The sequence below is a fragment of the Pseudonocardia hierapolitana genome (genome assembly GCF_007994075.1).
In the GTDB taxonomy this organism is placed as follows: Bacteria; Actinomycetota; Actinomycetes; order Mycobacteriales; family Pseudonocardiaceae; genus Pseudonocardia; species Pseudonocardia hierapolitana.
Genome location: NZ_VIWU01000001.1, coordinates 4641000 through 4753366, shown reverse-complemented (window position 1 = coordinate 4753366; position 112367 = coordinate 4641000). Strand labels below are relative to the sequence as shown.

At 73.1% G+C, this 112367-nt stretch carries 120 protein-coding genes and 1 pseudogene (2 of these 121 cut by a window edge); 46 read left to right on the top strand and 75 right to left on the bottom strand.

All coding sequences use genetic code 11. The features are described from left to right. A protein-coding gene (locus FHX44_RS22660; protein WP_147257627.1) for a permease prefix domain 1-containing protein crosses the window boundary here: on the top strand, positions 1-288 show its 3' portion. The gene continues 396 nt to the left of window position 1, outside the view; 288 of the gene's 684 nt are visible here — the last part of the coding sequence; its start codon lies off the left edge, out of view; it ends in the stop codon at positions 286-288. Here FHX44_RS22660 and vapC read toward each other — a convergent pair. Continuing rightward, positions 256-663, bottom strand: a complete 408-nt coding sequence (gene vapC, locus FHX44_RS22655) for a type II toxin-antitoxin system VapC family toxin (RefSeq protein WP_147257626.1) — start codon at positions 661-663, stop codon at positions 256-258. The two genes, FHX44_RS22660 and vapC, sit on opposite strands and share 33 nt — an antisense overlap. Beyond that, the gene (locus FHX44_RS22650; protein ID WP_147257625.1) at positions 654-881 is read right to left on the bottom strand and encodes a type II toxin-antitoxin system VapB family antitoxin; all 228 of its coding nucleotides are present in this window, start codon (positions 879-881) and stop codon (positions 654-656) included. Before FHX44_RS22650 ends, vapC begins: the two co-directional genes overlap by 10 nt. A 64-nt stretch (positions 882-945) precedes the next feature. Here FHX44_RS22650 and FHX44_RS22645 point away from each other — a divergent pair, with 64 nt between their 5' ends. Further along, positions 946-1869, top strand: coding sequence for an SDR family oxidoreductase (locus tag FHX44_RS22645; protein WP_147257624.1), 924 nt, complete (start codon positions 946-948; stop codon positions 1867-1869). 22 nt (positions 1870-1891) lie between these two features. On the opposite strand, the gene FHX44_RS22640 is transcribed toward FHX44_RS22645, so the two are convergent. The 7 genes from FHX44_RS22640 to FHX44_RS22610 all read right to left on the bottom strand — a co-directional run bounded on the left by FHX44_RS22640 (position 1892) and on the right by FHX44_RS22610 (position 9930). After that, on the bottom strand, positions 1892-2821 hold the full coding sequence (locus FHX44_RS22640; RefSeq protein ID WP_147257623.1) for an ABC transporter substrate-binding protein: 930 nt from the start codon (positions 2819-2821) through the stop codon (positions 1892-1894). Continuing rightward, on the bottom strand, positions 2818-3570 hold the full coding sequence (locus FHX44_RS22635) for an ABC transporter permease (RefSeq protein WP_212612605.1): 753 nt from the start codon (positions 3568-3570) through the stop codon (positions 2818-2820). The genes FHX44_RS22640 and FHX44_RS22635 overlap by 4 nt, the downstream gene beginning before the upstream one ends. Further along, positions 3537-4193, bottom strand: a complete 657-nt coding sequence (locus tag FHX44_RS22630) for an ABC transporter permease (RefSeq protein WP_212612604.1) — start codon at positions 4191-4193, stop codon at positions 3537-3539. The genes FHX44_RS22635 and FHX44_RS22630 overlap by 34 nt, the downstream gene beginning before the upstream one ends. Then, on the bottom strand, positions 4190-5287 hold the full coding sequence (locus FHX44_RS22625; protein WP_147257622.1) for an ABC transporter ATP-binding protein: 1098 nt from the start codon (positions 5285-5287) through the stop codon (positions 4190-4192). The genes FHX44_RS22630 and FHX44_RS22625 overlap by 4 nt, the downstream gene beginning before the upstream one ends. A 103-nt stretch (positions 5288-5390) precedes the next feature. Next, on the bottom strand, positions 5391-7952 hold the full coding sequence (locus FHX44_RS22620) for a putative bifunctional diguanylate cyclase/phosphodiesterase (RefSeq protein WP_246170529.1): 2562 nt from the start codon (positions 7950-7952) through the stop codon (positions 5391-5393). Between the two features lie 176 nt (positions 7953-8128). Beyond that, positions 8129-9298, bottom strand: coding sequence for an NAD(P)-dependent malic enzyme (locus FHX44_RS22615; RefSeq protein ID WP_147257621.1), 1170 nt, complete (start codon positions 9296-9298; stop codon positions 8129-8131). Positions 9299-9570: 272 nt separating this feature from the next. Further along, complete coding sequence (locus FHX44_RS22610; protein ID WP_246170528.1) at positions 9571-9930, bottom strand: S26 family signal peptidase; 360 nt, start codon at positions 9928-9930, stop codon at positions 9571-9573. A gap of 30 nt (positions 9931-9960) precedes the next feature. Between FHX44_RS22610 and sodN the strand changes: the two genes are divergently transcribed. From sodN to FHX44_RS22595, 3 genes are all read left to right on the top strand, one after another. Further along, complete coding sequence (sodN, locus tag FHX44_RS22605; protein ID WP_147257620.1) at positions 9961-10377, top strand: superoxide dismutase, Ni; 417 nt, start codon at positions 9961-9963, stop codon at positions 10375-10377. Between the two features lie 277 nt (positions 10378-10654). Beyond that, the gene (locus FHX44_RS22600; RefSeq protein WP_147257619.1) at positions 10655-11245 is read left to right on the top strand and encodes an acid phosphatase; all 591 of its coding nucleotides are present in this window, start codon (positions 10655-10657) and stop codon (positions 11243-11245) included. 7 nt (positions 11246-11252) lie between these two features. After that, on the top strand, positions 11253-11735 hold the full coding sequence (locus tag FHX44_RS22595; protein WP_147257618.1) for a GNAT family N-acetyltransferase: 483 nt from the start codon (positions 11253-11255) through the stop codon (positions 11733-11735). A gap of 22 nt (positions 11736-11757) precedes the next feature. On the opposite strand, the gene FHX44_RS22590 is transcribed toward FHX44_RS22595, so the two are convergent. Continuing rightward, complete coding sequence (locus tag FHX44_RS22590) at positions 11758-12171, bottom strand: hypothetical protein (protein WP_246170527.1); 414 nt, start codon at positions 12169-12171, stop codon at positions 11758-11760. Positions 12172-12715: 544 nt separating this feature from the next. Here FHX44_RS22590 and FHX44_RS22585 point away from each other — a divergent pair. After that, positions 12716-12967 carry a WhiB family transcriptional regulator gene (locus FHX44_RS22585; RefSeq protein ID WP_147257616.1) on the top strand — a complete coding sequence of 84 codons (252 nt, stop codon included), beginning with the start codon at positions 12716-12718 and terminating at the stop codon, positions 12965-12967. A gap of 153 nt (positions 12968-13120) precedes the next feature. Here FHX44_RS22585 and FHX44_RS22580 read toward each other — a convergent pair whose 3' ends face one another. Then, complete coding sequence (locus FHX44_RS22580) at positions 13121-14596, bottom strand: sensor histidine kinase (RefSeq protein WP_147257615.1); 1476 nt, start codon at positions 14594-14596, stop codon at positions 13121-13123. Positions 14597-14678: 82 nt separating this feature from the next. On the opposite strand from FHX44_RS22580, the gene FHX44_RS44265 reads away from it, so the two are divergent. Beyond that, the gene (locus FHX44_RS44265) at positions 14679-14753 is read left to right on the top strand and encodes a 50S ribosomal protein bL37 (RefSeq protein WP_369805044.1); all 75 of its coding nucleotides are present in this window, start codon (positions 14679-14681) and stop codon (positions 14751-14753) included. A gap of 48 nt (positions 14754-14801) precedes the next feature. Here FHX44_RS44265 and rsrA read toward each other — a convergent pair whose 3' ends face one another. Together rsrA and FHX44_RS22570 are read right to left on the bottom strand one after the other, a co-directional pair. After that, positions 14802-15146, bottom strand: coding sequence for a mycothiol system anti-sigma-R factor (gene rsrA, locus FHX44_RS22575; protein WP_147257614.1), 345 nt, complete (start codon positions 15144-15146; stop codon positions 14802-14804). Beyond that, entirely contained in the window at positions 15143-15835 is a 693-nt protein-coding gene (locus FHX44_RS22570; RefSeq protein WP_425469195.1) for a sigma-70 family RNA polymerase sigma factor, read from the bottom strand. Before FHX44_RS22570 ends, rsrA begins: the two co-directional genes overlap by 4 nt. 220 nt (positions 15836-16055) lie before the next feature. Here FHX44_RS22570 and ybaK point away from each other — a divergent pair, with 220 nt between their 5' ends. Beyond that, a complete protein-coding gene (gene ybaK, locus FHX44_RS22565) occupies positions 16056-16529 on the top strand; it encodes a Cys-tRNA(Pro) deacylase (RefSeq protein WP_147257613.1) in 474 nt (157 codons plus the stop codon). A 71-nt stretch (positions 16530-16600) separates the two neighbouring features. Here the strand turns inward: ybaK and FHX44_RS22560 are convergent, their stop codons facing one another. Further along, entirely contained in the window at positions 16601-17206 is a 606-nt protein-coding gene (locus FHX44_RS22560; protein ID WP_147257612.1) for an alpha/beta hydrolase family protein, read from the bottom strand. Next, positions 17203-17997, bottom strand: coding sequence for an SOS response-associated peptidase (locus FHX44_RS22555; protein ID WP_147257611.1), 795 nt, complete (start codon positions 17995-17997; stop codon positions 17203-17205). Before FHX44_RS22555 ends, FHX44_RS22560 begins: the two co-directional genes overlap by 4 nt. 106 nt (positions 17998-18103) lie before the next feature. On the opposite strand from FHX44_RS22555, the gene FHX44_RS22550 reads away from it, so the two are divergent. Continuing rightward, entirely contained in the window at positions 18104-18430 is a 327-nt protein-coding gene (locus FHX44_RS22550; RefSeq protein ID WP_246170525.1) for a hypothetical protein, read from the top strand. 6 nt (positions 18431-18436) lie between these two features. Here the strand turns inward: FHX44_RS22550 and FHX44_RS22545 are convergent, their stop codons facing one another. Continuing rightward, positions 18437-19276, bottom strand: coding sequence for a TIGR03619 family F420-dependent LLM class oxidoreductase (locus tag FHX44_RS22545; protein ID WP_147257610.1), 840 nt, complete (start codon positions 19274-19276; stop codon positions 18437-18439). A 61-nt stretch (positions 19277-19337) separates the two neighbouring features. On the opposite strand from FHX44_RS22545, the gene FHX44_RS22540 reads away from it, so the two are divergent. From FHX44_RS22540 to FHX44_RS22525, 4 genes are read left to right on the top strand one after another with little or no spacing between them, the layout of a single operon-like run. Further along, the gene (locus FHX44_RS22540; RefSeq protein ID WP_147257609.1) at positions 19338-20237 is read left to right on the top strand and encodes a LysR family transcriptional regulator; all 900 of its coding nucleotides are present in this window, start codon (positions 19338-19340) and stop codon (positions 20235-20237) included. Further along, complete coding sequence (gene aroA / locus FHX44_RS22535) at positions 20234-21529, top strand: 3-phosphoshikimate 1-carboxyvinyltransferase (protein WP_147257608.1); 1296 nt, start codon at positions 20234-20236, stop codon at positions 21527-21529. Before FHX44_RS22540 ends, aroA begins: the two co-directional genes overlap by 4 nt. After that, the gene (gene rsgA, locus FHX44_RS22530; protein ID WP_147257607.1) at positions 21526-22524 is read left to right on the top strand and encodes a ribosome small subunit-dependent GTPase A; all 999 of its coding nucleotides are present in this window, start codon (positions 21526-21528) and stop codon (positions 22522-22524) included. Before aroA ends, rsgA begins: the two co-directional genes overlap by 4 nt. 21 nt (positions 22525-22545) lie before the next feature. After that, entirely contained in the window at positions 22546-22923 is a 378-nt protein-coding gene (locus FHX44_RS22525; RefSeq protein ID WP_147257606.1) for a DUF1707 SHOCT-like domain-containing protein, read from the top strand. Positions 22924-23255: 332 nt separating this feature from the next. Here FHX44_RS22525 and FHX44_RS22520 read toward each other — a convergent pair whose 3' ends face one another. Both FHX44_RS22520 and FHX44_RS22515 read right to left on the bottom strand, forming a co-directional pair. Beyond that, positions 23256-23765, bottom strand: coding sequence for a DUF6912 family protein (locus FHX44_RS22520; RefSeq protein WP_147257605.1), 510 nt, complete (start codon positions 23763-23765; stop codon positions 23256-23258). A 2-nt stretch (positions 23766-23767) separates the two neighbouring features. Continuing rightward, positions 23768-25177, bottom strand: coding sequence for a WS/DGAT/MGAT family O-acyltransferase (locus tag FHX44_RS22515; RefSeq protein ID WP_147257604.1), 1410 nt, complete (start codon positions 25175-25177; stop codon positions 23768-23770). Positions 25178-25362: 185 nt separating this feature from the next. Here FHX44_RS22515 and FHX44_RS22510 point away from each other — a divergent pair, with 185 nt between their 5' ends. Beyond that, positions 25363-26130, top strand: coding sequence for a TrmH family RNA methyltransferase (locus FHX44_RS22510; protein ID WP_147257603.1), 768 nt, complete (start codon positions 25363-25365; stop codon positions 26128-26130). Positions 26131-26135: 5 nt separating this feature from the next. Here the strand turns inward: FHX44_RS22510 and FHX44_RS22505 are convergent, their stop codons facing one another. Together FHX44_RS22505 and FHX44_RS22500 are read right to left on the bottom strand one after the other, a co-directional pair. Continuing rightward, on the bottom strand, positions 26136-27134 hold the full coding sequence (locus FHX44_RS22505; RefSeq protein WP_147257602.1) for an NAD(P)-dependent alcohol dehydrogenase: 999 nt from the start codon (positions 27132-27134) through the stop codon (positions 26136-26138). A gap of 87 nt (positions 27135-27221) precedes the next feature. After that, positions 27222-27938, bottom strand: coding sequence for a TetR/AcrR family transcriptional regulator (locus tag FHX44_RS22500; RefSeq protein ID WP_246170524.1), 717 nt, complete (start codon positions 27936-27938; stop codon positions 27222-27224). 77 nt (positions 27939-28015) lie between these two features. Here FHX44_RS22500 and FHX44_RS22495 point away from each other — a divergent pair, with 77 nt between their 5' ends. Genes FHX44_RS22495 through FHX44_RS22485 form a run of 3 tightly spaced genes read left to right on the top strand, consistent with a single transcriptional unit; the run spans position 28016 to position 29750 of the window. Further along, positions 28016-29236: an alpha-hydroxy acid oxidase gene (locus FHX44_RS22495; protein WP_147257601.1), complete on the top strand. Its 1221-nt coding sequence runs from the start codon at positions 28016-28018 to the stop codon at positions 29234-29236. Positions 29237-29277: 41 nt separating this feature from the next. Next, complete coding sequence (locus tag FHX44_RS22490) at positions 29278-29514, top strand: antitoxin (RefSeq protein ID WP_147257600.1); 237 nt, start codon at positions 29278-29280, stop codon at positions 29512-29514. 53 nt (positions 29515-29567) lie between these two features. Further along, the gene (locus tag FHX44_RS22485; RefSeq protein ID WP_147257599.1) at positions 29568-29750 is read left to right on the top strand and encodes a hypothetical protein; all 183 of its coding nucleotides are present in this window, start codon (positions 29568-29570) and stop codon (positions 29748-29750) included. On the opposite strand, the gene FHX44_RS22480 is transcribed toward FHX44_RS22485, so the two are convergent. Next, a complete protein-coding gene (locus tag FHX44_RS22480) occupies positions 29739-30116 on the bottom strand; it encodes an HAD-IA family hydrolase (RefSeq protein WP_147257598.1) in 378 nt (125 codons plus the stop codon). The genes FHX44_RS22485 and FHX44_RS22480 overlap by 12 nt on opposite strands. A gap of 57 nt (positions 30117-30173) precedes the next feature. After that, positions 30174-30620: a MarR family winged helix-turn-helix transcriptional regulator gene (locus FHX44_RS22475; protein WP_170308991.1), complete on the bottom strand. Its 447-nt coding sequence runs from the start codon at positions 30618-30620 to the stop codon at positions 30174-30176. 99 nt (positions 30621-30719) lie between these two features. Here FHX44_RS22475 and FHX44_RS22470 point away from each other — a divergent pair, with 99 nt between their 5' ends. Continuing rightward, positions 30720-31184, top strand: coding sequence for an Rv3235 family protein (locus FHX44_RS22470; RefSeq protein ID WP_147257596.1), 465 nt, complete (start codon positions 30720-30722; stop codon positions 31182-31184). Between the two features lie 9 nt (positions 31185-31193). Here FHX44_RS22470 and secA read toward each other — a convergent pair whose 3' ends face one another. The 8 genes from secA to FHX44_RS22430 form a co-directional block, all read right to left on the bottom strand. Next, positions 31194-34199: a preprotein translocase subunit SecA gene (gene secA, locus FHX44_RS22465; RefSeq protein WP_147257595.1), complete on the bottom strand. Its 3006-nt coding sequence runs from the start codon at positions 34197-34199 to the stop codon at positions 31194-31196. A gap of 176 nt (positions 34200-34375) precedes the next feature. Further along, positions 34376-35029: a ribosome hibernation-promoting factor, HPF/YfiA family gene (hpf, locus tag FHX44_RS22460; RefSeq protein WP_147257594.1), complete on the bottom strand. Its 654-nt coding sequence runs from the start codon at positions 35027-35029 to the stop codon at positions 34376-34378. Between the two features lie 252 nt (positions 35030-35281). Beyond that, a complete protein-coding gene (locus tag FHX44_RS22455) occupies positions 35282-35935 on the bottom strand; it encodes a ComF family protein (RefSeq protein ID WP_246170523.1) in 654 nt (217 codons plus the stop codon). A gap of 290 nt (positions 35936-36225) precedes the next feature. Beyond that, positions 36226-37962, bottom strand: coding sequence for an LpqB family beta-propeller domain-containing protein (locus FHX44_RS22450; RefSeq protein WP_147257593.1), 1737 nt, complete (start codon positions 37960-37962; stop codon positions 36226-36228). Continuing rightward, the gene (gene mtrB / locus FHX44_RS22445; protein ID WP_147257592.1) at positions 37959-39641 is read right to left on the bottom strand and encodes an MtrAB system histidine kinase MtrB; all 1683 of its coding nucleotides are present in this window, start codon (positions 39639-39641) and stop codon (positions 37959-37961) included. Before mtrB ends, FHX44_RS22450 begins: the two co-directional genes overlap by 4 nt. A gap of 143 nt (positions 39642-39784) precedes the next feature. Further along, complete coding sequence (gene mtrA, locus FHX44_RS22440; RefSeq protein ID WP_147257591.1) at positions 39785-40462, bottom strand: MtrAB system response regulator MtrA; 678 nt, start codon at positions 40460-40462, stop codon at positions 39785-39787. A 206-nt stretch (positions 40463-40668) separates the two neighbouring features. Further along, the gene (locus tag FHX44_RS22435; protein WP_147257590.1) at positions 40669-41310 is read right to left on the bottom strand and encodes a dTMP kinase; all 642 of its coding nucleotides are present in this window, start codon (positions 41308-41310) and stop codon (positions 40669-40671) included. Between the two features lie 137 nt (positions 41311-41447). After that, complete coding sequence (locus tag FHX44_RS22430; protein WP_147257589.1) at positions 41448-42791, bottom strand: MFS transporter; 1344 nt, start codon at positions 42789-42791, stop codon at positions 41448-41450. Between the two features lie 65 nt (positions 42792-42856). Here FHX44_RS22430 and FHX44_RS22425 point away from each other — a divergent pair, with 65 nt between their 5' ends. After that, entirely contained in the window at positions 42857-43594 is a 738-nt protein-coding gene (locus FHX44_RS22425) for an ArsR/SmtB family transcription factor (protein ID WP_246170522.1), read from the top strand. Here the strand turns inward: FHX44_RS22425 and FHX44_RS22420 are convergent, their stop codons facing one another. The 5 genes from FHX44_RS22420 to ahcY form a co-directional block, all read right to left on the bottom strand. Continuing rightward, on the bottom strand, positions 43595-45664 hold the full coding sequence (locus tag FHX44_RS22420; protein WP_212612603.1) for an iron ABC transporter permease: 2070 nt from the start codon (positions 45662-45664) through the stop codon (positions 43595-43597). Between the two features lie 2 nt (positions 45665-45666). Beyond that, positions 45667-46656, bottom strand: a complete 990-nt coding sequence (locus FHX44_RS22415) for an ABC transporter substrate-binding protein (protein ID WP_147257587.1) — start codon at positions 46654-46656, stop codon at positions 45667-45669. Next, a complete protein-coding gene (locus tag FHX44_RS22410) occupies positions 46653-47492 on the bottom strand; it encodes an ABC transporter ATP-binding protein (RefSeq protein ID WP_147257586.1) in 840 nt (279 codons plus the stop codon). The genes FHX44_RS22415 and FHX44_RS22410 overlap by 4 nt, the downstream gene beginning before the upstream one ends. Before the next feature lie 978 nt (positions 47493-48470). Beyond that, entirely contained in the window at positions 48471-48926 is a 456-nt protein-coding gene (locus FHX44_RS22400) for an NUDIX hydrolase (protein WP_246170521.1), read from the bottom strand. A 125-nt stretch (positions 48927-49051) separates the two neighbouring features. Continuing rightward, complete coding sequence (gene ahcY, locus FHX44_RS22395) at positions 49052-50551, bottom strand: adenosylhomocysteinase (RefSeq protein ID WP_147257584.1); 1500 nt, start codon at positions 50549-50551, stop codon at positions 49052-49054. Positions 50552-50827: 276 nt separating this feature from the next. On the opposite strand from ahcY, the gene FHX44_RS22390 reads away from it, so the two are divergent. Genes FHX44_RS22390 through FHX44_RS22380 form a run of 3 tightly spaced genes read left to right on the top strand, consistent with a single transcriptional unit; the run spans position 50828 to position 53645 of the window. After that, complete coding sequence (locus tag FHX44_RS22390; RefSeq protein WP_147257583.1) at positions 50828-51556, top strand: (Fe-S)-binding protein; 729 nt, start codon at positions 50828-50830, stop codon at positions 51554-51556. Then, entirely contained in the window at positions 51553-53019 is a 1467-nt protein-coding gene (locus FHX44_RS22385) for a LutB/LldF family L-lactate oxidation iron-sulfur protein (protein WP_147257582.1), read from the top strand. Before FHX44_RS22390 ends, FHX44_RS22385 begins: the two co-directional genes overlap by 4 nt. Further along, positions 53016-53645 (top strand): LutC/YkgG family protein, encoded by a 630-nt coding sequence (locus FHX44_RS22380; protein ID WP_147257581.1) that lies wholly within the window; start codon positions 53016-53018, stop codon positions 53643-53645. Before FHX44_RS22385 ends, FHX44_RS22380 begins: the two co-directional genes overlap by 4 nt. A 190-nt stretch (positions 53646-53835) precedes the next feature. Here FHX44_RS22380 and FHX44_RS22375 read toward each other — a convergent pair whose 3' ends face one another. Then, on the bottom strand, positions 53836-55119 hold the full coding sequence (locus FHX44_RS22375; protein ID WP_147257580.1) for a glutamate mutase L: 1284 nt from the start codon (positions 55117-55119) through the stop codon (positions 53836-53838). Positions 55120-55236: 117 nt separating this feature from the next. Here FHX44_RS22375 and FHX44_RS22370 point away from each other — a divergent pair, with 117 nt between their 5' ends. From FHX44_RS22370 to FHX44_RS22360, 3 genes are all read left to right on the top strand, one after another. Beyond that, entirely contained in the window at positions 55237-56898 is a 1662-nt protein-coding gene (locus FHX44_RS22370) for a long-chain fatty acid--CoA ligase (protein ID WP_147257579.1), read from the top strand. After that, on the top strand, positions 56895-57734 hold the full coding sequence (locus FHX44_RS22365) for a maleylpyruvate isomerase N-terminal domain-containing protein (protein WP_147257578.1): 840 nt from the start codon (positions 56895-56897) through the stop codon (positions 57732-57734). The genes FHX44_RS22370 and FHX44_RS22365 overlap by 4 nt, the downstream gene beginning before the upstream one ends. 98 nt (positions 57735-57832) lie before the next feature. Then, a complete protein-coding gene (locus FHX44_RS22360) occupies positions 57833-58429 on the top strand; it encodes a nucleoside/nucleotide kinase family protein (protein ID WP_212612602.1) in 597 nt (198 codons plus the stop codon). A gap of 102 nt (positions 58430-58531) precedes the next feature. On the opposite strand, the gene FHX44_RS22355 is transcribed toward FHX44_RS22360, so the two are convergent. Genes FHX44_RS22355 through FHX44_RS22335 form a run of 5 tightly spaced genes read right to left on the bottom strand, consistent with a single transcriptional unit; the run spans position 58532 to position 62744 of the window. After that, the gene (locus FHX44_RS22355; RefSeq protein ID WP_147257577.1) at positions 58532-59314 is read right to left on the bottom strand and encodes an SRPBCC family protein; all 783 of its coding nucleotides are present in this window, start codon (positions 59312-59314) and stop codon (positions 58532-58534) included. After that, positions 59311-59619, bottom strand: coding sequence for an ArsR/SmtB family transcription factor (locus FHX44_RS22350; RefSeq protein WP_147257576.1), 309 nt, complete (start codon positions 59617-59619; stop codon positions 59311-59313). The genes FHX44_RS22355 and FHX44_RS22350 overlap by 4 nt, the downstream gene beginning before the upstream one ends. 43 nt (positions 59620-59662) lie before the next feature. Beyond that, positions 59663-61165 (bottom strand): amino acid permease, encoded by a 1503-nt coding sequence (locus FHX44_RS22345; RefSeq protein WP_147257575.1) that lies wholly within the window; start codon positions 61163-61165, stop codon positions 59663-59665. Positions 61166-61216: 51 nt separating this feature from the next. Then, positions 61217-62137 (bottom strand): cation diffusion facilitator family transporter, encoded by a 921-nt coding sequence (locus FHX44_RS22340; protein WP_147257574.1) that lies wholly within the window; start codon positions 62135-62137, stop codon positions 61217-61219. A 10-nt stretch (positions 62138-62147) separates the two neighbouring features. Next, complete coding sequence (locus FHX44_RS22335; RefSeq protein ID WP_212612601.1) at positions 62148-62744, bottom strand: TetR/AcrR family transcriptional regulator; 597 nt, start codon at positions 62742-62744, stop codon at positions 62148-62150. 76 nt (positions 62745-62820) lie between these two features. Here FHX44_RS22335 and FHX44_RS22330 point away from each other — a divergent pair, with 76 nt between their 5' ends. Then, on the top strand, positions 62821-63957 hold the full coding sequence (locus tag FHX44_RS22330; protein WP_212612600.1) for a DUF418 domain-containing protein: 1137 nt from the start codon (positions 62821-62823) through the stop codon (positions 63955-63957). Positions 63958-63970: 13 nt separating this feature from the next. Here FHX44_RS22330 and manA read toward each other — a convergent pair whose 3' ends face one another. The 5 genes from manA to FHX44_RS22305 all read right to left on the bottom strand — a co-directional run bounded on the left by manA (position 63971) and on the right by FHX44_RS22305 (position 68340). After that, on the bottom strand, positions 63971-65185 hold the full coding sequence (manA, locus tag FHX44_RS22325; RefSeq protein ID WP_147257572.1) for a mannose-6-phosphate isomerase, class I: 1215 nt from the start codon (positions 65183-65185) through the stop codon (positions 63971-63973). A 16-nt stretch (positions 65186-65201) separates the two neighbouring features. After that, positions 65202-66296, bottom strand: a complete 1095-nt coding sequence (locus tag FHX44_RS22320) for an SIS domain-containing protein (protein ID WP_147257571.1) — start codon at positions 66294-66296, stop codon at positions 65202-65204. Between the two features lie 2 nt (positions 66297-66298). Further along, complete coding sequence (locus FHX44_RS22315; RefSeq protein ID WP_147257570.1) at positions 66299-66505, bottom strand: Trm112 family protein; 207 nt, start codon at positions 66503-66505, stop codon at positions 66299-66301. A gap of 93 nt (positions 66506-66598) precedes the next feature. Then, the gene (locus FHX44_RS22310) at positions 66599-67954 is read right to left on the bottom strand and encodes a phosphomannomutase/phosphoglucomutase (protein ID WP_147257569.1); all 1356 of its coding nucleotides are present in this window, start codon (positions 67952-67954) and stop codon (positions 66599-66601) included. Positions 67955-67992: 38 nt separating this feature from the next. Then, the gene (locus tag FHX44_RS22305) at positions 67993-68340 is read right to left on the bottom strand and encodes a DUF3499 domain-containing protein (protein WP_147261378.1); all 348 of its coding nucleotides are present in this window, start codon (positions 68338-68340) and stop codon (positions 67993-67995) included. A 228-nt stretch (positions 68341-68568) separates the two neighbouring features. Here FHX44_RS22305 and FHX44_RS22300 point away from each other — a divergent pair, with 228 nt between their 5' ends. Continuing rightward, positions 68569-69048, top strand: a complete 480-nt coding sequence (locus FHX44_RS22300) for a metallopeptidase family protein (protein ID WP_147257568.1) — start codon at positions 68569-68571, stop codon at positions 69046-69048. Between the two features lie 28 nt (positions 69049-69076). Here FHX44_RS22300 and FHX44_RS43385 read toward each other — a convergent pair whose 3' ends face one another. Then, positions 69077-69409, bottom strand: coding sequence for a WhiB family transcriptional regulator (locus tag FHX44_RS43385; RefSeq protein ID WP_246170520.1), 333 nt, complete (start codon positions 69407-69409; stop codon positions 69077-69079). Between the two features lie 243 nt (positions 69410-69652). Here FHX44_RS43385 and FHX44_RS22290 point away from each other — a divergent pair, with 243 nt between their 5' ends. Further along, positions 69653-70348, top strand: coding sequence for a site-2 protease family protein (locus tag FHX44_RS22290; RefSeq protein ID WP_246170519.1), 696 nt, complete (start codon positions 69653-69655; stop codon positions 70346-70348). 179 nt (positions 70349-70527) lie between these two features. Here FHX44_RS22290 and FHX44_RS22285 read toward each other — a convergent pair whose 3' ends face one another. From FHX44_RS22285 to FHX44_RS22265, 5 genes are read right to left on the bottom strand one after another with little or no spacing between them, the layout of a single operon-like run. Next, positions 70528-71070, bottom strand: coding sequence for an NUDIX hydrolase (locus tag FHX44_RS22285; RefSeq protein WP_147257566.1), 543 nt, complete (start codon positions 71068-71070; stop codon positions 70528-70530). Next, positions 71064-72263 (bottom strand): coenzyme F420-0:L-glutamate ligase, encoded by a 1200-nt coding sequence (locus FHX44_RS22280; RefSeq protein ID WP_147257565.1) that lies wholly within the window; start codon positions 72261-72263, stop codon positions 71064-71066. Before FHX44_RS22280 ends, FHX44_RS22285 begins: the two co-directional genes overlap by 7 nt. Next, the gene (cofD, locus tag FHX44_RS22275) at positions 72256-73248 is read right to left on the bottom strand and encodes a 2-phospho-L-lactate transferase (protein WP_147257564.1); all 993 of its coding nucleotides are present in this window, start codon (positions 73246-73248) and stop codon (positions 72256-72258) included. Before cofD ends, FHX44_RS22280 begins: the two co-directional genes overlap by 8 nt. Further along, positions 73245-73799 (bottom strand): methyltransferase family protein, encoded by a 555-nt coding sequence (locus FHX44_RS22270; RefSeq protein ID WP_212612599.1) that lies wholly within the window; start codon positions 73797-73799, stop codon positions 73245-73247. The genes cofD and FHX44_RS22270 overlap by 4 nt, the downstream gene beginning before the upstream one ends. Positions 73800-73832: 33 nt before the next feature. Continuing rightward, entirely contained in the window at positions 73833-74831 is a 999-nt protein-coding gene (locus tag FHX44_RS22265; protein WP_147257562.1) for a LacI family DNA-binding transcriptional regulator, read from the bottom strand. A gap of 140 nt (positions 74832-74971) precedes the next feature. Between FHX44_RS22265 and FHX44_RS22260 the strand changes: the two genes are divergently transcribed. From FHX44_RS22260 to FHX44_RS22245, 4 genes are all read left to right on the top strand, one after another. Further along, positions 74972-76771: a glycoside hydrolase family 127 protein gene (locus FHX44_RS22260; protein ID WP_147257561.1), complete on the top strand. Its 1800-nt coding sequence runs from the start codon at positions 74972-74974 to the stop codon at positions 76769-76771. 24 nt (positions 76772-76795) lie between these two features. Beyond that, positions 76796-78121, top strand: coding sequence for an ABC transporter substrate-binding protein (locus tag FHX44_RS22255; RefSeq protein ID WP_212612598.1), 1326 nt, complete (start codon positions 76796-76798; stop codon positions 78119-78121). Beyond that, positions 78118-79056 carry a carbohydrate ABC transporter permease gene (locus tag FHX44_RS22250; protein WP_147257560.1) on the top strand — a complete coding sequence of 313 codons (939 nt, stop codon included), beginning with the start codon at positions 78118-78120 and terminating at the stop codon, positions 79054-79056. The genes FHX44_RS22255 and FHX44_RS22250 overlap by 4 nt, the downstream gene beginning before the upstream one ends. Positions 79057-79364: 308 nt before the next feature. Continuing rightward, positions 79365-80180 (top strand): carbohydrate ABC transporter permease, encoded by an 816-nt coding sequence (locus FHX44_RS22245; protein ID WP_212612597.1) that lies wholly within the window; start codon positions 79365-79367, stop codon positions 80178-80180. A gap of 39 nt (positions 80181-80219) precedes the next feature. On the opposite strand, the gene FHX44_RS22240 is transcribed toward FHX44_RS22245, so the two are convergent. From FHX44_RS22240 to FHX44_RS22215, 6 genes are read right to left on the bottom strand one after another with little or no spacing between them, the layout of a single operon-like run. Further along, a complete protein-coding gene (locus FHX44_RS22240; RefSeq protein ID WP_147257558.1) occupies positions 80220-81143 on the bottom strand; it encodes a DNA-3-methyladenine glycosylase family protein in 924 nt (307 codons plus the stop codon). 4 nt (positions 81144-81147) lie between these two features. Then, positions 81148-82218 (bottom strand): mannose-1-phosphate guanylyltransferase, encoded by a 1071-nt coding sequence (gene manB, locus FHX44_RS22235; protein ID WP_147261375.1) that lies wholly within the window; start codon positions 82216-82218, stop codon positions 81148-81150. Between the two features lie 14 nt (positions 82219-82232). After that, positions 82233-82985 carry a glycosyltransferase family protein gene (locus FHX44_RS22230; RefSeq protein ID WP_147257557.1) on the bottom strand — a complete coding sequence of 251 codons (753 nt, stop codon included), beginning with the start codon at positions 82983-82985 and terminating at the stop codon, positions 82233-82235. 52 nt (positions 82986-83037) lie between these two features. After that, a complete protein-coding gene (gene mmuM, locus FHX44_RS22225; RefSeq protein ID WP_147257556.1) occupies positions 83038-83931 on the bottom strand; it encodes a homocysteine S-methyltransferase in 894 nt (297 codons plus the stop codon). A 19-nt stretch (positions 83932-83950) separates the two neighbouring features. Continuing rightward, positions 83951-84787, bottom strand: a complete 837-nt coding sequence (locus tag FHX44_RS22220; protein WP_147257555.1) for a tetratricopeptide repeat protein — start codon at positions 84785-84787, stop codon at positions 83951-83953. Between the two features lie 50 nt (positions 84788-84837). Next, positions 84838-85665, bottom strand: a complete 828-nt coding sequence (locus tag FHX44_RS22215; RefSeq protein ID WP_246170518.1) for a glycosyltransferase — start codon at positions 85663-85665, stop codon at positions 84838-84840. 163 nt (positions 85666-85828) lie between these two features. Here FHX44_RS22215 and FHX44_RS22210 point away from each other — a divergent pair, with 163 nt between their 5' ends. From FHX44_RS22210 to FHX44_RS22200, 3 genes are read left to right on the top strand one after another with little or no spacing between them, the layout of a single operon-like run. Further along, complete coding sequence (locus tag FHX44_RS22210; RefSeq protein WP_246170517.1) at positions 85829-87457, top strand: LCP family protein; 1629 nt, start codon at positions 85829-85831, stop codon at positions 87455-87457. Between the two features lie 34 nt (positions 87458-87491). Further along, positions 87492-88214: a TIGR03089 family protein gene (locus tag FHX44_RS22205; RefSeq protein ID WP_147257553.1), complete on the top strand. Its 723-nt coding sequence runs from the start codon at positions 87492-87494 to the stop codon at positions 88212-88214. A gap of 4 nt (positions 88215-88218) precedes the next feature. Continuing rightward, on the top strand, positions 88219-89046 hold the full coding sequence (locus FHX44_RS22200; protein WP_212612596.1) for a ChbG/HpnK family deacetylase: 828 nt from the start codon (positions 88219-88221) through the stop codon (positions 89044-89046). Here FHX44_RS22200 and FHX44_RS22195 read toward each other — a convergent pair. Both FHX44_RS22195 and FHX44_RS22190 read right to left on the bottom strand, forming a co-directional pair. Next, the gene (locus tag FHX44_RS22195; protein ID WP_170308990.1) at positions 89036-90100 is read right to left on the bottom strand and encodes an acyltransferase family protein; all 1065 of its coding nucleotides are present in this window, start codon (positions 90098-90100) and stop codon (positions 89036-89038) included. The genes FHX44_RS22200 and FHX44_RS22195 overlap by 11 nt on opposite strands. A gap of 63 nt (positions 90101-90163) precedes the next feature. Continuing rightward, on the bottom strand, positions 90164-90715 hold the full coding sequence (locus FHX44_RS22190) for a TetR/AcrR family transcriptional regulator (protein ID WP_147257551.1): 552 nt from the start codon (positions 90713-90715) through the stop codon (positions 90164-90166). 74 nt (positions 90716-90789) lie between these two features. On the opposite strand from FHX44_RS22190, the pseudogene FHX44_RS44260 reads away from it, so the two are divergent. Further along, positions 90790-91763 (top strand): annotated as a pseudogene (locus FHX44_RS44260) (alpha/beta hydrolase). A 9-nt stretch (positions 91764-91772) separates the two neighbouring features. On the opposite strand, the gene FHX44_RS22180 reads toward FHX44_RS44260, so the two are convergent. After that, positions 91773-92927 (bottom strand): acyl-CoA dehydrogenase, encoded by a 1155-nt coding sequence (locus FHX44_RS22180; protein WP_147257550.1) that lies wholly within the window; start codon positions 92925-92927, stop codon positions 91773-91775. A gap of 79 nt (positions 92928-93006) precedes the next feature. Between FHX44_RS22180 and FHX44_RS22175 the strand changes: the two genes are divergently transcribed. Continuing rightward, the gene (locus FHX44_RS22175) at positions 93007-93675 is read left to right on the top strand and encodes a TetR family transcriptional regulator (protein ID WP_147257549.1); all 669 of its coding nucleotides are present in this window, start codon (positions 93007-93009) and stop codon (positions 93673-93675) included. 339 nt (positions 93676-94014) lie between these two features. Further along, a complete protein-coding gene (locus FHX44_RS22170) occupies positions 94015-94197 on the top strand; it encodes a DUF7455 domain-containing protein (protein ID WP_147257548.1) in 183 nt (60 codons plus the stop codon). Between the two features lie 316 nt (positions 94198-94513). Here the strand turns inward: FHX44_RS22170 and purE are convergent, their stop codons facing one another. Both purE and FHX44_RS22160 read right to left on the bottom strand, forming a co-directional pair. After that, on the bottom strand, positions 94514-95017 hold the full coding sequence (gene purE / locus FHX44_RS22165; protein ID WP_246170515.1) for a 5-(carboxyamino)imidazole ribonucleotide mutase: 504 nt from the start codon (positions 95015-95017) through the stop codon (positions 94514-94516). Further along, entirely contained in the window at positions 95010-96239 is a 1230-nt protein-coding gene (locus tag FHX44_RS22160; RefSeq protein ID WP_281287903.1) for a 5-(carboxyamino)imidazole ribonucleotide synthase, read from the bottom strand. The genes purE and FHX44_RS22160 overlap by 8 nt, the downstream gene beginning before the upstream one ends. Before the next feature lie 57 nt (positions 96240-96296). On the opposite strand from FHX44_RS22160, the gene FHX44_RS22155 reads away from it, so the two are divergent. Continuing rightward, positions 96297-96806: a GtrA family protein gene (locus FHX44_RS22155; protein ID WP_147257547.1), complete on the top strand. Its 510-nt coding sequence runs from the start codon at positions 96297-96299 to the stop codon at positions 96804-96806. 5 nt (positions 96807-96811) lie between these two features. On the opposite strand, the gene FHX44_RS22150 is transcribed toward FHX44_RS22155, so the two are convergent. The 3 genes from FHX44_RS22150 to FHX44_RS22140 all read right to left on the bottom strand — a co-directional run bounded on the left by FHX44_RS22150 (position 96812) and on the right by FHX44_RS22140 (position 99610). Next, positions 96812-98080 (bottom strand): ATP-binding protein, encoded by a 1269-nt coding sequence (locus FHX44_RS22150; protein ID WP_147257546.1) that lies wholly within the window; start codon positions 98078-98080, stop codon positions 96812-96814. A 179-nt stretch (positions 98081-98259) separates the two neighbouring features. Further along, on the bottom strand, positions 98260-98916 hold the full coding sequence (locus tag FHX44_RS22145) for a response regulator transcription factor (protein WP_147257545.1): 657 nt from the start codon (positions 98914-98916) through the stop codon (positions 98260-98262). Positions 98917-99001: 85 nt separating this feature from the next. Then, positions 99002-99610 (bottom strand): TetR/AcrR family transcriptional regulator, encoded by a 609-nt coding sequence (locus FHX44_RS22140; protein ID WP_147257544.1) that lies wholly within the window; start codon positions 99608-99610, stop codon positions 99002-99004. A gap of 90 nt (positions 99611-99700) precedes the next feature. Between FHX44_RS22140 and FHX44_RS22135 the strand changes: the two genes are divergently transcribed. The 4 genes from FHX44_RS22135 (at position 99701) to FHX44_RS22120 (ending at position 102596) form a co-directional block, all read left to right on the top strand. Then, a complete protein-coding gene (locus FHX44_RS22135) occupies positions 99701-100804 on the top strand; it encodes an alpha/beta hydrolase (RefSeq protein ID WP_147257543.1) in 1104 nt (367 codons plus the stop codon). 93 nt (positions 100805-100897) lie between these two features. After that, complete coding sequence (locus FHX44_RS22130; RefSeq protein WP_147261370.1) at positions 100898-101356, top strand: DinB family protein; 459 nt, start codon at positions 100898-100900, stop codon at positions 101354-101356. A 16-nt stretch (positions 101357-101372) separates the two neighbouring features. Continuing rightward, positions 101373-102146: a histidinol-phosphatase gene (gene hisN, locus FHX44_RS22125; protein WP_147257542.1), complete on the top strand. Its 774-nt coding sequence runs from the start codon at positions 101373-101375 to the stop codon at positions 102144-102146. Between the two features lie 3 nt (positions 102147-102149). Beyond that, positions 102150-102596 (top strand): MaoC family dehydratase, encoded by a 447-nt coding sequence (locus tag FHX44_RS22120; RefSeq protein ID WP_147257541.1) that lies wholly within the window; start codon positions 102150-102152, stop codon positions 102594-102596. Between the two features lie 42 nt (positions 102597-102638). Here FHX44_RS22120 and FHX44_RS22115 read toward each other — a convergent pair whose 3' ends face one another. From FHX44_RS22115 to FHX44_RS22095, 5 genes are all read right to left on the bottom strand, one after another. Then, positions 102639-103808 carry an LLM class flavin-dependent oxidoreductase gene (locus tag FHX44_RS22115; protein ID WP_147257540.1) on the bottom strand — a complete coding sequence of 390 codons (1170 nt, stop codon included), beginning with the start codon at positions 103806-103808 and terminating at the stop codon, positions 102639-102641. Between the two features lie 59 nt (positions 103809-103867). Continuing rightward, complete coding sequence (locus tag FHX44_RS22110) at positions 103868-104446, bottom strand: Uma2 family endonuclease (protein ID WP_147257539.1); 579 nt, start codon at positions 104444-104446, stop codon at positions 103868-103870. A 52-nt stretch (positions 104447-104498) separates the two neighbouring features. Further along, positions 104499-105419 (bottom strand): hydroxymethylglutaryl-CoA lyase, encoded by a 921-nt coding sequence (locus FHX44_RS22105; RefSeq protein ID WP_147261369.1) that lies wholly within the window; start codon positions 105417-105419, stop codon positions 104499-104501. 77 nt (positions 105420-105496) lie between these two features. Continuing rightward, the gene (locus tag FHX44_RS22100) at positions 105497-105976 is read right to left on the bottom strand and encodes a PH domain-containing protein (RefSeq protein WP_147257538.1); all 480 of its coding nucleotides are present in this window, start codon (positions 105974-105976) and stop codon (positions 105497-105499) included. 46 nt (positions 105977-106022) lie between these two features. Further along, a complete protein-coding gene (locus tag FHX44_RS22095) occupies positions 106023-106829 on the bottom strand; it encodes a biotin--[acetyl-CoA-carboxylase] ligase (protein WP_147257537.1) in 807 nt (268 codons plus the stop codon). A 189-nt stretch (positions 106830-107018) separates the two neighbouring features. Between FHX44_RS22095 and FHX44_RS22090 the strand changes: the two genes are divergently transcribed. The 3 genes from FHX44_RS22090 (at position 107019) to FHX44_RS22080 (ending at position 109265) form a co-directional block, all read left to right on the top strand. Beyond that, positions 107019-108650 carry an acyl-CoA carboxylase subunit beta gene (locus FHX44_RS22090; RefSeq protein ID WP_147257536.1) on the top strand — a complete coding sequence of 544 codons (1632 nt, stop codon included), beginning with the start codon at positions 107019-107021 and terminating at the stop codon, positions 108648-108650. Then, positions 108647-108874, top strand: a complete 228-nt coding sequence (locus FHX44_RS22085) for an acyl-CoA carboxylase subunit epsilon (RefSeq protein ID WP_147257535.1) — start codon at positions 108647-108649, stop codon at positions 108872-108874. Before FHX44_RS22090 ends, FHX44_RS22085 begins: the two co-directional genes overlap by 4 nt. Before the next feature lie 136 nt (positions 108875-109010). Continuing rightward, the gene (locus FHX44_RS22080; RefSeq protein ID WP_147257534.1) at positions 109011-109265 is read left to right on the top strand and encodes a hypothetical protein; all 255 of its coding nucleotides are present in this window, start codon (positions 109011-109013) and stop codon (positions 109263-109265) included. A 59-nt stretch (positions 109266-109324) separates the two neighbouring features. On the opposite strand, the gene FHX44_RS22075 is transcribed toward FHX44_RS22080, so the two are convergent. The 4 genes in view from FHX44_RS22075 to FHX44_RS22060 are tightly spaced (at most 2 nt apart) and all read right to left on the bottom strand, a layout consistent with a single transcriptional unit that may run on beyond the window. Then, the gene (locus tag FHX44_RS22075) at positions 109325-109906 is read right to left on the bottom strand and encodes a GTP-binding protein (RefSeq protein ID WP_212612595.1); all 582 of its coding nucleotides are present in this window, start codon (positions 109904-109906) and stop codon (positions 109325-109327) included. Then, positions 109890-110288: a DUF742 domain-containing protein gene (locus tag FHX44_RS22070; RefSeq protein WP_212612594.1), complete on the bottom strand. Its 399-nt coding sequence runs from the start codon at positions 110286-110288 to the stop codon at positions 109890-109892. The genes FHX44_RS22075 and FHX44_RS22070 overlap by 17 nt, the downstream gene beginning before the upstream one ends. 2 nt (positions 110289-110290) lie before the next feature. After that, complete coding sequence (locus FHX44_RS22065) at positions 110291-110692, bottom strand: roadblock/LC7 domain-containing protein (RefSeq protein WP_212612593.1); 402 nt, start codon at positions 110690-110692, stop codon at positions 110291-110293. Then, on the bottom strand, positions 110689-112367 hold the 3' portion of the coding sequence (locus tag FHX44_RS22060) for a sensor histidine kinase (RefSeq protein ID WP_147257533.1). It continues 379 nt past the right edge of the window; 1679 of the gene's 2058 nt are visible here — the last part of the coding sequence; its start codon lies beyond the right edge, outside the window; it ends in the stop codon at positions 110689-110691. The genes FHX44_RS22065 and FHX44_RS22060 overlap by 4 nt, the downstream gene beginning before the upstream one ends.

The window sequence follows — 112367 nt, the reverse complement described above, 5'->3', positions numbered from 1 at the left end:
GCGGCGGCGCTCGCCCTGCTGCTGGCCACGTTCCGGGGCCGCCCGCTGCCCCGGTGGGTCACGGGGCTGACCGGCCTCGTGGCCGCCCTCGGCGTCGCCGGGTGCGGGGGCATGTCCCTCGTGATGAACCTGCTGAACCCCCACCTGGCCGTCGAGCCGGCGACCGTCGTCGTCCTCACCGTCACCGTGGTGATCGCAGGGCTCGTGACCCGGTCCGCCGTCCGGTCGCTGCGGTTCGCGCGCGGGTGCCGGCGGTCAGACGAGGGAACGGACCCGAAGGTCGGGTAGGGCCTCGGCGAGCACGTCGAAGTCACGGTCGCGGTGCACGAGCGTGGCCCCGGTACGCGCCGCGACCACGGCGATGAGGCAGTGGATCGTCTTGCGGACCGTGCGCCCACCCCGTCGGACAGCGCGATAGGCGATTGCGGCGTCGCGGTAGTCGACCGAGGCGTCGACGGACAGGAGTTGAAGCCCGTTCATCATCTTCTCGACTCGCTCGAACAGCCGGTCATCGTTGGCACCGGCAAGCAGTTCCATGATCACCGGTTCGGTGGTGGCGACCGCGCCCGGGTCGTCATGCCACAACCGGTCGACCTCGTTGCAGGCCCGAGAGTCCGTGTCACGGAGATACTCGACCCACGCGGATGTGTCGATCAGCTCCACCCAGGGTCCCCGATCTCCTGCACTCGGGACGCCCGCATCTCCTCGAGATCACCATCCCATCCCGCCCCTCGCATGCTCTCGAAGAACTCCGGAGACAGGCGCGGCCCGACAAGCCTCCGCAAAGCGAGGTCAACGGCTTCCTTCTTGGTCTTGAGGCCATACTTTCGCATCGCCTCGGCAACCAGCTCGTCATCGATGTCGATGTTGGTCCGGGTCATGCACAAACCATACACCTTTGATACACCGACCTTGGCTGTCAGGTTTGAGCTCGAAGATCGCCCCATGACAGGAACGGATCGACCGCTCGCGGGGCGGGTGGCGCTGGTTGCGGGTGCGACGCGAGGAGCGGGCCGGGGCATCGCGGTGGAGCTGGGGGCGACGGGCGCCACGGTGTACGTCACGGGCCGCACCACGCGCGAAAAGCGCAGCGAGTACGACCGGCCGGAGACCATCGAGGACACCGCCGACCTCGTGACGGCCGCGGGCGGCACCGGGATCGCGGTGCCCACCGACCACCTCGACCCGGTGCAGGTCGAGCGGCTGGTGGCCCGCATCGCCGCCGAGCAGGGCCGGCTCGACGTGCTGGTCAACGACATCTGGGGCGGCGAGTACCTCGCGGAGTGGGACAAGCCGGTGTGGGAGCACTCCCTCACCGACGGCCTGCGGATCCTGCGCCTCGCGATCGACACCCACCTCGTGACGGCCCGCTACGCGTTCCCGCTGCTGATCGAGCGGCGAGGCGGGCTCGTCGTGGAGGTCACCGACGGCACCGCCGAGTACAACGCCGACCACTACCGGCTCAACGTCTACTACGACCTCGCCAAGATCGCGCCCATCCGGCTCGCGCGCAGCTGGGCGCACGAGCTGGGCCCGCACGGCGCCACCGCCGTCGCGATCACCCCCGGCTGGCTGCGTTCGGAGATCATGCTGCACGAGTACGGGGTGACCGAGGCGAACTGGCGCGACGCGTGCGTCAAGGAGCCCCACTTCGCGATCTCCGAGACCCCGCGCTTCGTCGGCCGCGCGGTCGCGGCACTCGCCGCCGACGAGCGGCGCGACCGCTGGCAGGGCCGGAGCGTCTCCAGCGGCGGCCTCGCGAAGGAGTACGGCTTCACCGACCTCGACGGCTCCGCACCGGATGCCTGGCGCTACGTGGTGGAGGTGCAGGACGCGGGCAAGCCGGCCGACGCCGCGGGATACCGCTGAGCGGATGGTTCAGGCCACGGGCTCACCCCAGGTTGTTGGCCGTCACCCACTCCTTGGCCACCGATTCGACGGTGTTGGTGGCCGCGTCGGCGACCTTTCGGTTGAGCTCGAGCAGGCCGTCCGTCGTGAGCGCGGCCGAGATCGAGTTCAGCGTCTCGCGCACCTGGTCGTTCGCTTTGGTCTCGTTCACCAGCGGCACGACGTTCTGGGCCGCGAAGTTGTTCTTCGGGTCCTCCAGGACCACCCAGCCGCGGTCGGCGATGGTCGGGTCGGTGGTGAAGAGGTCGGCGGCCTGGATGGTGCCGTCGGTGAGCGCCGCGACGGTGAGGGGGCCTCCGGCGTCGAGCGAGCGGAAGTCGGCGAACGTGCAGCCGTAGAGCCGCTCGATGCCGGGCAGGCCGTAGGGCCGCTCGGCGAACTCGGGCGGGCCGCCGAACACGAGCTCACCGCAGTGCGGGGCGAGGTCGGCGAGCGAACGGGCGTTGTACCGCTGCGCCGTCTCCTGGGTGACGACGACCGCGTCCTTGTCCTCCGCCTTCGACTGATCGAGCACGATCAGCGGGTCGGGCAGCTTCTGGGTGAGCTCCTGGTACACCTGGTCGGACGCGGTGGCCGTGGCCTGCGGATCGATCTCCTGCAGGAGGTTTCCCGTGTACTCGGGGATCAGGTCGATCGAGCCGTCCTGCAGCGCCGGGAAGTAGACCTCCCGGCTCCCGATCCCGAACGAGCGCTCGACCTTGGCGCCCTTGGCCTCCAAGGCCTGCGCGTAGATCTCCGCCAGCAGCCGGCTCTCGGTGAAGTTCGCCGACCCGACCTTGATGACGTCGGCGGCCGCCGGGGGCCCTGCGTCAGGTGAGCCGGACGGGCCACCGGCAAGCGGGTCGCCACCACCTCCACAGGCGGTGAGACCGAGGGCGAGCAGGCCGGTCAGCGCGGCGAGCGTGCGTTTCATGATGCGATTCCTCCGGCGACGACGGGGGCCTGTCGGGGTGCCCTTCTGCGGGTCTGCGCGGTGCGCAGGCCCGGTGAGACGATCAGTCGTTGTAGCGCGCCGAGCAGCCCTTCGACGACCAGTGCGAGCGCGGCCACCAGCACGGCGCCCGCGGCCATTTCGGTGTAGTCGTTGCGGGCGAGCCCGTCGATCAGGAAGCGGCCCAGGCCGCTGAGGCCGATGTAGGCACCGATCGTGGCGGTGGCGATCACCTGCAGGGTGGCGGTGCGCAGGCCGCCGATGATCAGCGGGACCGCGATCGGCAGTTCGACCTTGGTGAGCACCTCGTGCTCGCGCATGCCCATGCCCCGCGCGGCGTCGATCACGGCGGGGTCGGTGTTGCGCACGCCCGCGTACGTGCCGGCGAGCAACGGCGGGACGGCGAGGACCACCAGGGCGATGGTCAACGGCAGCAGGCCGATCCCGACGAGGCCCACCAGCAGCGTGAGCAGGCCGAGTTCCGGGAGCGCGCGCAGCCCGTTGGCCGCACCGACGACGAGGAACCCGCCGCGCCTGGTGTGCCCGATCCAGGCACCCAGCGGGACGGCGATCACGGCGGCGATGAGGAGGGCCTGCACCGTGTACGCGAGGTGGTCGGCCAGCCGGGACGGCACACCGCGCGTGCCCGACCAGTTGCCGGGGTCGAGGAACCACTGCACGACCTGCGCGAAGAGGTTCACCTCGCGCCTCCCGCCCGCTGGCGGTTCCACGGCGTGAGGATCCGGCCGATCACGAGCAGCACGGCATCGCCCGCCAGCGCGAGGAGCACGGTCAGCGCGACGCCGACGATGATCTCCGTGGGGAACTGCAGCTGGAAGCCCTCGGTGAAGAACTCGCCCAGTCCGCCGACCCCGATGAGGGCGCCGACGCTGACCAGGCTGATGCTCGACACCGTGGCGACCCGCAGCCCCGCGATGAGCACCGGGATCGCGAGCGGCAGCTCGACGTCCAGGAACCGGCGGGCCGGCCGGTAGCCCATCGCCGTGGCCGCCGCCACCACGAGACCGGGCACGGCGGCGAGCGCGTCGGCGATGGTGCGCACGAGCAGCGCCACCGTGTAGATGGTGAGCGCGACGATGATGTTGATCTCGGACAGGATCCGGGTGCCGAGGATGCCCGGCAGCACGACGAACAGCGTGAGCGACGGGATGGTGTAGAGCACGCCGGCGGCAGGCACGAGCACGGCGCGGGCGAGCGGGTACCGGTTGGCCAGCCAGCCGAGCGGGACGGACAGCACCAGCCCCACCACCACCGGGATGAGCGCCAGCCTCAGGTGCTCGACCGTGAGCGCCAGGATCCGGTCGGCGTTGCCGGGGATCCAGCTCCAGATCACGCCGCCGCCTCGTGCTCCCGGACCGCGTCGACGACCGCGAGGACGTCACCCGCGGTGACGGAGCCGACCACCGCGCCGTCGCCGTCGACCGCGACCCCGACCCCCGACGGCGAGGACAGCGCGGCGTCCAGCGCGCTGCGCAGCGAGCCGCTGCCGATGTCGTAGAGCGACCCGCCGGGCATCAGGTGATCGGCCTCGACGACGGCGGCCCCGTTGCGCTCGGCGCCGTTGAGCCACCCCTGCGGGTGCTGTTCGGAGTCGACGACCAGCACCCACGCGTCGTCGTCGGGAACCGGGTCGCCCAGCGCGACGGTGGGCAGCTCCCCGATGGGGATGGCGTCGGACGACATGAAACCGAGGCCGCGGTAGCCGCGGTCGCGGCCCACGAAGTTGTCGACGAAGTCGTCGACCGGGCGGGCGAGCAGCTGCCCCGGCTGGTCGTACTGGGCGAGCACGCCGCCGACGCGCAGCACGGCGACCTTGTCGCCCAGCTTGATGGCCTCGTCGATGTCGTGGGTGACGAACACGATGGTCTTGCCCAGCTCCGCCTGCAGCCGCAGGAGCTCGTCCTGCAGGCTCTCGCGCACCACCGGGTCGACGGCGCTGAACGGCTCGTCCATCAGCAGGATCGGCGGGTCGGCGGCCAGTGCCCTGGCCACGCCGACGCGCTGCTGCTGCCCTCCCGAGAGCTGCGCGGGGTAGCGGCCCGCCATCTCACGGGCGAGGCCGACGATCTCCATCAGCTCCGCGGCGCGGGAACGGGCCTTCGCCTTGCTCCAGCCGAGCAACAGCGGGACCGTGGCGATGTTGTCGAGGATGGTGCGGTGCGGGAAGAGCCCCGCCTGCTGGATGACGTAGCCGATGCCGCGGCGCAGGTCGGCGGCGTCGGTGGCGGCGACGTCGCGTCCGTCGACCATGATCGTGCCCTCGGAGGGCTCGATCATGCGGTTGATCATCCGCAGCGAGGTGGTCTTGCCACAGCCGGACGGCCCGACGAAGACCGTGATCCCACCGGCCTCGACGACGAGGTCGAGGTTGTCGACCGCAACGGTGCCGTCGGGGAAGCGCTTGGTCACGCCCCGGAACTCGATCATCCGAGGGACCTCCGTGTTCGCCGACGACCCCTTGCCGGTCGCCGCTCGTCAGCGAGGCTAACCCGAGGGACCGACAATCGCGACCGATGTGATCTGTCCGGGATCAGGCGTGGCTCGCCCGGCCTGCGGCCGCGGGGGTCGCGAGCCGCCCGCGCGCGAGGACGTCCCGCACGACCGCGGACCGCACCGGCCGCGAGAACAGCCATCCCTGGTAGGCGTCCACGCCGATGCCGCGCAGCACGTGGAACTGCTCCGCGGTCTCCACGCCCTCCGCCACCGTGGTGCGGCCCATCGCCCGTGCCATGTCCACGACGGCGCGCGCGACGGCGAAATCGGCCGGGTCGTCGGCGACGCCCGTGACGAAGGCGCGGTCGACCTTGACGGTCTGCGCGGGGAGCTCCTTGAGCCGGGCGAGGGAGGAGTAGCCGGTGCCGAAGTCGTCCACCGCGAACCGGACGCCGCGCTCGGTGAGCTCGGCCATCGCGGCCAGCGCGTGCGGCGGGAGAGCGACGAGGCTGGTCTCGACGAGCTCGAGCACCAGCCGGTCCCACTCGAGCCCGGCGTCGGAGACGGCCTCGCTCACCGCGGCGAGGAACCCCGCGTCGCCGGGCAGGAGCCCGGCCAGGTTCACCGCGACGGCGCAGCGGCGCCCGCGGTGCTCCGGCCATTCCGCGGCCTCCCGGGTGGCGGCCCGCAGCACCCACAGGTCCAGCTCGCGCAGCAGCCCGCTGCGCTGCGCGACCGGCAGGAAGTCCGACGGCGGGATCAGCCCGCGCTCCGGGTGCGGCCAGCGGACGAGCGCCTCGGCCGAGATGACCGTGCCGTCCGGGGCCACCACCGGCTGGTAGTCGAGCACGAGCCCGTCGGCGGCGATCGCCGCGCGCAGCTCCGCCTCCAGCTCCAGCGCCGTGGTCGCCGAGCTGACGACGCCGTCCGTGGCGATGCCGATCCCGCCGCGTGCCTGCCGGCGCTTGGCGTCGTGCATGGCGGCCTCGGCGAACCGCAGCAGGTCGGCGGCCCGCACCTCGCCGGTGGGGACCGGGGTGGCGAGCCCGACCGATGCCGTCATCTGCACCGGCCGGCCGCACACGGTGATCGTGGTGCGCAGCAGGTCGGCGACCGTACGCGCCAGCTGGTCCGGGCCGCCGACCTCGGCGTGGTCGGCGCAGATCACGACGAACTCGTCGGCGCCCAGCCGCGCCGCGGTGCAGCCGAACGGCAGCTCCCGCTGCAGGCGGCCGGCGAGCGACACGAGCAGGTCGTCGCCCGCGTCGTGCCCGAGCGAGGAGTTGACGCGCGCGAAGTCGTCGAGGTCGCCGCACACCACCGCGACGCGGTCCCGGCCGGCGCCGGCCAGCAGCCGGTCCACGAGCTCGAGGCCGGCGGCCCGGTTGGGCAGGCGGGTGAGCTCGTCCACCATCCCGGCGCTGCGCAGCAGCTCGGCGGCCCTGCGGCGGTCGGAGACGTCGGTGCACGCCACCAGCCACAGGAAGCCGCCGTCGTCCGCCACCGTCGCGGAGACGGCCAGCTCGCACCACACCGTGGTGCCGTCCGCGCGGCGCAGCGGGGCGCTGTCCACGCCGTACCCGTGCCGGGTGCCGAGGGCCACCGGGCGCAGCCAGTCGGGGAGCGCGGCCCCGTCGGCCGACGCGTCGTCGGCGGACAGGGCGGTGGCCGGGGTGCCACGCAGTCGTTCGAGCGGGACGTCCAGCAGCGCGCACATGCCCGCGTTGGCGTCCACGACGCGGCCCGCGGGGTCCAGCAGCGCGACCCCGCCGGGCACGAGGGCCATCAGGTCGGCGAAGCGCCGGGCGGTGCGTTCCACCCGGAACCGGCCGATCCGCTCCGCGCTCACGTCGTGCACGACGCCGATCAGCCGCTGCGGCGTGCCGTCCGGGCCGCGCTCCACCTGGGCCCGGCAGCTCAGCATCCCGTCACCGGGCAGCTGCAGCTCGACGTGGTGGTCGGCGTCCGGGTTCCCGGCACGCAGCTCCTCGCACAGCGCGGCCACCTGCTCGCCCTCGACGGGTCGGGAGCCGTCGCCGTCGGGATCGACCCCGACCGCGCTGTACAGCTCGAGGAGCGTGCCGCTGCGCTCCAGCTTCGACGTCGCCAGGTCGAACGACCAGGTCCCGATGCGCGCCAGCCGCTCCAGCTCGACCGCCCAGGCCGGGTCCACCACCGGGGCCTGCTGCGCGGCGTCCCGCTCGAGGATCACGACGGCGGTGAGGTCCACGCCCGGAAGCGGCCAGCGCACCGCGTGGACGGGCACCCTGCTCCCGTCCGCGCGCACCAGCTGGGTGTCCTCCCCCGTGCCGACGAGGAGCCTGCGCATCCGGGCGCCGCCGAGCGCCCTCGGGTCCGCGGCCCCCGCGAGTGCGGCGAGCGCCTCGTTGGCGCGCACGACCCGCCCGTCGGGGTCGTGGACGAGGGCGGGCTCCGCGGGGAGCGGGACGGCCGGGACCCGGTCCAGCTCCGGCGCCTCCGAGACGGCCCGGGCCAGCGTGGAGGCGAACAGCGCCGCCTCCGGGTGCACCTCTGCACCGAGCGCGGCGTACCGCTCCCGGTGCAGATCCGCCCGCAGCACCGCGTCGGACGCACCGTGCGGCTGGGTCGGTGGCTCGACCACCGGGCCGTCGCCGAGGCGGTGTCCGAGCTCTCTCACGTGCGTCTCCCAGCGTCGCGACGTCGATACCCTTCGCTACAACGACGCCGACGGCCACACGATCTGGCCGAGCTGCTCGATCGACCTACACCGCCCCGAGTGAGTGAACGGGCCGACCACCACGCACAGTGACGGTCATGATCACCAATGGAGCAAACGCGCAGGCCGAAGGACGATCAGGGCGTAACGGCCGCGCCGGGCGCCGCCGCGGCGACAGCTGACGAAACGGCTAGGGCGACACGCGGGTCGAACGGGCTGGGCACGATCGCGTCGGCCGAGAGCTCGTCCCTCGCCACCGAGAAGATGGCGTCGGCCGCCGCGAGCTTCATCTCCTCCGTGATGCGCCGCGCCCCCGCGTCGAGGGCACCGCGGAACACGCCGGGGAACGCGAGCACGTTGTTGATCTGGTTCGGGAAGTCGCTCCGCCCGGTGGCGACGATGGCCGCGTGCCGCCGCGCGACGTCCGGGTGGATCTCGGGGTCGGGGTTGGAGAGGGCGAAGACGATCGCGTCGCGTGCCATCCGCGCCAGCAGCTCCTCGGACACCGTCGCGCTCGACAGGCCGACGAACACGTCGGCGCCGTCGAGGGCCTCCGCGACGCCGCCGGTCACCCCGCGCGGGTTGGTGACCGCGGCCAGCGAGGCCTTCTCCCCACCGCGGCCCGCGTCGAGCACACCGCGCGAGTCGAGGACGACGACGTCGCGCACGCCCGCGGCGAGCAGGATCCGGGCACACGCGACGCCCGCGGCCCCCGCACCCGAGATGACGACGCGCAGCCCGTCGAGGTCGCGGCCCTGCACAGCGCAGGCGCCGCGCAGCGCGGCGAGCAGCACGATCGCCGTGCCGTGCTGGTCGTCGTGCATGACGGGGCAGTCGAGCGCCTCGACGAGCCGCCGCTCCAGCTCGAAGCACCGCGGGGCAGAGACGTCCTCGAGGTTCACCGCGCCGAAGCTCGGACGCAGCCGCACCAGCGTCTCGACGATCTCGTCGACGTCGGTGGTGTCGAGCACGAGCGGGATCGAGTCCAGCCCGGCGAACGCCTTGAACAGCGCGGACTTGCCCTCCATCACGGGCAGCGCGGCGCGCGGGCCGATGTCGCCCAGCCCGAGGACGGCCGTGCCGTCGCTCACGACGGCGACGAGTCGGTTGGTCCAGGTGTAGCGGGCGGCGAGGCCCGGGTCGGCGGCGATGGCGCGGCTGACCTCGGCGACGCCGGGCGTGTAGGCCACGGCGAGGTCACGCGCGTCGGCCAGCGGGGCGGTGAGCGCGGTGCCCAGCTTGCCGCCGCCGTGCGCGGCGAAGATCTCCTCGCGGGTGGGGATGGTGCGTTCGGGAACGATCGTCACGGGTCTGCTTCCTCGGGGTGCTCAGGGGGGCGCCGACGGGGCGCGCGCTCGCCGTGCACCGGGGGCCGCGGGTCCGCGACCACTGCCGGACGGCCGAGCGCCGAGCAACCGCAGGATGACGCGGCGAGCCCGGCGAATGGGCGGTCGGGTATCGATCCGATCTTACGGGAGGCGTGCGCCCGCCGAGGCGTCGCATGTCTCACGCCCGTTCCGACGGACGGCGCGTTCGTCGGATAGGTACCGACGAACGCGCCGTTCGTCGGATGAGGGGGTCAGGAGCGGCTCCGGAAACGGCGCGGGCGGGGCCACAGGCGCAGCCGGACCACCGCGAGCACCATCGCCGGGCCGAGCGTGCGGGAGTCGGTCGAGCCGTGGTCGTTGTCGCCGAGCACCCACCAGCCGTCATCGGCAGGCCGCGCCGCCCGCTTGACCGACAGCTGGCCAGGCCGCGCCACCCACCGCACCAGCACGACGTCCCCGGTGCGCACCCGCGCCCCGAACCGCACGAGCACCACGTCCCCGTCCCGAAGCGTCGGCGACATCGACGGCCCCCGCACGGCCACCCTCCGCCAGCGCACGACCACCCCCTCATCACACTGCTGCGTCCCGACGCCGGGAGTAGTGTCGGACATGCCAGAACGATCACCATCCAGGGAGGACCCATGCGGCTTTTCGCCCGCATTCTCCGCCCGCGGCTGGAGGCCACCGCGCACTGCGACCTCCCCTGCGGCGTGTACGACCCGGCGCAGGCCCGGATCGAAGCCGAGTCGGTGAAGGCGATTCAGGAGAAGTACCAGGGCAACGAGGACCCCGAGTTCCGCACCCGCGCGCTCGACATCAAGGAGCAGCGGGCGGACCTGGTGAAGCACCACCTCTGGGTGCTCTGGACCGACTACTTCAAGCCCCCGCACTTCGAGAAGTACCCGGAGCTGCACGAGCTGTTCAACAAGGCCACCAAGAAGGCGGGCGGTGGCCCCGGCGGCGTGAAGGCCTCCACGGATCCCGCCACCGGCCAGGAGCTGCTCGACTACATCGCCCAGATCGACAAGATCTTCTGGGAGACCAAGGCGGCTGCCTGATCCAGGCGCTCGAAGCGGCGCTGACCAGCGGGATCCACATCGCTGGTCAGCGCCGTTCGCTGTTTCCGGTCATCGTCTTCACAGCAACTCGTGCGAGGAGTGGTCACCGAGCGCCGACACGTCGTTGTCGCCCGTGATGCCCACGCTGGAAGACGCTTGGGACACCTCGAGCGGCTGAGCCGCGGGAACGGCGAGCGAGCGACGTGAGCTGCACCGGGAGCGACGCTCGACGGACGGGCGCCGCTCCCCGGTCGGTGCGATCGCTAGGGTCGGGTCCATGACCGGCCGCGTGTTCCTGCTGCGTCACGGCGAAACCGAGTGGTCGCTGTCCGGCCGGCACACCGGTCGCACCGACGTCCCACTCACCGAGCGTGGTCGAGGGCTCGCGGCCGCGGCCGGCCGGCTCGTCGACGGGCTGCGCACCGAGCCACCGGTGCTCGTGCTGACCAGCCCGCGCAGCCGCGCCCGGGACACCGCCCGGCTCGCCGGGTTCCGCGTCGACGAGGTCGACGAGCGGCTCGCCGAGTGGGACTACGGCGAGTACGAGGGGCGCACCACCACGGAGATCCGCGAGACCGTTCCCGGCTGGACGGTCTGGACGCACCCGTGCCCGGGCGGCGAGACCGCCGACGAGGTCGGCAGGCGGGCCGACGGCGTGATCGCACGCAGCGCCGACGCCCTCGCACGGGGGGACGTCGTGCTCGTGGGGCACGGCCACTTCAGCCGCGTCCTCGTGGCGCGCTGGATCGGCCTCCCGGCCACGGAGGGCGTCCGGTTCGCGATGGAGGCGCCGTCATGGGCCGTGCTCGGCCACGAACGCGGTGTCCCGCGCCTCGACCACGTCAACCTCACCCCGAAGGGACGTTAGTGCCCCAATGATCCGGGAAGCACGCGCCGAGGATGTTCCGGCGATCGTCGGCCTCGTCCACGAGCTCGCCGAGTACGAGCGCAGCCCCGAGCTGTGCACGCTCACGGAGGAGCAACTGCACGCCGCGTTGTTCGGCCCGGAGGCCGTGGCCCGCTGCCACGTCGCGGAGGTGGAGGGCGAGGTCGTGGGTTGCGCGATCTGGTTCCTCAACTTCTCGACGTGGCGCGGTGTGCCCGGGATCTACCTCGAGGACCTGTTCGTCCGGCCGTCCCACCGCGGCAGCGGGCTGGGCAGGGCACTGCTGGCCGAGCTCGCCGCCGTCTGCGCCGAGCGGGGCTACGCCCGGCTCGAGTGGCAGGTGCTGGACTGGAACGAGCCGTCGATCGGCTTCTACCGGGCGCTGGGCGCCGTGCCGATGGACGAGTGGACGACCTACCGGCTCGACGGCGACGCCCTCACCGCGTTCGCGAAGAGCGCGGAGGGCTGCTGAGGTCCGGCCGCGACGAGCTGGCCTACCCCTGGCTCGGCGCGTCGTCGAGCCCCATCGACCAGGTCCGCGACGCCTCGCTGATCAGCAGCAGGAACGTGGCGACGACGAACACGCCGGCCACGATGCCGAGCAGCAGCTGGCGGGAGGGCCCGATCAGCGTGTAGACGACGGGGAGCAGCAACAACTGCGTGACGATGGCCGGGGTACGCGCCCAGCGTCGACCGGCCACGAGCCCGAGCCCGACGGCGACGAGGGCGGCCCCGATGAGGACGAAGTAGCCGGCCTCGCCGACGATGTCGCGCACGAGCAGGCCGGTGCCCTCCACGGTGAGCGCGCGCACGACCAGCGCCACCGCGAAGCCCACGCCGAGCAGGCCCTGGATCCCGACGAGCGCGCCTGCCAGCCGGATCTGGCTGGGTACTCGTCCGGCGCTCACAGGTCCGAGGATAGGCCCGGAATGCCCACTGCCACCGCGCGGTTGGACAACGCGGACGCCGCCGATCCGCGACAGCTGGCCGTGTCGGGCGTGCTACGCGTCGTCGTGCGAGGAACGCAACTCGTCGCAACGGAGCGTGCCCGTCACCCGCTCGGGTGACGATCGAGGGCCATTCACCGATGCTCGTGGACCGTCGAGCCAATAAGGGCTCGCACCTGGGGAAACGTTGCCCCATGGTAGTCACGGACAAGCGAGTGATCGCGAGTGGACTTCTCGCATGGTCTGGCCGGGACCCGGGTAACCGGGACCCCGGTGGGCGGTTCAAGGTTGATCGCTGAACGCGGCGACACCGGGCACGCGGTACAGGAGCAGTAACTGTCCGTACCGGCGCTCGTTGCGTTGAGTGGGTGAGAGTGCTCACCTGGGTGGACCTTGACCCTTGAAGATCGAGCGCGCTCGTGAAATCCTTCACAAGCGCGTCCACAAGACCGTGACAGACGATCGGCGCGACCCCGATCGCGCAAGCACAAGGAGCCGAAGACCAATGGATTGGCGTCACCGCGCTATCTGCCGCGACGAGGACCCCGAGCTGTTCTTCCCCGTGGGGACCAGCGGTCCTGCGCTGCTGCAGATCGCCGAGGCCAAGACCGTCTGCCGGCGCTGCCCCGTGGTCACCGAGTGCCTCACCTGGGCCCTCGAGAGCGGCCAGGACGCAGGCGTCTGGGGCGGCATGAGCGAGGACGAGCGACGGGCGCTGAAGCGCCGGAACTCGCGCACACGGGCACGTACTGCCTGACTCCTCCTTCCCCACCGCGGGCCCGAAGCCGGACTGCACCCGGCTCCGGGCCCGCGGTCGTTCCACCGGGCGCACGCGGGGGCTGCTCCGGAGGGGGCCGGCGGTCCGGGCGGCGCGACCACGCCCGCAGGACCAGCGACCTCCTGCAGAAGGCTAGCGTCCCCTCAACGAGAGCTTGATGACGGCCTCCGTTCCGCCTCCCGAGCGGGGTCGCACCTCCAGCGCCGAGCCGAGTTCCGAGTCGACGAGGGTGCGCACGATCTGCAGCCCCAGGCCGGTGGACCGCTCCAGATCCATCCCCTCCGGGAGCCCTCGCCCGTCGTCGCCGACGATGACCTCGAGCTCGCCACCCGAGCGGTTCGCCGACACCACCACCTCGCCCGCACGGCCGGGGTCGAAGGCGTGCGCGAGCGCGTTGTGCACCAGCTCGGTGAGCACCAGCACGAGCGGCGTGGCCAGCGCGGCCGGGAGCGTGCCGAAGTTGCCCTCCCGGCGCACCTTCGCCCGTGACTCCGCTGTGGCGCCGTCACCGATCGCCGGAAGCACCTTGTCGACGAGCTCGTCGAGATCCACCCGCTCGGCGACCGAGACCGACAGCGCCTCGTGCACCAGCGCGATCGAGTTCACCCGCCGCACGCTCTCGGCGAGCGCGATACGAGCCTCCGGGATGGCCGTGCGGCGCGCCTGGAGGCGCAGCAGGGCCGCCACCGTCTGCAGGTTGTTCTTGACCCGGTGGTGGATCTCCCGGATCGTCGCGTCCTTCGACAGCAGAGCCATGTCGCGGCGGCGCAGGTCGGTGACGTCGCGCACGAGCACGAGCGCCCCAGCCGCGTCGCCACGGGGCCGCAGTGGCATCGCGCGCACCAGCATGACCGCGCCGCGCGCGCGGACCTCCATCCGCAACGAGTGCTTGCCGTCGAGCGCACCCTCGATCCGTGCGGCGACCTCGGCCGCGTCGAACGGGTCGTGCACGAGCTCGCGCATGGTGTCCGCGAGCACGACGCCGACGAGGTCGCTCGCGTGGCCCATGCGGTGGTACGCGGAGAGCGCGTTGGGGCTGGCGTAGGCGACGAGGCCGTGCGCGTCCAGCCGGATGAGGCCGTCGCCCGCCCGCGGGCTGCTGACGGCGCCCACGGCTTCCGCGGTGGGCGGGAAGGTGCCGTCGGCCACCATCTGGCAGAGGTCGGACGCGCTGCCGAGGTAGGCGATTTCGAGGGGGCTGGGTACCCGCGGCATCGCGAGGTTGGTGTCGCGGGAGAGCACGGCGATCACCGAGCGGCCGTACCGCACCGGGATCGTCTCACGCCGCACCGGCACCTCGAGGTGCCAGCGCGGGTTCTCCTCACGGCAGATGCGCCCCTCGACGACCGCGCGCCGCAGCTGCGGGCTGTCGGCGGCGGGGACCCGGTCCGCGACGATGTCCTCCGGGTGCGCGGTGGGCGCCGTGGTGGGCCGGGCCTGCGCCACGCAAAGGAACTCGGTGGCGCCGGCGAGGGGGATCCACAGCAGGAAGTCGGCGAACGACATGTCCGCCAGCAGCTGCCACTCCGCGACCACGCGTTGCAGGTGCTCGACCGCGTCGCCGCGCATCTCCGTGTGCTCGGCGAGCAGCTCAGAAAGGGTCGACACCCGACGCCGCCTCCCGGTCCGTACTCGGCTCCATGAAACCACGTGGGAGGATCGGGGCAGCTCCCGCATGGAAGGAGGAGGCATGTCCAAGCGTGCACGCAAGCGCCGCGACCGCAACAAGAAGGGCGCGAACCACGGCAAGAAGCCGAACACCTGAGACCGGGCACTTGGGGGCGGCGCCGCGGCGTCGCCCCCAAGGAGCCGCTCAGCTCGTCTGCTCGATGCGCGTGCTGCGCACCTCGACGGTGGTGGTCCGGGTGCCCTCCGGGCCTTCCTCCACCGTGACCTCGGCCTGCTCCAGCACCGCCACCCGGATCTGCTGGCGCAGCCGGTCCTTCAGCTCCGGCGGGGCGTGCTCACCGCCGCACTTCGCGGCCAGCAGCCGCTTCAGCTTCTCGTCGATCCCGTACTCCGACAGGCACGGCTCGCACTCGTCCAGATGCTGCGAGAGCAACCTGCGCCGCGCGTCGTCGCACTCGTGGTCGAGGAAGAGCCACACCTCAGCGAGGACCTCGGAGCAGTCGGTCTCGTGATGGTTGCCGCAACTCATGAGGAGACCCCCTCCTCCTGCCGTCCCCGCAGGAAGCCGCGGTCACGGGCGGTGCCGGTGAGCAAGTCCCTCAGCTGCCGCCTGCCCCGGTGCAGCCGGGACATCACGGTGCCGATCGGGGTGCCCATGATGTCAGCGATCTCCTTGTAGGCGAAGCCCTCGACGTCGGCGAGGTACACCGCCATCCGGAAGTCGTCGGGAAGCTGCTGCAACGCGGCCTTCACGTCGTCGTCCGGGAGCCGGTCCAGCGCCGCCATCTCGGCCGACGGCAGCCCCTGCGAGGTGTGCTCCCCCGCCTGGGCGATCTGCCAGTCGGTGATCTCGTCGGTGGGCGCCTGCACCGGCTGACGCTGCCGCTTGCGGTAGCCGTTGATGTAGGTGTTCGTCAGGATCCGGTACAGCCAGGCCTTCAGGTTGGTACCGGCCCGGAAGGTGCGGAATGCCGAGTAGGCCTTGAGGTAGGTCTCCTGCACGAGATCCTCGGCGTCGGCCGGGTTGCGCGTCATGCGCAGCGCCGCGCCGTACAGCTGGTCGATCAGCGGCATGGCGTCGCGCTCGAAGCGAGCAGCGCGGTCCTCGGCGGTCTCGTCGGACTCGCCGGCCTGCTGACCACCGTCTGCACTCTCGTCGGCCGTGCTGCCGTCGAGCTGGGCCTCGACGGCGTCAGCCGTTTGCTCGGTGCCGGGCACCGCGCTCCTCTCGCGCCGGGCCGCCCACACGGCGGCCTCGGGAACGGCCACCTCCATGGCGACCGCGTGACGCCCCGAGGGTACGCCGCCCGGCCCAGCGGAGCCCGCCCGGCGCACCCGGACGGTGCGCGGACCCTCCATCACTGCCTGTGTCACGGATGCGACAACACCCCGCGGTGCCAGGTGATTCCCCGTACAAGGACTGTTCTAGGGTCGGCACGTGGCAGGCAAGGGGACCCCGGCGACGGCGATACTGGCGAAGCAGCGGGTCACCCACCAGGTGCACACCTACGACCACGGCGCCGGGCAGGCGTACGGCCCCGAGGCCGCCGAGCGGCTGGGCCTGGACCCGGAGCGGGTGTTCAAGACGCTCGTCGCCGAGGTCGACGGCGCGCTCACCGTCGGCGTCGTGCCGGTGTCCGCCACCCTCGACCTCAAGGCGCTCGCCGCCGCCGCGGGCGGGAAGCGGGCCCGCATGGCCGATGTCACGGCGGCCGAGCGGGCCACCGGCTACGTGGCGGGCGGCATCTCCCCGCTGGGGCAGCGCAAGCGACTCCCCACGGTGATCGACGAGTCGGCGCAGCGGTGGGAAACGGTGTTCTGCAGCGGCGGCCGCCGGGGGCTGGAGATCGAGCTGGCGCCGGCCGACCTGGTCCGCCTCTGCGGAGCGACGGTGGCCCCGATCGCCTCCTGAGGCCGGCAACGCCACCGCACCGCAGTCGCGGCCGGCCGTGTGCGCCGTGGCGCGACGGTGTGCACGGCCACCTAGCTCGGTAGCAGGTCCTCCAGCCAGGACGTGACCGCCGCTCGGAGGCCCGGGGCGTCGGACTTCAGGCTGTGGTCGCCCCTCAGGAGCACGACGTCTCGGCCCGGGGCCGGCTCGGGACGGCCGAAGGGATCGGTCTGCCCCTGCACCACGAGGATCGGCACGGTCGGCTGCGCGAGCTCGGGCAACCGGTCCTTCTCCGGCCTGCCCGGCGGATGCACCGGGAACGCCAGGCACAGCACACCGGCCGCACCCGCAGCGGTGGCCGTGCGGCAGGCCACCCGCGCCCCCGAGCTGCGGCCTCCCACCACCAGCGGGAGGTCGTCGCGGACGTGCTCCACGACCGCGAGCCATGCCGCGTCGAGTTGTGCGGCAGGCGCCGGGGCGCGCCGGCCGGCTACGCGGTAGGGCTGCTCCACGAGCACGACGTGCACACCGAGCGCCAGCGCTGCCCCGGCGGCGACGAGCAGGTCCGGCGCGCTCACCCCGCCGCCGGCACCGTGGCCGAGCAGGAGGAGGCCCCTCGCGGGCCCGTCGGCGTCGCGGCGGGTGATGCGCGCCGGGCCGTGCGGGGTGGGGACCTCGGTGGTCGCACCCTCGTTCACTGCGGGTTCGGGCCCGCCAGCAGGTCCAGCTGGATCGGCTCCCGCACCTCCTCCGGCGGAAGGGCCTCGAGCAACTGCGGGCCGTTGTTGCGAACGCTGTTGACCAGCGGCGACACCGGCCGCAGCTCCAGCCGCTCGACGAGCTCGAGCGGGGGCGGCGCGACCAGCGACGCGACCGCGTCGTCGTCGGCGTGCCGGTCCGGGTCGAGCCAGGCGTCCCAGGCCTCGGCCGGCAGCACGAGCGGCATGCGGTCGTGGATCTGGGCGAGCGGGCCGACGGCGTCCGTGGTGAGCACGGTCGCCGTGACCAGCCCGTCCGGGTACTCGTTGTCCGGGTCGTCCTTGGGCTTCCAGTACTCCCACAGGCCGGCCATCGCGAGCGAGCTGCCGTCCGCGTAGTGGGTGTAGTAGGGCTGCTTGTGCTCGGGGCCCCGCTGCCATTCGAACCATCCGTCGGCCGGGATCAGGCAGCGGCGGGCGTTGAACGCCCGGCGGAACGCCGGCTTCGTGGCCACCGACTCCGAGCGCGCGTTGATCATCCGCGCTCCGCCCTTCGGGTCCTTCGCCCACGACGGCACCAGTCCCCAGCGCACCATCCGCAGCGTGCGCTCGGTGCGGTCCGGGTCGGGCGTGCCCTCGGCGTCACGCGGGTGCCGCTCGACCACCGTGATGATCTGCTTGGTCGGCGCGACGTTGTAGTCCGCCTGCGCCGCGCCGTCCGTGGCGTCGACGGCGCGGAACTCGTCGGCGAGGTCCGCGGGGGCCTTGATCGAGGCATATCGGCCGCACATGCCTCCATCGTGCCCCCATCTCCGCGCCCATGGCCGCTCGGCTCGCCGGCTCCCGCGGTTGTCGCGGAATGGCCCCACGACGACGGCGCCCGACTACGCTCGCCCCATGCCCGAACGGGGGGACGATCTCGCGGCGCGGGTGGCCCGGCTGGAGGGCGAGGTCGCCCGGCTGAAGGACGGCGTGTCCGTATCCCGCGCCGACGCCGCGGCCGCGCGCGTGCTCGCCGGGGGTGCCGACCGCGAGGTCTCCGACGTGCGCACGGAGCTGCGCGCCCACGCCCAGGTGCTGAACGCGCTCCGGGAGACCCAGCTGGAACAGCAGGGCGAGATGCGGCAGCTCCGCTCGGAGATGCAGCAGAGCTTCGGCATGCTCAGCACCGGCATGGCGCAGATCGTCGCCCTGTTGAACGGCCCCCGCGACAAGGACGACTGAGCCCGTTCAGCGCGCCAGCCGCGCGTGCCGTTCCAGGAACCGGGCGATGTCGTCGGGGTCCTCCAGCGGGAGCGGGTAGACCAGCAGCCGGTCCACGCCGAGGTCGGCGAACCGGTCGGCGGTGGCCCGGTCGACGGGCTGCAGCTGCATCGCCGTGATCTCCAGGCGGCCCAGCCGGGCGGGCCGCTCGACGTCGCCGGCCACGCCCTTCATGCGGGCGAGGTTCGCGGCCAGCTCGTCGGGGGTGCCGACCCCGAACCAGCCGTGGGCGCGGGTGAGCGCGCGGCGGAACGCGGCGTCGCTGTGACCGCCCACGACGATCCGCGGACCGCCGTCGCGGACGGGCCGCGGGTGGGCGTCGACATCGGCGAAGCGCACGTACCGGCCGTCCATGCGCGGCCGCTCGGTGGTCCACAGCTGGACCATCGCGTCGATGTACTCGTCGGTGCGCCGGCCGCGCTCCGTGAACGGCACGCCGACCGCCGTCATCTCCGGCTCCAGGTATCCGGCGCCGACGCCGAGGTGCAGCCGTCCCCCGCTCAGCACGTCGAGGCTCGCGGCCTGCTTGGCGAGCACGAGCGGGTTGCGCTGCGGCAGGATCACGATCCCGGTCCCCAGCTCGACGCGGCGGGTCAGCGCGGCGACGTACGTCAGGTGCACGAGCGGGTCGAGGATCGGGTCGCGCGGGTCCATCGGGGTGTCGGGCGTGCGCGGGCTGGGCAGCACGACGTGGTCGCCCGCCCACCACGACGTGTACCCGAGGCCCTCCACGAGCGCGGCGAGCCGCGCGGTCACCGCGGGCGGGAGCCCCGCCTTCGCGCCCAATCCGTTCACACCCAGTTGCATGGCCCCACCCTGCGGCGGCGCAGCGGATCCCGTCCAAGACCGGCTGCCATAACCTGCGGTCATGAACGTGCGCGTGCAGGACGTGCGCTACTTCCTCGCGGTAGCCGAGGAGCTGAGCTTCACCCGGGCAGCGGAGCGGCTGTTCGTGTCCCAGCCGGCGCTGTCCAAGCAGATCCGGCAGCTGGAGGCGCATCTGCGGGCCGAGCTGTTCACCCGCGGGCACCGCACGGTGGGGCTCACCGCGGCCGGCGCGGCGTTCCTGCCCAGGGCACGCGCCGTGGTCGCGGAGTGGGAGGCCGCCACCGAGGACGTCCGGCTGGCCGGTCGCACGCTCACCGTCGGCTTCCACTCGCGCATCGGGCGCGGGCTGGTCCCCGCGATCACGGCGACGATGCAGCAGCGGCTTCCGGGATGGCGGCTGCAGTTCCGCCAGGTGACGTGGGCGGACCCGGGGGTCGGGCTGACCGCGGGCACCGTCGACGTCGCGCTCGCGTGGCTCCCGCTGCCGTCCGGCCTCTCGGCCCGCCGGATCGCCACCGAGGGCCGTGGCGTGGCCCTCCCGGTCGGGCACCGGCTGGCGGAACGATCGAGTGTGGGGTTCGCCGACATCGCCGACGAGCGGTTCGTCGCGCTGCCGGGGTCGGCGGGGCCGATGCGCGACTTCTGGCTCGCGTTGGACCAGCGGACCTCCCCGCCGGCGATCGCCGCGGAGGCCACCACGTCGGACGAGGCGTACGAGATCGTCGCGGCCGGGGAGGGCGTGCTCCTGCAGCCCACCGGCAGCTGCGCGATCCACCAGCGCGAGGACGTCGTGCACCGCCCGGTCGTGGACCTGCCGCCCGCGCAGCTCGCCGTCGTGTCGCGTTCCGGGGACCGCAGGCCCGCGGTGCGGGTCGTCACCGACGCGTGTTTCCACTGCGCGAGCCCGCCGCAGACGGCATGCGGAATCATGGCGGGGTGACCGCACCCTGGCCCGCCCCGCACGCCGCCGCGCCCGTCCGCGGCCGGGTGAGCGTGCCGGGCTCCAAGTCCGTGACGAACCGCGCGCTGCTGCTCGCAGCGCTCTCCGGGGGCCGAGCCGCCGTGTCGGGGGCGCCCGCGTCCCGCGACACCGCACTGATGGTCGGGGCGTTGCGCGCCCTCGGCGTGCCGATCGAGGTGGACGGCGAGCGGGTGGAGTTCGCCGGGCACGAGGGGCTGCGCGGCGGAGGGAGCGTCGACTGCGGGCTCGCGGGCACCGTGATGCGGTTCGTGCCTCCCGCGGCCGCACTCGCCGACGGCCCGGTCACGTTCGACGGCGACCCACGCGCCCGGGAACGCCCGATGGGCACCGTGCTGGACGCGCTGCGTGCACTCGGCGCCCGGATCGAGGGCCCTCCCGGCCCGGCCGGGTCCGTGGTGCAGTCGCTGCCGTTCGTGCTGCACGGCACGGGTGGGCTGTCGGGTGGCGACGTGGTGATCGACGCGTCGGCGTCGTCGCAGTTCGTCTCCGGGCTGCTGCTCTCCGGGGCCCGCTACGACAAGGGCGTCACCGTCCACCACGACGGCAAGCCGGTGCCGTCGCTGCCGCACATCGAGATGACGGTGGCGATGCTGCGGGAGGCCGGGGTCGAGGTCGACGACGCCGAACCGAACACCTGGCGGGTGTCCCCCGGCCCGATCGCGGCCCGTGACTGGACCGTGGAGCCCGACCTGTCCAACGCCGCGGTGTTCCTGGCCGCCGCGGCCGTCACCGGCGGCGAGGTCACGGTGGCCGGCTGGCCCGCCGGCTCCACGCAGCCGGGCACCGAGATCCTCGCCGTGCTGGCCGAGGCGGGCTGCACGGTCACCCCCGGCCCCGACGGGATGACCGTTCGGGGGCCCGCCGAGCTCGCAGGCGTGGACGTCGACCTGCACGACGCCAGCGAGCTCACCCCCACCGTCGCCGCCGTGGCCGCGCTGGCCACCGAGCCGTCGCGGATCCGGGGCGTCGCCCACATCCGGGGCCACGAGACCGACCGGCTCGCCGCCCTCGCCACCGAGCTCACCGCGCTCGGCGGCGACGTCTCCGAGACCCCGGACGGCCTGGAGATCCGGCCCGCCCCGCTCACGGCTCGCCCGGACCGGCCGTGGGGCGCCTACGCCGACCACCGGATGGCGACGGCGGGCGCGCTGATGGGGCTCGTCGTGCCGGGCGTCGCGATCGACGACATCGGCTGCACGGACAAGACGATCCCCGACTTCCCGGCCCGCTGGGCGGCACTGCTGGCGTGAGGTCGCGCGAGTACGACGAGTCCGACGTCCGGGTCCGACCCGGGCGCCGGGGCTCGCGGCCGCGCAGCAAGCGGCGCCCCGAGCACGCCGACGCGGTGGAGGCGATGGTCACCACCGTCGACCGCGGGCGCTGGACCTGCGCGCTCGACGGCGACGCGGCACGGCCGCCCGTCGTCGCGATGCGGGCCCGCGAGCTGGGCCGCACCCCCATCGTCGTCGGCGATCGGGTGGGCCTGGTCGGCGACCTCTCCGGGGCCGTCGACAGGATCGCCCGGATCGTGCGCGTCGAGGAGCGGCGCACGGTGCTGCGGCGCACCGCCGACGACACGGACCCGTACGAGCGGGTGGTCGTGGCCAACGCCGAGCAGCTGGTGATCGTCACGTCGATCACGGACCCGCCCCCGCGCACCGGCTTCGTCGACCGCTGCCTGGTGGCCGCGTACGCCGGCGGGCTCGCCCCGGTGCTGTGCCTGACCAAGGCCGACCTGGCCGATCCCGAGCCGTTCGCCGCCCCCTACCGGGAGCTGGACCTGCCCGTGGTCGTCACCCGGCGCGACCGGGAGCCCACCGCGCTCGCGGACGTGCTCGGTGGCCGGGTGTCCGCACTCGTCGGCCACTCGGGGGTCGGCAAGTCGACGCTGGTCAACGTGCTCGTCCCGGATGCGGCCCGGGCCGTCGGGGTCGTGTCGGCCGTGGGCAAGGGCCGGCACACCACCACGGCGGCGCTCGCGCTCCCCCTGCCCGACGAGCTCGGCGGGGGCTGGGTTGTCGACACGCCGGGCGTGCGTTCCTTCGGGCTCGCCCACGTCACGCCCGACGACGTCCCGGCCGCGTTCGACGACCTCGCGGACGCGATCGAGGACTGCCCGCGCGGCTGCGGGCACCTCGGCCCGCCGGCCGACCCGGAGTGCGCCCTCGACACGCTCGTGGCCGAGGGCAAGCTGCGTCCCGGCCGGCTCGCGGCCCTGCGGCGCGTACTGGTCGCCTTGCGCTGACGCTGGTGGCAGGCTCGTGCCATGGCCGGGGAGGAGAACCCACCGCTGCGGATCGGCCACGCGGAGCGCACGGCGGCGCAGCGGGCGCTGGACGAGCACCTCGCGGCCGGCCGGCTGGGCGTCGAGGAGTACGCCGACCGCTCGGCCGCGGCCGCCGCCGCCGTGGTGGCCGCGGATCTCACCGCGCTGTTCACCGACCTGCCGGAGCCGCACCCGCAGCTGCCGGGCGCGGGGCCACCCGCCACCACGCCGAGCGGTGGCGGGCTCGCCACCGGCTCCATGAGCCTGATCGGGATCGCCGTGATCGTCGCGGTCGGGCTGGCCCTGCTCACCCGGCAGCCCGCGACCTTCCTGCTGATCCCCCTCGCCGCCGCGTTCCTGTGGTTGTCCCGGCGTTGAACGAGCAGTTCCGAACTCGATGCCGCCGGGTCGAGCCGGCTCTGCCTGATCAGGTCGACCCCATACGTGCGGGTGGCGCGAGGCAGACCCATGGCGTCGACGTGCCCATGCACGGAGTCCGCTCCGCGGAACGCCACACCATCCGCGACCGGCTGCCACGTTGCCTGATCGGCGCGATGAGCCTTCAGCGATCAAGGCGAGATGGGCCTAGTTGATCGCCCTTGATCGCCACTGTCGGACCCGGCTATCCGGCCGATCGCGACGACGCCAGCGGCGCCTCCGGCGGGAAGCCCTCCACACACGGCGCAACGATCAACACTGGAGCTCTGCTACTAGTGCTGGCCTTCCACCAGGAACGCCACCTCGGAGGGGTCGTACCAGGCCAGCTCGTGGTCCTCCGCCTCCCCGACGAGGAACTCGGCGTCGAGGTCCCCGAGGTCGGCCGCGTCGACCGCGCCCGCGGCCTCGCGCACCGCGTACGCGGCCTCCTCGGTGTCGATGTGCACCGCCGCGATCGACTCGAACGGCACGGCGCCCGAGATCCGCACGGCGCCGTCGTCGAGGTCGGGGCGCAGCGTGACGTCGTCGAGATCGGCGGAGACCACCACCCGCCGGGCGGGCGTGGCGTCCTCACCGAGCCCGAACTCGACCGACAGCAGCCGCAGCGACGCGCGCGCCGCGTGGCTCATCGCCGCGTACTCGAGCTCCTCGTCGTCGCCGCTGGTGTAGGCCTCGCGCAGCGCGGGTGTGAGGGCGAACGCGGTGCCGCCGATCGGGTCGAGCACCCCCGTCTTGACGAGCGTCCGCAGCATCGGCCACGTGGCCGGGACATATACCCGCATGATCAGGCCACCGTCGTCAGGAGCTCGTCGAGGGACTCGTGCACCAGCCCGGCGAGCACATCGAGGTCGTGCATGGCGTCGCGGTCCCCGTTGAACCCGTAGTAGACCCCGCCGTCGTAGGAGGTGAGGCCGATCGCGAGGGCCTGGCCCTTCGCGAGCGGCACGACGGGGAACATCTCGAGCATGCGGGCGCCAGCGGCGTAGAGCGGGAACTGCGGTCCCGGCACGTTCGTCACCACCAAGTTGAAGATCCGCTTCGAGAACCCGCTTGCGGCACGCGCCCCCAGAGCGTGCAGCGTAGGCGGCGCGAACCCGCCGATCCGGACCAGGGTGTCGGCGCCCACCGACTGGCCGCCCGAGGTGTGCTCGCGCATCGCGTGCGTGACGTGGTGCAACCGCACCACCGGGCTCGGCTCACCGACCGGCAGATCCACCAGGAACGACGAGACCCGGTTGCCCAGTGACCCGGCCGTGGCGGAGCTGGGCACGTCGGCCTCGCCGCGCACCGACAGCGGCACCATCGCCCGCACCGTGGACGAGGGGTTGACCGGCTCGCCGCGGGACAGCAGCCAGTTGCGCAGCGCGCCGGACACGACGCTCAGCACGACGTCGTTCACGGTGCAGCCGTGTGCCGCGCGCACCCGCCGGTAGTCCTCCAGCTCGGCCCGGGCCACCGCGAACCGGCGTTGGGTGGAGATGTCCACGTTGAGCGGGGTACCCGGGGCGGGCCTGCTCGCCGTCCAGGCCATCGAGAACAGCTTGCCGGCCGCCCCCGCGACCTTGCTGACGGTGGCCATCGCGTCGCCGGTGGCCATCCGCACGTTGTCGACGATCTCGCCGGGCCGGGCGACGGCCTCCGCCACCGCGCCGAGCACCAGCTCCGCGCCCGACGGCTCGGGACGGGGCATCCACAGCTCCTCCGGCACCACCCGCGGCTCGGGCGAGACGTCGAGGATCACCTGCCCGATGTCGATCGCGCTGATGCCGTCGACCATCGCCTGGTGGGTCTTGGTGACGACCGCGATCCGGCCCTGCGCCAGCCCTTCGACCAGGTACATCTCCCAGAGCGGGCGCGTGTGGTCCAGGGGGCGCGACATCAGGCGCGCGACGAGCTCGGTGAGCTGTTCCTCAGAGCCCGGTTTCGGGAGCGCGGAACGGCGGACGTGGTAGGCGACGTCGAAGTCGGGGTCGTCGATCCACACGGGGCGCGCGAGGTTGCCCGGCACGTACCGGACCTTCTGCCGGTAACGCGGCACGAGCGCGATCCGCTGCTCGACCAGATCCACGAGCCGGTCGTAGTCGAAGCCCCCGCGGGGCCGCCGGAAGACCGACACCGCCCCGACGTGCATCGGCGTAGTGGGCTGCTCCAGATACAGGAACGAGGCGTCGAGGGCCGAGAGCCGCGGCGGCATGTGCCGATCGTAGGCCGCGCCCTGCGGGCCCCGGTCGATGAGATTCGTGATCCAGCCGGCTCCTGGCAAGGCGGAGGTACGAGCCGTCGTATCCGGATACCCGGTCGTGCCTCCGACGCGGCCAGGGGCCGTCCGGGCGCGGAGATCGCGATCGGGGTCCGCAGGGCGTGGCCTACGCTCGCCGGGTGACTGGCGAGCGGTCCCCGAAGGACACCTTCATCACGGTGTACGGCCGCAAGCCGGTGCTCGAGGCGCTCGGCGACCACACGTTGCGGGTGGACAAGGTGGTGCTCGCCGAGGGCGCGCGCGGCGAGCCCGTCCGGGCCATCCTCGACGCCGCCCGCGGCCGCCGTGTGCCCGTGCAGCGGGCGTCGGCGCACCGGGTGAAGGTGCTGGCCGGCAACGGGCGGCACGACCAGGGCGTGCTCGCCGACGTCGTGGCGCCGCGGATGGCTCCCGTCGCCGAGTTCACCGCCGCGCTGCGCCCCGGTGCGCCCGCCGCCGTGCTGGTGCTCGACCGGCTCACCAACCCCGCCAACGTCGGGATGATCCTGCGCAGCGCCACCGCCGCCGGGGTGGACGGCGTGCTGCTGGCGCGGCGCGGACTGCCCGCCATCGACCCGCTGGTCGTCAAGGCGTCGGCAGGGATCGCGTTCCGGGCGCCGGTCCTGCGCTCCGGCACCGTCGAGGAGGGGTGCGTGGCGCTGGCCGAGGCCGGTTTCGCGCTGTACGGCCTGGACGCCCGCGGCGACTCGCTGCTCGACACCGCCCTGCCCGACCGGGTCGCGCTCGTGCTGGGCAACGAGACCGAGGGCCTGTCGGCGTCGGTCCGTCCGCTGCTCGACGGGATGCTCGCCATCCCCATGCACGGCGGCGTCGAGTCGCTGGGGGTGGCGAGCGCCGGGGCGGTGGCGGCGTTCGAACTGTCCCGCCGCCGTTTCGCGTCTGCCTGACACGATCATCCCGGCACGGTGACCACGACCTTGCCGCGGGCGTGGCCCTGCTCCACGTGGCGCACGCCCTCGGGCGCGTCGGCCAGGGGGTACGTCCGATCGACGACCGGGGTGAGCTCGCCGGCCTCGATCAGTGCGGTGACCCCCATCAGGTCCTCGTGCGTCGGCCCCGCGGGAGCGGCCGGGAGGATCACCCGGAGCTGCTGGCGGACGAACGCGTTGACCACCAGCACCCGCAGCAAGGCGCCCATCGCGCCGAACACCTTGCCGGGCGAGCCGCCGCCGTTGGCCACCAGCGTCCCCGCCGGCGTGAGCATTCGGCGAAGACGCCGGAGCGGCCGGTTGCCCACGTTGTCGAGGACCACGTCGTAGCGCCCGCGCCCGTCGGGGTCGGTGAAGTCCTCCCGCGTGTAGTCGACGACCTGCGCGGCGCCCAGTGATCGCACCAGCTCCACGTTGCGGGTGCTGCACACCCCGGTGACCTCAGCGCCCAGCGCGGCACCGATCTGCACGGCGAACGTGCCGACCCCGCCACCTGCGCCATTGATCAGCACCCGCTGCCCGGCCCGTACCCGCCCGACGGTCCTGATGCCGCGCAGGGCGGTCACAGCAGCCAACGGCACGGCCGCAGCCTGCTCGAAGGTCAGGCCGGTGGGCTTGGGCACCAGCAGGTCCGCGGTGGTGCGCGCGTACTCGGCGCAGGAGCCAGGGCAGAAGCCCAGTACCTCGTCGCCGGGGCGCAGACCACCCACGTCCGCGCCGACGGCCTCGACCACGCCGGCTGCGTCGATCCCGAGCACCGGGGCCTTCGGTCGGGTCAGGCCGACGTCAGGGGTCAGGCGCGCGGCGAGCGGGTCGCCGCGCAGCATGTGCCAGTCGTAGGGGTTCAACGCGGCGGCGTGCACCCGGACCAGGACGTCGCCGGGACCGATCCGGGGCGGGTCGATGTCGGCCAGCCGCAGGATGTCGGGCGGACCGAACCGCTCTTGGACGATCGCCTTCATGAGGTCTCCCCGCGGGCAGGAGGTGTACGGCGTACACCCGTCGAGGAGTACAGTAGGTGTACGCCATACACCAGTCAAGGCGGATCGTCAGGCGGTGCTGTGGAGCCTCTCCAGACCGTCCAAGGTCAGGTCCAGGGCGAACTCGAACTCGAACTGGTCGTCGCAGCCCGAGCCGACGACCGATTCGTCGTCGTGAGCGACCGCCATGGCCAGCTCGGCGATGTACGGGAAGCGCTCCGCGAGCTCATCGGGCGGCGGCATGTCCGGCTCCGGGTCGCGGCCGGAGCCGTCCTCGAACAGCTCCTGGGAGAAACCGAGCAGGCGGCTGCCCATGATGTGCATCGCGTGGTGGGTGAGGTCGATCGAGAACCCGCCTTCCCGGAAGATCCCGATCATCGAGTCCAGGTACTCCATCACCACGAGGGTCGGGTTGGCCCGGGCCTTCATCCGCGACTCGATGACCCCCGGGGCCCACGGATGTCGCAGCAGCATGCGGCGGGCCGACAACACGCGCCTGCGGACGGCGGTCTTCCAGTCGGTCCCGACGGCTGGCGGGTCGATCTGGCCGACGACGACGTCGATCATGCCGTCCAGCAGCTCGTTCTTGTTGGCCACGTGCTTGTACAGCGCCATGGGAACGACGCCGAGCGCCTGCGCGATCTTGCGCATGCTGAGTGCGTCGACGCCGCCCTCGTCGGCCAGTGCGACGGCGGTCTCCAGAACCCGGGCCTTGCTCAAGGGCGTGCGATGCCGCGCGGCGGCGGCCTGTGCGGCTATCTCGACCATCCCCTCTCGCGTGCTCACGACCCCGGGATCCCAGGGTACGAGCGCGGCCCCCGAGACCAGCTCGCCGTCGGCCTGCTCGACATAGGGTGGCGGGCATGGTCCAGCGCCGGTTGCCCCGCCCGTCCGAACTGCGCCCGCTGCTGCGGCCGGCCCCGTTCGTGTGGGACGCCGACGAGCGGCGGTTGCGGCGCGCGGCGAGCATCGCCGACCTGCGGACGATCGCGCGCAGGCGGACCCCGCGAGCGGTGTTCGACTACGTCGACGGCGCCGCCGACGGGGAGCTGTCGCTGCACCGCGCGCGGCGGGCCTACTCCCGGGTCGAGTTCACCCCGACCGTCCTGCGCGACGTGTCCGAGATCGACACCGGACGGGAGATCCTCGGACGCCGCGCGAACCTGCCGTTCGCGATCGCCCCCACCGGCTTCACCCGGATGATGCACCACTCCGGCGAGCCCGCCGTCGCCTCCGTGGCCCAGCAGTTCGACATCCCTTACACGCTCTCCACGATGGGCACCACCACCATCGAGGACGTCGCGGCCGCGGCGCCCCAGGCCCGCAAGTGGTTCCAGCTCTACCTGTGGCGCGACCGGGCGCCCGCGAAGGACCTCGTGCAGCGCGCAGCCGCGGCCGGCTACGACACCCTGATGCTCACGGTCGACACCCCGGTCGGCGGGGCCCGCCTCCGCGACATCCGCAACGGCCTCACGATCCCGCCTGCGCTGTCGCTGCGCACGTTCCTGGACGGTGCCCGCCACCCGCACTGGTGGTTCAACCTGCTCACCACCGAGCCGCTGAACTTCGCCAGCCTCGAGTCGAGCTACGGGTCGGTCGAGGAGATGATCAACCGGGTCTTCGACCCCGCGCTCACCATCGACGACGTCGAGTGGCTGCGCGACACCTGGCCGGGCAAGCTCGTGATCAAGGGGATCCAGAGCGTCGACGACGCCGTGCGCGTGGTGGACGCCGGTGCCGACGGGGTGCTCCTGTCCAACCACGGCGGCCGCCAGCTCGACCGCGCTCCGGTGCCGCTGGAGTTGGTCGAGCCCACCGTGCAGGCGCTCGGCGACCGCGCCGAGGTCCTCATCGACACGGGCATCACGAACGGCGCCGACATCCTCGCGGCCACAGCACTCGGGGCCCGCGCCGCCCTCATCGGGCGTGCGTACCTCTACGGGCTCATGGCGGGCGGCCGGCTCGGCGTCGAGAAGGCCGTCACCATCCTGGCCGCCGAGATCGTGCGCACCCTGCAGCTGATCGGCGTCAACAGCGTCGACGAGCTGCGCCCTTCCCACGTACGGCTACGCCCGATGGAGTGAGTCGTGCTGCACGGGCGCCCTAGCAGGACCATGGTGCAGGCATGGGTTTCATGGACAAGGCCAAGGACCTGGCGAACCAGCACGACGACAAGGTCGACCAGGCCCTGGACCAAGCAGGCGAGAAGGCGAAGGAGCGCTTCGCCGGCCATGACGAGCACATCGACCAGGGGGTCGACCACCTGCAAGGCATGACCGGCGCCGGGGACACCACCGAGGCCCCGCCGGAGGAGGCGGCTGCACCCCCGCCGGAGGAGGAGCCTCCGCCCCCGCCGCAGTGATGCGTCGCTGATCAGGTCGTTTGGGGTCGGGCCGCCCCGGAGACTCCTCCCGTATGGGAGACGAGCGCGAGGAACGGTCCGGCCCCGGACAGGAGGGCTTCCTCGAGAACATCCTGCGCGAGGCCACGACCACCGGCGCCGAGGGCGAGTCGCGCCCGCCGGACGAGCCGCAGGCCGCTGCCGCCATGCCGCGCAGCACCGCCGAGCCCGACGAGGACGAGGAATCAGGCCGGTAGGTCGAACAGCGCCGCCACCTCGGCGATCGTCATCGCATCGTCGTGGTGGTGCACCACCACCGCACCCGCAACGCGGGCGCCCCGCAGGTTGCGCGCGTGGTCGTCGACCACGACGCAGCCGGTGACCGGCACGCCGAGCCGGGCGGCGACCCGCCGGTAGAGCTCCGGATCCGGCTTCCGAACGCCCAGCGCAGCCCCCAGCACCACCAGGTCGAACGCCGCGGCACAGGTGTCGGGCACGGTATTCGCCTCGGTCACGAGCGCCGTCGGCGTTCCCGCCGCTCGCACGCGGCGTACCAGCTCGACCAGCTCCGGCCCTTCGGTGAGCACCCCCGCGTAGTCCATCACCAGCGCCTGCAATGCCACGTGGGCAAAGCTATGACACGGCAGCTGTGTCACGCCGCTGCCGTGTTCCGGCTGCTGTCACGGCACCGCGCGCTCGATCGCATCCAGCAGGCCGACCAGGTGCGCGCGGATCACCGCCGCGTGGTCGGAGGCCGGCTCGGGCAACGCCGCGACGGCGGCCGCGACGCCCGCCGCGGCGGCGGCGTGCCGCTCCCGGCCGTGCGCGGTGATCGACACCCGCACCACCCGGCGATCGGCGGCGTCCCGCACCCGGTTCAGCGCTCCCTCCGCCTCGAGGCCGTCGAGGACGGGGGTGAGGGTGGCCGGGGCGAGCCGCAGGTATCCGGCCAGGTCGCGGTGCGACAGCTCCTCGCGCTCGTCGAGCTCGACGAGCGCGGCCAGCACGTCCAGCGCGGTGGCGCTGAGCCCGTGCGCCGCGGCCGCCTTCCGGGTGACGCGCTGCAGCGCCAGCCCGGTCCGCACGAGCAGCCGGTCGAGCGGCTCCGTGGCGGGTCCGGTGTGCACGGCCAGACGGTACGACCGTGACGGTGCGGACACGTACCGTACGGACCCGAAGCAACTCGTTCGGCCCTGCGATCCCCCGGAGCCGCCGAGGATCGAGCCGTGACGATCACACTGCCGACGATCGGCGCGCCTGCTGCCCCCGAACGACGCCGCGTGCGGCCCGTCCAGTACGAGCCGCTACCGGGCCAGGCCCCCGCACGCACGGCTCCGGCCGAGACATCCCATCCGGAGCGAGCACGCCGCGCCGCACGCGAGTTCGTCGAGGCCCACCACGCCGCCACGCGCATCCTGCGCCTCGCCCTCGAGGTGCTCGACGGCAGGCGCTCACCGCTGCAGCTCGCGCCGCACTTCGCTCCCCGCGCCCTGCGCTACTGGCGGGCGATCACCGGACAGCGCACCGCCCGGGCCCCGGCCCGGCACGGCCGCATCCGGCTCTGCATGCCGTGCCCCGGCGTGGCCGAGATCGCCGTCACGTGCCGCATCGACGGCGCCCACCGCGCCCTCGCCGCGCGTCTCGAGCACGCCGACGACCGGTGGCGCTGCACCGCGGTGCGGATCCTCTGAGGGGCCGTCTCAGGGCCGGGCCGCTGTGGGTGAGCCGTGGCACTGCTTGTACTTGCGACCCGAGCCGCACGGGCAGGGCCGGTTGCGCGACGGCTCGGCGCGGCCGGCCACCGTGGCCTCACCACGGCTGCCGTCCCGCCCACCACCGGCGGAGCGGCTGCGGGTGGTGCCGCCGTCCTCGGTCGGGCCGCTGTAGCGCAGGTCGGTCGGCCGGGAACCGCGGAACGCCGCCGGGAGCACGCTGCCGGTGCCCGTCGGGTCGCCGCCAACGGGGGCCGCGTGCCGGCCGGCCGGGGGCTGCGCGGGCGCCCGCCGTGCGGCGGGCGGTGCCTCCTGCGGCGGAGCCGCGCCCGCGGGCTGCGCGGCCGACGGCTGGGCCGCTGCCCCGCTCGCCGCCGCCGGAGCGGGCTGCGCCGGCTGCGCGGCCTGCACGGTGGCGTTGAACAGGTAGCCGACCGTCTCCTCCTTGATGCCCTCCGACATCGCCTGGAACATGTCGAAGCCCTCGCGCTGGTACTCGATGAGCGGGTCGCGCTGGGCCATGGCCCGCAGGCCGATGCCGTCCTTGAGGTAGTCCATCTCGTACAGGTGCTCGCGCCACTTGCGGTCGATCACCGTGAGCAGGACCTGGCGCTCCAGCTCGCGCATCCCGCCGAGCGGGGCGATGAGCTCGTCGACCTCGGCCTCCCGGCGGGCGTAGGCGTCGCGGGCATCGGCCAGGATCGCCTCGAAGAGGGTCTCCTTGTTGAGGTCGTCGATGATCCCGTCGTCGTCCCCCTCGCCGACGAGGTCCTGCCAGCGGATGCCCACCGGGTAGATGGTGCGCAGGGCGGTCCAGAGCTTCTCGAGGTCCCAGTCCTCGGCGTAGCCCTCGGCGGTGGCACCGTCGACGTACGCCCGGATGACGTCCTCGAGCATGTGCTCGATCTGCGACTCGATGTTCTCGCCGTCGAGGACCCGGCGACGCTCCTCGTAGATGACGGTGCGCTGCTTGTTCAGCACCTCGTCGTACTTGAGCACGTTCTTGCGGATCTCGAAGTTCTGCTGCTCGACCTGCGTCTGCGCGCTGCGGATGGCCTTGGTGACCATGCCCGCCTCGATCGGCACGTCATCGGGCAGGTTGAAGCGGTTCATGATCGACTCGACCAGCTGGCCGTTGAACCGGCGCATCAGCTCGTCGCCGAGCGAGAGGTAGAACCGCGACTCGCCCGGGTCGCCCTGGCGGCCCGACCGGCCGCGCAGCTGGTTGTCGATGCGCCGCGACTCGTGGCGCTCGGTGCCGAGCACGTAGAGCCCGCCGGCCGCCTTGACCTCCTCGGCCTCCTCGGCGACCTGCTCCTGCATCTTCGCGACGGTCTCGTCCCAGGCCGCCTCGTACTCCTCGCGGGTCTCCACCGGGTCGAGCCCGCGGCGGCGCAGCTCCAGGTCGGCGAGGAACTCCGGGTTGCCGCCGAGCATGATGTCGGTGCCGCGACCGGCCATGTTGGTGGCCACCGTGACCGCGCCCGCGTGCCCGGCCTGGGCGACGATCTGCGCTTCCTTCTCGTGGTGCTTGGCGTTCAGCACGTTGTGCGGTACCTGCAGCCGCCGGAGCAGCTGCGACAGGTACTCCGACTTCTCCACGCTCGTGGTGCCGACCAGCACCGGCTGGCCCGCCTGGTACTTGTCGGCGATGTCGGCGGCGACGGCGGCGAACTTCGCCTCCTCCGTCTTGTAGATCAGGTCCGGCTGGTCCTTGCGGATCATCGGCCGGTTGGTCGGGATCGGCACCACGCCCAGCTTGTAGATCTGGTGCAGCTCGGCCGCCTCGGTCTGGGCGGTACCGGTCATCCCGGAGAGCTTCTTGTAGAGCCGGAAGTAGTTCTGCAGCGTGATGGTGGCCAGCGTCTGGTTCTCGTTCTGGACCTGCACCTGCTCCTTGGCCTCGATGGCCTGGTGCATGCCCTCGTTGTAGCGCCTGCCGGCCAGCACGCGGCCCGTGAACTCGTCGACGATGAGGACCTGGCCGTCGCGGACGATGTAGTCCTTGTCCTTCTTGAACAGCTCCTTGGCCTTGAGCGCGTTGTTCAGGTAGCCGACGAGCGGGGTGTTGGCGGCCTCGTAGAGGTTGTCGATCCCGAGCTGGTCCTCGACGTGCTTGACGCCCTTGTCGGTGACCCCGACCGTGCGCTTCTTCAGGTCGTACTCGTAGTCGTACTGCTGGATCTCCGCGCTCCGCCGCGACAGCTCCTGGGGGGAGAGCCCGGTGATGTCGAAGCCGCGCATGGGCACCCGCGCGGTGCCACGGCCGTTCGCCATGTCGGCGAAGGCCTGGTACCAGCGCGAGCTCGCTTCCGCGGGACCGGAGATGATCAGCGGCGTGCGCGCCTCGTCGATCAGGATCGAGTCGGCCTCGTCGACGATGGCGAAGTTGTGCCCGCGCTGCACCATGTCGGCCTTCTTCCAGGCCATGTTGTCGCGCAGGTAGTCGAACCCGAACTCGTTGTTGGTGCCGTAGGTGATGTCGGCCGCGTACTGCTCACGCCGGACGGCGGGCGGCATCTCCGAGAGGATCACCCCGACGGTGAGCCCGAGGAAGCGGTGGATGCGCCCCATCTTCTCGGAGTCGCGCTTGGCCAGGTAGTCGTTGGTGGTGATCACGTGGACGCCGTCGCCGGACAGTGCGTTGAGGTACGAGGGGAACACCGACGTGAGGGTCTTGCCCTCACCGGTCTTCATCTCCGCGATGTTGCCCAGGTGCAGCGCCCCGCCGCCCATGAGCTGGACGGGGAACGCCCGCTGCCCGAGCGTGCGCACGGCCGCCTCGCGGACCACGGCGAACGCTTCGAACATCATGTCGTCGAGCGACTCGCCGTCGCGGTAACGCTCGCGGAACTCGTCGGTCTTCGCCCGCAGCTCGGCGTCGGTGAGCGCCTGCGTCTCCGGCTCGAGCTCGTCGATCACCTGGGCGTACTTGGCGAGCCGCTTCACCAGCTTGGTCTCGCCGGCACGGAGCAGACGGTTCAACAGCGGCACGGATCGACCTCATTCGCCTTCGGACCAGTTCGCGTTTCACGCAGCCCTGCCGGAGCACGCGCTGCCCCGACCAGGGTAGCGAAGCGGCGGGCCGCTCCCCCAACAACGCCGGAGGGGCGGCCCGCGTTCCACCTCGGACGCGAACCGCCCCTTTCGAGCACGGCTGCAGGATCTGGCTACTGCTCCAGGCGGATCATCCCGTAGTCGTAGCCCTTGCGCCGGTAGACCACGCACGGCTGGCCGCTGTCGGCGTCGGAGAACAGGTAGAAGTCGTGCCCGACGAGCTCCATGCGGGACAGCGCGTCGTCGACGCTCATCGGCTCGGCCGGGTGCACCTTGCTCCGGACGATCCGTCCCGGCAGCTCTTCCGGCATGTCCTCGTCGTGAGCACGCGGGACGGGGATGTCGAGGGTGTCGTCGGCGCGCAGGTCGGCCTCGTCGTCGACGCGATCTTCGGCGGTGGCCGCCGGGGCGTCGAGCACGGCGGTGGCCGCGCCCCGGCCCGCCATCACCCTGGTGCGCTTGGGCGTGACGCGGCGACGGTCGTGCGAGCGGCGCAACCGCTCCTCGAGCTTGGCGATGGCGGCGTCCAGTGCCGCGTAGAAATCCTGGGCGGAGGCCGCCGCTCTCGCAACGGGCCCGCACCCCCTGCCGGTGATCTCGACACGCTGGCAGCTCTTGAGCTGGCGGCGGTTGCGCTCGTGGAAGAGCTCGACCTCCATGCCCACGATCTTGTGGTCGTACCGCTCAAGTCGACCGAGCTTGTCGGCCACATGGACCCGAAAATGGTCTGGGACCTCGACGTTCCGGCCGGTGACAACGATCTCCACGCAGACTTCCCTCGCTCTCAGTATCGCTCTGGGCGTCGGGTTGACGTTTGCTGGCTCGCCGGCGAGTGCCCACTGCCGGCGCTCGATCGGTGCTCCTCCTAATGGGTGCCGTTGGTGGGATGCGGAGCACCGTAACGCGCATCACGGTTCGGCAACAGCCCTCCGAACCGACTGGCCCCAGGCCGGGTGGAAGCATCGGCCGAGAGGTTCCCCGGGCTCGGCCGCGCGGGTACGATTACGCGTTCCCCATGATCAACGGGCTGTGGTGGCGTCGCAGAGCACGACCGCCGCCCACACCGCGACACCGGCGGCGGCGAGCGCGTCGTCGCAGGTCCGGAGGGTGGCGCCGGTCGTCACGACGTCGTCCACCAGCAGCACGCTGGCGGTGCCGGGCGCCGGCAGTGCGGCGGGACGCACGCGCACGCGACCCGCCAGGTTGGCGGCGCGCTGCTCGGCGTCGAGCCCCACCGAGTCGCGTGCCCGGCTGGCCAGCCGCAACGGCCGCGCGACCCGCACGCCGGGCCGCCGCGCCGCGACCGCACGGCACAGGCGGGCGACGTGGTCGCCGCCGCGCTCCCGCGCCGCGGCCGCGCGCGACGGGGCGGGCACGAGGCACACCGGTGGCGGCCCGACGGCCTCGTCGAGCGCCGCCGCGAGCATGGCCGCGAGCGGCCCCGCGAGATCCCGCCTGCCGCGCTCCTTGTAGCGCAGCAGCGCGGAGCGCAGCGGGCCGGTGTAGCGCCCGACGGCGAGGACGGGCGGCCCGCCGGGCAGGTACGGTCGGGTGGGCGGCCCGAGGTCCGCCCGGCACCGCGGGCACCACGGGTGCACGGGCGCGCCGCACCCGGCGCAGTCGCCCGGCAGCACGAGGTCGACCAGCGCAGCCCCCAGCCCTCGCACGTCCACGAGACCAGCATCCCGCCCACCCCCGCCAGCCGGTCCCGCCCGAACCCGGGTTGTCCACAATCACGCCGCCCGTGCGCGAACGCGGGCCGAGGCGCCCGACTCGGCGCGCTCGAACGCCCGACTCACCGAACGGGATCGTCGGACTCACCGCGTGCGGATGTCGGACTCACCCCCACAACGCGAGTCCGACATCTCGACACGGCGAGTCCGACATCTCGACAGGCGAGTCCGACATCTCGGCACGGCGAGTCGGGCGTCTCGGCGCGGTGAGTTGCCCGTGCGGGCGCAGGTCAGCCCGGGTAGAGGGGGACGGCGTCAGGGGCGCCTGCGAGCACCTGGCGCCACGCGGCCTGGTCGCCGCCGCCGAAGCTCCAGACGCCGGTCTGGTCGGTGACCCACAGGGGGCGGTTGGCGGCGGCCGCGACCGCGGTCAGCGGGGCGGTGAGGTTGTTGCTCACGATCTGCTGGACGACGAGGCCGTCGACGGTGACCTGCCCGACCAGCATCTCGGGATTGCGGGTGATCGCGACGATCGACTCGGTGGAGCGCCAGTCCGCTGCCACGACCGCGCCGAGGTCGTCCGACCGCAGCCTGCGGACGTTGCGGATCGCGACCTCGCCGTCGATGGTGCGGGCGACGGCACCGGTGTGGAGACCACCGCCGACGACCGCGACGACGCGCATTCCGTCCCGCGACAGCCGGAGGTCCTGGATCGGCCCGAGCGCGGCGAGGTCGTCGGCGTTGACCCGGCCGGTGCGGGGCGGCGCCGTGTTGTCGACGAGCACGCGGGCGACGACCGCGGAGTCCAGGACTGTCCACACCTCGCCGCCGGTGGGCGTCCAGGACGGCCTGGTCATGGTGCCTGCGGTGAGCGGGACCGCCGCGACGCCGCCCGCGGCCCCGTTGCCGACGAGGAGCGTGCGCTGCCCGCCGACCTGGGCCACAGCGGCGAGCCGCTTCCCGTCGACGGTGGACGCCGCGGACTCGACGTCGAAGGTGCCGTCGCCCAGTGCGCCGGGCAGCGGCGCACTGGGTTCCGGACCGCTGAGCTGGCGCACGCGCCCACCCGCCACGACGAGCCCCGGCACGTCGGCGCCCGGCTCGATCTCGGCGGAGAGCCCTGCGACGTCCTCGCGGGTGAGGTCCTGCCGGTCGGGCAGGAGCGGCTCGCCGTCGGCCAGCAGCCGGACGCGCCCGACGTTCACCTCCGACAGCGACAGCACCACCTGGGCGGCGAGCAGCATCCGGGACGACTCGTCGAGGTCGCCGAGGCGGGTGAGGTCGACGATCACCGCCCCGTCGTCGCTCGTCGTCAGGTTCGACCGCAGCTGCGCGCCGGGTGGGAGCAGGGAGACGGCCGCCCCGGTCAGCGCCCCGGACGGCCCGGCGAGCAGCAGCTCCATCACCCGCGCGGACTGGGCCCGCGCCGGGACGCTCGGCACGTGGCGAACGTCGGCGACGACGAGCCTGCGGACCGGGTCGACGAACCAGGTGCGCACCGGCTTGTAGTTGTCGCGGAAGACCGAGAGCGGCACGACGACCCCCGGCGGCAGCTCGGAGATCCGCCACTGGCCGTCGCGGCGGACGACGGTGACGTCCTGCTGGAACAAGGCCTGGACGGGCTCGAACGACCCCGACGAGGTGAGGCGGCCGATCGCCGTGCCGCGGATCCGGATCGTGGTGATGTCGGAGCTCGGGCTGGCCGCGCCCGGGGCCGGGACGGTGTCGAACTGCCCGTCGAGCACGGTGAGGCCTGCGGAGTCGTCCCAGCCCTCCGCGTCGGCGGACAGGAACCGGCGGGCGGCGCCGTGCCGCTCGGTGCTGCTGCCGGAGGCGAACACGAAGTCGCGGACGAGGTCCAGTGGGTTGCTGCCCGCCACCGGGCCGGGCGGGACCAGCGCGTCCTCGCCGCCGCCGACCTGGCGCAGCACCTGGACCGGGGAGCTCTCGGGCACGCTCGCGCAACCGGCGAGCGCGGCGAGCGCGATGAGGAGGGCCGGCACGAGCGAGGCGGGACGGCGGCTCACGACTCCTCCTGCGGGGACGCGTGCACAGTGGTCGTGCGGGGGCGCGGCGGGGTGGGCACCGAGGCAGGCTCGGCGGTCGGGGCCGCCGGTTCCTCGGGTCCGAGCGGCAGCGGGCTCGACTCGACGACGTCGCCCACGGTGCGCGGCAGCGTCAGGCGGAACGCGGCGCCCTTCCCGATCTCGCCCCAGGCCTGCAACCACCCGCCGTGCAGGCGGGCGTCCTCGATGGCGATCGACAGCCCGAGGCCGCTGCCGCCGCTGCGCCGGGCCCGCGACTCCTCCGCACGCCAGAACCGGTTGAACACGAGGCCTGCCTCGCCCGGCCGCAGGCCGACGCCGTGGTCGCGCACCAGCACGGCGACGGACCGCTCGTCGGCCCGCAGCACCACGCGGACGGGCTTGCCCTCGCTGTGGTCGATCGCGTTGGCGACGAGGTTGCGCACGATGCGCTCGACGCGGCGCGGATCGACCTCGGCGTGCACGCCGACGGGCAGGTCCAGCTCGAGCGGTGTGCGGGTCTCGCCTGCGATACCGCGGACGGCCTCGACGGCCCTGGTGACGACCCCGTGCATGTCGACGCTCTCGGCTCCCAGCTCCGCCACTCCCGCGTCCAGCCTGCTGATCTCGAGCAGGTCGGCGAGCAGCGCCTCGAACCGGTCCAGCTCGGCGACGAGCAGTTCCGAGCTGCGCCGCAGCGCCGGGAGCAGCTCGTCGCGCGATGCGTAGAGCACGTCGGCGGCCATGCGCACGGTGGTGAGCGGGGTGCGCAGCTCGTGGCTGACGTCCGAGGTGAACCGCCGTTGCAGGGCGCCGAACTCCTCGAGCTGCCGGATCTGGCTCTGGATGCTGCTCGCCATCTCGTTGTAGGACTCCGCGAGCCGGGCCACCTCGTCCTCGCCCTGCACGGGCATCCGCTCGTCGAGGTGGCCGTCGGCGAACCGTTCCGCGACCTCCGCGGCCTGCCGCACCGGACGCACGACCTGCCGCGTGACGATGCCGGCGATGCCCGCGAGCAGCAGCAGGAGCACCAGCCCACCCACGATCAGCGTGCTCTGCACGGTGCCGAGGGTGCGTTGCTCGGCGGTGAGCGGGAACAGCAGGTAGAACTCCAGATCACCGACGGCGGTGCGCACCGGCTGCCCGACGATCAGCGTCGGGACCTCGACGCCCTGCTCGGTGAGGGTCGTCGTGTACTGGCTGGAGAGCGTGCCGGCGGCCACCGCCTCGCGCAGCGTGGCCGGGACGTCCTCGACGGGGCCCGCGGAGACCTGCGCGCCCGCATCGCGCGCGCTCGTGGTGAGCACCGCGCGGAACTCGCCCGCGGTGGCGGGCTGGTCCTCCACCGAGCTCGCGTTGGTCAACCGGTCGAGCGCGTTGTTGAGCTCGCCCTGCGCGCCCTCGCGGTCCGGGTCGACGCCGGCGAGGTCGCGCTCGAGGAGCACGGCGCCGGTCTCCGTGCGCACCCGGGCGTCGGCCTCCTTGGCCTGCAACAGCCGCTGCGCGATCTGCGTCTGCAGCACGAGGCCGAGCACCAGCACGACGGCCGTCGACAGCGCGAGGGTGCTGATCACGACCCGCAGCTGCAACGAGCGGCGCCACGCGAGGTTCCACGCCTCGGTCAGCTCCGCGATCAGCTGGCGGGCCGGGGCGAGGCCGCGGCGCACCCGCTCAGTGAACATGGCCTCCGCTCCGCTCCGGCGTGCTCGCGGGCCCGAGAAGACGCCGACCCGCTCCTCCGGTGCTCGGTCGCTCGTCCCTCGCTCCCTGCGCGCCTCCCCCGCACGTCGGCGCCGGCCCGCTCGCGGCGATCATGGCCGGGCGGTCACGGCGGTCCCGCCTTGTACCCCACGCCGCGGACGGTCAGCACGACCTCCGGGTGCTCCGGATCGCGCTCGACCTTCGACCGCAGCCGCTGCACGTGGACGTTCACCAGCCGGGTGTCCGCGGCGTGCCGGTAGCCCCACACCTGCTCCAGCAGGACCTCGCGGGTGAACACCTGCCGCGGCTTGCGGGCCAGCGCCACGAGCAGGTCGAACTCCAGCGGGGTGAGCGCGATCTGCTCGCCGTCCCGCATGACCTGGTGGGCCGGCACGTCGATGGTGACGTCGCCGATCGCGAGCTGCTCGGCGGGCTCGGCCTCGGTGCGCCGGACCCGGGCCCGGATGCGCGCCACCAGCTCCTTGGGCTTGAACGGCTTCACCACGTAGTCGTCCGCGCCCGACTCCAGGCCGAGGACGATGTCGACGGTGTCGCTCTTGGCGGTCAGCATCACGATCGGTACGCCGGACTCGGACCGGATGGCGCGGCAGACGTCGATGCCGTTCATGCCCGGGAGCATCAGGTCGAGCAGCACGACATCGGGCCGCAGCTCCCGGACGGCAGGGAGCGCCCGGGTGCCGTCGGCGACCACGGCGGTGTCGAACCCCTCGCCCCGCAGCACGATCGTCAACATCTCGGCGAGCGCCGGGTCGTCGTCCACCACCAGAACGCGCGACTTCATGAACGCAGCATCCCATCCCACGTCGCGCGCCCGCCTCGGACCCGCGGGTTCGCGCAAATCGCACCCGCTCCGCGGGCCCGGTCGCCGATCTGGATCGTGCCCGAGGCGGATGCCCCACCAGGCCCTGCCGAGCACCTCGGCGTCCCCCTCCTCACCTGCGACGCCCGTATCCGGCGCGCCCATGGCCATGGAGCCGAAGTCGTCGTCTATCCCACGAGCCGAGCGGCGAGCGCGTCGGCATCGATGGCGGCGCCACCGTCCAGCACCGTCCACGGCGAGAGCCAGGACGCCTCCGCGAGCTGCGCGTACACAACGGCCGTGCGCTCCTGCAGGTCCGCGTCCGACTCGTAGGCGTCCCGTTCCCGGCCCGCCTCGGTGCGTTCCCGGTGCGCGGCCCGCTGCGCCGCCACCTCCCGCGGAACGGCGAGCAGCAGCTGGTGGTCCGGCACGGGCACGCCGAACCGCTCCACCTCCAGCTCCCGCACCCAGCCCGCGAACTCGCCGTCGGCGCGCTGGTGCAGCCGCGCCGCGTTGTAGGCGACGTTCGAGGCGATGTACCGGTCGACCAGCACAACGTCGTGCGACCCGCGGGCGGCCCGCAGCTCGGGAGCGGCCGCGCGGCGGTCCAGCGCGAACAGCAGCGCCATCCCGTGGACGGAAGCCGCAAGGTCGCCGTGCCGCCCGTAGAGGGCCTCGCGGGCCAGCTCGGCGTGCACGTCGCCGTCGTAGCGGGGGAACGCGAAGCGCGCGACCCGCGCGCCCCTCGCGACGAGCGCCGCGCACAGCGCGTCGGACAGGGTGCGTTTGCCGGCCCCGTCCAGTCCTTCCACGACGATCAGCCGTCCCATGCGCGCATCATGCCGGGCACACGTTCTCCGGCGTCCTCGTGTATGCGCACGGACGCGACACCGACTTCCACGTCGCGGCGGCCGCCCAGGTCAAGACCCTTGCCGAAGGCCGGTCGGCGCGGGTGATCCCACCCCGATCAGCGACGCGTGGCGAGCAGCGTGAGGCCGATCGCGGCCGTGTACGCGGCGACGGTCACCGCCATCGGCACGACGAGCGACATCCCGGACCCGACGACCAGCAGGCTGCCGAGGACCGCTGCGCCCAGCGCACCGCCTGCCTGCCGTGCGGTGTTGAGCACACCGCTGCCCAGACCGGCGCGGTCGGCTCCGACACCCGACATGACGACCGACGTCATCGCCGGCATCGCGAAGGAGCAGAAACCGAGCACCGTCGCGCCGGTCACGACCAGCGGCAGCGGTCCGGACGAGCCTGCCGCCAGCAGCAGGGACGCGCCTGCCGCGCCTGCGCCCAGCCCGGCGAGCATCGGGGCGCGGGCGCCGAACCGTCCGGTGAGCCTGCCGCTCATCGCGGCGCCGATGCAGATCGCCACGGTGAGGGGGAAGATCTGCATCCCGGCCGCGAACGCGGACTGCCCGAGGGGGCCCTGCAAGTAGAGCGACAGGCACAGCAGGCTGCCGTAGAGGCAGAAGTTGAACAGGAACCCCACCCCCGTGCCCGCCGAGAACCGCAGGGACGTGAAGACCGACATCGGCAGCATCGGCTCACGGGCACGGCGCTCGACGAGCACGAAGAGCGGGAGGAGCGTCGCACCGGCGAGCACCAGCGCCAGCGGGAGCGGGTGCGTCCAGCCACGGTGCCCCGCTTCGATGAGCCCGCCGGCGAGGCCCGCAAGCCCGGCCGTGCCCAGCACCAGCCCGGGGAGATCGAGCGGACCCGCCTGCCGCGCAGGTGACTCGGCCGCATGGCGGCGGATCATCACGAACGCGGCCATGCAGACCGGCACGTTCACCAGGAAGATCGCCGGCCAGCCGGAGGCGGCGACCAGCACACCGCCGAGAACGGGGCCCGCGGCCATGCCGATGCCGGAGACCCCGCCCCAGACGCCGAGGGCGTGGGCCCGTTCCCCTGGATCCGGGAACTGGTGGACGATCAGGGCCAGCGAGCACGGCAGCAGCGCGGCTGCGCCGATGCCCTGCACCGTGCGGGCCGCGATCAGCACCGGTACGTCCGGCGCCGCCGCACAGGCCACGGATGCGAGCGCGAACGCCGCGAGCCCCCACAGGCAGACGCGCCGCGAGCCGAACCGGTCGCCCATCGAACCCGCCGTGAGCATGCCGGCGGCGAGCGCGACGGTGTAGCTCGCCACGACCCACTGCTGGTCGGCGAGCGTCCCACCGAGGTCGGCGCGGATCGCGTCGAGCGCGACGTTCACCACGGTGGCGTCGAGCTGGATGACGAAGAAGCCGAGGCACGCCGCGACCAGGGCCGGCCGCGGTGCCGCCGATGTACTGCGGATCATGCTTCGAGGGTGGGCGCGAATCGGTTCGACGTGGATCGAATCCTCCGCGGCCTACCGTGGGGGACGTGGTCGCGGGAGACGTGGAGATCAGCGAGGTCGCGGCGCTGCTCGCCGACCGGGCGCGCTGCCGGGTGCTCCTCGCGCTGAACGACGGGCGCGCGCTGCCGGCGAGCGTGCTCGCCGACGAGGCCGGCGTCACGAGGGCGACGGCCAGCAGCCACCTCGGCAAGCTCACCGACGCCGGACTGCTGCGCGTGGAGCCGCAGGGCCGCCACCGCTACTACCGGCTGGCCGGGCCCCATATCGGGGAGCTGCTGGAGAAGCTGATGGAGATCGCCCCCGCCCGGCCCGTCCGGTCGCTGCGCGAGAGCACGAGGGCGGGCCAGCTGCGGGCGGCGCGCACCTGCTACGACCACCTCGCGGGGCGGCTCGGGGTCGAGATCATGGCGGCCATGATCGAGCGGGGGTACCTGGACGGCGGGGACGGCCGGCACCACGCGGAGCTCGCCCGCCATGATCGCCTCGCGGGTTACGGGCGCGACGTCGACTACGCCCTGACCCCAGCCGGTCGGCGGTGGCTGGACGAGATGGGCGTCCACGTCCCGGAAGGCAGGCGCACGCTCGTCCGCTACTGCGTCGACTGGAGCGAGCAGCGCCACCACCTGGCCGGTCTGCTCGGGCGGTCGATCCTCGTCCGCTTCCTGTCCGCGGGCTGGGTACGGCGCCGGGAGCACGGCCGCAGCGTGCAGGTCACGCCGAGCGGCGAGGCGGTGCTCGCCTCGGCCCTCGGCGTCCGCCTGTGATCAGCCGGTGGCAACGCGGGAGCGCCACAGCAGCCACGCGAAGTACGGCGTGCCGATGAGCGCGGTGAGGGTGCCGGCGGGCAGCTGGGCCGGTGCGATCACGGTGCGGCCGAGGACGTCGGCGAGGCACACCAGCAGGCCCCCGAGCATCGCGGCGACCGGCAGGACCCGCGCGTGCCGGGCTCCGACCAGCGCCCGCGCGGCGTGCGGGGCGACGAGCCCCACGAAGGCGAGCAGCCCGATCGCCGACACCGCGGTGGCCGTGAGCACGGCCGCGGCGGCGAGCAGCGCGAGCCGGGACCTGCCGAGCGGGACGCCCAGCACGCGGGGCGTGTCGTCGTCGAGGGCGAGGAGGTCGAGCTCGTCCCGGGCGCGGACGAACCCCCCCACGGCGAGCACGAGCACGACCGCCACCGGGATGACCTGCGGGAACGTCCGCCCGTACGTCGACCCGGCGAGCCACGTGAGCGCTTTGGCCTCGTTCCACGGGTCGGTGAACACGATCATGAGCGTGATCAGGGCCATCGAGCCGTAGGAGACCCCGACCCCGACCAGCACGAGCCGGTCCGTGGCCAGCCCGCCGCGAGCGGCGAGCCCGAACACCAGCGCCGACGCCGCCAACGCACCGAGCGCGGCGCTTCCGGTGAGCGTCCAGACACCGACGGTGGGCACGATCGTGATCATCGCTACCGCGGCGACACCCGCCCCGCCGCTGACCCCGAGGAGCGCGGGCTCGGCGAGCGGGTTGCGGCACACCGACTGCACGACGGCACCCGCGACGGCCAGCGCCGCGCCGGCGAGGAGCGCGGCGAGCACCCGCGGGACCCGTGCGTCCAGTACGAACGTGGTGACGGGCCCGGCCCGGCCCGCGACCCAGTTCGCGACGTCGCCCATGAGCAGGAACGCATCACCGAGCAGGAGACTCCCGGCCGTGACGGCGACGGTCAGCGCCAGCGTCACCGCCGTGACGACGAGGAACGTGCGGCGGTCGCGGAGCCGCCCGGAGCGGGCCGCCGGCGCCTGCCGCACCGGGCCGGAGTCGCGGAACCGGCGGGCCACCGCCACCAGCACGACCGCCCCGAACACCGTGGTCACCACCCCGGTCGGCACCTCGATCCCGCCCTGCCCGCCCAGCGCGAGCCGGACCAGCACGTCGGCGGCGAGCACCACGCCGACCCCGGCGAGCGCGGACATCGGCACGAGCATCCGGTGCCGGTACAGCCCGGGCACGAGCGGGGCGAAGAGCCGGACGACCGCGGGAGCGCAGAGCCCGACGAATCCCACCGGGCCCGCGACCGTCACCGCGGCCGCCGACAGCAGCACGGCGAGCACCGCCGCCACGACGCGCGTGCGGCGCACCGGGACGCCCAGCACCACGGCGGTGTCGTCCCCGAGGCCCAGCACGTCGAGCCGCCTGCCGAGCGCGACCAGCGCCACGATCCCGAGCAGGACCACCGGGGCCATCCGGGCCACCGAGCCCAGCCCGATCTGCGCGAGCTGGCCGCTCCCCCACGCGTACAGGCCCGTGGTCTCCTCGGTGAACAGCAGGATGAGCACGCTGACCAGCGCGAAGAGGGCGAGCGACACCGCCGAGCCCGCCAGCACGAGCCGTGTCGGCCCGGTGCCGCCGCCGGAGATGCCGAACACGAGCGCGGCCGCCCCGAGCCCGCCGGCGAAGGCCAGCAGGGCCGAGGCCTCGACCGGCACCACGAGCCCGAACGCCGCGCAGGCGACGATCACGAGGTGGGCGCCCGCGTTCACGGCAAGGGTGTCCGGCGCCGCGAGTGCGTTCCGGGTGATCGACTGCAGCGCGGCACCCGCTGCGCCGAGCGCGGCGCCCACGACCACCCCGGCCAGCAACCGCGGCAACCGCGAGGCCACGAGCACCGCGGCCGTCTGGTCCGTGCCGGCCCCGGTGAGCAGCGCGAGCAGGTCCGCGGCGGCCACGCCGGACGTGCCCTGCGTGAGGTGCACCGCCGAGAGCAGCAGGACGATCGCGACGCCGAGCGCGGCGACCGCGGCCACGGTGGCCCGGGAGGCCACCCGAGGCGCAACGAGGGCGTCCTGCACCGTCAGCCGGCGAGGGCTGCGGTGATGGCGTCGACGTACTGTCGCATCGACGCCGGCCCGCCGAACATCCAGATGCCGTCGGGCAGCCGCGTGACGTTCCCGGCCTGCACGAACGGGAGCGACTGCCAGACCGCGTTGCCCGCGAGGCCCTCGACGAACGGGTCTGCGCCCTCCACCTTGTTGGTCCAGTACACGAACTCGACGTCGCCGAGCGTGGTGAGCCCTTCGACGTCGGTGCTCGCCAGGCCGTAGTTCTCGTCGCCTGCCATCGGCCACGCGTTCACCAGGCCGAGCTCCTGCGACACCGTCTCGATCAGCGAACCCTCCGTGAACGGGCGGATCGAGAGCCGGCCGCCGTCGAGGTAGCCGTCGGCGAAGGCGATCCGGCGCCCGGCCAGACCGGCTGCGGCGATCCGCTGCGCGCCCTCGGCGAGCGCGGAGTCGAAGCCGGCGAGCATCTGGTCCGCCTCGGCCTGCTTCCCGGTGACCTGCGCGACGAGCTCGACGTTGCGGCGCATCTGGCCGAGCGGGTCGGACGCGTCCGCGTCCCGCACGACCACGACGGGGGCGATCGCCTCGAGCTGCGTGAGCGCGCCCTCGTTCACATCGGACGCGGCGAACACGACGTCGGGGCGCAGCGCGGCGATCGCCTCGATGCTCGGCTCGCCGCGCACGCCGACGTCACGGACGCCCTCGGTGAGGGGGGCGGCCTGCACCCACGCCGAGTAGCCCTGGACGTCGGCGACCCCCACCGGCATCACGCCGAGCGTGACGAGGTACTCCACCAGCGCCCACTCCAGCCCGACCGCGCGGGTCGCAGGCCCGCCGAACGTGATCTGCTTGCCGCGCGCGTCGGTGACGCTGATCTGCGCGCCGCTCGCCGGGGCGGGGGACGTCGGTGTGCCCGCCGGTGCCTCGGTCGTGCCGCAGGCGGCGAGCACCAGTGCGACCACGCCCGCGCCAAGGGCGACGCCGATCCGCCGTCCTCTCATGCTGACTCCTTCTTGTGCCTGTTGGTGTGCCGGCCGACCGGCCGGATGCGCAGGAGCCCCGTGACCGGGTCGCGGTCGACCGCCACCCGGATCCCGTAGGCCTCGGTGAGCAGCTCGGACGTGAGGACCGCCGCGGGCGGACCCACCGCGCGCACGCGCCCGGCCGCGAGCACCACGACCTCGTCGGCAACGGCGGCGGCCTGGTCCAGGTCGTGCAGCACCACGCCGACCGCGATGCCGGACTCGTCGGCGAGGTCGCGCATCAGGTCGAGGATCTCCACCTGGTAGCGCAGGTCGAGGTGGTTGGTGGGCTCGTCGAGCAGGAGCACGCCGGTGTCCTGGGCGAGGCAGCAGGCGAGCCACACCCGCTGCAGCTGCCCGCCGGACAGCTCGTCGACCGGCCGGTCCGCCAGGTCCCCCACGCGGGTCAGCGCCATCGCCCGCTCGACAGCTGCGGGCCCGTCCGGATCCTCGCCACGGAACCGTCCGCGATAGGGGTACCGGCCGAGCCCGACGACGTCATGCACCGAGAGCCCCGTCGGAACCGGGCGGCTCTGGGTGAGCAGGGTGACCCGGCGGGCGAAGTCACGCCGGGTGAGCGCGAGGGCGTCGGCGGGCGGGTCGCCGTCGACGACGATCTCCCCGCGGTCGGGGCGGTGCAGGCGCGCGAGCGCACGCAGCAGGGTGGACTTGCCGCTGCCGTTGGGTCCGACGAGCGCAGTGACCTGCCCGGCACGGATGTGGGCGGCGGCCCCGTGGACGACCTGGACCCCGTGGTAGCCGAGATCGAGATCGGCGCCGCGGAGCGCGGTGGCGGTTCGCCCGGTCGTGAGCACGGCTTAGGATAGCCACACCTTGTTCGAGGACGAGGAGGTGGCCGACCAGCGGGCGCCTGTGGCGATCTGGGCAGGGGGAACGGTGATCTCGCGTGCTCGTGGGCGCCGGAGCTCCAGTGGCGCCTCCTGACCAGGGCCTTCGGTGGCGCCAGGGCCTTCGGTGGCGCCAGGGCCTTCGGTGGCGCCAGGGCCTTCGGTGGCGCCAGGGCCTTCGGTGGCGCCAGGGCCTTCGGTGGCGCCGCGCATCGTGCGGGGCCGCCCCTCACCCGTCAAGGGCGCCTACGGCGTCGCTCCGCGATCGCTGCGCGACCCTTGACGGGCGAGCCTCTGCGACCCCTCCGGGCAGCACAACGCGGGCAGGCCAGGGCCTGCCCGGAGGGCGCGCGGCGCCACCGAAGGCGGTCCCACGGCCAAGATCAAGGCCTCGGCGCGAAAACGGCCGAAAATGACACGAGAACCCACCGAACTGCCGATCATGCCGCCCGTGGCGCCGCCAACAGCCGACTTCACACACCCAGTACGGACTTCACACAAGGCCGGCCTTGTGTGAAGTCGCCGCTGGGTGTGTGAAGTGGCTATCGGCGGAGACAGAGGGCTCTCGGGATCGGCCCGAGGAGTACATCAACGTCACCGCCGAGCCCCCGGTGTGCTGATCGGAGCGATCTCCGCAACCGGCGCACCCGTTCTCCGCCCACGCACCCCGTCGACCGGGCGTGTGGCCCGACACGGGGCGCGCGAGCGCACACAGGGTGCGTGACGGGCGGGGAGATCCGCCATCGCGTGTCCGTGAGACCGGCCTGCTGGCGGCGCCGCGCGCCCCATCGGGCAGGCCCCCGGCCTGCCCGCACAATGCGCGGCGCCGCCAGCAGGCCCACCGACAACCATGGGCGCGAACGGCGCCCTCTCTCAGCGATCTGCGCCTTGATCCCTGCAGACCTTGGCGGGAGCGGCCGCGGCGCGAGCGACCCGACTGCGCGTCTATGCGATGGCGCGGACCGTCTCCCACGTCTCGGCGAAGCCGGGGTGCAGGGGCAGGTCGGGGACCGATGCGGCCCGCACCCAGCGCACCTCGAGGGTCTCGGCGGTGAGGGCGGTGGGCAGAACCGCCGTGCGGGCCTGGCCCACCACGGTGGTGTAGGACCAGCCGCCGTGGTCGTCGACGTAGCTGCCGGTGATCTCGTACGCGTCGGTGGGGAGCCCCGCCTCCTCGGTGGCCTCGCGCTGCGCCGCCTGCTCCGGCGACTCCGCGCGGTTGCGGGCCCCGCCGAGCAGGCCCCAGGTGCCGCCGTGGTGGCTCCACAGCGCGCGGTGCTGCAGCAGCACGCACTCACGGTGCCAGAGCAGCAGACCCGCCGCGCCGAAGATCCCCCAGTGCTTGTGCCCCAGGGCGCAATGCGTCCAGCCGTCGCCGTCGCCACGGGGGAACGCCACCACGGGCTCACACTATGTCGTGACGCTCGCCCAGGCGAGGTGCTCGGGACCCGGCGATCCGTGCGCAGATTGCAGGAAGGCCACCTCCACGCCACGGGATGGCATGAAGGTGGCCTTGCTGCAACCGGTCAGTACCGGTAGTGCTCGGGCTTGAACGGGCCCTCGACGTCCACGCCGATGTACTCGGCCTGGTCCTTGGTGAGCTTGGTCAGCTCACCGCCCAGCGCCTCCACGTGGATCTTGGCGACCTTCTCGTCCAGGATCTTCGGCAGCCGGTAGACGTCCTTGTTGTACTCCTCGTGCTTGGTGAACAGCTCGATCTGCGCGATCACCTGGTTGGAGAAGCTGTTGGACATCACGAACGACGGGTGTCCGGTGGCGTTGCCCAGGTTCAGCAGCCGGCCCTCGGACAACACGATGATCGAGTGCCCGTCGGGGAACACCCACTCGTCGACCTGCGGCTTGATGTTGATCCGCCGGATCCCCGGGTAGCGGGCCAGCCCGGCCATGTCGATCTCGTTGTCGAAGTGCCCGACGTTGCCGATGATCGCCTGGTGCTTGGTGCGGGCCATCAGGTCCGCGGACACGATGTCCTTGTTGCCGGTGGTCGTGATGACGATGTCGGCCTGCCCGATCACGTCCTCCAGCCGCGCCACCTGGAAACCCTCCAGCAGCGCCTGCAACGCGCAGATCGGGTCCACCTCGGTGACGATCACCCGGGCGCCCTGCCCGGCCAACGCCTCGGCCGACCCCTTGCCCACGTCGCCGAACCCGCAGACCACGGCCACCTTGCCGCCGATCAACACGTCGGTGGCCCGGTTGATGCCATCCACCAGCGAGTGCCGGATCCCGTACTTGTTGTCGAACTTGCTCTTGGTGACCGAGTCGTTCACGTTGATCGCCGGGAACAGCAACAGCCCCTGCTCGGCCAGCTGGTAGAGCCGGTGCACCCCGGTGGTGGTCTCCTCGGTGACTCCGCGGATGTCCGAGGCCACCGTGGTCCACCGCTTCGGGTCCTCGCCCAGCGAACGGCGCAGCGTGTCCAGGATGATCCGGTACTCGTCGGAGACCGTGTGGTCCTCGTCGTCCACCGTGGGCACCACGCCGGTCTTCTCGAACTCCACGCCCTTGTGCACCAACAGGGTGGCGTCACCGCCGTCGTCGAGGATCATGTTCGGGCCGACCACGTTCCCGGCCTCGTCGGTGAACTTGAACAGCTGCTCGGTGCACCACCAGTACTCCTCGAGCGTCTCGCCCTTCCAGGCGAACACCGGCACGCCCCGCGGCTCCTCCGCGGTGCCGTGCGGCCCGACCACGATCGCCGCGGCCGCGTGGTCCTGGGTGGAGAAGATGTTGCAGGACACCCAGCGCACCTCGGCCCCGAGCGCGACCAGGGTCTCGATCAACACCGCGGTCTGCACCGTCATGTGCAGCGAACCCGCGACCCGGGCCCCGTGCAACGGGCGCGCCTCGGCGTACTCGCGGCGCAGCGCCATCAACCCGGGCATCTCGTGCTCCGCGAGCCGGATCTCCTTGCGGCCGAACTCCGCCAGGCCCAGATCGGCCACGGCGAAGTCGATGCCGTTGCGCTTCTGCAGCCTGCTGCTGATGTCGGCAGTGGCGGTCATGGGGTACTAACGCCTCCTCGTAGGGCTGGTGCGGCCGGCCACGTTACTGGTGCCCGGCCGGCTGGAACATCGAGGACGGCGGAACGGAAAACCATGCGCCCGCCTCCTCGTGTGAGTGCAGGCGCCCTTGTTCCGTGTATGCAATGGCCAGGTGATCGAGCGTGGCGGGCGCGTGGCCCGTCGCAGCGCCTCTCGACACCGACTTCGCGATTGCCCTTCCAGCATCCGAGCTCCCGCCGGGGCTGTCAACCGAGCCCGAGGACATAGGGTGACGCCGTGAGGATCGCGTTGTTCCTGACGTGCCTGGGGGACGCGCTGCACCCCGAGGTCGGCCGGGCCACCGTCACGCTGCTGGAGCGGCTGGGACACGAGGTCGTGTTCCCCACCGACCAGACCTGCTGTGGCCAGATGCACGTCAACACGGGATACCAGCGCGAGGCCCTGCCGCTCGTGCGCCACCACGTGGAGACGTTCGAACCGTACGACGTGATCGTCGCGCCGTCCGGGTCGTGCGTGGGCTGCGTCCGCCACCAGCACGCGATGGTCGCCCGCGGCGCGAACGACGACCGGCTCGCCGAGCGTGCCGAGACCGTGGCCTCCCGCACCTACGAGCTCTCCGAGCTGCTCGTGGACGTCCTGGGGGTGGAGGACGTCGGGGCCTACTACCCGCACCGCGTGACCTACCACCCCACGTGCCACTCGCTGCGGATGCTGCGCGTGGCCGACAAGCCGCTGCGCCTGCTGCGCAACGTCCGCGGCATGACGCTGCTGGAACTGCCCGAGTCCGACCAGTGCTGCGGGTTCGGCGGCACGTTCGCGCTGAAGAACGCCGACACGTCCACCGCGATGCTGGCCGACAAGATGCGCAACGTGCTGTCCACCGGTGCCGAGGTCGCCACGGCGGGCGACGCGTCCTGCCTGATGCACATCGGCGGCGGCCTGTCCCGGCTGCGCAGCGGCACCCGCACCGTCCACCTGGCCGAGATCCTGGCGAGCACATCGTGACGACCTTCCTCGGGATCCCCGCGCCGCGCGGCGTCGGGCACCTGCGTGGCGAGCACTCCTTCCCCGACGCCGCCCGCGGCGCGCTCGCCGACTCCCAGCTGCGCCGCAACCTCGGCCACGCCACCCGCACGATCCGCGGCAAGCGCGCGAACGTCGTCGGCGAGCTGGACGACTGGGAGCAGCTGCGCCTGGCCGGTTCGGCGCTGAAGGCGGCCACGATGGCGCGGCTCGACGAGCACCTGGAGCGCCTCGAACGCGAGGTCACCGCCCGCGGCGGCACCGTGCACTGGGCGCGCGACGCCAACGAGGCGAACGCGATCGTCACCCGGCTCGTGCAGGAGACCGGAGCGTCCGAGGTCGTCAAGGTCAAGTCGATGGCCACCCAGGAGATCGGCCTCAACGAGGCCCTCGAGGCGGCCGGCATCGAGGCGCACGAGACCGACCTCGCCGAGCTCATCGTCCAGCTGGGCGGCGACCTGCCCAGCCACATCCTCGTGCCGGCCATCCACCGCAACCGCGCCGAGATCCGCGAGATCTTCCTGCGGGAGATGCCGGGCGTGGACCCGGAGCTGACGGCCGAGCCGCGCCGGCTCGCCATGGCCGCGCGGGCGCACCTGCGGGAGCGGTTCCTGCGGGCGAAGGTCGCGATCTCCGGCGCCAACTTCGCCGTCGCCGACACCGGCACCCTGCTGGTGGTCGAGTCCGAGGGCAACGGGCGGATGTGCCTCACGCTGCCGGAGACGCTGATCACCGTGATGGGGATCGAGAAGATCGTGCCGACCTGGCAGGACCTGGAGGTCTTCCTCCAGCTTCTGCCCCGCTCCTCCACGGGTGAGCGGATGAACCCGTACACGTCGGCCTGGACCGGCGTCACCCCCGGCGACGGCCCGCAGGCCTTCCACCTCGTGCTGCTCGACAACGGGCGCACCGCGGTGCTCGGCGACGAGCTGGGCCGCAGCGCCCTGCACTGCATCAAGTGCTCGGCCTGCCTCAACGTCTGCCCGGTCTACGAGCGCACCGGCGGGCACGCGTACGGCTCGGTCTACCCCGGGCCGATCGGCGCGGTGCTGTCACCGCAGCTCACCGGGGTGGAGGACAACGCGTCGCTGCCGTACGCCTCCAGCCTCTGCGGGGCGTGCTTCGACGCCTGCCCGGTGCGGATCGACATCCCGTCGCTTCTGGTGCGGCTGCGTGCCCAGCACGTGGACGAGCAGCGGAAGCGGCGCGTGCCGAGCGCGGAGGCGATCGCGATGGCGGCGGCGTCCTGGGTGATGTCGTCGCCGCGCCGTTTCGCGGCCGCCGAGAAGGCCTCGCGAGCGGGGCGGCTGCTGGGCAGGCGCACTGGCCGGATCCGCACGCTGCCGCCCCCGCTGTCGGCCTGGACGGCCAGCCGGGACGTCCCGCGCCCGCCTGCCGAGACGTTCCGCGAGTGGTGGGCGCGCGAACGCGGAGGTGCGGGATGAGCGCCCGGGAGGAGGTGCTCGGCCGCATCCGCGCGGCGAACGCAGCAGCCGGGCACCCGGCGCCGCCGACCGTGCCGCGCGACTACCACCGCGAAGGCACCCACCCGGCAGGTGCGCCCGAGCTGCTCGACCTCTTCCGAGACCGGCTGGTCGACTACAAGGCGACCGTGCTGGACGCCCCGGCGGACGGCGTCGCGGAGGCGGTGCGGACCGCGCTGGCCGACGCCACCGGGAACGTGGTCGTGCCGCCCGGTCTGCCGGACGGCTGGTGGCCGGACGGGCTCGCGGCGTCCCGCCTCACCGACGACCGGCTCTCCCCCGCCGAGTTGGACACCGCGGCCGCGGTCCTCACCGGATGTGCTTCGGCCTGCGCCACCACCGGCACGATCGCCCTCGACGGCTCGCCCGACCAGGGCAGGCGCGCCATCACCCTGGTCCCGGACGTGCACGTTTGCGTCGTGCGCGCCGAGCAGGTCGTGCAGACCGTGCCCGAGATGCTCGCCGCGCTCGAACCGACCCGCCCCATCACGTTCGTGAGCGGCCCGTCGGCCACGAGCGACATCGAGCTGGAGCGCGTGGAGGGCGTGCACGGCCCCCGCACGCTGATCGTCGTGCTGGTGGCCTGACCGCGGCCCGGGCCCGAGCTCACGCACCGGTTCTCCGCCCGCGCTACCCGTCGAGGGGTAGCGCCCGCCACGACGGGGTGCGCCGGCGGAATCGGGGCGCCGGCGGAATCGGGGTGCGCCGAGGCCGGCGAGGGGGCGGCGGGCGGGGCCTCGCCGCCACTGCTGCAGGCGGACGCGGAACCTCGACAGATCAGCCGAGCAGGTGGTCGCGCAGCAGCGACTCCGCCGCCTCCGTTCGCCCGCGGGCGGCGAGCAGCCCTGCGGGCACGACCGCGAAGTCGGAGTCGACCACGACCGGCGCGCCGGCGAGCACCGGGGCGAGCACGGGGTCGGTGCGCAGGGTGGCCACCACGGCCGCGAGCCCGCCCGCGAGGTTCCGCTGGCGGAACACGCCGCCCGCCAGCACCACGAGCCCGACGTCGCGCCCGGCGCCCGCGTGCACGCGCAGGTGCCTGCGGACCGCCACCACGGCGGCCAGCGCGGCGATGCGGCGGTCCTCGGCCGCGCTGCCCCGATCGCGCGGGACGTAGCCGGTCTCGCTGGCCATGCGGGCGACGGTGGGTCCGAGCAGATCGGCCTCCACCGGGTCGACGATGCCCTCGGTCTGGCTCTCCACGAGCACTCCACCGGCGGCCGCGCGCACGCCGAGGTCGCCCTCGACGGTGCGCACCGGCTCGGCCCGGTCGGCCGAGTGGACGTCGGTTGTCGCGCAGCCCACGTCGACGACGAGCACCCGGGCGTCGCAGATCGCGGCGAGCCGCGTGGCCGCGTGGCCCACCGCCTCGGGCGTGACCACCCGCACGAGCCTGCGGAACCGGGGAGCGACGGCCGGACCGCGCCCGCCGATCGCGTGCCGCCGGTACAGGTCCGCGAGCGCGGCGCGCGCGGGCCCGGGCACCACCTCGCCCCGGCGGGGCAGCACGTTGTCGCAGGCCACCACGCTGCGTCCGGTGGCGCGCAGCAGGGCGACCGCGTCGTCGCGGGCCGCGGAGTTGCCGGCGAGCACGATCGGGTGCCGGATGCGCGCCCTGGCCAAACGGCTGGCATTGTGCAGCAGCCCGGCCGGGTCGTCGCCGTCCGAGCCGCCCACGAGCAGCACCACCCCGGGCCGGGCGCTGCGCAGCAAACGGACGTCCGACGGTTCCAGGGGCCCTGCGTGCACGTGGACGACGTGCGCCCCGGCCGAGACCGCCACCCGGTGCCCCGCCTCGGCCGCCGACAGCCGGTCGGACCCGACGACCGCCAGGCGCAGCCCGCCGCCCGCCGACGAGCATGCCAGCAGCTCCGGCTCGTCACCGCGGCCCGCCGCCGACACCGCGCGCACCGCCGCGTCCATGCCCGCGAGGACGTCGCCCGTAGTGGTCCGGTGCTCCGCGAAACCCGCGAGGGATCCGTCGGCGTGCACCAGCACCGCCTTGGTCCACGTCGACCCCACGTCGAGGCAGACCGATGCGGCCTGGTCGGTGGGCGTCACGGCGCACGAGCCTAACCGCTGGTGACCCGGATGGCGCTGGATGAAGCCGATGGTGAAGCCACGCGTCGGGAGGTAACTTTCGGTGACTCGCGCCACAGCCGCCCGGAGGAGACCCCGATGCTCGGTCTGATGCAGGATCGGCCGCTCGCCCTGCCGCACGTCTTCCACCGGGCCGAGGAGTACTTCGGGCACAAGTCGATCGTCACCGCGGACGCCACCGGCGAGAGCCGCGTCACGGTGGCCGAGTGGGCGCAGCGGGTCCGGCGGCTCGCCACCGTGCTCGACACGCTCGACGTGAGCGCGGACGGCCGGGTCGGCACGTTCGCCTGGAACACCGGCCGCCACCTGGAGCTCTACCTGGCCGCCCCGTGCACCGGGCGGGTGCTGCACACGCTGAACATCCGGCTCTTCCCCGAGCAGCTCGTGTACGTCGCGAACCACGCCGAGGACGAGGTGGTGTTCGTCGACCGCTCCCTGCTGCCGCTGTTCTGGCCGCTGGTCGACAAGCTGGAGACCGTCCGCCACGTCATCGTGATCGACGACGGCGCCGAGGCCGAGATCCCCTCCGACCCGCGCGTACACGACTACGAGGAGCTGCTCGCCGCGGCCACCCCGTTCGAGGGGCGGTTCGAGATCGCGGACGAGAACACCGCGGCGGCCATGTGCTACACCTCCGGCACCACCGGCAACCCCAAGGGCGTGGTCTACAGCCACCGCTCGACGGTGCTGCACTCGCTGATCACGCTGATCGCCGACGGCGCCGCGCTGTCCGAGCGCGACGTCGTGCTGCCGGTCGTCCCGATGTTCCACGCGAACGCGTGGGGACTTCCCTACGGATGCCTCCTCGCCGGCACCGACCTGGTGCTCCCCGGCCCGAACATGACCCCGCAGGCGATCGCCGATTTGCTGGAGCGGCACCGGGTCACCGTCACCGGCGGTGTGCCGACGATCTGGATGGGGATGCAGCCGCTGCTCGCCCAGCACGACCTGAGTGCGCTGCGCGCGATCCTGTGCGGCGGCTCGGCGGTGCCGAAGGCGCTGTCGGAGGCCTACCGGGAGGCGATCGGCGTGCCGATGCTGCACGCATGGGGCATGACCGAGACCAGCCCGATCGCCACGATGTGCACCCTGCGCACGCAGCACGAGCCGCTCACCGAGGCCGAGCGCGCCGACGTCCGCGCGCGGCAGGGCCAGGCCGTGCCGCTGGTCGACCTGCGGCTGGTCGACCCGGCGACGGGCGAGCCGCAGCCGTGGGACGACGTCGCCACCGGCGAGATCCAGGCCGCCGGGCCGTGGATCGCCGCCGAGTACTACCGCGGCGAGGGCGGACGCGCCCAGTTCACCGACGACGGCTGGTTGCGCACCGGCGACGTCGCGGCCGTCGACCGCTACGGCTTCCTCCGGATCGTGGACCGCACCAAGGACCTCATCAAGTCCGGCGGGGAGTGGATCGGCTCCGTCGACCTGGAGAACGAGATCATGTCGCACCCGAAGGTCGCCGAGGCCGCCGTGATCGCGATCCCGCACCCGAAATGGGTCGAGCGCCCGCTCGCGTGCGTCGTCGTCAAGCCCGGGGAGACCCTCACCGCTGAGGAGGTCATCGCCCACCTGGAACCGCGAGTGGCGAAGTGGTGGCTCCCCGATGCGGTGGAGTTCATCGACGAGGTGCCGAAGACCAGCGTGGGGAAGTTCTCCAAGAAGACGCTTCGTGAGAAGTTCGGTGGCTACCAGGTAGCCGCGCCCGCAGCGGCCAGCACGACCGACGACGGCAGGACATGACGACCGCACCACTCGTTCCACCCCGCACTCCCACCACCCACCAGAACGGGGGCCTGCCGCCGGCACTGAGCGGAGCTCCGCGGAGCGAACAGACGACGCTGAGCGGAGCTCCGCGGAGCGAACAGACGACGCTGAGCGGAGCTCCGCGGAACGATCAGACGCGGACGAAACCGCTGCCGAGCCCGGAGTTCACCGCGCTGCGGATCGCCTACTCCGACATCTCGACGATCGCCTCCTCGCTGGAGGAGGAGGACTCCTGGCTGCCCACCCGCTGCCTGGGGTGGACGGTGCGCGATCTGCTCGTGCACCTGCTGGGCGACGTCCAGCGGGCGCTGGTGGCGCTGGCCACGCCGGCCGCCGGGCCGGCCGACCGCGACGCGGTGACGTGGTGGACGGCCGGCGAGCCGACCGACGACCCCGGCTTCCGCGAGCTGCGCAACCTGCGCACGATCTCGGGGGCGTGGGAGCTCGAGGACCTGGTGCGCACGTTCATGGAGACCACGCGGGCGGTCGTCGCGCTCGCCGGGCGCACGCCGCCCGAGGCGCTGGTGGCGACCCGCGGGCACGTCCTGCAGGCCGTGGACCTCGTCACCACGCTCGCGGTGAAGGCGGCCATCCACCACCTCGACCTCGTGATGGAGCTGCGCCGACCGGGCCCGCGGGCCGAGCCGCTCGCGCTGGTGCGCTGCACGCTGGACGCGCTGCTCGGCCACCCCGCACCGGCAGACTGGCCCGACGAGCGCTGGGCGCTGCTCGGGACCGGCCGGGTCCCGCCAGGCGGCGGCGAGAGGCGGGCCCTGGGGGCGGCGGCAGCCCGCCTCCCGTTGCTCTGCTGAACCCTCGGCGTGGAAGTTCAGGAAAGCCACATTCAGGGCCTGCAGAGCCTTGAATGTGGCTTTCCTGAACCTGCGAGGGCTGCCCGTAGCCTGCCGGCGTGGAGAGCATCGTGGAGATCGCCGCGCTTGCCGAGCAGGTGCTGGCGGCGCCACCGCGATGCGGTGCCACCCGGCTGGTCTGCATCGACGGCCCGTCCGGCTCCGGGAAGACGACACTCGCCGGGCGGGTCGCCGCTGCGCTCGGCGGCCCGCCGGTGCTGCACATGGACGACGTCTACCCCGGCTGGGACGGCCTCGCCGCCTCCGTCCCACTGCTGTACGCGCAGGTCGTCGCGCCGCTGGCGGCCGGCAGGCCCGCCTGCTACCGCCGTTACGACTGGCACTGCGGCGAGTTCGCCGAGGCGCACGACCTCGGGACTCCGGAGCTGCTGGTCGTCGAGGGCGCGGGGTGCGGGGCGCGGGTCATCGCGGAACGGGCCGTCCTCCTGGTGTGGATCGAGGCGCCGCGGGACGAGCGGTTCCGCCGCGGCATCGCGCGTGACGGCGAGACCTACCGCCCGCACTGGGAGCGCTGGGCCCGGCAGGAGGCGGCGCACTTCGCGGCCGAGGCGACGGCGCGCCGGGCGGACGTCCGCGTGGACGGCGCGCCGATCTCATCCCACGACCCGGCCCGGGAGCTCGTCCTGCTTCCCTGACCGCCGGCGAGTCCGACATCCCGCCCGGCGTGTCGGGCAGTCGCGCACGGTGCGCGTTCGCCCGACTCGCCGTGCTTGAACGTCGGACTCGCCGATGGGGGTTCAGCGGCCCGTCGGGACCGCCTCCAGGCGGTCCAGGAGCTGCGCGATCCGTGCCCGGTCTCCCGCGAGGGCTGCCTGCGGGTCGCCGTCGGCGCCGGTGTGGGTGAGCACCAGCCGGGTGCCGTGCCCAGTACCCGCCACCAGCTCCCACCGCACCGAGCCGCCCTCCTCGGCGTCGTGCTCCAGGATGCGGCCACGGACGGAGGCGCCCGGCGGAGCGAGGTCGGTCAGGGCGCCCCACACCCCGTCGGCGGGACGGGTGAGCTGGCGCTCGTGCCGCACCTGCCACCCGGCGGCCCCGGTCTCGACGGTGCCGGCATCGAGCCCGAACTGCGTGAGGAGCTGCTCGTGCAGCGCGATGTCGTCCACACCGGGATCCGCGCCCGCACGTCCGTCGAGCGCGAGGTCGAGGGCGACGATGCAGGTGTGCCAGCCGGCGGCGAAGCTCGCCGCGCCCGCCCGGTCGTCGAAGGTGTGCAGGAGGACGAGCCGGGTGCCCTCGCCGTCCGGGTGCAGCTCCCAGCGCAGGTGGTCGGTGCCCCACGTGTACGCGATCAGCCGGGGAGGGTCGAGGTCGGTGATGGTTCCCGTGTCGCCGTCGCCGTCCAACTCGAAGGTGAGGGCACCGCCTGCCCGCAGGTCGAGTGTGACGCTCCCGGGGAACCAGTCCGCGAGCCGCTCGGGCTCCGTCACCGCCTTCCAGACCTTCTCCGGCCGGTGCTTCAACCACCGCTCCATGCGCAGCACGGAACGGCCGTCCCGGGTCTGCAGGCTCTCGGTCATGTCTCCTCCGCGTCTGCATCGAGGTGCCGCTCGAGGGCGTCGAACCGGTCGGCCCACATCCAGCGGTACGGCGCGAGCCACTCGTCGACCTCGGCGAGGGGGGCCGGGTCGAGCTCGTACCACCGCCGCTGCGCGTCGGCCCTGACCTTCACCAGCCCGGCCTCGCGCAGCACCCGCAGGTGCTTCGACGTGCCCGGCTGGCTGAGGCCGAGCTCCGCGGTGAGCTCCCCGACCAGCCGCGGGCGTTCCCGCAACAGGTCGAGGATCCGGCGGCGGACCGGCTCGGCGAGGACCTCGAACGTCACGAACCGAACATACCAAGGCAGATATATAGCCGCAAGGGAATGTTCAGCCCCGTGCGCGGCGCCCGACCAGGGAGTGGGACCGGCCGTAGGCGAAGTAGACGACGATGCCGATCACCATCCAGATGACGAACCGCAGCCAGGTCTCGACCGACAGGTTGATCATCAGCCACAGGCAGGCCAGCACGGAGAGGATCGGCACGAGCGGCACCAGCGGCGTGCGGAAGGCCCGCGGCAGGTCCGGCCGGCTGCGTCGCAGGATCACCACGCCGATGGACACCAGCACGAACGCGAACAGCGTGCCGATGTTGACCATCTCCTCCAGCGCCCCGATCGGGAAGAACGTGGCGACGACCGCCACCATCGCCCCGATGAGGAGGGTGGCCCGGTAGGGGGTGCCGTGCGAGCCGGTGTGCGCCAGCCCGCGCGGCAGCAGCCCGTCGCGGGACATCGCGAACGCCACCCGGACCTGCCCCAGGAGCAACACCATCACCACGGTGGTGAGGCCGGCGAGCGCGCCGACCGCGATGATCGTGGCCGCCCAGTTCACCCCGACCGCCGCGAACGCGGTGGCGAGCGTGGCGCGGGTTCCGTCGGGCTGGGTCTGCAGGTCGGTGTAGGGCACCATCCCGGTGAGCACCAGGGAGACGCCCACGTAGAGCACCGTGACGATGGCGAGCGACCCGAGGATGCCGCGCGGGACCGAGCGCTGCGGGTTCTTGGTCTCCTCGGCCGTCGTCGCGACGATGTCGAACCCGATGAACGCGAAGAACACCAGCGAGGCGGCCGCGAGCAGCCCGTAGATGCCGAAGGTGCTGTTCGCCTCGCCGCCGAAGAGCGAGAGCAGCGACTGCTCCAGGCCCGACCCCGCCTCCGACTCCGCCGGGGCGGGCGGCGGGATGAACGGGCTGTAGTTCGCGGCGTTGATGTAGAAGACCCCGAGGAGGATCACGAAGAGGACGATCCCGACCTTGATCGTCGTGATCACCATGCTGAACCGGCTGGAGAGCTTCGTCCCGAGCACGAGCAGGGTCGTGAGCACGGCGATGAGCAGCAGCACGCCCCAGTCGACGTCGATCCCGCCGACCGTCACCGTGGTCGGCACGTCGGCGCCGAACTGGCTGAAGACCGTCTCCAGGTACACCGACCAGCCCTTGCCGACCACCGCGGCGGCCACGGCGAACTCCAGCACCAGGTCCCAGCCGATGATCCAGGCGATGAACTCACCGAAGGTGGCGTACGAGTACGTGTACGCACTGCCGGCCACCGGCACCGTCGAGGCGAACTCGGCGTAGCACAGCGCCGCGAGCGCGCACACGATCGCGGCGAGGACGAACGCGAGCGAGACCGATGGCCCCGCCACGTCGCCCGCCGTGCTGGCGGCCAGGGTGAAGATGCCGGCTCCGACCACGACGGCGACGCCGAAGACGATCAGGTCCCAGGTCGTCAGGTCCTTGCGGAGCCTGCTGTCCGGTTCGTCGGTGTCGGCGATGGACTGCTCGACCGACTTGGTACGCATGATCCCGTTGCGGGTCTCGCCGAGGGCCATCCGGGAAACCTAACGGTCACGGGGCGCACCGGCCACCCCGCGCAGCGACGGTCAGCCCGCGAGCGCAGCCCGGTCGAGATCGGGTTCCAGGTAGATGATCCGCGCGTCCGGCACGCGTTCGCGGACCCGCACCTCGGCCGCGTCGATGGCGGAGGCGACGGACTCGAGCGGCAGGTCGGGCGCGAGCGCGATCTTCGCGGCCACCAGCAGCTCCTCCGGCCCGAGGTACTGGGTCTTGATGTGGATCACGCGCTGCACGTCGCCCGACTCGAGGGCCGAGACGATGTCGGATAGCACCGCGGGCGCGGCGCCTTCGCCGATGAGCAGGCTCTTCATCTCGATGATCAGGATGACCGCGATGACACCCAGCAGCACACCGATGCAGATGGTGCCGATCGCGTCCCACACCGGGTCGCCGGTGAGGACGCTGAGCCCGACGCCGAACAGGGCGAGGACCAGCCCGACGAGCGCGCCGAGGTCCTCCAGCAGCACGACCGGCAGCTCGGGGACCTTCGCCTGCCGGATGAACTGCCACCACGTCCCGGACCCCTTCAGCGGGCGGGACTCGACGATGGCGGTGCGGAAGGAGAAGGACTCCAGCCCGATCGCGACGACGAGGATCACGACGGCAACGATCGGCGACGTGAGCGGCTCGTGGGACTCCAGCTTGTGGATGCCCTCGTACAGGGCGAACACCGAGCCCAGCGTGAACAGCAGCAGCGCCACGACGAACGAGTAGAAGTACCGGTCCCTGCCGTAGCCGAACGGGTGCTCCGCGGTGGCCGCGCGCCGGGCGGTGCGGCCGCCGAGCAGCAGCAGACCCTGGTTGGACGTGTCGGCGACCGAGTGCACGGACTCGGCGAGCATCGAGGACGACCCCGTGATCAGGTACCCGATGAACTTCGCGAGCGCGATCCCGGCATTGGCGATCAACGCCGCCACGATCGCCCGCGTTCCCCCACTCGCTGCCATGGCGCGAAGCCTAGTAGTCGGCACCAACCGGACGAATCCCGACGGCCGGAAGTATGGCCTGGTCGACGATCTCCGCCAGCCGCTGCCGCGTCGGCTCCTCCCCGGCGTCGACGATGTGCTTGAACACCAGTGCCTCGCCGATCTCCTCGACCACGGGCGTGACCAGGGCGGGATCGACGTGGCCGAGGCGGGCGTAGTGCTGCAGCACGGTGGCGGTGAACCGCCGCCCGGACCGGTCGAAGACGCCCTGCAGCCGCTCGACCAGGCCGGGATGCCGGTGTCGTTCGAGCATGATCGCCTGTACGGCACGTGCGGTGGGGTGGCGCGACCACTCGAGCAGCAGCTCCAGGGCCGCGATCAGGTCTCCCCGCAGGTCGTCTGCGGCCGGTGAGGGCTCCTCCACGGGGTACGCGGCCGCGATCGCATCGAGCAGCACCTCCTCGGGCGCCGCCCAGCGCCGGTAGAGCGTGGTCTTGGGCGTGCCGGCCCGGCGGGCGATGCCCTCCATCGTCAGCCGCCCGAGGCCCACCTCGTCGAGCTCGGCGAGCACCGCGTCGTGCAGAGCCGCCATGAGCGCCTCACCCCGGCGCCGCGTTCGTGCGGCCATGACCCTCCTTGCTGAGATACGCGTGCGTAGCTTAATCTGCGTCAGCTACGAGTCCGTATCTTACGAGAGGCCCGATGTGTCCTCGCTCCGCTCCGAACCCCCGGTCGCGCCACGGGTGCGCGCCCTCGCCCCCGACCTGGCCAGGGGCACGATGCTCGCCGTCATCGCGCTCGCCCACTCCCAGGTGCTCGCGCGCCCGTTCATCGGCCCGGTCCCCGGGCCGGGGCCTGCCCTGGACACCGCGGTGCAGACCCTGCTGACGCTGTTCGTCGACAGCCGCGGATACCCGATGTTCGCCGCGCTCTTCGGCTACGGGATGGTGCAGATCCTCCGCAGCAGGGAGACCGCACTCGGCTGGGCGGGGGCGCGCCGGCTGCTGCGCCGCCGCGGCGCATGGCTGATCGCGTTCGGCTTCGCCCACGTCCTGCTGCTCTACCCCGGTGACATCCTCGCCTCCTACGGCATCCTCGCCCTCCTGCTCGTCAGCGCGTTGCGCTGGCCGAACGCGCGCCTGTTCGCCGTCGCAGGATGCGCCGCGGCTCTCGGCGCCCTCGCGTACGGCAGCTTGCTCGCCCTTCCCGCGGGCGGTGAGCTGTCGCACGAGGTCGGCCCGCTCGGCTCGGCGGCTTTCCGGGCCGCGGTGTTCCCGCTGATCGTGCCCCTGAACGCCGTGATGGCCGCGGCACCCGTCCTCGTGGGGATGTGGGCCGGACACCGCAGGCTCCTCGACGAGCCCGAGCGGCACCGGCGCCTGCTCACGCGGGTCGCGATCGCCGGCATCACGATCGCCGCGGTCGGCGGCATCCCCTACGCCTTCGTCACCACCGGGCTGTGGCACCCCGAGACCGCCGTCCTCGTCACCGTGGCGACGCTGCACACCGCCGCCGGGTACGCGGGCGGGCTCGGCTACGCCGCCCTGGTGGGGCTCGTCGCGGCGCGGCTGGCCCGGCGGGCCGCCCACGGCCCCGTCACGGCCGCGCTCGCCGCGTGCGGCCGGCGGTCCATGACCTGCTACCTGGCGCAGTCGGTCGCGTGGTTCCTGCTGCTCGAGCCCTACACGGCAGATCTCAGCGGCGCCGTCGGCGTCGCCGCGGCGGCCGCCGTCGGACTCGGGGTGTGGCTGGCCACGGTGGTGGCCGCCGATCTGCTGCGCCGGGCCGGCCGCCCCGGCCCGGCTGATGCGCTCCTGCGCCGTCTGGTCTACCGCGGGTAGCGGGACACCCAGGTCAGACGGCGAGGCCGTCGCCGGCCAGGAACAGCTGGGTGGCCTCGGCGCGCGGCTCGATCGTGACGGACGTGTCGGTGGCACTCAGCCACAGCGACGCGCCACGGCCGATCTCCAGCTCGCCCGCGAGGGAACGGACGCACGCCGCGCCGGCCGTGCACAACAGGATGCGCGGCCCACCGTCGGGCACCGAGACCGGGCTGCCCGGGGCACCGTCGAAGCGGCGGAGCAGGAACTCCTCGGCCGGCGTGTCGTACCGCACCCAGTCGCCGTCCGGCTTCCCGGCGACGATCGGCGGCGGGGTGGAGTGGAAGTCGAGCACGCGCAGCAGCTCGGGCACGTCCACGTGCTTCGGGGTGAGCCCACCGCGCAGCACGTTGTCGGAGTTGGCCATCAGCTCGATGCCCGCCCCCGACAGGTACGCGTGCAGGTTGCCCGCAGGCAGGTACAGGGCCTCGCCCGGCTCGATCGTGACCCGGTTGAGCAGCAGCGCGGCCAGCACGCCCGCGTCGCCCGGGTAGCGCTCCGACAGCTCGAGCACCGTGCGCGCCTCGGTGGAGAACTCCGCGTCGCTGCCCGCCAGGCGGACGCAGCCCTCCTGCAGTGCCGGCACGAGCGTGTCGAGCACGGCCTGCGGCAGCGTGATCCACGTCGTGAACAGCGCGCGCAGACCGTCGGCATCCGGCTGGGCGGCCAGCAGCTCGGCGTGCCCGGCGAGCTCGGGAACCCCGAGGGCCCGCAGCAGCCGGACCGTGGCCGCCGGGTCGCGGAAGCCGACGAGCGCGTGCAGCTCGGTGAGCGCGCAGATCAGCTCGGGCTTGTGGTTGGCGTCCTTGTAGTTGCGGTGCGATGCGTCGCGGGCGATCCCCGCGGCCTCCTCGCGGGCGAACCCCGCCCTTGCCTGCTCGATGCTCGGGTGCGCCTGCAGCGACAGCGGCTCGTCGGCGGCCAGCACCTTGAGCAGGTACGGCAGCGTGGAGTCCCAGCGGTCGCTGCGCTCCGGCCCGAGCAGCTGCTTCGGGTCGGCGGCCAGCGCGTCGAGCAGCGAGCTCCGCCCCCCGTCCGCGTGGACGAGGTGCGACGGGTCCGCCGGATGGGCCCCGAGCCACATCTCCGCCTGCGGATGCGGCGAGGGCACCTCCTGGCCCAGCAGGTCGGGAATCACCGTGCGCGAGCCCCACGCGTAGGCACGCACGGGGTTGTCCAGCAGCTCCACGTCCGGTCAGCTCTCCTCAGGCAGGCTCGATCGTGCGGGTGGCCAGTCCCAGGTACACCGCGGCCACGTCCAGCCGGGACGCGAGCAGCGCAGCCCGGAGCAGGGCGGCGTGGCGGGTGCCGCGCGCCACCTCGTCCACCGGGTGCAGCACGTCGGCCGACGGCCACCCTCGCCCGGCACGCCGCAGCGTCACCTGGCCGGGGTCATCCTCCCCGGTGGCCAGGAGCACGAGACGCACGGGGGGTGCCTCCGCGGGACCGTCCGGGTCGGCGAACGGGTCGCGGAAGATGTCGACGCCGGACGCCCCGCGGTCGAGCGCCCGCACGAGCGCGGTGGCACCGGCCCCTTCGGTGGCCTCTCCCGAGTGGGCGACGACGCCGGCGTGAGTCGCGAGTGCGGTGGCGCCGTGAGCGGCCACAGCGGCCGCGAGCCGGTCGGTGCCCCACAGCAGCGGGGTGTGGTCGGCGAGGCGCAGCGCGAGGGACTTCGCCGGGTTCATGAACGGCTCGTGGCCGGGCTGGTTGCGCTCGGCCTCGGCGTCGAGGGCGTCGGCCAGGGCGTCCATCGCCGGGTCGAGCGGCCCGTCGAGCAGGCCGAGCGCGCGCAGGGCGGCCAGCCCGACGGCCAGCGCACTCGGCAGGTCCAGCCCGGGGGGCACCGGGATGCGCGGTTCGATCAGCCGGGCCCGGCCGGCGCCCGCCGACGCGACCGGCCCCTCGACGGGTGCCGACAGCACCACCTCGGCTCCCCTGCGCACGGCGAGCACGACGCTGTCGGCGAGCTCGGCGTCGGTGGCCTCCGCGGTGTGGGCGACCACCACGTCGAGCGGCCCGATCCACGACGGCGTGGCATCGGTGACCACGACCGGTACCGGCGCCGCCGGGCCCAGCAGAGCCGCGAGGATGCCGGTGGCCGTGGCGGACGCGCCCGGCCTGCGCAGCAGCACGAGGGCCCGAGGCCGGTGACCGGCCAGAGCGCCGACATCGGCCTCGGCCGCGCTCTGCGCGGCCGAACGCACCTGCGCGCCCGCCGTGGCGGCGGAACGCAGGACGCCGCCCGTGTCGAGCGCGGCAAGGGCCCTCGGATCGGCGAGCAGGGTGTCGTCGAGCACGGTCAGCCGGCCGGAGCCGAAGTGGGTGGGGTCGCCTCGTCCAGCAGCAGCACCGGGATCCCGTCGACGACCGGGAACCCCCGCCCGCACTCGGTGCACGTGAGGACGTCCGCGTCGGGGTCGGCCGGTGTGCCGGCCCGCAACGGCGCGTGGTCGTCGGACGGGCAGGCCAGTATCTCCATCAGCTGGGGGTCGAGCTGTACGGCCACGGCCTCCTCCTTCGCAAGGGCAGGCGGAACTGCCCGCGATGTTGCCAGTGCGCGGCGCGGTCCGCCCGTTTCGTTTTCGCCTGTGGCCGGCTGCTACGCCCGGACGACCGCGAGCACCTCGTCGCGCAGCGCCGCCATCGCGGCGGCGTCGGCCGCCTCGACGTTCAGCCGCAGCAACGGCTCGGTGTTGGACGGGCGCAGGTTGAACCATGAGCCGTCCGGCAAGCTCACGGTGAGCCCGTCGAGCTCGTCGAACTCGACGCCCTCGCGGGCGCCGTAGGTCTGCTTGACCGCGGCGATCCGGTCGGCCTGGTCCGCGACCGTCGAGTTGATCTCGCCGGAGGCGGAGTAGCGCTCGTAGTCGGCCATGAGCTGCGACAGCGGCCCGTCCTGCTCGGCGAGCGCCGCGAGCGCGTGCAGCGCGGCCAGCATTCCGGAGTCGGCCTTCCAGAAGTCGCGGAAGTAGTAGTGCGCCGAGTGCTCGCCGCCGAACACCGCACCGGTCTCGGCCATCGTCTGCTTGATGAAGGAGTGCCCGACACGCGTGCGCACGGGGCTGCCGCCGTGCTCGGCGACGATCTCGGGCACCGCCTTCGACGTGATCAGGTTGTGGATCACGACCGAGCCGGGCGCCTTGGCCAGCTCCCGGACGGCGACGAGGGCCGTGATCGCGCTCGGGCTCACCGGCTCACCGCGCTCGTCGACGACGAAGCAGCGGTCGGCGTCGCCGTCGAACGCGAGGCCGAGGTCGGCACCCTCGGCGACGACCCGCTTCTGCAGGTCGACGAGGTTGGCGGGGTCGAGCGGGTTGGCCTCGTGGTTGGGGAACGTTCCGTCGAGCTCGAAGTACAGGGGCACGACGTCGAACGGAAGCGGCTCGAACACCGCGGGCACCGTGTGGCCGCCCATCCCGTTGCCCGCGTCCACGACCACCCGCAGCCGGCGGGACGCGCTGAGGTCGACGAGCTTGCGCAGGTAGGCCGCATAGTCGGCGAGCAGCTCGCGGTGGGTGACCGTGCCGCCACCCGGCCCCGCGGGCACGCCCGCCTCGACGGCCGCCCTGATGGCGGCGAGCCCGGTGTCCTGCCCGATCGGGGTGGCGCCTGCGCGGCAGAGCTTGATGCCGTTGTACTTGGCCGGGTTGTGGCTCGCGGTGAACATCGCGCCGGGCAGGCCGAGCGTGCCCGAGGCGAAATACAGCATGTCGGTGCTCGCGAGCCCGATCGAGACGACGTCCAGGCCCTGCCCCGTGACGCCCTCGGCGAATGCCGCGGCCAGCTCGGGGGAGCTGTCGCGCATGTCGTGGCCGATCACGACCCCCTGCGCACCCTCGCCTCGCACGAGCGCGGCCATGGCCGCACCGATGTCGCGGACGGTGGGGGCGTCGAGCTGCTCGCCGACAACACCGCGGATGTCATAGGCCTTCACGATCGCGCCGAGATCTGCCACAAGACAGACACTAGCGACCGCCACGAGCGAGCCTTCGGTCAGTCCTCCGCGGACCCGGGCAGGACGCGCAGATGCCCGCGCCGACCCGTACCCGTTGCGGTCACCGGCTCGACGGGACGGTCGGCCCGCCCGGCCTCCCGCACCGCCTCGGCGAGCGCGGTGAGGTCGTCGGCGTTGTGCTGCGGCGGGGCGAACTCGCCCTCGAACCGCACGACCTCCCAGCCCCGCGGCGCCGTGAGGCGGTGGGCGTGCTGGGTGCACAAGTCGTAGGAATGGGGCTCGGCCTGCGTGGCCAGCGGGCCGACGACCGCCGTGGAATCGGCGTAGACGTAGGTGAGCGTGGCCACCGCGGGCTCGGTGCACCCGGTTCGTGAACACCGCCGCACACTCAGCACGTCCTGGACGATACCTCCTCCCGCCCCACAACCGCGCCGCGACGCGCGGCCATCCCCGCGAGTCGCCGCGTTCACCCCGGGCGAATGCGGCGTCTCGGCGCGTGAGGACCGCGTGCGGGAGGCGGGAACCGGAAGTGCGTCGCCGGGGCGGGTGGTGTCGGCGGTCGGCGTGGTGTCGGGGAGTGGGGCGGGCGCCTGCGGGGCCGTAGCATTCACGGGGTGACGACCGCGCGCCGCACGCTGCGCCGCTCTCCCCGGAGGCGGGACCGCCGGGGTCGTGGCCTGCGCGGGCTCATGTACCCGGCCAGCACACCCGCCTCGCGCACCCGCGCCGAGAAGTTCGACGCGATGGTGTTGGAGGCACTCGAGCCCATCGAGCTGCGCTGGGGGTCCGAGCTCGCCGACCTCGACCTCGCAGTCGACGAGGTACCGGAGGTCGAGGAGACATCCCCGGACGACGTGGTGTGGGGCCAGGGCGTGCTCGCGGACGTCGGCGTGCCGCTCGCGCAGCTCGTGCCCGCGGGCGTCGATCCGGAGGGCCTTCCCTCGCGGGCCCGCATCGTGATCTACCGCAGGCCGCTCGAAGCGCGTGCCCGGGACGGCGCCGATCTCGCCGACCTGCTGCACGAGGTGCTCGTCGAGCAGGTGGCGGAGTACCTCAACATCGAGCCCGACGCCGTCGACGGCGGCGAGAGCTAGCCGCCCCGCAGTCCTCAGGCCTCAGGCGTCAGGAGGCGGCGCGGCGCAGCCTGCGCCGCTCACGCTCGGACAGCCCGCCCCAGATGCCGAAGCGCTCGTCGTGGGCCAGGGCGTACTCGAGGCACTCCGCGCGCACCTCGCAGCCCGAGCAGATGCGCTTGGCCTCGCGGGTGGAGCCGCCCTTCTCCGGGAAGAACGCCTCGGGGTCGGTCTGCGCGCACAGCGCGCGCTCCTGCCAGTCCTGCTCCTCGCCGTCCTCCTCGGCAAGGGCGACGACGGCTTCGCCGAACGGGTCCGCGGTCGGATACGGAACTCCCCCAGAGGTTTCGACCAGCCCCATCGTGGCTGTGATCACGTTCACAATTGCCCACCTCCCCGCGCGCCCCCGGCGTGGCTGCCACCAACCCTACGGGCTGGGAATGACAGCAATGTAAGTACAGCGCTGTCAGTTCATGGTGGCAAGCTGAAGCTGCCGACCGGGTGATGCAGTCCACCCGGTCGGTCGCCCGGTCAGGACAATGATCCGGTGCGTGTCGAACCCCATCGGGTCAGTCCGTGGTTCCTACTGCTCCTGGCGGTCACCATCGGCGGAGCCCTACTCACCGTGACCGGCACGCCCTACGCGATCGCCGAGGGCTCCTCGGCACTGCTCACGACCGGGATCGTGCTGCTCGTGCTGGGCGGGTGGGCCGTGTCACTGTGCCTGCACGAGTTCGGGCACGCCGCCGTGGCGTATCGCGGGGGCGACCACTCGGTGCGCGCCAAGGGCTACCTCACCCTCGACATCCGCCGCTACACCGACGTCGGGCTGTCGTTCGTGCTCCCGATCGTGATCCTCCTCGTGGGTGGGATCCCGCTCCCCGGTGGAGCAGTGTGGATCAACCACGGGGCGATCCGGTCGCGGGGCGTGCAGAGCCTCGTGTCGCTGGCCGGTCCCGCGACGAACCTGGTGATCGGCGGGCTGCTCACGGCGGCCGTCGCGCTCGTGGAGATGCCGATCGGACTCGCGATCGGGCTGTCGTGCCTCGCGTTCATCCAGGTGATCGCGTTCGTCCTCAACATCCTGCCGATCCCCGGCCTCGACGGGTTCGGCGTGATCGAGCCGTTCCTGTCACCGAACACGCGCCGGATGGCGGCCCGCGTGCGGCCGTGGGCTCCGCTCGTGCTGTTCGTGCTGATCATCAGCGTGCCGGGCGTCAGCTCGGTGTTCTTCCAGGCGGGCGGCACGGTGTTCGCAGCGGTCGGCGGAGACGCCCGCCTCGCGTTCGCGGGCTACTCGGAGCTCCTCTTCTGGCGCTGACGGCGCACCAGAACGCACGACTCACCGTGCTCGAACGTCGGACTCGCCGTGTCGGGACGCACGACTCGCCCACCACCCCGCGAGTCCGACGTTCCGCCACGGCGAGTCGGGCATCCGGACACGGCGAGTCGGGCATCCGGACACGCCGAGTCGGGCATCCGGACACGGCGAGTCGGGCGTCAGGAGAGGCGGTGGCGGGCCGCGGCGACCATCGCAGGGACGGTGTCGGTGTCGCCCGGGAGGGCGTCGAGGGGCCACCAGCGCAGGTCGTCGGACTCCTCGCTGATCCGCGGCACGGCCCCGGCGGGCGCCCGCACGAGGAACCGGACGTCGAGGTGCCGGGTCGGCAGGCCGAGCGAGCACGTGATCGGGTGGACGTCGACGTGCAGCGGCTCCGGGTCGATCACGAGCCCGTCCATGCCCGACTCCTCGGTGGCCTCCCGCAGCGCCGCACCGGCGAGCGAGGGGTCGCCGGACTCGCAGTGCCCGCCCAGCTGGATCCAGCGCCCCACCCGCGGGTGCAGGGTGAGCAGCGTGTGCTCAGCGGCGGCGTCGACCACGAGCGCCGACGCGGTGAGGTGGCCGGGTACGCAGGAACGCGAGCACGCGTCCTCCGGGCGGGCGTCGATGAAGGCGAGCAGCGCGTGCCGCAGGCCCTGCTGCCCCGGGTCCGGTGGTTCCCAGGCGCGCAGCTCCGCGGCCGCCGTGGCGGGCGCTACCACTCGACGAGCCCGGTGGCCGGGTCGCCGGGGGAACGCGGCTGCGGCGGTTCGGCCGGCACGCCCACGCCGACGGCGCCGCGCAGCTGCCAGCCGGGCGGGATGTCGACGAAGCCGCGGACCAGGTCCGTCGCGATCGACGCCGTCCAGTACGAGGCGAGGCCCTCGGTGGCCAGCGCAACCCGGAACGACTGCACGCCGGCGCCCGCGGCCAGTGGATCCGCGCCTGCGGAGAAGGCGAGCACGAGTTCCGGAGCGCGACGCAGACGCTCGTCGGCCAGCGCGTCGAGCAGCGCGGCGCGGCGGTCCCGGTCACGCAGCCAGGCGAACCTGATCGTCGGCTCGGTCGCGAGCGCAGCGCCCGCCGCGCGCCGGACCGCGGACTCGTCCACCTGCTCGTCGGCGAACTCGTCGCTGTCGCGCCGCAGCAGGACGGCCTCGCGCCTGCCTTGGGCGATGGCCTCCTCGGTACCGAGCCAGAACAGGTCCTCCTCGACCGGGCGGACGAGGTCGCGCGCGGTGGAGCCGTCGTCCACCGGGCTCAGGCCGCGGACCACCGCCACCGGCAACCCACCGAGCTTCCCCTTGGCCAGGTCGGCGGCCGCCGCCAGCTCGTCGGCCAGCGCGACCTCGGTGACCAGCAGCTCGTTGCCCTCGGCGTCGTGCATGCCCTCGTAGCGGTGCAGCACGGGCAGCCCGGACGAGCCGATCGCGACGTCGGTCTGCCCCACCCGCCAGGTGCGGCCGAGCGTGTCGGTGACGAGCACCGCCACGTCGACGCCGATCAGCCGCTTCAGATCGGCCCGCAACCGGGCGGCGCTCGCGTCCGGGTCGGCGGGGAGGAGGGCGAGCTCGTCGCGCCGCACGTTCGAGCCGTCGACCCCCGCCGCGGCCTGCACGATGCCGAGCTTCCCCTGGACGATCAGGGTCCGCCCGCGGCGGGCGAGCACCCGCTCGGTCTCGGCGAGGACGAGCTCGCGCCGCAGCGCGTCGCGCGCCTCGGGATCGGTGGGAGCCGGGACGAGCCTGCCCTCGACCTTGGAGAACACCTTGGACGTGACGACGACGACGTCGCCGTCCTCGAGCCACGGCGCCGCCGCGGCCAGTGCACCGGCCAGGTCGTCACCGGGGCGGAAGTCCGGCAGCCCGCGGACCGGGAGGACGGTGAGGCCCTCGGGGGCGGCGTGATCACGCAACGGTGGTCCCCGCCAGCTCCAGGGCGCGCCGGGCCATCTCCGCGGTGGCCTCGACGTCGGTCATCAGCAGGGGCACGGACCGCACCTCGACCCCCGGCACCTCTGCGGTGTCGCCGCTGTGCACGAGCCAGCCGTCGAGCACCCCGCCGTCGGCGCGCGCCCCGAGATGCCGCCCGACGGCCTCGGCCGTGGTCTCCACGCCGATCGCGGTGAGGCAGGCGTCGGCCATCCCGCGCACCGGCTTGCCGCCGACGATCGGCGAGAGCCCCACGACCTTCGCCCTCGTCTCGCGCAGGGCGTCGCGCACGCCGGGGACGGCGAGGATCGTGCCGATGCTCACCACCGGGTTCGACGGGGCGAGCAGCACGGCGTCGGCGTCGCGGATCGCGTCGCGCGCGGCCGGCAGCACGTTCGCCTGCTCCGCACCGACGGAGACGATCTCGTGGGCGGTCGGCTCGGCGTGGAAGCGCACCCACCACTCCTGGAAGTGGATCGCCTTGCGGGCCTGTGGGCCGGTGTCGGGGTCGTCCACGACCACGTGCGTCTCCACCCGGTCGTCGGTGGCCGGCAGCAGCCGGACACCGGGACGCCAGCGCTCGCACAACGCCGCGGTGACGTCGGAGAGCGCGTAGCCGGCGCGGAGCATCCGGGTGCGCACCAGGTGGGTGGCGAGGTCGCGGTCGCCGAGCCCGAACCACGTGGGTTCGGCGCCGTACGCGGCGAGCTCGTCGCGCACCGTCCACGTCTCGCCGAGCCGTCCCCAGCCGCGTTCGGTGTCGATGCCGCCGCCCAGGGTGTACATGCAGGTGTCGAGGTCGGGGCAGATCCGCACGCCGTGCATCCACACGTCGTCGCCGACGTTCACGACCGCGGTGATCTCGTGCTCCGACTCGCCCTCACCCGTGGCCGGCAGCCCGAGGGCCGCCTTCACCCCGAGCAGGAACCGGGCCCCGCCGACACCGCCCACCAGCACCGTGACTCTCACGCGCGCGAGCCTACGCGCGCGTGATCGCCCAACTCCTGCTCCGGGTTCCAGGGGCGAAGGCGCGGCAGCCAGCGCGGCACCGCCGCGCGGTAGCGCTCGTACTGCTCGCCGAACCTGGCCGCGAGCCGCGGCTCCTCGCACAGGAGCACGTACGCATCGACGGGCCCGGACATGATCCCGACGTACAACAGCAGCCGCCCGCGCCCGAGCACCAGCGCCTGCCCCAGGACGGTCGAGGCCAGTGCGAGGTACATCGGGTTGCGCACGTACCGGTAGATCCCGCCGACCACCAGCTCGGTGGGCGCGGCCACCGGGACCGGCGTCCCGAGCCCTTCCCGCACGAAGCGCGCGAAGGCCGAGGTGATCACGGCGGCACCCCCGCCGATGAGCACGGTGCCGGTCACCCGCGCTGCGGTGCCGCCCGGCAACGGGCTGCGGGCCCGCCAGCGGGTCAACAGGTAGGGCACGACGCCTGCAACCGTGCCGGGCCCTGCCAGCATGAAGGCGGCCGAGGCCAGGGCGGCCCTCCTGCGTCGGCTGCCGACGTCCACGGACTTCATCCTACGATGAATTCTTGCGCCTGGTCAGTCGGGCAGGGTCGAGGCACGGATCACCAGGCGGGTCGGCATCTCGAGCGTGCCGCGGTGCGGCCGCCCGGCCACGGCGTCGAGCAGCATTCCGGCGGCCCGGCGGCCCAGCTCCTCCAACTCCAGGTCCACGGTGGTGAGCGACGGGCGGCACGCGAGGGCCATCACGTCCCAGTTGTCGTAGCCGGTGACGGCGACGTCGTCGGGGATCCGCCTGCCCAGCTCCCGCAGCCGCTCGCAGACGCCCCGGGCGATCTGGTCGCTGCCGCAGGACACGGCGTCGAGGTCCGGGTGGGCGCGCAGCAGCAGGTCCACCGCGGCCCGACCCCACCGCTCGCTCCACTCCCCGTAGAGAGCGGGCCCGCGGAACGCGGCGCCCGCCGTGCCGGTGGCCGCCCGGGCGCGTTCGACGGCACTGCGGTGCCGCTCCGGCCCCGTGACGTGCGCGATCGCCGTGCGGCCGATGTCCAGGAGGTGCCCGACGGCGCTGGTGGCGCCGCCGTGGTCGTCGACCACGACGGAGGCGTCGGCCGGATCGGTGGAACTGGAGAACGCGTACACGACCGGGATCGGCACCTTGATCGGCGCGCGCGGCTCGGTGCGCCTGCCCGTGACGATGATGCCGTCGACCCCGCGGGCGAGCAGCGTTCGGACGTAGTGCTGCTCGCGCACCGGGTCGTCCCGGGTGTCGCAGAGCAGCAGCGCCATCTCGCCGGCGGAGAGCGCGTCCTCGGCCCCGAGCATGATCGGGATGCTGAACCGCCCCGAGCTGTCGGTGGTGATCAGCCCGACCGTGTAGCTGCGCCCGGACGACAGCGCGCGCCCGCGGCCGTCCGGGGTGAACCCGAGCTGCTCCGCGGCCCGCCGGACCCGCTCGCGGGTCTCCGCGCGCAGCTGACCGGTGTCGTTGAGCGCCTTCGACGCGGTGCCGGGCGACACCCCGGCGAGCGCGGCGACGTCGGTGATGCGGACGGCGCCGGTACGGCCACTCGTCACCGACACTCCTTTCCGTGCGTTCCGGATGATGCAGCGTACTCGCGTCCGCAACGGAGCTGCCCTTGACTACGCCTCGGCGACAGGCCTACGGTCTGTCGGAAAACGAATTCCTGATTTTCCGCAACACACGCAGGAGTGGCATGACGGCGACCTCGTCCTCGACCGGCACGCGCGGCCCCGCCGCCCCGACGGACGGGGCCCGGGTGGCACTGCACCCGCTCGGCATCGGCGACGTCCGGATCGGCGGCTTCTGGGCCGAGCGGCAGGGGGCCAACGCATCGGCCGTCCGGGTCGGGCTGCAGCGGCTGGAAGAGGCGGGCAACCTCCAGAACCTGCGCATCGCCGCCGGCCGGGCCGATGGCGAGGCGATCGGGCCGGTCTTCGCCGACTCCGACGTCTACAAGTGGCTCGAGGCCGTGGCCTGGGAGTACGCCCGTCAGCCCTCGGACGAGCTGCTGGAGATGCAGCGGGAGGTCACCCGGATCATCGCCGCGGCCCAGGCCGACGACGGCTACCTGAACTCCGTCGTGCAGGTCCGGCACGGGAACAGGCGCTACACCGACCTGCCGTGGAGTCACGAGCACTACTGCGCGGGGCACCTGATCCAGGCGGCAGTGGCCCAGGTGCGCTGCACCGGCGACACCGCGCTGCTCGACGTCGCGGTGAGGCTCGCCGACCACCTGGCCGGGACGTTCGGCGAGGACCGCCGCCACGACGTCGACGGTCACCCGGTGATCGAGATGGCGCTGGTCGAGCTGTACCGCGAGGCCGCCGACCCGCGCCACCTGGAGCTGGCCCGCTACTTCGTCGAGGCCCGCGGGCGCGGCCTGATCGCGGCCTACGGCAAGGAGCCCACGTACTTCTCCGACCGGGTGCCGGTGCGCGAGGCCACCACCGTCGAGGGCCACGCCGTGCGTGCGGTCTACCTCGCGGCGGGCGCCGCCGACGTGGCCGCCGAGCTGGGCGACGAGGAGCTCCTGCAGGCGCTGCGCACCCAGTTCGACCACATGACGGCCACGAAGACGTACGTGACCGGCGGGCTGGGCGCGCGCTGGGAGGGCGAGGCGTTCGGCGACCCGTACGAGCTGCCCACCGACCGCGCCTACGCCGAGACGTGCGCGGCGATCGGCGGCGTCCAGTGGGCATGGCGGATGCTGCTCGCCACCGGCGACGCCCGCTACGCCGACGCGATCGAGCGCATGCTCTACAACGGCTTCCTGGCCGGGGTCTCGCTGTCGGGCACCGAGTACTTCTACGTCAACCTGCTGCAGCACCGCAGCGACGCCCACGCCGACGGCAACCGCTCCCCCGCCCACGGCCGTCGTGGTTGGTTCGACTGCGCCTGTTGCCCGCCCAACGTCATGCGCACGCTCTCCGGTCTGGAGGGCTACCTCGCCACGCACGACGGCAGCGGCGTCCAGCTGCACCAGTACGCGCCGGGCACGATCACGGCGGGCGGGACGACGCTGACCGTCGAGACCGACTACCCATGGGACGGGCTCGTGCGGGTGCGCGTCGACGCCGCCCCCGGCCCGTTCCGGCTCTCACTGCGCGTGCCCGCGTGGGCGGAGGGAGCCACGATCGGCACGCGGCCGGCGCCGCCCGGTTACGTCCACATCGACGCCGCGGCGGGCGACGTCGTGGAGCTGCGGCTGCCGATGGAGGTGCGCACCACCACGGCGCACCCCCGCGTCGACGCGGTGCGCGGCTGCATCGCGCTGGAGCGCGGCCCGCTCGTGTACGCCGCCGAGCAGGCCGACCACGACACCCCGGTCGACGACGTGCGCATCGACCCGGACGCCCCGCGGTCGAGCGAGCACCGCCCCGACCTGCTCGGCGGCGTCACCGTCGTCACCGCGGGTGGGCTGACCCTCGTGCCGTACTACGCCTGGGCCAACCGCGGCCCCGCCCCGATGCGCGTCTGGATCCCCACCACCTGATCCCGGCTCCCGCAGGAGAGGACAGTGTTGACCTCACCGACGACCTCACGCCGCGGTTTCCTCCGCCTCGCCGGTCTCGGCGCGCTGGCCGCCGGGCTGCCGGCGTGCAGCTCGGTGCTCCCGGCGCCGGACACCACGGCGCCCGGCTTCGGCACCTCGGCCACCGGCAGCGTGCGCGTATGGTGCCGGGCCAACACGCAGACCGGGCTCACTGCGGTGGTGGATGCGTTCAACGCGAGCCAGGACCGGCTCGTCGTCGAGCTGACCCCGATTCCGGACGTCCAGTACGTCACGAAGCTCGCCACCGCGATCCGGGCCCGGGACGTGCCGGACCTGGTGGACATCGACGACATCAACTCGCTGCTGTTCGTCTTCCGCGACGCGTTCACCGACCTCACGGACCTGATCGCGCAGCTGGACTTCGGCGACCGGCTCAGCCCGGGGCACCTCGCGCTGGGCACGGTCGGCGAGCGCCGCTTCGCCGTCCCCTACCTCGCCGACAACTCCGCTCTGTTCTGCAACACGCGGCTGTTCGAGCAGGCCGGGCTCGACGTCGACGAGGCCACCACCGACCTCGACTCCCTGCTCGACGCGGCGCGGCGGATCACCGCGCTCGGTGGGGACGTCCGCGGCTGGACGTTCCCCGGCAACGCGACCGGTGCGCTCGGGTTCGTGGTGCAGCCGCACGTCTGGGCGGCCGACACCGACCTGATCAAGGGCGAGGTCGGCGCCCAGTCCGGCAACGTCGCCGGCAACGACGCGGTGGCGCGGATGCTCGAGTTCTACCGGGCGCTGTGGGCCGACGGGCTGGTGCCGCCGGAGAACTTCGCCGACGACGCATCGCGCTGGGGGTCGGACTTCCGGGCGGGCCGCATCGGGATGATGCCCACCAACTACAGCACCGTGACCTCGGACGCCGACCCGGCGCTCGTGGCCGCGACGACGGTCCGGCTGCTGCCCGGTCCGGACGGCGGCCGGGCGTTCTTCGACGGTGGCGACAACATGTGCATCCCGCGCGGCGCCACCAACGCGTCCGGCGCGTGGGAGTTCATGAGGTTCGCGCTCGACCTCCCGCAGCAGTCCGCGCTGCCCGAGGGCGGGTACACGCCCGTCCGCTCCGACGTCGCGACGCCGGAGTTCGCCGCGCGGTACCCGCTGGTCCTCCCCCCGCTGCTGCAGCAGCAGGAGGGCTACGCACCCAAGACGCTGTCCTACAACGAGATCTACAACCAGCCGGACGGCCCGTGGCTCACGATGTTCCGCCGCGCGGTCTTCGACGGCGAGATCGAGGCGGCAATGACAGAAGCGCAAGAGGGCTACGACCGGATCCTCGGGCAGGCCCGCGCATGAGCGCCGTGCTGTCCGCGTCTGCGGCGCGCCGGGCGCCCGATGCGGCACCGGCCCGGAAGCGGCAGCACTCGCTCACCCACCCGCCCCGCACCGGCCTGCTGCTGGTGGCGCCCGCACTGGCGATGATCGCGGTGTTCGTCCTGGTGCCGCTGCTGTTCGCGCTCGGGATCTCGTTCACGAACTGGCCGCTGATCGGGCAGGTCGAACCCAGCGGCCTCACGAACTACGTGAGCATCGGCAGCGACATCGGCTTCGCGGCGGCCGTCGGCTACACGCTGCTCTACACGGCGATCGTGACGCTGCCGATCCTCGTGCTCGGCTACGCGCTCGCCGTGCTGGTGCGCAGCAGGCGCCGGGGCGCGACGCTGCTGCGCACGGTGTTCTTCCTGCCGTTCGTGGTGGGGCTGACGACGCTGTCGTTCATCACGCTGCTGGAGGCGCAGCCGAACAGCGGCGCGATCAACCTCGTGCTCGCGGCCCTCGGCATCACCGACGGCAGCACCGCGTGGCTCGTGGACGGCGCGCTGGCCACCGTGCTGATCTCGGTGCTCGTGATCTGGGGCGTCGCGGGCCTGACGATGCTGCTGCTGATGGCCGGGATGCAGGCCATCCCCCGCGAGGTCTACGAGTCCGCCGACCTCGACGGCGCGAGCTGGTGGCAGCAGGAGTGGCGGATCACGATCCCGATGCTGCGCCGCACGATCGCGATGAGCCTGGTGATCTCGGTGATCGGCTCGCTGCTGGCGTTCACCCAGTTCTACATCCTCACGGGCGGCGGCCCGGGATCCGCGACGACGACCGTCGTCCTCCACATCTACAAGCGCGCCTTCGTGCAGCTGCAGCTCGGGGCGGCGACCGCCCTGTCGATCGTGCTGGTGGTCGTGGTCGCGCTGGTGACGGCCCTGCAGCTGCGGCTGCTGCGCAGCGAGGAGTGAACATGAGCGGGGACGCGAGCGGGCCGGTGCCGTCCCGCGGGGGAGGCGCGCAGGGAGCGAGGAACGAGCAGGCGGACGCGGTGCCGCGGGGGAGGCGCGCAGGGAGCGAGGAACGAGCGACCGAGCACCGGAGGAGCGGGACCGCGTCTCGAGGGCCTGCGAGCCGCCGGAGCGAAGCGGAGGCAATCGGACACGAGCGACCGAGCACCGGAGGAGCGGGACGGCACCTGAAGGGCCCGCGAGCCGCCGGAGCGAAGCGGAGGCCGATAGGGCACAGCACGGGCCGGCGCGAGACGCGCACCAAGCGGGTGCTCTACGCGGTGGGCGGCACGGGCGCCTTCCTGGTGTTCACCGTGCCGCTCGCGTGGGCGCTGTTCCGGTCCGTGCAGCCTGGCGACGTGATCGTGGCCGCGCCGGACCCGGCCACGTTCTTCGACGTGACCGGTGAGAACTTCGTCGCGCTGGTGACGGGCCCCGGCAACCTGATCGGGGCGGTCGGCAACAGCCTCGTCGTGGCGCTGTCCACGGCCGCGCTCACCACGGTGCTCGCCACCGCGGCGGGCTACGGGTTCGCCCGGTTCCGCTTCCGCTCGGGTCCGGTGCTGTTCGCGCTGGTCGTGGCGTCGATGATGGTGCCGTTCCAGGCGATCCTCACGCCGCTGTACCTGCAGATGAACACCATGCGGCTCACCGACAGCCTGTTCGGGCTGGTGCTGTTCAACACCACCGTGAACCTGCCGTTCGGGATCCTCGTGATGCGCAACGCCTTCTCGTCGGTGCCAGGCGAGCTGGAGGACTCGGCGCACATCGACGGGGCGAGCACCCTCCGGATCGTCACGTCGGTGCTCCGGCCGCTGATCGTGCCGGGCGCGGCCACCGTGGCGTTGTACGCCTTCCTCGCCGCGTGGACGGAGTTCCTCGGCGCCCTCACGTTCCTCACCGACCGCGACCTCTACACGCTCCCGGTGGCGCTGGTGAACCTGCAACAGGGCACGTACGGGGACATCGACTTCGGGTTCATCGCCGCCGGGTCGGTGATCGCGATGATCCCCTGCGTCGTGCTCTACGTGGCGCTCCAACGCTTCTACGTCGCGGGGCTGGCCTCCGGCGCGGTGAAGGGCTAGCAGACGCCCCGACCGACCCGGCCCCCTGCAGGTTCGTCATCAGATGGCCCGGTAGTCCTTCGCGGAGAAGCGCGGGCCGAAGCGGGGGCGGCGGAACCCCGAGGCCTCGATGTAGCGCACCGCCCGGTGGCGCTGCGGCACGTACGGGGCGAGCTCGGCGAGCATCCCCGCGTCGTCGAGGGGGCGACCGAGCAGCGCCCAGCCGACGACCGACGGGATGTGGAAGTCGCCGACGCTCACCGCGTCGGGGTCGCCCCAGGCGCGCTGGGCGATCTCCGCAGCGGTCCACACCCCGATCCCGGGCACCTTCCGCAGGAGCTCCCGCCCGCGGTTGCCGCCGAGCTCACAGGCCGCCTCCAGGCGGTGCGCCACCGCGGCCGAGGCCAGGATGGCGCGCCTGCGCGCCAGGTCGACGCCGGCCCGGTGCCACTCCCAGTCCGGGATCGCGCGCAGCTGCGCAGGCGACGGCGGCACCCGCATACCAGCAGGGGCCGGACCCGGCGCCGGGTCGCCGAAGCGGCGGCACAGCTCCCGCCACGAGCGCCGGGCCTCGGTGCCCGTGACCTTCTGCTCGAGCACCGAGGGCACCAGCACGTCCCACACCCGCATCGACGCACCGAGGCGCAGCCCCGGCATCCGCTTCGCGGTCTCCGCGACCAGCGGGTGGTGTGCGACGAACTCCTCCGGGCGGTCGTTCGCGCCGAGCAGCGCCGGGATGCCCTCGAGGGACCAGGCGGCGCCGGGACCCCACGCCTGCGCGACCACGGTGCCGTCGGCGCGCCGGTGCAGCGCAAGGGTGGCCGGGCCGTCCGGAGTGGTGCCGGTCCGCCAGATCGCCGCGCCGTCGGCGTGCCACGTGGGGTCGCCGCGGCCGCGCCGCAGCGGGCCGAGCACGGCGGCGACGTCGAGCCGGAAGTCCGGCCGCCACTCCCTCGTGCTCGCGCCCGCCGCGGCGGTCGTCATGTGATCAGACGTCCGGGGAGAAGCGCAGCCCGTGCGGGGGCAGCACCACGTCGGGCCAGATCCGCATGCCGTGCCGCAGCTCGCAGTGGGCGCCCACGACGGCCCGGTCGCCGATCACGGCGTCGTACACGGCGGCGCTCTCCTCGACGCGCGCGCCGGTGCCGACGACCGAGTTCACGACGCGCGCGTTGTCCTCGACGACGGCGCCGTCGAACAGCATCGAGCCGTCGACCCGGGCGCCCTTGCCGATCTTCACGCCGCGCCCGACGATCGTGCCGCCGAACACACGTGCGGAGTCGTCGACGTTCGCGTCCTCCAGCAGCAGCGACTCACCGGTCGGCCCGGGGAGCGCCGCCGACGGCGCCACGCCGCGTACGAGGTCGGCGGAGCCCTTCACCAGGTCGAGCGGGGTGCCCAGGTCGCGCCAGTAGGCGGCGTCGACGTGCCCGGAGACGCGGGCACCTGCCTCAAGCATCCCGGGGAACGTCTCGCGCTCCACCGACACCGGCCTGCCCTCGGGGATCGACTCGATCACCTCGCGGCGGAACACGTAGCAGCCGGCGTTGATCTGGTCGGTCGGCGGGTCCTCGGTCTTCTCGAGGAACGCGGTGACCCGGCCGTCCTCGTCGGTGGGCACGCAGCCGAACGCCCGCGGGTCCTGCACGCGCACCAGGTGCAGCGTGGCATCCGCCTTGGTGCGGCGGTGGGTCTCGACCACCGCGGTCAGGTCCGTGCCGCACAGCACGTCACCGTTGAAGACGAGCACGTCCGGCGCGGAGAGGTACTTGTAGACGTTGCGGATGCCACCGCCGGTGCCCAGCGGCTCGTCCTCGACGACGTACTCGATCTCCAGGCCGAGCGGCTTGCCGTCACCGAAGTACTCGGAGAAGGTCTCCGCGAGGTACGAGGTGCCGAGCACCACCCGGCGCACCCCGGCGGCCTGGATGCGGGAGAGCAGGTGTGCCAGGAACGGCACGCCGGCCGTCGGCAGCATGGGCTTGGGCGCCGACAGCGTGAGCGGCCGAAGCCGCGTTCCCTTGCCGCCGACCAGCACCACGGCCTCGACGTCGTCCAGCACGCGCTCTCCTCCTACGGTTTCAGGTCCGGTGCGCGGCGCGCGAGCGCCGCCAGCGCCCGCGCCGGTCCACGAGCGCGGTCGCGCACGTACCGGTGCAGCCCGGCCGCGTGCGGCTCCAGGATGCCGTGCCGCTCCACGAACGTGTCACCGGGCTCGGCATCCGCCTCGGCATTCGGGACGAACACGACGAGCCACCCCGCCCGGCCCAGCCGGTCCCCCAGGTCGACGTCGCCGATCCCGCCGGGTCCGTCCAGGTAACGGCCGTCGAACCCGTCGACGGAGTCCCACGCGGCGCGGCGAACCAGCGCGCCTGCGGTGGACAGCCAGCCCGTCGGCCCGGCGCCGGTGCCGCTCGCGATCCGCCCGCGCGCGGCGTCGAGCAGGCCCGGCACCGGTCCCCCGGCCGGCCCGGGGACGCCGTGCAGCGCCGGGCCCAGCAGCCCCGCCCGCGGACACCGGACCGCTGCGGCGAGCAGCGTGTCGATCGCACCGGGGCGCCACCGCAGGCCCGGGTCGGCGAGCACGACCCACCCGACGTCGGGTTCCAGCCCGGCCACGCCGCGGTTGACCGCAGCCGCCCAGCCGACGTCCTCGGGCAGCCGCACCACATCCTCGTCCCGCGCGCAGGAGGCGGTGCCGACGACGACCAGGCGCGTGCCGGCGGGCAGCGAGGCCCGGAGCCCGTCGACGGACGGCCGCCCCCGCCGGGTGACGGTGACGACGGCGAGCCGGTCGCCGTAGGCCCGAACGGGATCGCTCAGCACGCCCGCACGGTAGCCGGACGGCCGCCGGGCCCCTGGTTCAGGAAAGCCACATTCAGGGCTTCGTAGGCCCTGAATGTGGCTTTCCTGAACTTCCGAGGACCTCTGCAAGTGCCGCGATGTCCGCCGGCCCCACCCGGCAGCAGCCGCCGACGATCCGCGCGCCCTCCGAGACCCACCTGCGGGCGTCGGCGCCACTGAAGCAGGAGGGGCCGGCCCACGCCCGCGCCCCGGCGTCCCAGCCCTCCCCGCTGTTCGGGTAGGCGATCGCCGGTTTGCCGGTGATCTCGCGGGCGAGCGCGACGGCGGCCGGCACGTCCGCGGGCGCGCAGCAGTTGACGCCGACGGCGACGATCTCCGGCACGTCGGCGGCCACGGCGAAGGCGTCGGCGAGCGGCTGGCCCGCGCGGGTGCGATCGCCGTCGATGCTGTAGCTCAGCCACGCCGGCACGCCGAGCCCGGCGAGGGCACCGACGACGGCCTCGGCCTCGTCGACGTCGGGCACGGTCTCGAGCGCGAGCAGATCGGGGCCCGCCGCCGCGAGTGCCTCCATCCGCGGCCGGTGCCACGCCCGCAGGGCGGCGACGCTCAGCCCGTAACGACCGCGGTACTCCGACCCGTCGGCCAGCACGGCACCGTACGGCCCCACCGAAGCCGCCACCCACCGCCTGCGGCCATCCGCCGGTACGGCGGCGCGGGCCAGCTCGACGCTGCGGCGCAGCAACCGCTCGGCGCCTGCCGTGTCGACGCCTCGCGCGGCCAGACCGTCGAAGGAGGCCTGGTAGCTCGCCGTGATCGCAACGTCGGCACCGGCGGCGAAGAAGGCCCGGTGAACGGCCGTGATCTCCGAGGGGGCGTCGATCAGGAGCCGGGCCGACCACAGCGCGTCGGAGAGGTCGTGCCCGCGGGCCTCGAGCGCGGTGGCCATGCCGCCGTCGGTGACGAGCACGGAGTCGTGCAGCGGGAGATCAGTACTCGTCGGCGTCCACCCCGTCCACCTCGGCCAGCGCCTCGAGGGCCTGCCGGTCGCCCTCGGCGACGGCGATCTCCAGGTACGGGCGCGCCTCGTCGACCCTACCTTCGTCGAGGAGGAAGCGACCGAGCGCGAAGGCCCACCCGGGCTCGGCGATCCGCTCGGCCTCCCGGAACTCCCGCTCCGCGGCGGCCACGTCGCCGCGGGCTAGCAGGAATTGCCCATACGCGGTGCGGGCCCGCAACGCGCCGAGCTCCCCGGCGCGCCGGTAGAGCGCGTCGGCGTCGGAGAAGCGGCCCTGCTGCGCGCGGACGTCGGCCAGCGCCAGGATCGTGTCGGGGCGCCGCTCCGTCGCGTACCGCTCCGCGGCGGCCGCGGCGGCGGGCAGGTCGCCCGCCTCGAGATGCAGCGCCACCAGGTTGGCCGCGGCGAGCTGGTCACCCGCGGCGGCGGCGTCGACGAGCAGGTGCACGGCCTCGACCAGCCGCCCCTCGTCGCGCAGCAGGATCGCCAGGTCGTTCGCGGCCGGCACGTCACCCGACTCGACCGCGAGGCGGAGGACCGACTCGGCCCGGTCCCACTCGCCGAGCTGCACCAGTGCGACGCCCAGCCGCCCGGCGAACCGCAGGTCCTCCTGCTCGACGTGCGGTTCCAGCACGTCGACGACCGCCCGCCAGCTCCCGCTGTCGAAGTAGGCCCGCACGAGCAGGTCGAGCGCCGACGGGGCGCCGCCCGCCACGGCCTGGCGCAGTACCTCCGCGGCCTCGAGCGGTCGGCCCTCGGCGAGCAGCGCGACACCCTGCACCGCGAGATCCTCGGGCGACTGATCCATCACACCCCCTCGATCGGGTGGCGCGATGCTTCCACTACCTCCGAGGAATGTCACCGTCGGTAGGGAGCGATTACTCTCCGATACGCCGAACGGCGGAGGCTCTCCGGGACCAATCGGTAGCCACCGCGTACGACCAGGTTGCGAGCGAACTGGGCGGGCGTGGTGAACCCGAGCTCGCGGAAGCGGCGCTGCACGGCGATCTCGGCCCGCAACAGCTCGAGCCCCCCGCGGCGGCCGTACGCGCCCGCGCCCACGCGGTACTTCACGAGGGGCTCGGCGACGTTGGCCACCCGCGCGTCGGCGAGGATGAGCTTCGCCCAGAGCAGGTAGTCCTCCATCTTCGCGAAGTCGGTGTAGCCGCCCACGCCGGTGACGAGCGGCCGCCGGTACACGACGGTCGGATGGTTGAACGGGGTCGCGAACCGGGCCCGGCGCCGGATCTCCGCCGGATCCGTCGGAACGGCGCGGGTGGCGACGATCTCGTCCGGGTCGTCGGCGAACTCGACCAGCCCGGACCCGACGATGTCGACCCCGGATTCGATGATCGGCAGCTGCACCGCGAACCGGTGGGGCAGGGAGATGTCGTCGGCGTCCATGCGGGCCACGACGTCGTGGTGGCACGCGGCGAGCCCTGCGTCGAGCGCCGGGCCGAGACCGACGTTGCGCTCCAGCTCCACGACGTCCACCGCCACGGGGCTCTCCTTCACGAGCTCCGTGATCTTCTCGGCGAGCGGGTCGGGCACCGGCCCGTCACGCACGATGACGACCTGGTCCGGCCGTCGGGTCTGCGCGTCCACCGAGGAGTGGAACGCGTCGGCGAGGAAGTCGGGCCGGTCACCTGCCCAGACGGGCAGCAGAAGCGACAGCTGCTCGGACAACGAGAGCTCCCTCCGCTCCGGGCACGTCCACCCGAGTAACGGTGCGTAAATGGCAGTGCCGCGACGGCGGTCACCCGCGACACGCCCCGCGGCGTCCTGGACGAGCGCGTTCCGTGTTGCACCCTAGGAGAGGAGGATGATCCCGACGCGCGGAGGTGCACCGATGGAGGGACGGAGCACGACGCGCACGACGCTCACCCGGCCCCGGCCGGCGGGCTGGGACCGTGCGCCTGCCGTTCCCCGACACCCCCGGCCGGGGGACGTCCCTCGCCCGCGCACCGGTCTCCGGCCGGGGCGCGTCGAGCGGCCGGGGCGCCGTCTCCGGCGACGGCTCCGCATCGCGCTGGTGGTGGCGTCGGCGCTGGTCATGGCGCTCACCGGCACGGCGTGGGGCCTGTACCGCGACGTCACGGCGGGCATCAGCACCACGGATGTGATCGCGGGCGGCGGGGACGGCGGCGACCTGAACATCCTGCTCGTCGGCGTGGACAGCCGCACCGACGCGCACGGCAACCCGCTGCCGCCCGAGGTGCAGCGGATGCTCTCGAGCGGCCCCGACACCGGCGTGCTGAACTCCGACACGATCATCCTGCTGCACGTGCCGGAGGGCGGTGGGGCCGCCACCGCGTTCTCCATCCCGCGCGACGCCTACGTGAACATCCCCGGCTACCGCCGCGACAAGATCAACGCCGCGTACCCGGCGACCAAAGCGCTCGCCGCCGAGCGGCTGGTGGCAGAGGGGGTGAAGGACCCGCAGCAGATCGAGACCGAGTCTGCGCAGGAGGGCCGCAGCACCCTCGTCCGCACCGTCGAGAACCTGACGGGGCAGAGCGTCGACCACTACGCCGAGATCAACCTGCTCGGGTTCTACAACCTCACCACCGCGATCGGTGGCGTCGACGTCTGCCTGCGCGATCCCGTCGACGACCCGCTGTCCGGCGCCCGTTTCCCTGCGGGCCCGCAGACGATCTCCGGGACCGATGCGCTCGCGTTCGTCCGCCAGCGGCACGGCCTGCCCGAGGGCGACCTGTCCCGCATCCGGCGTCAGCAGGTGTTCCTCGCCGCTGTCGCCGACAAGATCCTCGCCGGTGGCACGTTGTCCGACCCTGCCCGGCTCGGCACGCTCGTCGAGGTGGCGCAGCAGTCGCTCGTCATCGACGCGGGCTGGGACCTGCTCGGGTTCGCCGGGCAGGCGGCCGACATCGCGGCCGGGAACCTGCAGTTCGTCACGATCCCCACCGACGGCCGCGACTCCAACGCCCGCGGCGACGTCGTGCTCGTCGATCCCCGGACCGTCGAGGAGTTCATCGAGCGGCGGATCGGCGAACAGGCCGCAGCCGCGGAGGCCGCCGCGCAGGCCGCCGCGCAGGCCGCAGAGGCGCGGGCCGCGTTGCCACCCCCGCCGCCCGCCGACCTCATCGCGTCGCGCTACGTGGTGGACGTGCAGAACGGCTCGGCGCTGGGTGGGATGGCCGCCTCGGTGGCCGACCACCTGCGCGGTCTCGGGTTCGCACGCGGGATCGTGGACAACACCGAGGCCACCGACACCTCCGTGGTCCGCTACACCGGCCCCGACGCCGAGGCCGCGCGGGTGGTGGCGGAGCAGCTGGGCGACATCAGCACCGAGCACGACGGATCGGTGGCCCGCGGGCACCTCAACGTGGTGCTGGGCTCCGACTTCGACCCGGCGGTGGTGCCCGCGGAGGCGAGCGAGCCGCCTGCACCCACCACGAACGCCGCGCCGAAGCCGACGGAACCGGTCACGGCCTCGGGCGTGCCGTGCATCGACTGAGGGCGGCCGGCGGGGGCCGCCATATGGTGGGGGCGTGACCCTCACCGCCGCTCTGCTCGGTCCGCTGCGCACCGGCAGCTCCGCCGCTCGCCCGCTGATCACGTTCTACGACGACGCGACCGGCGAACGCGTGGAGCTCTCCGGCACCACCACGGCCAACTGGGCCGCGAAGGCGGCCAACCTGCTGCGCGAGGAGTGCGACGTCGAGCCGGGCACGCCGGTCGCGCTGCTGCTGCCCGCGCACTGGCAGACGGCCGCCGTGCTGCTCGCGGCCTGGTGGTGCGGGGCCGAGGTCGTCAGCGAGCCGACCGGCGCCGAGTGGGTGCTGTGCGACGCGGACCGGGTCGACATCGCGCTGGCGTCCGACCCGGCCGGTGGCGTGGTGGCGCTGTCGCTCGACGCCTTCGGCAAGGGCGTCCCCGGCCTGCCGCCGGGGGTGGTCGACTTCGCCACCGAGGTCCGGCTGCAGGGTGACGACTTCGTGCCGTGGGAGCAGGTTCCCGGCAGCGCCCCCGCCCTCGACGGCGCGAGCGTCGACGAGGTCCTCGCGGGCGCCAGGGCCCGCGCGGGCGAGCTGGGTCTGTCGCGCACCGACCGCGTGCTGTCCACCCTGGACTGGAACACGGGCGACTGCCTGCGGGACGGTCTGCTCGCGGTGCTGGCCGCGGAGGCGTCGCTGGTGCAGGTCCGCCACCCGGACGAGGCCGCGCTGGCCCGCCGCGCCACGGCCGAACGCACCACGGTCCGGCTCGGATAGCCGGGTGCTGTCCAGCGAGCTGCTCGGCCTCCCGCCCGACGCGCGCGTCCTGATCGTGAACGCCGACGACCTCGGCATGAGCCGCGCGGTCAACGCCGGCGTCATCGCCGCCGTCGAGGAGGGGATCGCGACCTCGTGCAGCCTGATGGTGCCCTGCCCTGGCGCCGGGCAGGCGATGCGGCTGCTGCGCGAGCGCCCGCACGTCCCGTTCGGGATCCACCTCACGCTGGTGCGCGATCACCCGCTCGACCGGTGGGCTCCGGTCGCGCCGGCAGGGGAGGTCCCGACGCTGGTGGAGGCGGACGGCCTGCTCCCCCGGTACGGGCAGGTCGAGCGGCTCGTCGCGCGAGCGCGCATCGAGGAGGTCGAGCGGGAGTTCCGCGCCCAGCTCGACGTCGTGCTCGCCGCCGGCCTGCACCCCACCCACCTGGACTTCCACAGCATCGCCGACGGCGGGCGCGACGACGTCCTCGACCTCGCGGTGGCGCTCGCCGAGGAGCACCGGCTCGCCGTGCGCGTGTGGCTGGAACCGGGCCGTCGGCGGGCCCGCCGGAACGGCCGTCCGGTGGTCGACCACCCGTTCCTGGACAGCACCCGCCTCCACCCGGCCACCAAGGCCGACCGCTACGCCGAGCTGCTGCGGGCCCTGCCGCCCGGGCTCACCGAGTGGGCGGTGCACCCCGCCACCGCCGACCGGGACGGCGAGCGCGGACGCCGCGCCGACCTCGAGTTCCTCGTCTCGCCGCTCGCCCGCGAGCTCGTCGCCGACGAGGGTGTCGTCCTGGTCGACTACCGCCCCGTGCAGGAGGCCTGGAACCGCGTCATCCCGTGACCGTCGCCGGGGCCCGGTAGGCCAGCCGCCGCGGGAGCGCGAAGAGCCACGCGCCGCCCCCCGCCACCAGCAGGCGATGCGTCAGGAGCGACAGCACGGTGCACACGACCGCGATCGCCGCGGGAAGCGCGTACTGCGCCACGGGCGGGACGTCGAGGTTCGCCACCCCGACCATGACCACGGCGATCCAGAAGATGTGGATCAGGTAGACCGGCAGCGTCTGCGCGCCGAGGGCGACGAGCGGGCGACCCACCCGGTACCGCGCGACCCAGGCGGCGAACAGCACCCCGAACGTGACGGCGAGGAGGTTCAGCCCGAGCGCGATGCCCGGGATCGAACGGAGGCCGAGCACGACGGCGCCCGCCGCACAGCCGACGCACGCCGCGGCCGTGACGGTCACCCGGAGCGCCGTGCTGGACCGGGCCACCCGCTCGACGAGCGTCCGGGCGTGCCAGCCGAGCAGGAAGAAGAACAGGTGGCGGGCCATGCGCGTCCAGACCTCGGCCTCGAACTGCAGGATCTCCGCCCCGACGAACGCCGACACCACGCCTGCGGCTCCGAGCTGGAGCCACACCGGCACCGGGCGGCTCAGCTTGGCGATCACCGCGAAGAGTGCGAGCGCGTAGATGAACCACACCCCGGAACCTGGGACCAGTGGCGCCATGGCCAACGCGACGACGTCCGTGTCGTGGACGTAGGGGTCCACGGCCGCCACCGCGGGGATGTGGAAGAAGGCGAAGCGGAGCAGGGTCCACAGCGCGAAGAGGTAGAGGAAGAACGCGACGCGCTTGTGCAGCAGCGTCCGCCACGGCGCCGCGAGCGGCCCCGCGACGAAGAGCCCGGAGACGAGGAAGAACAACGGCATGCGCATCGACGCGAGTGCGGTGTTGACGGCCACCACGGCCGGCGGCGCGAGCCCGGACGTGTGGAGGAACGACACCGCGTGGTGAGCCACCACGAGCAGGATCGACAGGCCCTTGGCCGCATCGACCCATGCCGATCGGGACGGGTCGCGTATCGGCAAGGACAGTGGGGAGCTGTGTTGCGCCGACATCCGCGCGGAGGATTCCATCCTTCGGTGCAAGGCACAACCGGTGACGGTGTAGTCACAGCTTGATCAACCCTCTTGGGTGAAATATCCGCAGACCATCTCGACCAGCGCGTCCACGTCGGCCTCGACCATCGGCTCGCCGGTCATCCCCATCCGGTGGAGCAGGATCCCGACGACGACATCGATCAGGAACAGGACCCGGTTCTCCGGCTCGTCCAGCACGTCCTGCAGTGCGCGCCGGTACGGGTCCTGCAACCGCGCGGACAGGACCTCGCGCAGGTCAGGGTCGCTCACGGCGTCGCTGAACACGCCCGCGAAGGCCGCGCCCACCCCGGGCTCGCCGATCTTCCCAGCGGCCCAGCGGATGGCCGAGGCGATCACCTCGGCCTTGCCTGCGCCCTCGAGCGGCGCCGGGCCGAACGCGTGGACGAGGCAGTCCGCCACCAGCGCACCCTTCGACGGCCATCGGCGGTAGATCGTCGTCTTCGCCACACCCGCCGCTGCGGCGATGCGGTCGACGGTGGCGTGGGCGTAGCCGAGCTCGTGGACCGTGCTCAGCGTCGCGGCGAAGACCACGTCGTCGATGCCGGAGCGGGGGCGACCGGGCGGTCTGGTCATGGCCGCACGATAGCCAATTGCGCTACGATCAGTATCGATACCTCCGGTAGCGAAACTCCGGTCGAGGAGGAGACATGACCGACGTCATGAGCGCGGAACGGCTCCCACTGGGCATCCGGCTGCTGCAGGCCCTGAGGAAGGAGCCCGACTGGTCGGCCATGACGGAGGAGGACCTGGCCGCCTTCCGCGACGCGGAGAACCGCAGGCGGGCCTCCCGTCTGATCCGGGTGATCACCGGGCTCCCGGACCGCAGCGCCACGATCCGCTGGCAGGAGGTGGCGCTACCGGACCGAACGGTCCGGGTCCGGGTCTACCGGCCCTCGCCAGGGCCCGCCGCCCTGCCGCTGGTGCTCCACGTGCACGGCGGCGGGTTCGTGGGCACGGCCGTGCAGAGCGACTGGGTCAACAGCCACCTCGCGGCACGGCTGCCCGCCCTCGTCGTCTCCGTCGAGCACCGCCTCCTCGACGCGAGGACGCCGCTCGCTGCGGCCGTCGACGACGGCTGGGACGTGCTCCGGCAGGTGGTGCGGCACGGCACCGAATGGGGAGCCGACCCGATCGCGCCGCCGTCTTCGGCGAGAGCGCGGGCGGGCTGGTCACGGCGCTCGCCGCGATCCGGGCCAGGGATTCCGGCCTGTCCCTCCGGGCGCAGGTGCTCGTCAACCCCGCTGTCGATCTCACCGACACGATGACCGAGCACGCCTCGTTCGCCCAGCACGCCGACAGCCCGACGCTGACCCTCACGCAGATGCGCCTGTTCCACCGGCTGGCCGTTCCGCCGGGAACCGATCCCCGCGCCCTGTCGCCGCTGCACGCCGACGACCTGAGCGGGCTGGCCCCCGCGCTCGTGGTGGTTCCGACCGTCGACCCGGTGGCCGATCACGGCCGCCGCTACGCCGAACGGCTGCGGGAAGCCGGCGCACCCGCGCAGCTCGCCGAGCACCCCGGAGCGCCGCACGCGTTCCTCAGCATGCCCGGCCTGGTCCCGCAGGCGAAGGCGGCGCGGGCGGAGATCCTCGAGTTCCTCGGAACCCGGCTCGCCGGGTGACGCCACGCATCACCTCAGCAGGGCCCGCGCCATCACCATCCGCTGGATCTGGTTGGTGCCCTCGTAGATCTGCGTGATCTTCGCGTCGCGCATCATGCGCTCCACCGGGAAGTCCTTGGTGTAGCCGTAGCCACCCAGCAGCTGCACGGCGTCGGTGGTGACGCTCATCGCCGTGTCGGAGGCGAAGCACTTCGCCGCGCTGGAGATGAACCCGAGGTCCGGCTCGCCGCGCTCGGCGCGCGAGGTGGCGACGTAGACGAGCTGGCGGGCGGCCTCCACCTTCATCGCCATGTCGGCGAGCATGAACTGGATGCCCTGGAACTCGGCGATGTGCCTGCCGAACTGCTTGCGCTCCTTGACGTACGCGGTGGCGACGTCGAGCGCGCCCTGCGCGATTCCGACGGCCTGCGCGCCGATCGTCGGGCGCGTGTGGTCGAGCGTGGAGAGCGCGGTCTTGAAGCCGGTGCCCTCGGCGCCGATGATGCGGTCGGCCGGGATCCGGCAGTCGGTGAAGTAGATCTCCCGGGTGGGCGAGCCGTTGATCCCCAGCTTGCGCTCCTTGGGCCCCACCTCGAAGCCGGGGTCGTCGCGGTGCACGACGAACGCCGAGATCCCGTTGGCCTTCTTCTCCGGGTCGGTCACGGCCATCACCGTGTACCAGGTGGACTCGCCGGCGTTGGTGATCCAGCACTTGGTGCCGTTGAGCACCCAGGAGTCGCCCTCGCGGCGGGCGCGGGTCTTCATCGACGCGGCGTCCGAACCCGCCTCGCGTTCCGACAGCGCGTAGCTGATCATCGCGTCGCCCGCCGCGATGGACGGGAGGACCTGGCGCTTCAGCTCGTCGGACGCCGACAGCAGGATCGGCGTGAGCCCCAGCCCGTTGACGGCCGGGATCAGCGAGGACGAGGCGCAGACGCGCGCCACCTCCTCGATCACGATGCAGCCCGCCAGCTCGTCGGCCCCCTCGCCGCCGTACTCCTCGGGGATGACGACGGCCTGGAGCCCCGCCTTGACCAGGGCGTTCTGCGCCTCGATCGGGTAGCGGCCCTGCTCGTCGACCTCCGCGGCGTACGGGGCGATCTCCTTCTCCGCGAGCGCCCGCACCGCCTGGCGCAGCGCCTCGTGCTCGTCGCTGAGCCGGTAGGTGTCGAAGTCGGGGTTCATGGTGACAGCGTAACGGCACTGCGTGCCATCTGTACACCGATCCTGCTACCCTCCGTGCCATCGAAGGATGGGGAGACACATGACCGGCACTTCCCGTCGCGGCCGCTCCCCCGAGGGCCGGGCCGAGGTGCGCCGGGAGCTCGTGGCCGCCGCGATCCGCCTGTTCCGCGACCGGGGGTACGAGGAGACGACCGTCGACGACATCGCGGCCGCGGCCGGCGTCGGGCGTCGGACGTTCTTCCGCTACTTCCCGAGCAAGGAGGACGCGATCTCGCCCGACCACGAGGTCGGCCTCGCACGGGTCGCGGAGGTGTTCGCCACCGCCCACCCGGCCGAACCGACCGCGGCGCTCGTGGTGCGAGCAGGCGAGACGGTCTTCGACCTCTACGCCGACGACCCCCAGCTCTCCGTTCAACGCTTCCGGCTCACGCACGAGGTGCCTGCCCTCCGGGATCGCGAGTCGGCGCGGGTCGACCACTACCGCCGCCTGTTCACGCGGCGGCTGCGCGAGCGCTTCGCCGGAGAGCCGGACGGCGACCTGCGCGCGGCGGTGACCGGCGCCGCCGTGGTGGCCGCCCACAACCTCGCACTGCGCGCGTGGCTGGCCGCCGGCGGCAGGCCCGACGATCTGGAGAGCTGGCGGGAGCAGTTCCGGAAAGTGGTCGACATGCTGCCCCGCGAGCCGAGCCTGCACGATGTGGCGGAGCGCCTCGAGGCCGCCGTCGCCCGGCTGGAACGCCGAGCCTGACGCGTACCACACCGGACGAGCCCCCGTCCACGGCAGGCCTGGGGGACAGCCCCCATCGTGAAGGTCACGCTGGCGGCAGTCCGACGGGAGGACAGCGGGGTGGTAGCGCCCTCGACCGGTGCCGGATCCTTCTTCATGCCGCAGCCGGCGATCTGGCGGAACGGAGTTCGACGATGAGCACGCAGGCGCCCCCCTCAGCCACCGTGACCTCGCCCCTCTCCGCCACGTCGATCACGCCGGGACCACCTGCGGCACGGCCGGCGAACTGGTCGCGGGCGGCAGGCACCCCCGCGACCAGTCCGCTGTCCGCCGCCCGCGGCGCGTAGCGGGACGGCCGCCGTGTTCCCCGCAGGGGCAGCGCCCGTTCTCACCCGGCAGGACCGCTGCGACCGCTGCGCGGCCGAGGCCCAGGTGCGCGCCGTGCTCCCGAGCGAGCTCGACCTCCTGTTCTGCGCGCACCACGCCCGCAAGCACGCGCCCCGCCTCCGCGAGATCGGCGCGCTGCTCTCACCCGAGCCCTGAGCTCCCCGGCACCCAACTGCGGGCCCGGTCGCGATCGCGACCGGGCCCGCAGTTGGTCCGGACATGCGTGATCCCCGGGCCGCAGCGGGTGCTGCGCAAGCCGAGCTGGACGGGCTCGGGCCCGGGGATCACGGGTGACTGCCTGGAATTCGCCGGCACCACACCGGCTTCCACTTGGCCGTCGGAACGAGTCCTGTGGTGCTAGCGGACAGCCACCTCACGAGTCCTGTAGCTATTCAACGCTGGACCACCTCCTCTCACGTGTACGGCCACAGTACGACCGGGAGACGCGGGCGCGCCACGAGATTTCTTCAGATCACTTTTCGGCGGCGGTAGCGCGCAGTGCGGCGTCCTTGGCGATCACGGAGTCGGCGAGGTCGGCCTGGAAGCGCACCATCCGCTCCCGCACCGCGGCGTCACTCGCGGCGAGGATCCGGACGGCGAGCAGCCCGGCGTTGCGCGCCCCGCCGACGGCCACGGTGGCCACCGGCACGCCCGCCGGCATCTGGACGATGGAGAGCAGCGAGTCGAGGCCGTCGAGCTGCGCCAGCGGCACCGGCACGCCGATCACCGGCAGCGGCGTGGCTGCGGCCACCATCCCGGGCAGGTGCGCCGCTCCCCCGGCGCCGGCGATCACCACGCGCAGCCCCCGCTCCGCCGCGCCCGCGGCGTAGTCGAGCATGCGCTGGGGCGTGCGGTGCGCGGAGTAGACACCCACCTCGTAGGGCACCTCGAACTCGGCGAGGGCGTCGGCGGCGGCCTCCATGACGCGCCAGTCCGAGTCGCTACCCATGATCACGCCGACCTGCGGGTCACGCACGCTGCACCTCCTGTTGCTGGAGGCCGGTGTGCGGCGACCAGCCGTCCGGCCACTCGGCCGTGGACAGCCACGCCGCGGCGAGCGCCGCGCGCGACCGCACCGCGGCCATGTCGTCACCGAGCACGGTGACGTGCCCGACCTTGCGGGCCGGCCGCTCGGCCTTCCCGTAGAGGTGCACCTTCACGTCGGGGAACCGCGCGAAGAGGTGGTGCACCCGCTCGTCCACCGACATCGCGGGCGACCGCGCCGCCCCGAGGACGTTCGCCATCACCACGGCGGGGGCGGTCGGAGCGGTGGCGCCCAGCGGGTAGTCCAGCACGGCGCGCAGGTGCTGCTCGAACTGCGACGTGCGGGAGCCCTCGATCGTCCAGTGCCCGGAGTTGTGCGGACGCATCGCCAGCTCGTTGACCACGAGCACGCCGTCGGTGCGCTCGAACAGCTCCACCGCCAGCAACCCCGTGACGCCCAGCTCGGCGGCGATCCGCAGCGCCATCTCCTGGGCCCCCGCGGCCACGTCCGGGTCCAGGCCGGGGGCAGGCGCGAGCACCTGCACGCACTGGCCGTCCTCCTGCACGGTCTCCACCACCGGCCACGCGGCGGCCTGGCCGAACGGGGAACGCGCGACGAGCGCGGCCAGCTCCCTGCGCATCGGCACGGCCTCCTCGACGAGGAGCGGCGTGCCTGCCGCCAGCAGTTCAGCGACGAGCTCGGGTTCCGGGCCGCGCAGCAACCACACGCCGCGGCCGTCGTAGCCGCCACGGGCGGCCTTGAGCACCACCGGCCAGCCGTGCTCTCCGGCGAACCCCGCGACGTCGGCGGGCTCACGGACCTCGGTGTAGGCAGGGCCTGCCACGCCCAGCCCCGCCAGCCTGCGGCGCATCACGAGCTTGTCCTGCGCGTGCAGCAGCGCGTCCGGACCGGGGTGGACGGGCACGCCTGCCTCGACGAGGGCGCGCAGGTTCTCCTGCGGCACCTGCTCGTGGTCGAAGGTGACGGCCGAGCACCCGCGGGAGAAGGCGCGAAGGGCCTCCAGGTCGGAGGGCATTCCTGCGTGCACATCGGCGCACACGAGGGCGGCGGGGTCAGCCGGGTCGGCAGCGAGCACGCGCAGCGACTGGCCGAGCGCGATGGCGGCCTGGTGCGTCATGCGAGCAAGCTGCCCGGCACCGACCATCCCGACGACTGGAAGGGGCCCGACGGGGTGCGGGCGGGTGGCGTCCACGGTGGAGGAAGCCTACCGGCGGGCGCCGCGCCACCCGCGTCTGGCACGATCGAACAGGTGTCCGTTGTCGAGTCGGCGCTGGCGATCATCCCCCAGCCCTACCGCGACGTCGCCATCAAGCACCGTGAGCTGGTGAAGTTCGCCTTCGTCGGCGGCACCACGTGGGTGATCGACACCGTGGTGTTCCTCCTGCTCAAGTCCACGGTGCTGGCTGAGAAGCCGCTCACGGCGAAGATCATCGCGGTGTTGGTGGCGACGATCGTGTCGTACGTGCTGAACCGGGAGTGGTCCTTCCGCACCCGCGGTGGCCGTGAGCGCCACCACGAGGCGGCGCTGTTCTTCCTCGTCAGCGGCATCGGCGTGGCCGTCTACTCGGCGCCGCTCGCGATCTCGCGCTACGTGTTCCACCTCTCGGTCCCCGAGGTGAGCCTCCTCACCCAGGAGGTCGCCGACTTCGTGAGCGGGCAGATCGTCGGCGTGCTCGCCGGCATGGCGTTCCGCTGGTGGGCCTTCCGCCGCTTCGTCTTCCCGGACGAGGACGTCCGCAGGCGGGTCCCGGCGGCCTGACGCGGTCAGCGCGGGGACGACGGCCTGCGGGGGCCCGCGGCGACCACGTCGTCCGCTCGGGCCGCCGGCAGGAAGATCGTGAACACCGGGGGGCGCGCCCGCGACAGCTCCAGCCGCCCGCCGTCGGCCTCCACCAGCGCGCGGGCGAGCGCGAGCCCGATGCCGGTGGACGAGCCGACCGACACCCCGCGGTCGAACACGTGCGGCACGAGCTCCTCCGGTACGCCTGCGCCCGCGTCGGTGACCTCCACCAGCAGGCTCGTCTCCGCCGCGCGGGCGCTGAGGGTCACCGTTCCGGAGCCGTGCTGGATCGCGTTGTCGAGCAGGGCACCGATCGCCTCGCGGATGCGGGCGGGCGTCACCCGGGCGAGCAGGCCGTCGGGCACCCGGACCTTGAGCGAACGGCCGCTCGCCTTGAGCGTCGGTCGCCACTCCTCGGCCACGGCGCCGAGCGTCTCCCGCAGGTCCCGCGGCTCCGCGCCCGCGGCGCGCGCCACCCGGGCCGCCTCCAGCAGCTCGTCGAGCACCTCGGCGAGCCGCTCGGCCTGCTCCAGCGCGGCGAGCGCCTCGCTGCGCGCCGTCGGGTCGGGATGCGAGGCCAGCTCGTCGAGCCGCAGCTGCAGCGCGGTGAGGCGGCTGCGCAGCTGGTGGGACACGTCGCCGACGAGCGCCCGTTCGCGCTGCAGCAGGTCGGCGAGCGCGACGGCTGAGGTGTCGAGCACGTCCGACACGCGGTCCAGCTCGGGGATCCCGTGCCGGTCGGGCACCGCGCGGAAGTCACCGGCACCGAGCCGGGCGGCCCGGTCGGCCACCCCGCGCAGCGGCTCGGCCAGCCGCCGCGCCGTGACGGTGGCGACCACCGCGCCCGTGCCGACCGACAGCACGACGAGCAGCAGGACCACCGCCGTCACCTGCAGCTGCTCGGTGCGCATCAGCTGCAGCGGCTCCTGCATGACGAGCACGTCGCCCGGCGCGAACGGCAGCGACTCCGAAACGGGATCGGTGCCCACCTGCGCGCCCACGACCTGGTCCGGCTCGCCGGCACGCTGCAACACCAGCCGCCCACCCGCGGGCACGGCGAGCTCGATGGACTCGCGGTCGATCCTGGCGCCCGCGGTGTCCAGCCGCGCCGCCACCTGCTCGAGGCGGGACAGCAGGTCGGCGCGGTGGATGTCCTCCACCAGCCGCCACGTGGTGATCGCGAGCGGGCCGCCGAGCACGAGCGCCGTGATGGCGACCACGAGCAACGTCGACTGCAGGATCCGGCGGCGCACTAGTGTCCCCCGCCGGCAGCCCGTTGCGTGTATCGGCGGATCCAGGTTTCCGCTGGGTGTGCCGACGGGCCGGCCTCGTATCGGACATACTCGGCCGGCTCGGCGGTGCGCCCAGCGGGGAGCTGGGCCGTCGAGACATGTGGCGGGCTGCCGGCGGGGGACACTTCCGTCCTCTTCGGTCAGCTCTGGTTGAACCGGAAGCCGACGCCACGCACCGTGGCGATCCGGCGCTCACCGCCGATCTTGCGACGCAGCCACGACATGTGCATGTCCAGCGTCTTGGACGTCTTCATGTCCGGGTCGTTCCACACCTCGCGCAGGATCTCCTCCCGCGTGACGACTTGGCCCGCCCGCAGGAGCAGCACCCGCAGCAGCTCGAACTCCTTGTTGGCCAGGCCCACCTCGGTGCCGTCGACGAGCACCCGGCGGCCGGAGAGCTCCATCCGCACGCCGCCCACCTCGACGGCCTCCGGGGTGAGCCGCCGCAGCAGTGCCCGCACACGCGCGAGCAGCTCGGCCAGCCGGAACGGCTTGCCCACGTAGTCGTCGGCGCCTGCATCCAGCCCGACGACGAAGTCGACCTCGTCGGTGCGGGCGGTGAGCATCAGCACCGGTAGGTCCGGGTCGTCCAGCCGCACGCGCCTGCAGACCTCCAGGCCGTCCATCCCGGGCAGGCCCAGGTCGAGCACGAGCAGGTCCACCTGGCCGCGCCGCACGCGCTCGAGCGCGGCGGCGCCGTCGGTGGCGACCTCGACGGCGTACCCCTCTCGCTGCAGCGCCCTGGACAGGGGCTCGGCGATCGCGGCGTCGTCCTCGGCCAGCAGGACGGTGGTCACCGGGCAAGTCTAGGCAGCGCGGGATCATCGGTGCGTGTCCGCGACCACATCGCGGCACATCCCGTGCACCGACCCGGTGTCGTGGTCACCCGTTCGCCGGGACCGCGGGCAGCAGCGCGTGGAGCACGCGCCCGGCCCGGTCGGCGTCGGGTTGCTCACCGGTGGTCAGCGTCAGGTAGACGTAGGACTCGAGGATCCGGACGACGACGTACGTGAGGTCCTCGATGGGGATCTCGGTCTGCACCCGGCCCGAGGCGAGGTCCTCGGCGAGGACGTCGTGGACGACCCCGAGCAGCCGCGACTGGAAGTCGGTCGCGCGCGTCGTGAGCAACCGCAGCGCGAGCTCGCCCTCGTGCTCGACGAAGGCCCGCATGCCGGGGTTCTGGATCACCGCGTGCACCCAGGCGTCGAGGACCGACGCCGATCGGCTGCGGCCCGGCTGCACGGTGGCCGGGTCCGCGAGCAGCGCGCTGAACGTGCGGTGCCCCAGTGACCAGACGATCTCGACGAGCAGCTGCTCCCGGGAGCCCACCCACCGGTAGAGGGTGGCCCGGTTGACGCCGAGCTCCCGGGCGAGGGCCCCCATGTCGACGCGGCGGCCCTCGAGGAACGTCCGCCGCGCCCGGCGGAAGGCATCGAGCGCCGACGGGCGAGCGCCTCCCCCGGCCAGCTGCGCCTGCAGCGGGGTCACCACGATGCCGCCTCCCGTCGTATTGACATCCGAGAGTGTTCCGAGCCACAGTCGCGTGCACCATATCCCGCTCGTGTTGCAAAGAGGCCACAGATGAGCGAAATGACGCAGTCGCCCAGGGCTCGGCGCGAGGGCCGGCTGGACGACCCGTCCGTGGATCTGCGCACCGAACCGCGGCTGCACCCGGGCTTGCGGGCCGCGCTCGGCGCCCTCGGCATGGATGGGCACGCCGCCCCGCCACCGCTGGACCGCAGCGCCGATCCCGCCGCCGTGGCCGAGTACGTCGGCGGTGCGCATGCCGCGTTCGAGGGGCTCTACGCGGCGCTGCCGACCGAGTGGCCCGGGGAGGCGCCGGTCGCCGTGTCGTACCGGACGGAGTCGGTGCGCGGTGTGGACGGCAACGACATCGCGCTGCACATCGTCCGGCCCGCCGAGGCAGCCGGCCCGCTGCCCGGCCTGGTCTACGTCCACGGCGGCGGGATGACCATCCTCGACGCGGACAACAAGGTGCACCGGCAGTGGAGCCGCGACCTGGCGGCCACCGGGATGGTCGTGATCACGGTCTGTTTCCGCAACGCCTGGACGCCCCACGGGACGAACCCGTTCCCCGCGGGGCTCCACGACTGCGGCTCCGCGCTCGACTGGGTGCACGAGCACCGCGCCGACCTCGGCATCTCGGCGGTCGTCGTGCAGGGGGAGTCGGGGGGCGCCAACCTCGCGCTCGCCACCGCGCTCGAGGCCAAGCGGGACGGGCGGCTGGACCGCATCGACGGCGTCTACGCGATGGTGCCCTACATCAGCGGCGGCTACGGGTGGCCCACCGACCGCAAGCTGCGCGAACTGCCGTCGATGGTCGAGAACAACGGCCACTACATCGACTGCGAGATGATGGACCTGCTCGTCTCGGTCTACGACCCGACGGGCGAGAACGCCGAGAACCCGCTCTGCTGGCCCTACTTCGCCACCACCACCGACGTCGAGGGCCTGCCCCCGCACGTGATCACCGTCAACGAGCTGGATCCGCTGCGCGACGAGGGCATCGCGTACTTCCGCACGCTGCAGCGGGCCGGCGTGCCGGTGGTGGGAAAGGTCAACCTCGGCCTCACCCACGCCGCCGACATGTCCTTCCGGCAGGCCGTCCCGGACGCGTACCGCGCGACCGTCCGCGACATCCACGCGTTCGCCCGGTCGCTCTGACCGGAGCGCCGCTCGTTCCGGGCAGCGCGAGATCATCGGCACGTGTCCGACGACAACCGACCGCGTCCGCCTGCCGCCGCCGACGAGCGCACGATGCTCGCCGGCTGGCTCGACTTCCACCGTGCGACCCTCGAGATGAAGTGCGCGGGCCTCACCCCCGAGCAGCTCGCCACCCGGCCCGTGGAGCCCTCGACGCTGTCGCTGCTCGGGCTCGTCCGCCACATAGCCGACGTCGAGCGCGGCTGGTTCCGCCGCCGCCTCGGTGGTGAGGACGCGCCGCCGCTCCACTACTCCGACGACGACCTCGACGGCGACTTCGACAACCTCGACCCGGCCGCCGTCGACGACGCCTTCGCCACGTGGCGTTCGGAGTGCGCCCGGGGCCGGGAGATCGCCGCGGCCCTTCCGTCCCTGGACGTCATGGTCACCGACCGCGAGGGGAGGCGGCTGTCGGCACGCTGGGTGCTCTTCCACATGGTGGAGGAGTACGCCCGCCACAACGGCCACGCCGACCTGTTGCGGGAGCGGATCGACGGTGCCACGGGTGAGTGAGGCAGGCTTGCCAGTCGTGGACGCCGATCTCGAGCTCGCCCTCCGTCTCGCCGACACGGCCGACGCGATCACCCTCGCGCGGTTCCGGGCCGCCGACCTGCGGGTCACCCGCAAGCCGGACCGCACGCCCGTGACCGACGCCGACACCGCCGTCGAGGACGCGCTGCGCAGCACGATCGCAGCGGAACGCGGCGGCGACGCGGTGCTCGGGGAGGAGCGGGGTGGGGTCGTCACCGACGCGGAGCGCGGCTGGGTGATCGACCCGATCGACGGCACGAAGAACTTCTCCCGTGGCGTGCCGGTCTGGGCGACCCTGATCGCGCTCACGGTGCGCGGCGAGCCCGTGGTCGGGGTGGCGAGCGCGCCCGCGCTCGGCAGGCGGTGGTGGGCGGCCCGCGGGGAGGGCGCCTGGTGCTCCGACCCCTCCGGCCCGCGGCGGATCGCCGTCTCGGGCGTGACCGAACTGGCCGACGCCTACCTCTCCACGACCGACATCAAGTCGTTCTCCGAGATCGGCCGCCGCGACGACTACCTGCGGCTCGTCGACTCGTGCTGGGAGACGCGCGCATTCGGCGACTTCTGGATGTACTGCCTGGTGGCCGAGGGCGTGCTCGACATCGCCGTGGACGCCGCGGCCAACCCGTGGGACCTCGCCGCCCTCGTCCCGATCCTCACCGAGGCGGGTGGCACGCTCACCGACCTCTCCGGGTCGGCGACGTTCACGGGTGGCGACGGGCTCGCCTCCAACGGCGCCGTCCACAAGGCCGCGCTCGAGATCATCGGGAGGTGAGGGGTGGACCCCGAGCTCTACTTCGAGGACCTGACCCCCGGCCGCGTCTTCGACCTCGGCACCACGGTGGTCGACCGCGACGAGATGCTCGCATTCGCCCGCCGGTTCGACCCGCAGCCGTTCCACGTGGACGACGAGGCCGGCAAGGCCTCGATCTTCGGCGCTCTCGCCGCGTCGGGCTGGTTCACGGCATCGCTGTGGATGCGCGCCTACGCCGACGGGGTGCTGGCCCGCGCCACCTCCCTCGGCTCGCCGGGTGGCGAGGAGATCGCATGGCCCGCGCCGGTGTTCGCGGGCGACGAGCTGCGCGCCTCGATGGAGGTGGTCGAGGCGCGCCGCTCCCGCAGCCGTCCGAGCCTGGGCCTGGTGAAGCTGCGCGCCTTGCTGCACCGCGGCAACGAGGTCGTCTACCGCAGCACCTTCACCGGCATGTTCGGCACGCGCGGTTGACCGTCGACTTCACCAACCGAGTGCGGAGTGTGTGAAGTGGGCTCAGCCGCGGTCGGTCAGCTCCTTCTCGTACTTCTCCGTCATGTGGGCGACGGCCGCCACCTGCTGCTCGGCGTGGCCCGAGCGCGACTCGCTGGCCCGGGCCTTGGCGTCGAGCGTGGCCTGCGCCTGGCCCTGGAACCGCGGCATGACGTGCTGCGCGATCAGCTCGTACGAACGGCGGGTGGCCTGCGGGTTCGCCCACTCGTGGGCGAGCAGCAGCATGGCGCCGAAGCCGCCCGACTGGTCGACGAGCCGCTGCACCTGCGCGGCCGCGTCGTCGGGTGTGCCGATGGCGCCGATCCCGGCCTCGTTGACGAACTCGATCATCTCCCGCACGTCGCCGCCCTCCACGGCCATCTGCGGGAACGCGGCGACCTTCTGGAAGTACCGGAACCACTGCTCGATGCCGTGCTCGACCTCCCGGTACGCCTGCTCCCGCGTCTCGGCCACGTGCATCAGCCCGACCAGCCGCCACGCCGCCCGGTCGACGGTGGTGCCGAAGGTCGCGGCCCGCTCCTCCATCACGTTCCAGTGGTGGGCGAGCGCGTCGAAGCCCTCCTTCGTGAGCGTGGCGCCGATGGAGAGCAGCCCGACGCCGTGCCGGCCCGCCAGCCGCGGCCCGGTGGGCGAGGCCACCGCGGCGACGGCGACGTCGAACAGCGGGTCGGAGTAGGGCCGCAGGTGCAGCCGGGCGTCGATCAGCCGATGGGTGCGGGTCGTGGCCGTGACCGGCTCGTCGCCGCGCAGCAGCCGCATGACGATGTCGAGGTTCTCCTCGAGCAGCTCGCGCGTGTCGGTGGGGTTCAGCCCGATCATGGCCGAGTCGGTGGGCAGCGAACCGGGCCCGACGCCGAGCATCACCCGCCCGCGCGTCAGGTGGTCGAGAAGCACGATCCGCTCCGCCACCCACAGCGGGTTGTGGTAGCTCAGCGAGACCACGCCCGTACCGAGCCGGATGCGCCTGGTGCGCTCGGCCGCCGCGGCGATGAAGATCTCCGGTGAGGCGATGATCTCAGAGCCCGCCGAGTGGTGCTCACCGATCCACGCCTCGTCGTACCCCAGGTCGTCGAGGTGTTGGACGAGCTGCAGGTCGCGCTGCAGGGCGGTGGTCGGGTTCTCGCCCGCGGGGTGGAAGGGGGCCAGGAAGATGCCGAACCTCAGTCGGGACACGAGCCGCTCCAGTCGTCGCTGACGGGGAGCTTCGACCGTCGCACGATCTGCCCGCGCGGTCACCCCTCCGATGGGTGGGGGCCCCGGTCGAGGAGCGATCGGATGTCGATCCGCATCGGGAACGGCTCCTGGACGATCAGCTCGCCCGTGGCCGTCTTGCTCTCCACGTAGCCGTCGCCGGGAGCGCCCAGCCCGTACACCGTGATCGATGGCGCGGGTGGGTCGAGGTCGACGACCCAGTAGTGGGGGATCCCCGCCTCGGCGTACTCGAAGTGCGTCATGTGAAGGTCGATCTTGCGGGAGCCGGGAGAGATGATCTCCACCGCGAGTAGTACATCCCCGGCCGCAACCCGGCTTTCCGGACCGTCGGCGCGCACGATGACGAGGTCAGGCGCGCGAACAGTCGCCGGTCCTTCGGCCTCGACGACCACTTCGAAGTCGGGAAGTACCTCCCATTCCGGAGGCGTGTGCCGCTCCATCCGGGGGGCGAGCCGCAGCAGCGCACGCTGATGCTTCCTTGCCGGTTTCGGCGACACGACGAGCACGCCCTCCTGCAGCTCGTAGTGCGCCGAGTTGTCCTCGGGCAGGGCGTCCCACTCGTCGAGAGTCATCAGCTCCCGCGGGATCGGCAGCGCCACCGCGCACCTCCTCGAACGGTCCGCACCATTGTGTCCCGGGCCACCGACAGAACTACGTCGCACCGCCCAACGCCCGCACCACCCGCGACGGCGACGGCCGCCCCAGCTTCTCGGCCATCCAGACGCTCGTGGCGACGAGCGCGTCGAGGTCCACCCCGTGCCCGATGCCGAGACCGTCCAGCATCCACACCAGGTCCTCGGTGGCGAGGTTGCCGGTGGCCGACTCGGCGTACGGGCACCCGCCGAGACCGCCCGCGCTCGCGTCGACGGTGCGGACGCCGCGGCGCAGTGCGGCGAGCGTGTTGGCCAGCGCCTGGCCGTAGGTGTCGTGGAAGTGCACCGCGAGCTGGCGGACCGGCACACCGGCCGCGACGCACGCGTCGAGCACGGCGTCGACGTGCCCCGGGGTCCCGGTGCCGATCGTGTCGCCCAGCGAGATCTGGTGGCAGCCCATGCCGGCCAGCCTGCGCGTCACCGCCGCCACCTGCTCCGGCGCCACCGCGCCCTCCCACGGGTCGCCGAAGCACATCGAGACGTACCCGCGCACCCGCAGGCCTGCCTCGAGCGCCCGCTCCACCACCGGCTCGAACATGGCGAACTGCGCGTCGAGGGTGCTGTTGAGATTGCGTTGGGCGAAGGTGTCGGTGGCGCTCGCGAAGATCGCGATGTGGGAGACCCCCGCGTCGAGCGCCCGGTCGAGGCCGCGCTCGTTCGGCACGAGCACCGGGTAGTCCACGCCGTCGGCGCGCACCAGCAGGCGCAGCAGGTCACCCGCGTCCGCCAGCTGGGGCACCCACTTCGGGTGCACGAAGCTGGTGGCCTCCAGCACCCGCAGTCCCGCCGCGGCGAGCCGGTGCAGGAACTCCGCCTTCACCTCGACCGGCACGATCGCCGACTCGTTCTGCAGCCCGTCCCGCGCCCCGACCTCGTAGATCGTGACGTGCTCCGGCAACCCGGGCGCGGGCACCGGCATCGGCAGGGGTCTCGTCACTCTCGCCACCTCGCTACTGAGCCGTCTCCATCGGGCCACGTCGCTGTCGGGCCGCGTCGCTACTGCGCCACCTCGTTGTAGAGCACGGTGTGCACGCGCCGCACGCCCGGGACGTCGTCGAACTCGAGCGACTCGTCGGAGTCCGACTCGACGACCAGCGTGCCCGCTCCGAGCATCCGCTCCAGCAGGCCCTGCCGGAACTGCACGCTGCTGATGCGCTTCAGCGGGATGTCCATGCCCTGCCGCGTGAACACACCCTCGCGCACCAGCACCCGACGATCGGTCACCACGAAGTGCGTGGTGCGCCAGCGCACCACCGGGTAGACCGTGAACCGGCCCGCGAGCGCGAGACCGGCCAGCGCGAGCCCGAGCCACGCCCACGGCGCCCAGCTCTGCGCGCTCACGAGCGCGGCGAGGAAGCTGGCGACCCCGACGACGAGCAGCAGCACGACCACGGGAACGACGAGCATCTTCCAGTGCGGGTGCCGGTGCACGACCACCTGCTCGTCCTCCACGAGCAGATCGTCCGGATAGGCCACGAATCCACGGTAGGCGTTCCCCGCGGCGCCGTGTCGGAGGACGCGCCTACCCGGAAGGGCGCAGGTGCACCACGTCGCCCGCGGCGACGGCGCGCCGGTGGCCCGCCGCGTCGAGCAGCAGGAGCCGCCCGTCGCGGTCGACGTCCTCGGCGATCCCGCGCAGCGCGGCACCGCCGGGCAGCTCGACCTTGACCTCGGAACCGAGCGTGACGCAGCCCGCCCGGTAGTCGGCACGCAGCCGGGTGGCCTCGGCGTCACCGCGGCCCTCGCGCCACGCGGCCTCCCGCTCGGCCAGGCAGCCGAGCAGGGTGGTGAGCACGTGGGTGCGGTCCACCACGGCACCCTCGTCGGCGAGCGACGTGGCACCCGGCTGATCGGGGGGCGCGGCCGCGACGTTCAGCCCGATCCCCACGACGACGGCGGGCCGGACGGCGTCGGCGACCTCGGCGAGGATCCCCGCCGCCTTGCGCTGCCCGGTGCCGAGCAGCAGGTCGTTCGGCCACTTGAGCCCGGCCGGGACGTCGCAGACCGCGCGAATGGTGTCGAGCAGGGCGAGCCCGGCGAGCAGCGGCAGCCAGGCGAACCGCGCAGGCGGCACCCCGATGGGACGCAGCAGCACGCTGACCGTGATCCCCGTGCCCGGCGGGGCAACCCAGGTGCGCGTGAGCCTGCCGCGTCCGGCCTCCTGGTGCTCCGCGACGAGGACGGAACGGTCGGGCGCACCGTCGGCGGCGGCGGCGAGGAGGTCGGCGTTGGTGGAGCCCGTGCGCTCCACGACGTCGACGTGTGCCCACCGCCCGGTGAGCGCAGCCCGCAATGCGGCTGCGTCCAGCGGCTCGACGGTCCGGTGCATGGCTGGTGACGCTACCGGCGAGTCACCCGGCCCGCTGGGCTTTCCCGGCATACGCGACGGACGGCGCCCGCGCGTCGCCGGACGCGCAGCGGGCCTCGACGAGCCGCGCCGGGCGTGCCGATGCAACCGGAAGGCTGCGTGACGCGGATCGCGCCGGGACGGGCGCGGGCGGCGATAGGCTGCCGGGCCATGAGCGCTGCAACGGAGCCGTTCGCGTCCGGCCCCGACGAGCCCGACATCCACACCACCGCGGGCAAGCTCGCCGACCTGTACCAGCGCATGGACGGCGCGGTGCACGCGGGCAGCGAGGCCGCCGTCGAGCGGCAGCACGCGAAGGGCCGTCAGACCGCGCGCGAGCGGATCGACCAGCTGCTCGACCCCGGCTCGTTCGTCGAGCTCGACGCGCTCACCCGGCACCGCTCCACCAACTTCGGGATGCAGGACAAGCGCCCGTTCGGCGACGGCGTGGTCACCGGCACCGGCACGATCGACGGCCGGCCGGTCGCGGTGTTCAGCCAGGACGCCACGGTGTTCGGCGGCGCGCTCGGCGAGGTGTACGGCGAGAAGATCGTCAAGGTCATGGATCTCGCCACCAAGATCGGCTGCCCGGTCATCGGCATCAACGACGGCGGCGGCGCGCGCATCCAGGAGGGTGTGGTCGCGCTCGGGCTCTACGGCGAGATCTTCGTGCGCAACGTGCGCAGCTCCGGGGTGATCCCGCAGATCTCGCTCGTGATGGGGCCGTGCGCGGGCGGGGCGGTGTACTCGCCTGCGATCACCGACTTCACGGTGATGGTCGACGGCACCAGCCACATGTTCATCACCGGGCCGGACATCATCAAGACGGTCACCGGCGAGGACGTCGACTTCGAGGAGCTCGGCGGCGGCCGGGCCCACAACACGAAGTCCGGTGTGGCGCACTACCTGGCCGAGGACGAGGCAGACGCGTTCTCCTACGTCAAGGAACTGCTGTCGTTCCTGCCGTCCAACAACCTGTCCGACCCGCCTGCCTTCTCCTCGCCCGAGCCGACGGAGGGCGCCATCGCCGACGCGCTCACCGACACCGACCTCGAGCTCGACGCGATCATCCCGGACTCGCCCAACACCCCGTACGACATGCACGAGGTGATCACCCGGGTGCTCGACGACGGCGAGTTCCTCGAGGTGCACGCGCTCTTCGCACCCAACATCGTCGTCGGGTTCGGGCGCGTCGACGGAAGGTCGGTCGGTGTGGTCGCCAACCAGCCCACCCAGTTCGCGGGCTGCCTCGACATCGACGCCTCGGAGAAGGCCGCGCGGTTCGTCCGCACGTGCGACGCGTTCAACATCCCGATCCTCACGTTCGTGGACGTCCCCGGCTTCCTGCCCGGCACCGACCAGGAGTGGAACGGGATCATCCGCCGCGGCGCGAAGCTGATCTACGCCTACGCGGAGGCCACCGTTCCCAAGGTCACGGTGATCACCCGCAAGGCGTACGGCGGCGCCTACGACGTGATGGGGTCCAAGCACCTCGGCGCTGACGTGAACGTCGCGTGGCCCACCGCGCAGATCGCGGTCACGGGCGCGGCGGGCGCGGTCAGCATCCTCTACCGCAAAGAGCTCACCCAGCTGTCGGGTGACGAGCTCGCAACCCGCCGCGCGGAGCTGCAGCAGGAGTACGAGGACACGCTCGCCAACCCCTACATCGCGGCCGACCGCGGATACATCGACGGCGTCATCCCACCGTCGCACACGCGCGGTTACGTTGCGCGGGCCCTGCGGCTGCTCGCCACGAAGCGGGAGGCCGTGCCCGCGCGCAAGCACGGGAACATTCCGCTGTGACGAGCAGCCCGGAGGAGCGGCGCACCGCGTTCCGCGTGGTCAGGGGCGAGCCGTCGGACGCGGAGCTGGCGGCGCTCACGGTCGTGCTCGCGGCCGTGGCCGCCGATCCGCCCGCCCCGGCGCCGGCCCCCGTCCGGGACCGGTGGTCCGATCCCGCCACGCGTTTCCGCACGCCGCTGCACCACGGACCCGGAGCGTGGCGCACCTCGACCTGGCCTCGCTGACCGGGCGATAAGAAGACCTCAAGGCTTTCTGAAGACGCTGGCCCGTGCGAGTGGCACAGCCCACACTCGGGGCCAGGGCCGGGGCGATCGGCGTCCAGGGGGGCGGTGCGCTCCCGGCCACGAGGAGGCGATCGAGGTGGAAACAGTCATCTGGTTCGGCATCGCCGCGATCATCGTGATCGCCCTGGTGATCGCCGCGATCGGCCGTCCGGGCGATGGCCCTGGCCGCCATGGCCGGAACGTCGGCAGCGACAACCCGCGGCCCCGCGTCGGCAGCCGCAGCGGCGGCGGCCACAGCAGCGCGTACGTCGCGAGCGGCTGGAGCGGCGACACCGGCTCCAGCAGCTGCGGGGGTGACAGCTCCGGCGGGGGCTGCGGCGGCGGCTCCTGAACCGACCCGACCGGCCCGGCCCATCGGGGCCGGGCCGGTCGGTTGTGTCGGGTCGTGGGTCAGCCGGCCGGCACCACCGCGGTGCGGGCGAGCGCGTGCTCGACCAGCGTCACCAGCGCGTCCCGGCTGGACCGGGGATCCCTGGCATCCATCCAGATGAGCGGGCAGTCCGACGGCAGCGCGAGCGCGTCCCGCACGGTGTCGGCGTCGTAGTCGTCGGCACCGGGGAACCGGTTGACGCCGACCACGAACGGCAGCCGCCGGTTCTCGAAGAAGTCGATCGCGGGGAAGCAGTCGTCGATCCGGCGCAGGTCCACCAGCACGACGGCGCCGACGGAACCGCGCGCGAGCTCGTCCCACATGAACCAGAACCGGGACTGCCCCGGCGTCCCGAACAGGTACAGGATCAGCGACTCGTCGACGGTGATGCGCCCGAAGTCCATCGCGACCGTGGTGGTGGTCTTGGTGGGCACCATGTCCGCCTCGTCCACCCCGATCGAGGCCGTGGTCATGGCCTGCTCGGTGAGCAGCGGCGGGATCTCCGAGAGCGAGCTCACGAGCGTCGTCTTGCCCACTCCGAACCCGCCGGCGATCAGCACCTTGAGCGGGATCAGCTCATCGGGATCAGTGTGAGCGTGCACGTAGTCCCTCCAACAACCTTTCCAGGATCTCGGGTGCCGGGCCGCCTTCCGCCGACGGCGGAAGGTGCACGGCCAGGTACCCCGCGTCGACGAGGTCGCTGACCAGCACCCTTGCCACACCGACCGGCACCCGCAGCGCGGCGCCGATCTCGACGACCGAGATCGGCCGGGCCGCGAGTTCGACGGTCGCGCGGTACTCCAGGTGGAGCTCGTCGGCTCGCTGGCCGGCCGGTGTCACGGTCACCAGGGTCTCCACCGGCAACTCGGCGCCCGTGGAGGAGCGGGTACGCCCGCCGGTGAGCGCGTACACCGGCACCACCCGCCCGCCGTGCGCCTCCTGATCGCCCGAGGTGTTGCGACCGATGGCGTCGGAGAGCGACACGGCTACCGTCCAGCGCTCGCCCGCGGAGCGGGCGTGAGTGCATGGCCCACGCGCGCCGCGAGCAACGTCATCTCGTAGCCCACCATGCCGATGTCGCACTGCCGGCGCGTGAACACCGCGAGCGTGGCCCCCTGGCTCACCGACGAGACGAACAGATATCCACCGGCCATCTCGAGGATGGTCTGGGTGACGGGGCCCGCGTCGAGCAGGTGGGCCGTGCCGCGGGCGAGGCTGACCAGCCCGGACGCGGCCGCGGCCAGCTGGTCGCCCAGTGCCACGCTGACGCCGGGCGAGGTGGCCAACCGCAGGCCGTCGCCGGAGACCACGACGCCGTGCACGACCCCGGGCACGTCGCGGGCGAACTCCCCGAGCAACCAGTCCAGCTGCCCCGATCGGATGCTCACTTCCGCATCCCTCCTGCCGTTCCTGTCTCGTCGACGACGGCCTGCGCCGCCTGCCGGCTTGCCTGGTACCGCGACAGCGCGCTGGCCGCGGCGCCGTCGATCTGGGGTTCGGCGTCGGTGTCGCCGATCGTCGCCTGCCGCAGCTCCGGCGCGAGATGCGCCTGCGGCACCCGCCGGCGCAGCTCGGGCTTGCCGTTCGCGGTGACCGCCTCACCGTTGCGCCGCGGCGTCGGGATGTCCGGGTCGTCCGGGACGTCGGCATCGCCCGCTTCGGGCGTGGAAGCGCGCGAGGGGACGGCGGGCAGCGCCTGCCGCTCCCTCGGTGTGGGCGAGGGGTGCCAGTCCGACCCCCGCGTCGCGGCAGCGGCCGGGCCGTCACCGTGACCGCGGTCGTCACCGTCGCCGTTCCCGACCGGCTGACGATCGCTGTGCCGCGTGGGCGACCCCGCCGACTCCGGGTTCCACCACCCGCGCCAGCCACCGTCGGGCGCGCCGTCGAGCCCGTGCCGGTTCGAACCCACCGTCTCGGTGGGCACCGCGGTCCAGGGGCCTCGCGCCGAGCCGTTCACGCTCCGGATGGCGCCCGTCGTGGAGACCGGCTCGACCCAGCCGGTGTTCTCGAGCGGACGGTTGTCCAACCGCGGCTCGCGACGGTTCACCTGGCCCGTGACGTATGGCCGCGCCTCGGTGACGCCCGCGTCGAGCGGGAGCACGGGTTCGGCCGGTGCGGTCGCGAAGAGCGCAGCGGGGAGCGCGACGACGGCCGTGACGCCGGATCCCGGGGTGTTGCCGAGCGAGACCGAGATCCCGTGGCGGGCGGCGAGCCGCGCCACGACGTGGAAGCCCAGCCGCTGCGCGACGGCGAGGTCGACCTCGCGGGGGCTGGCGAGGAGCTCGTTGGCGGCGATGAGGTCGGCGGGCGGCATCCCGACGCCCCAGTCCTCGATCGTCAGCAGGTAGCCGCTCTCGTCGCGGCGGTCGGGCCGGGCCCGGATCGTCACGGCGGTGTCCGGCGGCGAGAAGCGCACCGCGTTCTCGGTGAGCTCGGCGACCAGGTGGGTCAGGTCGGCGACGGACGCACCGGACACGGCGATCCGGTCGTCGATCGCGAACACGACGCGGTCGAGATCCTCGGTCTCGGCGATCGCGGCGCGCACGACGTCACGGAGCGGGACGGGGGCCGACCAGGTGCGCGGCGGCTGCTCACCGGCCAGCACCAGCAGGCTCTCGGCGTTGCGGCGCACGCGGGTGGCGAGGTGGTCGAGCGTGAACAGCTGGGAGAGGGCGTCGGGGTCGCGCTCCTTCTCCTCGAGCTGGTTGATGATGTCCAGCTGCCGGTAGAGCATGCTCTGGTTGCGCCGGGCGAGGTTGACCAGCATCTCGGAGGTGAAGCGCCGGCGCCCGATCTCCGCGTCGGCGGTGATGAGCTGGCGGCCGAGCGCCTCCTTCTCCGTCTGCTCGTCCTCCGTGATCCGCCAGAAGATCACCATGCCGACGCACGCGAAGAGCACCGCGATGCCGTGGATGAACGACCACAGCCACGGGTTCGCCTGCCCCACCGCGTGGGAGAAGATCAGCCCGCCGAGCCAGATCGTGCCGATGCCGTGGCTGAGGAAGGTGAACCCCACGTTCCACAGGAAGGGCACCCAGTCCTGGTAGAGCGCGATGAAGCCGA

Coding starts and splice junctions, on each gene's coding strand:
- FHX44_RS22650 (WP_147257625.1), bottom strand. CDS start 881: ATGACCCGGACCAACATCGACATCGATGACGAGCTGGTTGCCGAGGCG.
- FHX44_RS22645 (WP_147257624.1), top strand. CDS start 946: ATGACAGGAACGGATCGACCGCTCGCGGGGCGGGTGGCGCTGGTTGCG.
- FHX44_RS22640 (WP_147257623.1), bottom strand. CDS start 2,821: ATGAAACGCACGCTCGCCGCGCTGACCGGCCTGCTCGCCCTCGGTCTC.
- FHX44_RS22625 (WP_147257622.1), bottom strand. CDS start 5,287: ATGATCGAGTTCCGGGGCGTGACCAAGCGCTTCCCCGACGGCACCGTT.
- FHX44_RS22610 (WP_246170528.1), bottom strand. CDS start 9,930: ATGTCCGACACTACTCCCGGCGTCGGGACGCAGCAGTGTGATGAGGGG.
- sodN (WP_147257620.1), top strand. CDS start 9,961: ATGCGGCTTTTCGCCCGCATTCTCCGCCCGCGGCTGGAGGCCACCGCG.
- FHX44_RS22600 (WP_147257619.1), top strand. CDS start 10,655: ATGACCGGCCGCGTGTTCCTGCTGCGTCACGGCGAAACCGAGTGGTCG.
- FHX44_RS22595 (WP_147257618.1), top strand. CDS start 11,253: ATGATCCGGGAAGCACGCGCCGAGGATGTTCCGGCGATCGTCGGCCTC.
- FHX44_RS22585 (WP_147257616.1), top strand. CDS start 12,716: ATGGATTGGCGTCACCGCGCTATCTGCCGCGACGAGGACCCCGAGCTG.
- rsrA (WP_147257614.1), bottom strand. CDS start 15,146: ATGAGTTGCGGCAACCATCACGAGACCGACTGCTCCGAGGTCCTCGCT.
- FHX44_RS22555 (WP_147257611.1), bottom strand. CDS start 17,997: ATGTGCGGCCGATATGCCTCGATCAAGGCCCCCGCGGACCTCGCCGAC.
- FHX44_RS22550 (WP_246170525.1), top strand. CDS start 18,104: ATGCCCGAACGGGGGGACGATCTCGCGGCGCGGGTGGCCCGGCTGGAG.
- FHX44_RS22545 (WP_147257610.1), bottom strand. CDS start 19,276: ATGCAACTGGGTGTGAACGGATTGGGCGCGAAGGCGGGGCTCCCGCCC.
- FHX44_RS22540 (WP_147257609.1), top strand. CDS start 19,338: ATGAACGTGCGCGTGCAGGACGTGCGCTACTTCCTCGCGGTAGCCGAG.
- FHX44_RS22525 (WP_147257606.1), top strand. CDS start 22,546: ATGGCCGGGGAGGAGAACCCACCGCTGCGGATCGGCCACGCGGAGCGC.
- FHX44_RS22520 (WP_147257605.1), bottom strand. CDS start 23,765: ATGCGGGTATATGTCCCGGCCACGTGGCCGATGCTGCGGACGCTCGTC.
- FHX44_RS22515 (WP_147257604.1), bottom strand. CDS start 25,177: ATGCCGCCGCGGCTCTCGGCCCTCGACGCCTCGTTCCTGTATCTGGAG.
- FHX44_RS22505 (WP_147257602.1), bottom strand. CDS start 27,134: ATGAAGGCGATCGTCCAAGAGCGGTTCGGTCCGCCCGACATCCTGCGG.
- FHX44_RS22495 (WP_147257601.1), top strand. CDS start 28,016: ATGGTCCAGCGCCGGTTGCCCCGCCCGTCCGAACTGCGCCCGCTGCTG.
- FHX44_RS22490 (WP_147257600.1), top strand. CDS start 29,278: ATGGGTTTCATGGACAAGGCCAAGGACCTGGCGAACCAGCACGACGAC.
- FHX44_RS22485 (WP_147257599.1), top strand. CDS start 29,568: ATGGGAGACGAGCGCGAGGAACGGTCCGGCCCCGGACAGGAGGGCTTC.
- mtrB (WP_147257592.1), bottom strand. CDS start 39,641: ATGTTCACTGAGCGGGTGCGCCGCGGCCTCGCCCCGGCCCGCCAGCTG.
- mtrA (WP_147257591.1), bottom strand. CDS start 40,462: ATGAAGTCGCGCGTTCTGGTGGTGGACGACGACCCGGCGCTCGCCGAG.
- FHX44_RS22435 (WP_147257590.1), bottom strand. CDS start 41,310: ATGGGACGGCTGATCGTCGTGGAAGGACTGGACGGGGCCGGCAAACGC.
- FHX44_RS22430 (WP_147257589.1), bottom strand. CDS start 42,791: ATGATCCGCAGTACATCGGCGGCACCGCGGCCGGCCCTGGTCGCGGCG.
- FHX44_RS22415 (WP_147257587.1), bottom strand. CDS start 46,656: ATGAGAGGACGGCGGATCGGCGTCGCCCTTGGCGCGGGCGTGGTCGCA.
- ahcY (WP_147257584.1), bottom strand. CDS start 50,551: ATGACCGCCACTGCCGACATCAGCAGCAGGCTGCAGAAGCGCAACGGC.
- FHX44_RS22380 (WP_147257581.1), top strand. CDS start 53,016: ATGAGCGCCCGGGAGGAGGTGCTCGGCCGCATCCGCGCGGCGAACGCA.
- FHX44_RS22370 (WP_147257579.1), top strand. CDS start 55,237: ATGCTCGGTCTGATGCAGGATCGGCCGCTCGCCCTGCCGCACGTCTTC.
- FHX44_RS22365 (WP_147257578.1), top strand. CDS start 56,895: ATGACGACCGCACCACTCGTTCCACCCCGCACTCCCACCACCCACCAG.
- FHX44_RS22355 (WP_147257577.1), bottom strand. CDS start 59,314: ATGACCGAGAGCCTGCAGACCCGGGACGGCCGTTCCGTGCTGCGCATG.
- FHX44_RS22345 (WP_147257575.1), bottom strand. CDS start 61,165: ATGGCCCTCGGCGAGACCCGCAACGGGATCATGCGTACCAAGTCGGTC.
- FHX44_RS22340 (WP_147257574.1), bottom strand. CDS start 62,137: ATGGCAGCGAGTGGGGGAACGCGGGCGATCGTGGCGGCGTTGATCGCC.
- FHX44_RS22335 (WP_212612601.1), bottom strand. CDS start 62,744: ATGGCCGCACGAACGCGGCGCCGGGGTGAGGCGCTCATGGCGGCTCTG.
- FHX44_RS22260 (WP_147257561.1), top strand. CDS start 74,972: ATGACGGCGACCTCGTCCTCGACCGGCACGCGCGGCCCCGCCGCCCCG.
- FHX44_RS22250 (WP_147257560.1), top strand. CDS start 78,118: ATGAGCGCCGTGCTGTCCGCGTCTGCGGCGCGCCGGGCGCCCGATGCG.
- FHX44_RS22240 (WP_147257558.1), bottom strand. CDS start 81,143: ATGACGACCGCCGCGGCGGGCGCGAGCACGAGGGAGTGGCGGCCGGAC.
- FHX44_RS22220 (WP_147257555.1), bottom strand. CDS start 84,787: ATGGATCAGTCGCCCGAGGATCTCGCGGTGCAGGGTGTCGCGCTGCTC.
- FHX44_RS22210 (WP_246170517.1), top strand. CDS start 85,829: ATGGAGGGACGGAGCACGACGCGCACGACGCTCACCCGGCCCCGGCCG.
- FHX44_RS22195 (WP_170308990.1), bottom strand. CDS start 90,100: ATGTCGGCGCAACACAGCTCCCCACTGTCCTTGCCGATACGCGACCCG.
- FHX44_RS22190 (WP_147257551.1), bottom strand. CDS start 90,715: ATGACCAGACCGCCCGGTCGCCCCCGCTCCGGCATCGACGACGTGGTC.
- FHX44_RS22180 (WP_147257550.1), bottom strand. CDS start 92,927: ATGAACCCCGACTTCGACACCTACCGGCTCAGCGACGAGCACGAGGCG.
- FHX44_RS22175 (WP_147257549.1), top strand. CDS start 93,007: ATGACCGGCACTTCCCGTCGCGGCCGCTCCCCCGAGGGCCGGGCCGAG.
- FHX44_RS22135 (WP_147257543.1), top strand. CDS start 99,701: ATGAGCGAAATGACGCAGTCGCCCAGGGCTCGGCGCGAGGGCCGGCTG.
- FHX44_RS22130 (WP_147261370.1), top strand. CDS start 100,898: ATGCTCGCCGGCTGGCTCGACTTCCACCGTGCGACCCTCGAGATGAAG.
- FHX44_RS22105 (WP_147261369.1), bottom strand. CDS start 105,419: ATGCCGGTGCCCGCGCCCGGGTTGCCGGAGCACGTCACGATCTACGAG.
- FHX44_RS22095 (WP_147257537.1), bottom strand. CDS start 106,829: ATGCACCGGACCGTCGAGCCGCTGGACGCAGCCGCATTGCGGGCTGCG.
- FHX44_RS22090 (WP_147257536.1), top strand. CDS start 107,019: ATGAGCGCTGCAACGGAGCCGTTCGCGTCCGGCCCCGACGAGCCCGAC.